Annotated in this window: 91 protein-coding genes, 3 tRNA genes and 1 pseudogene; 60 read left to right on the forward strand and 35 right to left on the reverse strand. The window is 67.7% G+C overall.

Going from position 1 to position 92,270, the window contains the following annotated elements; translation table 11 throughout:
* From lepB to ACFUTU_RS09430, 5 genes are all read left to right on the forward strand, one after another.
* On the forward strand, positions 1 to 520 hold a 520-nt coding region (gene lepB, locus ACFUTU_RS09410), incomplete at its 5' end, for a signal peptidase I (protein WP_377963493.1).
* A gap of 102 nt (positions 521 to 622) precedes the next feature.
* A complete protein-coding gene (locus ACFUTU_RS09415; protein ID WP_377963495.1) occupies positions 623 to 1,102 on the forward strand; it encodes a Dps family protein in 480 nt (159 codons plus the stop codon).
* 42 nt (positions 1,103 to 1,144) lie between these two features.
* Positions 1,145 to 2,317 (forward strand): hypothetical protein, encoded by a 1,173-nt coding sequence (locus ACFUTU_RS09420; protein ID WP_377963497.1) that lies wholly within the window; start codon positions 1,145 to 1,147, stop codon positions 2,315 to 2,317.
* Entirely contained in the window at positions 2,311 to 3,690 is a 1,380-nt protein-coding gene (locus ACFUTU_RS09425; protein ID WP_377963499.1) for a PIG-L family deacetylase, read from the forward strand. The genes ACFUTU_RS09420 and ACFUTU_RS09425 overlap by 7 nt, the downstream gene beginning before the upstream one ends.
* Positions 3,687 to 4,442, forward strand: a complete 756-nt coding sequence (locus tag ACFUTU_RS09430) for a glycosyltransferase (protein WP_377963501.1) — start codon at positions 3,687 to 3,689, stop codon at positions 4,440 to 4,442. Before ACFUTU_RS09425 ends, ACFUTU_RS09430 begins: the two co-directional genes overlap by 4 nt.
* A gap of 65 nt (positions 4,443 to 4,507) precedes the next feature.
* Here ACFUTU_RS09430 and ACFUTU_RS09435 read toward each other — a convergent pair whose 3' ends face one another.
* Both ACFUTU_RS09435 and ACFUTU_RS09440 read right to left on the reverse strand, forming a co-directional pair.
* Positions 4,508 to 5,704, reverse strand: a complete 1,197-nt coding sequence (locus ACFUTU_RS09435; protein ID WP_377963503.1) for a YhjD/YihY/BrkB family envelope integrity protein — start codon at positions 5,702 to 5,704, stop codon at positions 4,508 to 4,510.
* Positions 5,705 to 5,873: 169 nt separating this feature from the next.
* On the reverse strand, positions 5,874 to 6,146 hold the full coding sequence (locus tag ACFUTU_RS09440; RefSeq protein ID WP_377963505.1) for a hypothetical protein: 273 nt from the start codon (positions 6,144 to 6,146) through the stop codon (positions 5,874 to 5,876).
* 206 nt (positions 6,147 to 6,352) lie between these two features.
* On the opposite strand from ACFUTU_RS09440, the gene ACFUTU_RS09445 reads away from it, so the two are divergent.
* Positions 6,353 to 6,907, forward strand: coding sequence for a hypothetical protein (locus ACFUTU_RS09445; protein ID WP_377963507.1), 555 nt, complete (start codon positions 6,353 to 6,355; stop codon positions 6,905 to 6,907).
* Positions 6,908 to 6,954: 47 nt separating this feature from the next.
* On the opposite strand, the gene ACFUTU_RS09450 is transcribed toward ACFUTU_RS09445, so the two are convergent.
* Positions 6,955 to 8,019 (reverse strand): NAD-dependent epimerase/dehydratase family protein, encoded by a 1,065-nt coding sequence (locus tag ACFUTU_RS09450; protein WP_377963509.1) that lies wholly within the window; start codon positions 8,017 to 8,019, stop codon positions 6,955 to 6,957.
* Between the two features lie 181 nt (positions 8,020 to 8,200).
* Between ACFUTU_RS09450 and ACFUTU_RS09455 the strand changes: the two genes are divergently transcribed.
* The gene (locus ACFUTU_RS09455) at positions 8,201 to 9,124 is read left to right on the forward strand and encodes a sigma-70 family RNA polymerase sigma factor (protein WP_377963511.1); all 924 of its coding nucleotides are present in this window, start codon (positions 8,201 to 8,203) and stop codon (positions 9,122 to 9,124) included.
* Here the strand turns inward: ACFUTU_RS09455 and ACFUTU_RS09460 are convergent.
* Positions 9,019 to 9,963, reverse strand: a complete 945-nt coding sequence (locus ACFUTU_RS09460; protein WP_377963513.1) for a glycosyltransferase family 9 protein — start codon at positions 9,961 to 9,963, stop codon at positions 9,019 to 9,021. The two genes, ACFUTU_RS09455 and ACFUTU_RS09460, sit on opposite strands and share 106 nt — an antisense overlap.
* A 113-nt stretch (positions 9,964 to 10,076) precedes the next feature.
* Here ACFUTU_RS09460 and ACFUTU_RS09465 point away from each other — a divergent pair, with 113 nt between their 5' ends.
* The 7 genes from ACFUTU_RS09465 to ACFUTU_RS09495 are packed head-to-tail and all read left to right on the forward strand — an operon-like array spanning position 10,077 to position 16,931.
* Positions 10,077 to 10,658 (forward strand): D-glycero-alpha-D-manno-heptose-1,7-bisphosphate 7-phosphatase, encoded by a 582-nt coding sequence (locus ACFUTU_RS09465; RefSeq protein ID WP_377963515.1) that lies wholly within the window; start codon positions 10,077 to 10,079, stop codon positions 10,656 to 10,658.
* Complete coding sequence (locus ACFUTU_RS09470) at positions 10,655 to 11,731, forward strand: glycosyltransferase family 9 protein (RefSeq protein WP_377963517.1); 1,077 nt, start codon at positions 10,655 to 10,657, stop codon at positions 11,729 to 11,731. Before ACFUTU_RS09465 ends, ACFUTU_RS09470 begins: the two co-directional genes overlap by 4 nt.
* Entirely contained in the window at positions 11,728 to 12,822 is a 1,095-nt protein-coding gene (locus tag ACFUTU_RS09475) for a glycosyltransferase (protein ID WP_377963519.1), read from the forward strand. The genes ACFUTU_RS09470 and ACFUTU_RS09475 overlap by 4 nt, the downstream gene beginning before the upstream one ends.
* On the forward strand, positions 12,819 to 14,072 hold the full coding sequence (locus ACFUTU_RS09480) for a glycosyltransferase (RefSeq protein ID WP_377963521.1): 1,254 nt from the start codon (positions 12,819 to 12,821) through the stop codon (positions 14,070 to 14,072). The genes ACFUTU_RS09475 and ACFUTU_RS09480 overlap by 4 nt, the downstream gene beginning before the upstream one ends.
* On the forward strand, positions 14,069 to 14,827 hold the full coding sequence (locus ACFUTU_RS09485) for an SIS domain-containing protein (protein ID WP_377963523.1): 759 nt from the start codon (positions 14,069 to 14,071) through the stop codon (positions 14,825 to 14,827). Before ACFUTU_RS09480 ends, ACFUTU_RS09485 begins: the two co-directional genes overlap by 4 nt.
* Positions 14,824 to 16,185, forward strand: a complete 1,362-nt coding sequence (gene rfaE2, locus ACFUTU_RS09490) for a D-glycero-beta-D-manno-heptose 1-phosphate adenylyltransferase (protein WP_377963525.1) — start codon at positions 14,824 to 14,826, stop codon at positions 16,183 to 16,185. Before ACFUTU_RS09485 ends, rfaE2 (ACFUTU_RS09490) begins: the two co-directional genes overlap by 4 nt.
* A 44-nt stretch (positions 16,186 to 16,229) precedes the next feature.
* Complete coding sequence (locus ACFUTU_RS09495) at positions 16,230 to 16,931, forward strand: SDR family oxidoreductase (RefSeq protein WP_377963527.1); 702 nt, start codon at positions 16,230 to 16,232, stop codon at positions 16,929 to 16,931.
* On the opposite strand, the gene ACFUTU_RS09500 is transcribed toward ACFUTU_RS09495, so the two are convergent.
* Entirely contained in the window at positions 16,897 to 18,099 is a 1,203-nt protein-coding gene (locus ACFUTU_RS09500) for a glycosyltransferase family 9 protein (RefSeq protein ID WP_377963529.1), read from the reverse strand. The genes ACFUTU_RS09495 and ACFUTU_RS09500 overlap by 35 nt on opposite strands.
* Before the next feature lie 204 nt (positions 18,100 to 18,303).
* Here ACFUTU_RS09500 and ACFUTU_RS09505 point away from each other — a divergent pair, with 204 nt between their 5' ends.
* The 3 genes from ACFUTU_RS09505 to ACFUTU_RS09515 all read left to right on the forward strand — a co-directional run bounded on the left by ACFUTU_RS09505 (position 18,304) and on the right by ACFUTU_RS09515 (position 22,368).
* Positions 18,304 to 19,770 carry an aldehyde dehydrogenase family protein gene (locus ACFUTU_RS09505; RefSeq protein ID WP_377963531.1) on the forward strand — a complete coding sequence of 489 codons (1,467 nt, stop codon included), beginning with the start codon at positions 18,304 to 18,306 and terminating at the stop codon, positions 19,768 to 19,770.
* Complete coding sequence (gene rfaE2 / locus ACFUTU_RS09510; RefSeq protein ID WP_377963533.1) at positions 19,767 to 21,323, forward strand: D-glycero-beta-D-manno-heptose 1-phosphate adenylyltransferase; 1,557 nt, start codon at positions 19,767 to 19,769, stop codon at positions 21,321 to 21,323. The genes ACFUTU_RS09505 and rfaE2 (ACFUTU_RS09510) overlap by 4 nt, the downstream gene beginning before the upstream one ends.
* Before the next feature lie 64 nt (positions 21,324 to 21,387).
* The gene (locus tag ACFUTU_RS09515) at positions 21,388 to 22,368 is read left to right on the forward strand and encodes a spermidine synthase (RefSeq protein WP_377963535.1); all 981 of its coding nucleotides are present in this window, start codon (positions 21,388 to 21,390) and stop codon (positions 22,366 to 22,368) included.
* Positions 22,369 to 22,415: 47 nt separating this feature from the next.
* Here the strand turns inward: ACFUTU_RS09515 and ACFUTU_RS09520 are convergent, their stop codons facing one another.
* Positions 22,416 to 23,333, reverse strand: coding sequence for a LysR family transcriptional regulator (locus ACFUTU_RS09520; RefSeq protein WP_377963537.1), 918 nt, complete (start codon positions 23,331 to 23,333; stop codon positions 22,416 to 22,418).
* 169 nt (positions 23,334 to 23,502) lie between these two features.
* On the opposite strand from ACFUTU_RS09520, the gene ACFUTU_RS09525 reads away from it, so the two are divergent.
* Positions 23,503 to 24,252 carry a 3-hydroxybutyrate dehydrogenase gene (locus ACFUTU_RS09525; protein ID WP_377963660.1) on the forward strand — a complete coding sequence of 250 codons (750 nt, stop codon included), beginning with the start codon at positions 23,503 to 23,505 and terminating at the stop codon, positions 24,250 to 24,252.
* A 15-nt stretch (positions 24,253 to 24,267) separates the two neighbouring features.
* Here ACFUTU_RS09525 and ACFUTU_RS09530 read toward each other — a convergent pair whose 3' ends face one another.
* The 5 genes from ACFUTU_RS09530 to ACFUTU_RS09550 all read right to left on the reverse strand — a co-directional run bounded on the left by ACFUTU_RS09530 (position 24,268) and on the right by ACFUTU_RS09550 (position 28,496).
* Positions 24,268 to 24,903 carry a LysE family translocator gene (locus tag ACFUTU_RS09530; RefSeq protein ID WP_377963539.1) on the reverse strand — a complete coding sequence of 212 codons (636 nt, stop codon included), beginning with the start codon at positions 24,901 to 24,903 and terminating at the stop codon, positions 24,268 to 24,270.
* Between the two features lie 118 nt (positions 24,904 to 25,021).
* Complete coding sequence (locus tag ACFUTU_RS09535) at positions 25,022 to 25,240, reverse strand: helix-turn-helix domain-containing protein (RefSeq protein ID WP_377963541.1); 219 nt, start codon at positions 25,238 to 25,240, stop codon at positions 25,022 to 25,024.
* Between the two features lie 46 nt (positions 25,241 to 25,286).
* On the reverse strand, positions 25,287 to 25,541 hold the full coding sequence (locus tag ACFUTU_RS09540) for a hypothetical protein (RefSeq protein WP_377963543.1): 255 nt from the start codon (positions 25,539 to 25,541) through the stop codon (positions 25,287 to 25,289).
* 257 nt (positions 25,542 to 25,798) lie between these two features.
* Positions 25,799 to 27,316, reverse strand: coding sequence for an amino acid permease (locus ACFUTU_RS09545; protein ID WP_377963545.1), 1,518 nt, complete (start codon positions 27,314 to 27,316; stop codon positions 25,799 to 25,801).
* Positions 27,317 to 27,578: 262 nt separating this feature from the next.
* Complete coding sequence (locus ACFUTU_RS09550; RefSeq protein ID WP_377963547.1) at positions 27,579 to 28,496, reverse strand: SDR family oxidoreductase; 918 nt, start codon at positions 28,494 to 28,496, stop codon at positions 27,579 to 27,581.
* A gap of 192 nt (positions 28,497 to 28,688) precedes the next feature.
* On the opposite strand from ACFUTU_RS09550, the gene ACFUTU_RS09555 reads away from it, so the two are divergent.
* The 4 genes from ACFUTU_RS09555 to ACFUTU_RS09570 all read left to right on the forward strand — a co-directional run bounded on the left by ACFUTU_RS09555 (position 28,689) and on the right by ACFUTU_RS09570 (position 33,492).
* Positions 28,689 to 29,513, forward strand: a complete 825-nt coding sequence (locus tag ACFUTU_RS09555) for an IclR family transcriptional regulator (RefSeq protein ID WP_377963549.1) — start codon at positions 28,689 to 28,691, stop codon at positions 29,511 to 29,513.
* Between the two features lie 158 nt (positions 29,514 to 29,671).
* Entirely contained in the window at positions 29,672 to 31,402 is a 1,731-nt protein-coding gene (locus ACFUTU_RS09560) for a urocanate hydratase (protein WP_377963551.1), read from the forward strand.
* Positions 31,403 to 31,498: 96 nt separating this feature from the next.
* A complete protein-coding gene (gene hutH, locus ACFUTU_RS09565) occupies positions 31,499 to 33,091 on the forward strand; it encodes a histidine ammonia-lyase (protein ID WP_377963553.1) in 1,593 nt (530 codons plus the stop codon).
* Between the two features lie 164 nt (positions 33,092 to 33,255).
* Complete coding sequence (locus ACFUTU_RS09570) at positions 33,256 to 33,492, forward strand: hypothetical protein (RefSeq protein ID WP_377963555.1); 237 nt, start codon at positions 33,256 to 33,258, stop codon at positions 33,490 to 33,492.
* A 109-nt stretch (positions 33,493 to 33,601) separates the two neighbouring features.
* On the opposite strand, the gene ACFUTU_RS09575 is transcribed toward ACFUTU_RS09570, so the two are convergent.
* Positions 33,602 to 33,862 carry a hypothetical protein gene (locus ACFUTU_RS09575; protein ID WP_377963557.1) on the reverse strand — a complete coding sequence of 87 codons (261 nt, stop codon included), beginning with the start codon at positions 33,860 to 33,862 and terminating at the stop codon, positions 33,602 to 33,604.
* A 235-nt stretch (positions 33,863 to 34,097) separates the two neighbouring features.
* Between ACFUTU_RS09575 and ACFUTU_RS09580 the strand changes: the two genes are divergently transcribed.
* Both ACFUTU_RS09580 and ACFUTU_RS09585 read left to right on the forward strand, forming a co-directional pair.
* On the forward strand, positions 34,098 to 35,402 hold the full coding sequence (locus ACFUTU_RS09580) for a cation:proton antiporter (RefSeq protein ID WP_377963559.1): 1,305 nt from the start codon (positions 34,098 to 34,100) through the stop codon (positions 35,400 to 35,402).
* 71 nt (positions 35,403 to 35,473) lie between these two features.
* Positions 35,474 to 37,681 (forward strand): transglycosylase domain-containing protein, encoded by a 2,208-nt coding sequence (locus ACFUTU_RS09585; protein WP_377963561.1) that lies wholly within the window; start codon positions 35,474 to 35,476, stop codon positions 37,679 to 37,681.
* A 9-nt stretch (positions 37,682 to 37,690) separates the two neighbouring features.
* Here the strand turns inward: ACFUTU_RS09585 and hutG are convergent, their stop codons facing one another.
* A complete protein-coding gene (gene hutG, locus ACFUTU_RS09590) occupies positions 37,691 to 38,713 on the reverse strand; it encodes a formimidoylglutamase (protein WP_377963563.1) in 1,023 nt (340 codons plus the stop codon).
* A 150-nt stretch (positions 38,714 to 38,863) separates the two neighbouring features.
* Positions 38,864 to 40,303: an NCS2 family permease gene (locus tag ACFUTU_RS09595; protein ID WP_377963565.1), complete on the reverse strand. Its 1,440-nt coding sequence runs from the start codon at positions 40,301 to 40,303 to the stop codon at positions 38,864 to 38,866.
* 112 nt (positions 40,304 to 40,415) lie between these two features.
* Here ACFUTU_RS09595 and ACFUTU_RS09600 point away from each other — a divergent pair, with 112 nt between their 5' ends.
* Positions 40,416 to 41,012, forward strand: coding sequence for a copper resistance protein CopC (locus ACFUTU_RS09600; RefSeq protein WP_377963567.1), 597 nt, complete (start codon positions 40,416 to 40,418; stop codon positions 41,010 to 41,012).
* A 60-nt stretch (positions 41,013 to 41,072) separates the two neighbouring features.
* Here the strand turns inward: ACFUTU_RS09600 and ACFUTU_RS09605 are convergent, their stop codons facing one another.
* Positions 41,073 to 41,699, reverse strand: a complete 627-nt coding sequence (locus ACFUTU_RS09605) for an FAD-dependent monooxygenase (RefSeq protein ID WP_377963662.1) — start codon at positions 41,697 to 41,699, stop codon at positions 41,073 to 41,075.
* A 445-nt stretch (positions 41,700 to 42,144) separates the two neighbouring features.
* Between ACFUTU_RS09605 and ACFUTU_RS09610 the strand changes: the two genes are divergently transcribed.
* Both ACFUTU_RS09610 and ACFUTU_RS09615 read left to right on the forward strand, forming a co-directional pair.
* Complete coding sequence (locus tag ACFUTU_RS09610; protein WP_377963569.1) at positions 42,145 to 43,182, forward strand: universal stress protein; 1,038 nt, start codon at positions 42,145 to 42,147, stop codon at positions 43,180 to 43,182.
* Between the two features lie 3 nt (positions 43,183 to 43,185).
* Positions 43,186 to 45,933 carry a PEP/pyruvate-binding domain-containing protein gene (locus ACFUTU_RS09615; RefSeq protein WP_377963571.1) on the forward strand — a complete coding sequence of 916 codons (2,748 nt, stop codon included), beginning with the start codon at positions 43,186 to 43,188 and terminating at the stop codon, positions 45,931 to 45,933.
* Between the two features lie 9 nt (positions 45,934 to 45,942).
* On the opposite strand, the gene ACFUTU_RS09620 is transcribed toward ACFUTU_RS09615, so the two are convergent.
* Positions 45,943 to 46,602, reverse strand: a complete 660-nt coding sequence (locus ACFUTU_RS09620; RefSeq protein WP_377963573.1) for a DedA family protein — start codon at positions 46,600 to 46,602, stop codon at positions 45,943 to 45,945.
* A 154-nt stretch (positions 46,603 to 46,756) separates the two neighbouring features.
* On the opposite strand from ACFUTU_RS09620, the gene ACFUTU_RS09625 reads away from it, so the two are divergent.
* From ACFUTU_RS09625 to ACFUTU_RS09635, 3 genes are read left to right on the forward strand one after another with little or no spacing between them, the layout of a single operon-like run.
* The gene (locus tag ACFUTU_RS09625; protein WP_377963575.1) at positions 46,757 to 47,941 is read left to right on the forward strand and encodes an outer membrane lipoprotein carrier protein LolA; all 1,185 of its coding nucleotides are present in this window, start codon (positions 46,757 to 46,759) and stop codon (positions 47,939 to 47,941) included.
* Positions 47,938 to 48,948: an ABC transporter ATP-binding protein gene (locus tag ACFUTU_RS09630; protein ID WP_377963577.1), complete on the forward strand. Its 1,011-nt coding sequence runs from the start codon at positions 47,938 to 47,940 to the stop codon at positions 48,946 to 48,948. The genes ACFUTU_RS09625 and ACFUTU_RS09630 overlap by 4 nt, the downstream gene beginning before the upstream one ends.
* Positions 48,935 to 49,894 carry an ABC transporter permease gene (locus ACFUTU_RS09635; protein ID WP_377963579.1) on the forward strand — a complete coding sequence of 320 codons (960 nt, stop codon included), beginning with the start codon at positions 48,935 to 48,937 and terminating at the stop codon, positions 49,892 to 49,894. Before ACFUTU_RS09630 ends, ACFUTU_RS09635 begins: the two co-directional genes overlap by 14 nt.
* 39 nt (positions 49,895 to 49,933) lie before the next feature.
* Here ACFUTU_RS09635 and ACFUTU_RS09640 read toward each other — a convergent pair whose 3' ends face one another.
* The 4 genes from ACFUTU_RS09640 to ACFUTU_RS09655 form a co-directional block, all read right to left on the reverse strand.
* Positions 49,934 to 51,499, reverse strand: coding sequence for a C40 family peptidase (locus ACFUTU_RS09640; protein WP_377963581.1), 1,566 nt, complete (start codon positions 51,497 to 51,499; stop codon positions 49,934 to 49,936).
* A gap of 229 nt (positions 51,500 to 51,728) precedes the next feature.
* Positions 51,729 to 52,649 (reverse strand): cation diffusion facilitator family transporter, encoded by a 921-nt coding sequence (locus ACFUTU_RS09645; RefSeq protein WP_377963583.1) that lies wholly within the window; start codon positions 52,647 to 52,649, stop codon positions 51,729 to 51,731.
* A gap of 10 nt (positions 52,650 to 52,659) precedes the next feature.
* Positions 52,660 to 53,088 carry a metallopeptidase family protein gene (locus tag ACFUTU_RS09650; RefSeq protein WP_377963585.1) on the reverse strand — a complete coding sequence of 143 codons (429 nt, stop codon included), beginning with the start codon at positions 53,086 to 53,088 and terminating at the stop codon, positions 52,660 to 52,662.
* 9 nt (positions 53,089 to 53,097) lie between these two features.
* Positions 53,098 to 54,033: a DMT family transporter gene (locus tag ACFUTU_RS09655; RefSeq protein ID WP_377963587.1), complete on the reverse strand. Its 936-nt coding sequence runs from the start codon at positions 54,031 to 54,033 to the stop codon at positions 53,098 to 53,100.
* Positions 54,034 to 54,275: 242 nt separating this feature from the next.
* Between ACFUTU_RS09655 and ACFUTU_RS09660 the strand changes: the two genes are divergently transcribed.
* The 10 genes from ACFUTU_RS09660 to ACFUTU_RS09705 all read left to right on the forward strand — a co-directional run bounded on the left by ACFUTU_RS09660 (position 54,276) and on the right by ACFUTU_RS09705 (position 60,011).
* Positions 54,276 to 54,348, forward strand: a tRNA-Glu gene (locus ACFUTU_RS09660).
* A 95-nt stretch (positions 54,349 to 54,443) separates the two neighbouring features.
* Positions 54,444 to 54,517 (forward strand) — tRNA-Asp (locus ACFUTU_RS09665).
* Between the two features lie 48 nt (positions 54,518 to 54,565).
* A tRNA-Phe gene (locus ACFUTU_RS09670) sits at positions 54,566 to 54,641 on the forward strand.
* Positions 54,642 to 55,282: 641 nt separating this feature from the next.
* Positions 55,283 to 56,881 (forward strand): glycoside hydrolase family 68 protein, encoded by a 1,599-nt coding sequence (locus tag ACFUTU_RS09675; RefSeq protein WP_377963589.1) that lies wholly within the window; start codon positions 55,283 to 55,285, stop codon positions 56,879 to 56,881.
* Between the two features lie 229 nt (positions 56,882 to 57,110).
* Positions 57,111 to 57,578, forward strand: coding sequence for a hypothetical protein (locus tag ACFUTU_RS09680; protein WP_377963592.1), 468 nt, complete (start codon positions 57,111 to 57,113; stop codon positions 57,576 to 57,578).
* A gap of 101 nt (positions 57,579 to 57,679) precedes the next feature.
* Positions 57,680 to 58,135, forward strand: coding sequence for an Asp23/Gls24 family envelope stress response protein (locus tag ACFUTU_RS09685; protein WP_377963594.1), 456 nt, complete (start codon positions 57,680 to 57,682; stop codon positions 58,133 to 58,135).
* Entirely contained in the window at positions 58,132 to 58,323 is a 192-nt protein-coding gene (locus ACFUTU_RS09690) for a DUF2273 domain-containing protein (RefSeq protein WP_003799126.1), read from the forward strand. Before ACFUTU_RS09685 ends, ACFUTU_RS09690 begins: the two co-directional genes overlap by 4 nt.
* 31 nt (positions 58,324 to 58,354) lie before the next feature.
* Positions 58,355 to 58,756, forward strand: a complete 402-nt coding sequence (locus ACFUTU_RS09695; protein ID WP_377963596.1) for a hypothetical protein — start codon at positions 58,355 to 58,357, stop codon at positions 58,754 to 58,756.
* Entirely contained in the window at positions 58,753 to 59,403 is a 651-nt protein-coding gene (locus ACFUTU_RS09700) for a DUF6286 domain-containing protein (RefSeq protein ID WP_377963598.1), read from the forward strand. The genes ACFUTU_RS09695 and ACFUTU_RS09700 overlap by 4 nt, the downstream gene beginning before the upstream one ends.
* On the forward strand, positions 59,400 to 60,011 hold the full coding sequence (locus tag ACFUTU_RS09705; protein ID WP_377963600.1) for a hypothetical protein: 612 nt from the start codon (positions 59,400 to 59,402) through the stop codon (positions 60,009 to 60,011). Before ACFUTU_RS09700 ends, ACFUTU_RS09705 begins: the two co-directional genes overlap by 4 nt.
* Before the next feature lie 9 nt (positions 60,012 to 60,020).
* Here the strand turns inward: ACFUTU_RS09705 and ACFUTU_RS09710 are convergent, their stop codons facing one another.
* Positions 60,021 to 61,883, reverse strand: coding sequence for an alpha-amylase family glycosyl hydrolase (locus ACFUTU_RS09710; RefSeq protein ID WP_377963602.1), 1,863 nt, complete (start codon positions 61,881 to 61,883; stop codon positions 60,021 to 60,023).
* A 126-nt stretch (positions 61,884 to 62,009) separates the two neighbouring features.
* Here ACFUTU_RS09710 and ACFUTU_RS09715 point away from each other — a divergent pair, with 126 nt between their 5' ends.
* The 5 genes from ACFUTU_RS09715 to ACFUTU_RS09735 all read left to right on the forward strand — a co-directional run bounded on the left by ACFUTU_RS09715 (position 62,010) and on the right by ACFUTU_RS09735 (position 66,645).
* Positions 62,010 to 63,308 (forward strand): ABC transporter substrate-binding protein, encoded by a 1,299-nt coding sequence (locus ACFUTU_RS09715; protein ID WP_377963604.1) that lies wholly within the window; start codon positions 62,010 to 62,012, stop codon positions 63,306 to 63,308.
* A gap of 7 nt (positions 63,309 to 63,315) precedes the next feature.
* Positions 63,316 to 64,353 carry a carbohydrate ABC transporter permease gene (locus tag ACFUTU_RS09720; protein WP_377963606.1) on the forward strand — a complete coding sequence of 346 codons (1,038 nt, stop codon included), beginning with the start codon at positions 63,316 to 63,318 and terminating at the stop codon, positions 64,351 to 64,353.
* Positions 64,350 to 65,249 (forward strand): carbohydrate ABC transporter permease, encoded by a 900-nt coding sequence (locus ACFUTU_RS09725; RefSeq protein WP_377963608.1) that lies wholly within the window; start codon positions 64,350 to 64,352, stop codon positions 65,247 to 65,249. Before ACFUTU_RS09720 ends, ACFUTU_RS09725 begins: the two co-directional genes overlap by 4 nt.
* The gene (locus ACFUTU_RS09730) at positions 65,246 to 65,509 is read left to right on the forward strand and encodes a hypothetical protein (protein ID WP_377963610.1); all 264 of its coding nucleotides are present in this window, start codon (positions 65,246 to 65,248) and stop codon (positions 65,507 to 65,509) included. The genes ACFUTU_RS09725 and ACFUTU_RS09730 overlap by 4 nt, the downstream gene beginning before the upstream one ends.
* Positions 65,510 to 65,589: 80 nt before the next feature.
* Positions 65,590 to 66,645: a LacI family DNA-binding transcriptional regulator gene (locus tag ACFUTU_RS09735; RefSeq protein ID WP_377963612.1), complete on the forward strand. Its 1,056-nt coding sequence runs from the start codon at positions 65,590 to 65,592 to the stop codon at positions 66,643 to 66,645.
* Positions 66,646 to 66,729: 84 nt separating this feature from the next.
* On the opposite strand, the gene ACFUTU_RS09740 is transcribed toward ACFUTU_RS09735, so the two are convergent.
* Positions 66,730 to 67,629, reverse strand: a complete 900-nt coding sequence (locus ACFUTU_RS09740) for a hypothetical protein (RefSeq protein ID WP_377963614.1) — start codon at positions 67,627 to 67,629, stop codon at positions 66,730 to 66,732.
* Positions 67,630 to 67,662: 33 nt separating this feature from the next.
* Entirely contained in the window at positions 67,663 to 68,469 is an 807-nt protein-coding gene (locus tag ACFUTU_RS09745) for an exodeoxyribonuclease III (protein ID WP_377963616.1), read from the reverse strand.
* A 139-nt stretch (positions 68,470 to 68,608) separates the two neighbouring features.
* Between ACFUTU_RS09745 and ACFUTU_RS09750 the strand changes: the two genes are divergently transcribed.
* The 6 genes from ACFUTU_RS09750 to ACFUTU_RS09775 all read left to right on the forward strand — a co-directional run bounded on the left by ACFUTU_RS09750 (position 68,609) and on the right by ACFUTU_RS09775 (position 74,299).
* Positions 68,609 to 70,108 (forward strand): CoA-acylating methylmalonate-semialdehyde dehydrogenase, encoded by a 1,500-nt coding sequence (locus tag ACFUTU_RS09750; RefSeq protein WP_377963618.1) that lies wholly within the window; start codon positions 68,609 to 68,611, stop codon positions 70,106 to 70,108.
* A 62-nt stretch (positions 70,109 to 70,170) separates the two neighbouring features.
* Entirely contained in the window at positions 70,171 to 71,241 is a 1,071-nt protein-coding gene (locus ACFUTU_RS09755) for an enoyl-CoA hydratase/isomerase family protein (protein ID WP_377963664.1), read from the forward strand.
* On the forward strand, positions 71,234 to 72,190 hold the full coding sequence (mmsB, locus tag ACFUTU_RS09760) for a 3-hydroxyisobutyrate dehydrogenase (RefSeq protein WP_377963620.1): 957 nt from the start codon (positions 71,234 to 71,236) through the stop codon (positions 72,188 to 72,190). The genes ACFUTU_RS09755 and mmsB overlap by 8 nt, the downstream gene beginning before the upstream one ends.
* 39 nt (positions 72,191 to 72,229) lie before the next feature.
* A complete protein-coding gene (locus ACFUTU_RS09765) occupies positions 72,230 to 73,009 on the forward strand; it encodes an enoyl-CoA hydratase (protein ID WP_377963622.1) in 780 nt (259 codons plus the stop codon).
* Entirely contained in the window at positions 73,006 to 73,827 is an 822-nt protein-coding gene (locus tag ACFUTU_RS09770; RefSeq protein WP_377963624.1) for a type II CAAX prenyl endopeptidase Rce1 family protein, read from the forward strand. The genes ACFUTU_RS09765 and ACFUTU_RS09770 overlap by 4 nt, the downstream gene beginning before the upstream one ends.
* A gap of 208 nt (positions 73,828 to 74,035) precedes the next feature.
* A complete protein-coding gene (locus ACFUTU_RS09775; RefSeq protein WP_377963626.1) occupies positions 74,036 to 74,299 on the forward strand; it encodes a hypothetical protein in 264 nt (87 codons plus the stop codon).
* An 18-nt stretch (positions 74,300 to 74,317) separates the two neighbouring features.
* Here the strand turns inward: ACFUTU_RS09775 and ACFUTU_RS09780 are convergent, their stop codons facing one another.
* On the reverse strand, positions 74,318 to 74,713 hold the full coding sequence (locus tag ACFUTU_RS09780; protein WP_377963628.1) for an ArsR/SmtB family transcription factor: 396 nt from the start codon (positions 74,711 to 74,713) through the stop codon (positions 74,318 to 74,320).
* A 406-nt stretch (positions 74,714 to 75,119) separates the two neighbouring features.
* Here ACFUTU_RS09780 and ACFUTU_RS09785 point away from each other — a divergent pair, with 406 nt between their 5' ends.
* Together ACFUTU_RS09785 and ACFUTU_RS09790 are read left to right on the forward strand one after the other, a co-directional pair.
* Positions 75,120 to 75,317, forward strand: a complete 198-nt coding sequence (locus ACFUTU_RS09785) for a hypothetical protein (protein ID WP_377963666.1) — start codon at positions 75,120 to 75,122, stop codon at positions 75,315 to 75,317.
* 16 nt (positions 75,318 to 75,333) lie between these two features.
* On the forward strand, positions 75,334 to 76,023 hold the full coding sequence (locus ACFUTU_RS09790; RefSeq protein WP_377963630.1) for a PAS and ANTAR domain-containing protein: 690 nt from the start codon (positions 75,334 to 75,336) through the stop codon (positions 76,021 to 76,023).
* On the opposite strand, the gene ACFUTU_RS09795 is transcribed toward ACFUTU_RS09790, so the two are convergent.
* Complete coding sequence (locus ACFUTU_RS09795; protein WP_377963632.1) at positions 76,020 to 76,526, reverse strand: MarR family winged helix-turn-helix transcriptional regulator; 507 nt, start codon at positions 76,524 to 76,526, stop codon at positions 76,020 to 76,022. The genes ACFUTU_RS09790 and ACFUTU_RS09795 overlap by 4 nt on opposite strands.
* A gap of 3 nt (positions 76,527 to 76,529) precedes the next feature.
* On the reverse strand, positions 76,530 to 78,296 hold the full coding sequence (locus ACFUTU_RS09800) for an AMP-binding protein (RefSeq protein WP_377963634.1): 1,767 nt from the start codon (positions 78,294 to 78,296) through the stop codon (positions 76,530 to 76,532).
* Between the two features lie 142 nt (positions 78,297 to 78,438).
* On the opposite strand from ACFUTU_RS09800, the gene ACFUTU_RS09805 reads away from it, so the two are divergent.
* Positions 78,439 to 79,623 carry an acyl-CoA dehydrogenase family protein gene (locus ACFUTU_RS09805; protein WP_377963668.1) on the forward strand — a complete coding sequence of 395 codons (1,185 nt, stop codon included), beginning with the start codon at positions 78,439 to 78,441 and terminating at the stop codon, positions 79,621 to 79,623.
* 6 nt (positions 79,624 to 79,629) lie between these two features.
* Here ACFUTU_RS09805 and ACFUTU_RS09810 read toward each other — a convergent pair whose 3' ends face one another.
* The 6 genes from ACFUTU_RS09810 to ACFUTU_RS09835 form a co-directional block, all read right to left on the reverse strand.
* On the reverse strand, positions 79,630 to 80,217 hold the full coding sequence (locus tag ACFUTU_RS09810; protein ID WP_377963636.1) for a DinB family protein: 588 nt from the start codon (positions 80,215 to 80,217) through the stop codon (positions 79,630 to 79,632).
* 78 nt (positions 80,218 to 80,295) lie between these two features.
* Positions 80,296 to 80,499: a cold-shock protein gene (locus tag ACFUTU_RS09815; RefSeq protein WP_087871805.1), complete on the reverse strand. Its 204-nt coding sequence runs from the start codon at positions 80,497 to 80,499 to the stop codon at positions 80,296 to 80,298.
* 186 nt (positions 80,500 to 80,685) lie between these two features.
* Positions 80,686 to 81,006: a hypothetical protein gene (locus tag ACFUTU_RS09820; protein WP_377963639.1), complete on the reverse strand. Its 321-nt coding sequence runs from the start codon at positions 81,004 to 81,006 to the stop codon at positions 80,686 to 80,688.
* A gap of 71 nt (positions 81,007 to 81,077) precedes the next feature.
* On the reverse strand, positions 81,078 to 82,133 hold the full coding sequence (locus ACFUTU_RS09825; RefSeq protein ID WP_377963641.1) for a zinc-dependent alcohol dehydrogenase family protein: 1,056 nt from the start codon (positions 82,131 to 82,133) through the stop codon (positions 81,078 to 81,080).
* Positions 82,134 to 82,181: 48 nt separating this feature from the next.
* Entirely contained in the window at positions 82,182 to 82,808 is a 627-nt protein-coding gene (locus ACFUTU_RS09830; RefSeq protein WP_377963643.1) for a response regulator, read from the reverse strand.
* Positions 82,805 to 84,034 carry a sensor histidine kinase gene (locus tag ACFUTU_RS09835; RefSeq protein WP_377963670.1) on the reverse strand — a complete coding sequence of 410 codons (1,230 nt, stop codon included), beginning with the start codon at positions 84,032 to 84,034 and terminating at the stop codon, positions 82,805 to 82,807. Before ACFUTU_RS09835 ends, ACFUTU_RS09830 begins: the two co-directional genes overlap by 4 nt.
* A gap of 221 nt (positions 84,035 to 84,255) precedes the next feature.
* Here ACFUTU_RS09835 and ACFUTU_RS09840 point away from each other — a divergent pair, with 221 nt between their 5' ends.
* Together ACFUTU_RS09840 and ACFUTU_RS09845 are read left to right on the forward strand one after the other, a co-directional pair.
* Positions 84,256 to 84,858 (forward strand): heme-binding protein, encoded by a 603-nt coding sequence (locus ACFUTU_RS09840; protein ID WP_377963645.1) that lies wholly within the window; start codon positions 84,256 to 84,258, stop codon positions 84,856 to 84,858.
* Between the two features lie 10 nt (positions 84,859 to 84,868).
* Positions 84,869 to 85,654, forward strand: a complete 786-nt coding sequence (locus tag ACFUTU_RS09845) for an ankyrin repeat domain-containing protein (protein WP_377963647.1) — start codon at positions 84,869 to 84,871, stop codon at positions 85,652 to 85,654.
* Between the two features lie 98 nt (positions 85,655 to 85,752).
* Here ACFUTU_RS09845 and ACFUTU_RS09850 read toward each other — a convergent pair whose 3' ends face one another.
* A complete protein-coding gene (locus ACFUTU_RS09850) occupies positions 85,753 to 86,427 on the reverse strand; it encodes a CoA transferase subunit B (RefSeq protein ID WP_377963649.1) in 675 nt (224 codons plus the stop codon).
* Positions 86,428 to 86,440: 13 nt separating this feature from the next.
* The gene (locus tag ACFUTU_RS09855) at positions 86,441 to 87,172 is read right to left on the reverse strand and encodes a CoA transferase subunit A (protein WP_377963651.1); all 732 of its coding nucleotides are present in this window, start codon (positions 87,170 to 87,172) and stop codon (positions 86,441 to 86,443) included.
* A 174-nt stretch (positions 87,173 to 87,346) separates the two neighbouring features.
* Here ACFUTU_RS09855 and ACFUTU_RS09860 point away from each other — a divergent pair, with 174 nt between their 5' ends.
* Together ACFUTU_RS09860 and ACFUTU_RS09865 are read left to right on the forward strand one after the other, a co-directional pair.
* Entirely contained in the window at positions 87,347 to 88,141 is a 795-nt protein-coding gene (locus ACFUTU_RS09860) for an IclR family transcriptional regulator (protein WP_377963653.1), read from the forward strand.
* A 130-nt stretch (positions 88,142 to 88,271) separates the two neighbouring features.
* Complete coding sequence (locus ACFUTU_RS09865) at positions 88,272 to 89,186, forward strand: NADP-dependent oxidoreductase (RefSeq protein ID WP_377963656.1); 915 nt, start codon at positions 88,272 to 88,274, stop codon at positions 89,184 to 89,186.
* 42 nt (positions 89,187 to 89,228) lie between these two features.
* Here ACFUTU_RS09865 and nadE read toward each other — a convergent pair whose 3' ends face one another.
* Positions 89,229 to 90,083 (reverse strand): ammonia-dependent NAD(+) synthetase, encoded by an 855-nt coding sequence (gene nadE / locus ACFUTU_RS09870; protein ID WP_377963658.1) that lies wholly within the window; start codon positions 90,081 to 90,083, stop codon positions 89,229 to 89,231.
* A 163-nt stretch (positions 90,084 to 90,246) separates the two neighbouring features.
* On the opposite strand from nadE, the pseudogene ACFUTU_RS09875 reads away from it, so the two are divergent.
* Together ACFUTU_RS09875 and pyrE are read left to right on the forward strand one after the other, a co-directional pair.
* Positions 90,247 to 91,458: pseudogene (locus tag ACFUTU_RS09875) on the forward strand (FAD-dependent oxidoreductase); the annotation flags it as partial.
* Positions 91,459 to 91,518: 60 nt separating this feature from the next.
* The gene (pyrE, locus tag ACFUTU_RS09880; protein WP_377963672.1) at positions 91,519 to 92,100 is read left to right on the forward strand and encodes an orotate phosphoribosyltransferase; all 582 of its coding nucleotides are present in this window, start codon (positions 91,519 to 91,521) and stop codon (positions 92,098 to 92,100) included.
* Positions 92,101 to 92,270 lie beyond the last annotated feature (170 nt).

Here is a 92,270-nt window from a genome sequence, read left to right on the forward strand (position 1 = left end):
ACGTGCCGGCTCTGCCCGGCAGGGTTCCCGGGGGCGGAGGATTTTTCGAGGGAGGACAGGCACGACGGCGGTGCTGCTGGCCGCCGGTCTGCTCGCCTCCCGGCTATGGCTGGTGGAACCGGTGACGGTCAGTTCTGAAAGCATGGAACCGGCCCTGCCGAAGGGCAGCACGGTGCTGATGTTCAAGCCGGGGCCGGTGCTTGGACCGGTCAAGGCCGGAGACCTGGTGGTGTTCACCAGCCCGGAGGACGGCAACCCCGCGGTGAAGCGCGCCATCGCCTTTGGCGGCCAGACGGTGGCCATCGAGGATTCGGTGCTGGTGGTGGACGGAGTTCCCCAGGCCGAGCCCGGGATCGACCACAGCCGCATCGACGGCACCTACTTTGGTCCTGTAAAGGTGCCAGCCGGGCATGTCTTCGTCCTGGGCGACAACAGGGCAGGCTCCATCGATTCACGGGCGTACGGGAGCGTGCCGCTTGCGTCGCTGCAGGCAACCGTGCTGTGGCCCTCCGGCCGTTAGGGGCATGTCGCCGCCAAAAGATAAGTATGCTGGGAATCATCCTGGCCGGCTGCCCGGCCGGCCAGGCATGAACATGCATCGGTGACGGCAGCGGAGGAAGACATGAAAGCATCTGAGACTCTGGCCAGCAATCTCCAGAAGGTCCTCACCGACCTGATCGAGCTGCACGTCCAGGGCAAGCAGGCGCACTGGAACCTGGTGGGGACCAACTTCCGCGACCTCCACCTGCAGCTGGATGAAATCGTGGACAGCGCCCGGTTGCTCGCCGACCAGACTGCCGAGCGCATGCGTTCGATCCATGCCCTTCCGGACGGCCGCAGCGCCACCGTCTCTTCTGGCACCCGGCTGGAACAGTATCCTGCCGGGCTGACCGTCACCAAGGACACGGTCAAACTCATCACCGCGAGGCTGGAACAAACGGTCAGGACCATGCGCGATGTCCACGACGAGGTGGACGAAGAAGACCCCACGAGCGCGGACCTGCTGCATGAGGCCATCACCCGCCTGGAGCAGCTGGCGTGGATGGTAAACGCCGAAGTAATGCCGGCCTCCGCACCGGTCACAGAACCGGAACAGGGATAGCGCGGCCATGGTCCTGTCTGCCCAACACTCAGCCGGTGCTGCATGAACGCTCCTCGCCGCCAGTGGCAGCCCGTCCGGCTCAGCCACTCGGACGCCGAACCGGCCGCCGACCCGGGGCCGGTGCTTGACCGGGTTGCATCGGCGGTGGGGGACGTCACTGCCCTGCTGGCCATCGCCCAGCAGGCCGGGCGTTCCGCGCCAAAGCCCGGTGACGGCCGCACCGCCCGACTGTGGGAGCTGCTGGCATCGGTGGCTGCGGTGGACGTGGCGGCCGCCAGGGTATTGGAGCCCCACCTCGACGCCGGCGCGATCCTGTCGCAGGCGGGAATCCCGGACGCATTCACCGGATCGTGGGGTGTGTACGCGGCCGAAGCCCCGGGCACCCGGCTGACGGCTGAACACGCCGCCGACCGGGCCGGCGGGCAGGGCGAGGCAGAACCCGGCGGGAATCCGCCCGGCGTGCAGCTGAGCGGTTCCAAACCCTGGTGCTCACTGGCCCAGTTCGTGGACCACGCCGTCGTAACCGCCCACACCGGCAGCGGCGGACGGGCCGCTTTTGCCGTCGATCTCAGGGCCGCCGGCGTCACGTGCGACGTGCCGGAATGGACCAGCCGCGGACTGCGCGAAATCCCCAGCGGGACAGTCCACTTTGACCGGGTGCCGGCCGTGCCGGTTGGCGGTGACGGCTGGTATTTCCAGCGTCCGGGCTTCGCCTGGGGCGGCATGGGTGTTGCCGCCTGCTGGCTCGGCGGTGCCGTGGCGCTGGGCCGGCACTTTGAGGCCGCACTCCTGCGCGGAGCCAGGTCCCAACGCGAGCCCGACCAGGTGGCGCTCGCAGCCCTGGGCGAAGTGGACCGGATCCTGGCGTCGACCCTCCAGTACCTCGCCCGGGCCGCCGAGGCGGTGGATGCCGCCGCAAACCAGCCCGGCAACGGTGCCGAAACCAGCGGGGACGGCTCTCCCGCTGACAGCGGGAGAAAGTCAGGCGCCGTCGGTGCGTGGAGCGAAGCGCTCCGTGTCCGGGGAACTGTTGCTGCCGCCGTCGAACGCGTCCAGCTCCTGGTGAGCCAGAACCTGGGGCCCGGCCCCCTGGCCTTCGATGAGCGGTACGGCAAGTGCATGGCGGACCTGTCCCTCTACGTGCGGCAGCACCACGCCACCCGGGACGACGCCCAGCTGGGCGCTCTGACCCTCAAGGGCGAGCACGCATGGTGACCTTTTCGCATGCCGATGCCGGCACGGACGAGGCAGTCTGGGCGGGCAGCGGACTGGACACGATCGGCGAACTTCCCCTGGATCCGGCGGAGCTGGCAGGGATGGTGTTCGTGGTCCTGGTTGCCCACCCGGATGACGAATCCCTTGGTGCCGGCGGCCTGCTTGCCCGGCTGGTGTCCGCCGGCGCACATGTCGAGGTGCTGTTATGTTCAGCGGGGGAGGCGTCCCACCCAGATTCGCCCACCACCACGCCGGAACAGCTCGCCGCCGTCCGCCGGGAGGAGTTTGCGGCTGCCATGGCCGCATTCGGCCTGGCCGACAGCTGGCATTTTTTGGGCCTTCCGGACAGCGCGCTGGCCGGGCACCGCGCGGTCATTGCCCGCCGGCTGGCGGAAATGCTCAGCCGGCGCAGCGAAGCCGACGGAACACTGGTCATTGTTGCCCCTTACCGCGCCGACGGGCACATCGACCACGACACCCTGGGGGCGGTGGCGGCGGAGGCCGCCGAAGCCGGAGGGCACGGGCTGCTGGAATACCCTATCTGGTACTGGCTGTGGGCCACGCCGGAGGACTCTGCCTGGCGAAGCTGGACCAGGCTGCCCCTAAGCCCGGGTGAACTGCGGGCCAAACGCGAGGCCCTGCACGCCCATGCCTCGCAGCTGCTCCCGCTCTCTGACCGGCCGGGCGATGAAGTGCTGCTGTCAGAGCAGTTTCTGGCGCACTTTGCCCGGCCCTTCGAGGTGTTCGCGTGGAGGCCCCCGGTGACCGGACGGCGAAGCGCCCGGGACGCGGAGGCTGTCTTCGACGCCCTGCACCGCAGCTCCGAGGACCCGTGGGGGTACGAGGACAGCTGGTATGAGCAGCGCAAGCGGCGCCTGACACTTGCTGCCCTCCCTGAGCAGAAGTACGACGCCGGCCTGGAAGCCGGCTGCTCGATCGGCACCTTGAGTGCGGAGCTGGCACAGTGCTGCGGACGGCTTCTGGCGGTGGACGCCAGCGCTGCAGCCGTGGCCCGGGCCGCCGGGCGGCTTGCCCGGTTTCCGGGCGCCGAAGCGCGGCAGCTGATTCTTCCGGAACAGTGGCCGGAGGGGAGCTTTGACCTGGTGGTGGTCTCCGAAATGGGGTACTACCTTGCGCCCGCCGAGCTGGCGGAGCTGTTCACGCGCATCTCCGCGTCCCTGTTACCGGGTGGAACGCTGCTGCTCTGCCATTGGAGGCATCCGGTTGCCGGCTGGGAGCTCGACGGCGAGGCCGTCCATGCGCTCGCACGGCGCCACTTGCGGTGGCCCTCGGCCGGCGTTTACCGCGAGCGTGACTTCGTGCTCGAAACGTTCATTGCGCCGGGACCGGATCTCACCGGGACCAGAGCATGACGCCGGATAGTTCCGGCCCGGTTATCCGCCGGGTCGAGGTGGTCATGCCGGTTCATGACGAGGAGCACCACCTTGGGGCCGCCCTTACTGCTCTCCGCGCCGCGACCGAGGCGCTGGCGCAGCAGCGGCCTTCGGTGGCCGCAGGAATCACCGTCGTCCTGGACCACTGCACCGACAGGTCCCGGGAGATCGCGGACCGCTTCGCCGGGTCTTGTCAGGGCGTGAGGGTGCTTCGCCGGCGGTTCCGGAACGCCGGAGCCAGCAGGGCGGCGGGAGCCGCCGCCGCCATCCGGGACCTGGGGAGCGGCCTCCTGGAAAGCACCTGGCTGGCGAACACAGATGCTGACTCCCGGGTCCCCGCGGACTGGCTGGTCCGCCAACTGCCCTTCGCGGACGCCGGCTGGGATGTGGTGCTGGGCTCCGTGGAACCGGACCCTGCAGGGACGGATCCGGAGCTTCTGCGCAGGTGGCGTCTCCGGCATCCGCTGGAGGAACGGCACGGCCATGTGTACGGCGCCAACCTCGGCGTGCGGGCCTCTGCGTACCGCCAGGCCGGGGGATTTCCGCCGCTGCGGTCTTCGGAAGACCGTGCCCTGGTGGAACAGCTGCGGCGGAAGGGCTTCGCCGTCATCGCCACGGACAGCACGCGCGTGCTGACCTCCGGACGGACCGCCGCCCGGGCACCCCACGGTTTTGGTTCGTACCTCCGTGCCCTCGGCGTGGAGACCGCTGCCGCGCTTCGGAGCAGCTGAAGCCGGAAACGCCCCCGGGGTGCTGCCTGCAGGCAGCACGCCGGGGGCGAACGTCGTCAGATCAGTCAGTGGCTGTTGCCGGTGCCGCCGCGGGCGGTGGCGCCACCGCGGCCGTTCCGGTCATCGCTGCCGTTTTGGCGGTCCCCGTCGCTGCCGTTCTGGCGGTCGGCGTCGCGCCCGCGGCCGCCCTGGCCGTCGTCCTGCTCGCTGTACTTCTCGCGCAGTTCGCGCCCCAGCCGGATGTCCTCATCTTCCTTCTCCTGGAGTTTGTCGCTCTTCTTGGTGTCGCGGGGCGGAAGCTGGAGAGTTTCCTCGGCCTCGATGCCCGCCTGCAGCTGCCGGCCGCGTTCCATCTCGGCGTCGAATTCGGCACCAAACAGCAGTGACATGTTCAGGATCCAGAGCCACAGGAGCATGACGATCACGCCGCCGATGGCGCCGTATGTCTTGTTGTAGTTGCTGAAGTTCCCCACGTAAAACCCAAAGCCCACCGAGGCCACCACGAAGACCAGCAGGGCGATCAGGGAGCCGATGCTCATCCAGCGGAACTTTGGCTGGCGGACGTTCGGGGTGGCGTAGTAGAGGATCGCAATGACCAGAATGACCAGCGCAACGATGACCGGCCATTTGGCAATGTTCCATACGGTCAGCGCCACGCCGCCAAGGCCAAGAACATTGCCCACGGCCTCGGCCACGGGGCCGCTGATGACCAGCATCGCCGCGAGCAGCGCAACGATGAGCAGCGAAACCACGGTGACGCCAAGCATGGTGCCGCGGAGCTTGACGAAGCCGCGGCCCTCATCAATTTCATAGATGCGGTTCATCGCGCGGCCGAAGGCCGTCACATACCCGGAGGCGGACCAGATCGCCGTTGCAAGGCCGATAACAAGGGTGAAGCCGGCAGCGGGCGAGGTGGTCAGTTCTTGGATGGGGTCGCGGATCATTTCCACGGCCTGGCCCGGTGCCACGCCCTGGACGATTTCCAGGAGTGCCCCGGTGGTTTTCTCGGCTTGCCCGAAGATGCCCAGCAGCGACACAAGGGCGAGCAGTGCGGGAAACATCGAAAAGATCGCGTAGTAAGTCAGCCCGGCGGCGAGGTCGGGGCATTGGTCGGCCGTGAACTCGCGGAAGGTCTTGCGGGCTATGTACTTCCACGACGGCTTGTCCAGGTCCGGGGGGCTGTCTGGCTTTCGGTTGTCATCCGGGGCAGGTGCGCTGCCCGCCTTGGCTGTGCTGGTTTCCGGGGCTTCTTTCGTCGCCATGAGGCATCCTTTCGTTTGCGTGCGGGGTGTCCCGTAGGGGTGTCCCGCCGCTGTCAGGGGTCGGGCTCGCGGGTCGTGCGGCCGGCAGCACCAGAGTTCGGTCCGCTTGTGCCTGGGCCGCCTGTTGCCCGGGCGGTTACTGACCAGGTTTCGTTCCTGACCCGGCCTGTTACTGTCCGGGCCCTCTTTGCGGGTTGCGGCGGTCCAGCGTAAGCGGGTCGCTGCCCAACGGATCGTCGGCCGGCTGCTTCCCACCCAGCGGATCATCCGCAGTCCGTGTGTTCGACTGCGGGCTTTCCGCCAGCTGGGGGGACGCCAGCGGGTTCGGCTCCTGCGCCGGGCCGGCACCGCCGGGGACGGAGCCGGCCTGTCCCTGGCCAGCGCCCGGAGGGTCATCGGGCGGGGAGACGCCAGCGCCCTGGGGCTCTTGGGTTTCCGTCATGGCTGATACCTCTCCAACATGTCGGGTTGCCGGGTTCTGCCGGCAATTGCTCGCTATGAAATAGTAAGCATGGTTACTATTAGATAGTAAGTACCCTGACTGCCGCTAGTTCAACCGGCCGCCCTTCCGTCAGTGTTACGCCGGGGATGAGTGGCCGGGCCCCTGCCGGAGAATGACGTGCTGGAATAGAGAGAGGTGGATCCACGGTGGACCCAACTGCCTGGATTTGGATCGTCGTTGTAATCGTTGTCATCGCGCTCATCCTGGTGCTTTTGATGTCCAGCCGCAGGCGCCGCGAGGCGTTCCGGCAGAAGCGCGATGAGCAAAACCGCCAGCACGCCGCTGAGATCCGCCGGAAGGCGGAGAACGCCGACCTTGAGGCGCGGGAAAACGAAGCCCGGGCGATGCATGCGAAGGCTGACGCGGAAAAGGCGCAGGTTGAAGCGGCGCGGCTTCGCCAGGAGGCGGAGCAGCGGCAGTCGGCTGCGCAGGAGTTCCGGACGGATGCAGAGAAGCACCAGTACAAGGCGAACGCCCTTGACCCGGACGTGGACGAGCACGGCAACCGGCGGGACGGCGCCAGGGACGTAAATGACCGGGACATGGGCTCACGCGCCGACGATGTGCGGGCCGACGACAGGCGGGCCGATGATGCCCGCAGCGCTGACGCACGCGATGCCGATGTGCGCGATGCCGGCGCCCGCCGCGCGGATGCCGACACGGCCACGGACGCTACCCGGCGCAACACTCCGCGCGAGTAGGCCGGCGGGCCGGCCGCCGTCGGGCTTTCAGCTGTGGCGGACGGGTTTCAGCTGCGGCGGATGAGGCCGAGCAGGCTGCGCCGGGGTTTGAGGGGTGGAGACGCCGGCACGCCGGCGCCTCTTCCCATGCCCTCAATCACCTCGCGGATGGCTTCCAGCGACGGCGTGCGCGGCTCCCAGCCCAGCTCATCGCGGATCCGCCGGGTGTCCATGACCGGCGCACCGGCGGCCATCTCCACCCATCCGGAGTCGGTCTGCTGAAGCCGCAGCCGCCAGGTGGCGCCGACGAAGGCGTGCAGTGCCCGCACCGGAACCGGAAGGATCCGCCTGGCCGAAAAGAGCCGGGCCAGGTTCTGCGGCGTGACCACCGGTTCGGCTGCCACATTGAAGGCTCCGCCTGCCTTGCGCTCCAGCACGCGCCAGTAGGCGTCCGCGACGTCGTCGGCATGGACCGCCTGGAAGACCAGCTCCTCCGGAATGGGCAGTATCGGCAGTGCCGGCCGGCGCGGGACAAACCGCGGGTGGACCCACCCCAGGAAGTAGCGTCCGATCTCGCTTCCGGCCTTGGCCTGGAAAATGAGCCCGGGGCGGAGCCTGGCTACGGTGATCGAAGGGTTGTCCGCCGCGAACCTGTCCAGCAGCTTTTCCTGTTCCGCCTTGTCCCGGCTGTAATGTGAGCCCGCCATGCCTCCTGCCGGCCACGATTCGTCCACGCGGCGGTCCTTCGGCGCCTTGCTGTACGCTCCCACCGAGGAGGCACACACCACGTGGCTTACGCCGGCCTCCCGGGCTGCGGCCAGCATGTTCGCCGTGCCCGCCACGTTGGTGCGGTGCAGTTCCTGGAGGTTCCGGTTTGGCTGGATCTGCCAGGCCAGATGCACCACCGCGTCCGCTCCCGCGAAGGCCCTCGCCAGGTCCTGCCTGGTGTCAGCGGCGCCCACGTCAAGGGTGTGCCACTCGACGCCGGCGTAGGGCGGCTGTGAACTGTCCGGCGCCCGGCGGCTGATGCCCACCAGTTCCAGCCCTCCCGGACGGTCCCGGCTGGCCTCCTGAAGCCGGCGCAGCAGCGCGGTCCCTGCATTGCCGCTGGCGCCCGTGATCGCAATCCGCATGAGATGCCCCTGTCCGTTGCCGTGGAACGTTCCGGCCAGGCCGCCGGCGGCGGCCGTAACCTTCGTGCTTCTTCCGACCCTATCGCCTCATGGCCATTGTGTAATAAGCACGCTTATGATTTCCTACTTCTAAGTCTTGCCGCAGGCTTTCTCGACCTCCCGATCGAAGGAACCCACGACAATGCCAGAAACCCCGCCTTCTTCCTCCGCGATCGGCGCCCTCCACGCAGTACCCCAGCAAGGGCCACCGACCGGGCGGCTGCATGATGCCTTCGAGAACCAGCTGGTCCTCAACTACCTCGACCTGGCGGAGTCGCTCGCTTCGCGTTACGCCGCCCGCGGGCGGGAGCGCTCAGACCTGGTCCAGGTGGCCTACCTGGGGCTCGTCAAGGCTGCCCGCGGCTTTGACCAGGAGAAAGGCGAGAGTTTCCCGGCGTACGCCGCGCCCACCATCAGCGGCGAACTCAAGCGCTTCCTGCGGGACCGGTGCTGGACCGTGCGGCCGCCGCGTCGGGTCCAGGACGTCCGGACCCAGATGCTGCACACGGCCCCCGACATGGCCCAGTCGCTGGGCCGCGTTCCGTCGGAGCAGGAACTCGCGGCCGAACTGGGGGTCACCGCCGCTGACGTGCGGGAGGCCCAGGCCGCGGCAAGCAGCATGCACCCCGACTCGCTGGACAGCCCGGATCCGTGGGGCGGACCGAGCATGGGCGAAGGCCTGGTGTCACCGGACCAGCCCATAGAGCACCTTGAAGAACTCGTGTGTCTCAACCAGGCCATCCAGGAACTGGAACCGGATGACCGGGAGATGCTTTACCGGCGCTACTTCTGCGAGGAGACGCAGGCAGAGCTTGGCAAGAGGTTCGGCATTTCCCAGATGCAGGTGTCGCGTCGCCTGTCCCGGATCCTGGTATGGCTGCAACGCCGGCTGCTCGAAGAGGAGGGCCATGGCGCGGAGGGTGCCACCGGCAGTGCCGCCACTGACAGGACCGGTGCGGATCAGGGGAGCCGGAGCTGCCCGACAGCCGACAGGACATCCTCCACAGTGACTGCCAGCAGGGCCGGGTCCGGGGTGGCAGCGAAGGTGTCGCCGCGGCGGGCCTGAGCGTCCGTCAGCACAATGTGCGGGCCGGGCGGCGGCCCCCAGACCTCGGCCGGTGCCGGGCCGAAAAGCACCACCGAAGGCCGTGAGAAGGCAGAGGCGAGGTGCGCCGCGCCGGTGTCTGCCGACACCACAAGCCGGGCTTCGGCAATGGCGGCCATGAATTCGGCCAGCCGCAGCCGGCCCGCCAGGACCTGAGTGTCGGGAAGGCCGGCCAGCCGTGCCACATCCAGGGCCCGGGGCTGTTCCCCGGTGCTCCCGGTAAACACCACCCGGTGCCCCTCCGCGGCGAGCGTACGGGCCACCTCCGCAAACCGGTGCCCGGGCCAGAGCCGGCTGCCGTACGCCGCCCCCACGTGCACTATCGTGGCACCCGGGCAGGGGCTCGGAACGGCAGGCGGGAGGAGCCGGAAATCGTCCGGTTCCGCGTCGACGCCATGCCACTGCAGCAACCTGGTCCACCGCTCGCGCTCGTGGATTTCCTCCATCCACGCCGGACCCGGCCGCTCCGGGGTCCGGTGGCCGATGAGCATCCTGGGCCGGACGGCTGCGAGCCGGGCTTCGCTTTCCGGCCCGCTGCCGTGCAGGTTGACCGCGATGTCCACCGTTCCTGCCTCGATGGGAATGGGAACATCCAGGCCGTGCGTCGGAAGCAGTTCATAGCCGCCTACCAGCTCCAGTGCGTCTTCCAGCCAGCCCTGGGCGGCGTAGAGAAGGCGGTGATCCGGATACGCGCGGCGCAAAGCCCGCAGCGCCGGCACGGCAACCAGCAGATCCCCAAGCTTCAATGCCCGCAGGACCAGCAGGACAGGTTGTTCGTGCTTGCCGTTCGGTGCTTCCACTGCCGTCCTCTACTCCTCGGGCTGGCCTGTCGGGCCACCTGTCGAGGAGTCTAGCCGAGAAGAAGTAAGCAGCCTGCTGTTTAGGTCTCTGCCGTCCGGGGAACGGAGGGGGTATGGCAAGTAACGCTGCAACGCTCAAAGCTGTGCTGTTCGACAGGGACGGAACGCTCGTGGTTGACGTGCCTTACAACGGTGACCCGGAGAAAGTCGAGCCGTACCCCCGGGCGCGCGAGGTCCTCGACGGGCTGCGCAGCCGCGGTCTGGCCACGGGCGTCCTGAGCAACCAGTCCGGCATCGCCCGCGGCCTCCTGACCGCTGAGGAGGTCAACAGCGTGAATGCGCGGGTGGAGGACCTGCTGGGGCCCTTCGACGTCTGGGAGGTGTGCCCGCACGGAGCCGGTGACGGCTGCCTGTGCCGGAAGCCGGCGCCGGGCATGATCCACAGCGCCTGCCGCCGGCTCGGCATTGACCCCTCAGAGGCCGCGTTCATCGGCGACATCGGCAGCGACGTCGAAGCGGCCGCGGCCGCCGGTGCCCGGGGCATCCTGGTGCCCACTCCGCAGACCCGCGCCGAGGAGGTTGGGGCCGCCGCCGAGGTGGCCGCGGACCTGGAGCAGGCCGTTGCCCTGTTGTTTTCACAACCGGTGTTTCCTGAACCGGCACTTCGGGAACCGGCGCTTCGGGGACCGGCATGAGCAGGGTCCTCGTGGCCCGTCTCGACAGCGTCGGTGACGTCCTCCTGGCGGGCCCGGCAGTCCGGGCTGTGGCGAACGGACGGCGGGCCGACGGCGGGAGTCCCAACGACGTCGTCGTGCTCTGCGGACCGCAGGGCCAGTCTGCGGCCTCACTGCTGCCCAACGTCGCCGACGTTTTTGCCTGGGATGCGCCGTGGATCAGCAACCCGGCTCCGTCCGTGACGGGGGAGCATTTGGACTCGCTGGTGGGCTTTGTCCGCAATTCCCGGATCACCGAAGCCGTCATCCTCACGTCCTTCCACCAGTCGCCTCTGCCCCTGGCGCTGCTTCTGCGCCTGGCCGGAGTCGAGCGCATCACGGGGGCCTCCACCGACTACCCGGGATCGCTCCTGGACGTCCGGCTGAAGCCGGGTGAGGACTTCCCGGAGGAGCAGCCGGAAGCCGTGCGGGCACTCGGCATCGCCCAGGCGGCGGGATTCCGGCTCAGGACGGGCGACGACGGAAAACTCCTGGTCAAGGATCCGCCGGCCGTCCGGCACCTGGTGGGGGAGGGGCCGTACGTGGTGGTCCACCCCGGCGCAACGGTGCCTGCCCGGGCCTGGCCGCCCTTGCATCATGCGGCGGCGGTGGAACTGCTGGAGGGAGCCGGCCACCGGGTCGTGGTGACCGGCGGTCCGGGTGAAACCGCCCTCACGGCCACGGTCGCCGGCCCCTCCGCCATCGATCTGGGCGGCCGCACGGACCTTGCCACCCTGTCCGGTGTCCTCGCCAACGCCGAAGTGGTGGTCAGCGGCAACACAGGGCCGGCGCATCTTGCTGCCGCTGTGGGAACCCCCGTCGTGAGCCTGTTTTCCCCGGTCGTCCCGGCCGTCCGGTGGGCGCCGTACGGTGTTCCGCTGGAACTGCTGGGCGACCAGAATGCGCCGTGCCGGCTCAGCCGCGCACGTGTCTGTCCGGTGCCGGGCCATCCCTGCCTCAGCTCTGTATCGCCGGAGCAGGTGGTGGACGCGGTCGAACGCCTGCTGAGCGGGGTCTCCTCGCTCAGCACACGGAGAAAGGTCCGGAAACAATGAGAATTTTGCTGTGGCACGTGCACGGGTCGTGGACGGACGCCTTTGTCCGCGGCCGGCACGAGTACCTGCTGCCGGTGCTGCCCGGCGGCGGGCCCTGGGGACTGGGCCGCGCTGACCGGGACTGGCCCGCTTCCGTGCGGGAAGTCGCCTTGGCAGAGCTGGACGCCGGCAGCATAGACGCCGTCGTGCTGCAGCGGCCGGAGGAGGCAGCGGAGGTGACACGCGTCCTGGGCCGCCGGCCCGGCGTCGACCTTCCCGCCGTTTACGTGGAACACAACACGCCCAAGGGCGATGTTCCCTTCACCGTTCATCCGCTCGGGGACCAGCGCGATATTCCGATCGTGCACGTGACCCACTTTAACGAGCTGTTCTGGGACAGCGGCCGCGCGCCCACAAAGGTCATCGAGCACGGCATCGCTGACCCCGGCTACCTGTATACGGGCGATGTTCCCGAGCTGGGCGTGGTGGTGAACGAGCCGGTACGCCGCGGACGCGTGACCGGCACCGACCTGCTGCCGCGTTTCGCGGAAACGGCCCCGCTCCAGGTCTTTGGCATGGGCGGGGACGGGCTGGCGGAGGCCACCGGCATCCCGGCGCCGCGCCTCACCGTGCGGGGAGACCTCAAAACCGCTGAGCTCCACCGTGAGCTGGCGCGCTGCCGGGTTTACCTGCATCCGCTCCGCTGGACCTCGCTGGGGCTGGCGTTGCTGGAAGCGATGCACCTCGGCATGCCGGTCCTTGCTCTGGACACCACGGAGGCCGGGCGTGCCGTCCCGGCGGAGGCTGGCTGCATCTCCACCGACGTGGAGGAGCTGCGGCGGTGTGCCCGGCTCCTGGTGAACGACCCCGAGGAGGCCCGACGGCGGGGCAAGGCAGCGCGGGAGGCCGCGCTGGAACGGTACGGAATTGAGCGTTTCCTGACGGACTGGGATGAGGTGCTGGCGGATCTGGTGCCCGCGGGACTGGTCCGTCCGGGTGACGCCGGCAGGACGGCTGGGGATCCCACAGAAGGGGTGGCACCGGGGGATGCAGTTTTGAAGGGGTCCGGACCGGATGCCCTGTCCGCGGCGCGAGAAGGGAATATCCATTGAAGATCTCAATGATTTCGGAACACGCCAGTCCTTTGGCAGCGCTCGGCGGAGTGGATGCGGGCGGCCAGAACGTCCATGTCGCCGCCCTCTCGACGGCACTGGCCCGGCGGGGCCACCGGGTAACGGTCTATACGAGGCGCGACGCGCCCGAGCTGCCGCCACGGGTGCGGGTGCATCCGCGGCTCGAGGTGGTGCACGTGGACGCCGGACCGGCCGAACACGTGCCCAAGGACGAGCTGCTGCCCTTCATGGGTGCACTGGCGGACGGGGTTTTCCGGGATTGGGGCGACTCGCCGCCCCACGTGGTGCACGGCCACTTCTGGATGTCCGGGGTCGCCGCGCTGGACGCCGCGCGCCGCGAACCGGCCGGTTTCCGGGTCCCCGTGGTGCAGACCTTCCACGCGCTGGGCACGGTCAAGCGCCGCCACCAGGGCGCCGCCGATACCAGCCCCGCCGAGCGGCGCTTCCTCGAACCGTCCGTGGGCAGGTCGGCTGACCGCATCGTGGCAACCTGCTCCGACGAAGTGTTCGAGTTGAGGGCGATGGGAATAGATACCCGCAGGGTCTCCATTGCTCCGTGCGGCGTGGACCTGGATCTCTTCTCCAGTGACGGCCCGGCCGATGCTCCCTCCCGTTCGCACCGGATCCTGTCCGTCGGGCGGCTGGTTCCGCGCAAAGGCGTGGACCTGGTGATCCGAGCACTCCCGCATCTGGTGGAGGCGGGGTTCGGCGACGTGGAGCTGCTCATCGTGGGCGGCGATGCTGACGCCGGAGGGCAGGACCCGGAGGCGCGCAGGCTGCTGGACCTTGCCCGGGAGCTTGGCGTGGCGGCCCATGTGGAGCTGCGGGGTCAGGTGCCCCGGGAGGCCATGCCGGGCCTCTTCAGGAGCGCGGACGCCGTGGTCTGCACGCCCTGGTACGAGCCGTTCGGGATCGTCCCGCTGGAGGCCATGGCGTGCGGTGTTCCGGTGGTCGCCGCTGCAGTGGGCGGTCTGACAGATACCGTGGTGCACCAGGGAACCGGCCTGCACGTGCCGCCGAAGGATCCCGAGGCCATCGCCGAAGCCCTCGCTACCCTGCTGGCCAGCCCCGAACTTCGCGCGAAACTCGGCCGGGCCGGTGAACGGCGGGCGAAGACCCGCTACTCCTGGAACAGAGTGGCCGCCGAGACGGAAAAGGCCTACCAGCTGGCCATCGCAGGCACTGCGGCAGCCGGCACGCTGGAACCGATGGAAGGAGCGGCGCTGTGACTCCGGAATCCCTGCGGGAGGCTGAGCTTCCTGCCATGCACCGGGCTGGCACTCCTGCCGGCCTCTCCTCTCCGGACCGGCCCTCGGTGCCGACTGTGGCACCGTCCCCGGATTCGGCACCTTCCCCGGACGCTGCTGCGCAGGACACCGGAGCGGGGGACGCCGTGCGGGCGCACCTGGAGAACGTCCTTCCGGCGCTGCGTTCCCTGGAAAGCCAGGCTGACAGGCTGACGGCCTGGGGCGTGGAGCTGGCCCAGCGACTGCTGAGCGGGCAGAAGCTGCTGGCCGCCGGCAACGGTGGCTCCGCCGCCGAGGCGCAGCACCTGACCGCGGAACTCGTGGGCAGGTTCGACGGCGAGCGGATGCCTTTTTCCGCGATCTCCCTACACGCGGAAAGCTCTGCCGTCACGGCCATCGCCAATGACTACGGCTACGCTGAACTCTTTGCCCGCCAGGTCCGCGCCCACGGCCGGTCCGGGGACATCCTCGTGCTGCTGTCCACGAGCGGCCAGAGCCCCAATCTGCTCCGGGCAGCCGAAGCCGCTGCCAGGCTGAACATCACCACATGGGCACTGACGGGGCCGGCGCCAAACCCCCTGGCCTCCTGCTGCGATGAGGTCGTGGCCATCGATGCCATCTCGGCCAACGCGCAGGAAGGGCACCTGATAGCGCTGCATGCAATATGCCGCGCCTTCGAAGCCGAGGTTACCCGCAGGGGCCAGGGCGTTCCCGGGCCGGAGCGTGATCGCGGATGAGGATCACGGTGGTGGGCGACGTCTTGCTGGACGTGGACCTTTCCGGGGAAGCAACCCGGCTGTGCCCGGACGCACCGGTGCCGGTAGTGGACGTCTCGGACGTCCGCCGCCGGGCAGGCGGCGCCGGGCTCGTGGCCCGGATGCTTGCCCAGGACGGCCACGGCGTCACCCTGGTGACGGTGCTTTCCGACGACGACGCCTCCCTGGCGCTGGAGGGCGCGCTCGCCGGTGTGCGTGTGGTCTCCGGGCCCTCCGGCGCCAGAACGCCCGTGAAAACCCGAGTCCGGGCGGGCCGCCAGCCGGTGGTGCGGGTGGACGAAGGATGCGAGCGGCCTGAAGTGCCGGCAGCCACCGCGGGCATGCTCAGGGCCCTGCACCAGGCCGAAGTGATCATCGTGGCCGACTACGGACGGGGCGTCGCCGCGAATCCCGAGATCCGGGAGTTGCTCGAGGCCCGTGCCGGCGACATTCCGATCGTGTGGGATCCGCACCCGTCCGGCGCCGCACCGGTGCCCGGGGTCGCCGTGGTGACGCCCAACCTGTCCGAGGCTGGCAGGGCCGCGGATTCCGGGACCGGGGCGCCAGCGGCGATTGCCGCCGTGGGCGAAGCACTGCTGGACAAGTGGCAAAGCCAGGCGGTCCTCGTAACCATGGGGGAGCAGGGCGGGCTGCTGACCCAGCGCCACACAGCACCCGTGACCATCCCGGCACCCCGCACCGAGGTCACCGATCCCTGCGGTGCCGGCGACCGGCTTGCCGCCAGCCTGGCCGTCCACTTGGCGGAGGGCCGCAGCCTGGCCGACGCCGCCGAATCCGCAATCAGCGAGGCGGCTGCCTTCCTTGGCGCCGGCGGAGTCTCTGCCCTGCCGGACCGCCAGAGGCCCGTCTGGCACCACAGCCGCGAGGAAGACGCCCTGGACCTTGCCCGGCGGGTGCGCGCCAACGGCGGAACCGTCGTGGCCACCGGCGGCTGCTTCGACCTGCTGCACGCCGGCCACGCCCGCACGCTGGCAGCCGCCAGGGACCTTGGCGACTGCCTGATCGTGTGCCTGAACTCGGACGAGTCGGTGCGACGGATCAAGGGCGAACAGCGGCCCATCGTCAGCCAGCAGGACCGCGCGGAACTGCTGCTGGCGTTGGAGTGCGTGGACGCCGTACTGGTCTTCGGGGAGGACACCCCGGAGGCCTGCCTCGAGTTGCTGAGGCCGGATGTCTGGGTGAAGGGCGGTGACTACCGTGCCTCGGAACTGCCCGAGGCCGGCCTGGTCGAAAGCTGGGGCGGCCGCTGCGTGACGGTGCCGTTCCACCAGGCACGGTCCACGTCCGTCCTTGCGGACGCCCTGGCCAAAGTCAGCTGAACTGCAACACGATCTTGAATTTTGTCCCAAGCGAAAGGAACACCATGACTGAATCGACTTTCCGGCCCGGCCGGGTCCTGGTAACCGGCGGTGCCTCCGGATTGGGGGCCGCCGTCGTCGATGCCGTGCTGAAAGCCGGGGGAACGCCGGTGGTACTGGACCGGGACATCCGGAACGTCTCCGCGGCGAAGGCCTTTGAAGTGGACGTCTCGGACCGCATCGCGGTGACCGAGGCGGTAAAGCAGGCGGCGGAAACCCTTGACGGCCTGGACGCCGTCGTCACCGCGGCCGGAATCGACCGCTGCGGCAAGCTGGAGGACGTAGCCGCGGAAGAGTGGGAACGCGTCATCGGCGTCAACCTGATGGGCACCGTGTCCGTCGTACGGGCAGCCCTTCCGTACCTCAAGGAGTCCCGCGGCCGTGTTGTCACCATCGCGTCCACGCTGGGCAAGCGTGCGCTGCCGGAGGCCACCGCCTACTGCGCCTCAAAATTCGGCGTGGTGGGCTTCAGCCACTCGCTGGCCGCCGAAACGGGTGGCGAGATCGGCGTGACCACCATGATTCCGGGAGGCATGAAGACGCGCTTTTTCGACGACCGCGCCGAACAGTACAAGCCGCAGGACGACTCACGGCTCAACGACCCGGGCAACGTGGCCCAGGCAATCCTGTTCGCACTGTCCCAGCCCACCGGCTGCGAAGTCCGCGAGATGCTTATTTGCCACGAAGAAGAGGGCTCGTGGCCGTGAGTTGGAGGACATCCTCGTAGACCTCCGAGGGTTCGACGGCCTTCACGGTGGACTCGTCATGGGGACACCGTGGAGCCGTCCACCCCACCTGGGTGACATCAACGCCGCACACCTCGCAGCGCGTGGCCCAGCCCATGTGGATCCGGTGCAGGCTGCGGCCCAGCGGTGCGGCGTTGATGACATTGCCCACCCAGTAGACGCCTACGGTGGGCGTCCCCAGTGCCTGGGCCAGATGTCGCGGTCCACTGTCGTTCGCGACCACCACGCTGCTCCCCGCCAGCAGAGCGGCGAGCTCACCGAGGCTGAGTTTGCCGGCCAGTGACTCCACGGCCGGCCGGGCTGCACCGGACCCGGCCGCCGTGCCGTCAGCGGAATGTTCGACGGCGAGCTCCACCACGGCCTCTGCCAGTTCCTTTTCGCTGCTGTCGCCCACCACGTACACCCGGAAGCCGTCGTCGGCGGCCCTGCGCGCCACCGCCGCGAAACGCTCGGCCGGCCAGCGGCGGCGCGGATCCGTCGCTCCCGGGTGGATCACCAGCACACGTCCGTTCGCGGCTGCGCCGCTTTCCAGGGCCAGGTCCTGCGCAAGCTGCTGCCTGAACTCCGGCAGGGCCTCCAGCCTGGCCTCAAGTTCGCGGGGAGGGGCGCCGGCGAACCCTGCCACCTCAAGAGCCCGGAGCGGCTCGTGCTGGTAGTACACGTAGGGTACGGTCCGCTCCAGCGGCACCGCATCGGGGGTCCGGGTGCCCACGGTGTGGCGGGCGCCGAGGCGGAGCAGGAAGGGATTCGAGTACCGGCCGCCGCCATGCAGCTGGACGGCCAGGTCAAAGTTCCTGGCACGCATCCCGGCGAAGAACCGCTCCACCTCGGCGTCGTCTTCCGGACCCGGGCGGACGCCTTCGGCAAACGGCAGAATCACGGTCTCATCCACGGGCCCCACAGTCTGCGACAGCAGCTCCGCATGTACCGGCGTGCCCAGCAGCGTCACGCTGGCCCCGGGGTAGGCCGCCTTCAGGGCCGCGACCGCGGGCAATGCGAACATCAGGTCGCCCAGGCCGCCGCCCCGCAGCACGGCTATCCGCGAGACGCCGCTGAAGGCTTCCAGGACAGGGCCGATTCCGTGGCCGGTGATGCGTGCTCCGCCGAAGTCGGCGTTGAAGAGTTCCATGGGGTCAGCCCTCTCGGCTCCGGACAGTTCAGGTCGGGATGGGTTTGGTGGGGCCAACCCTACGATGCATCGGGCCTGCATTGCCAGCCCGGAAAACTCCTGCCGCCGGCGGGTGTAAACCCGCCGGCGCCCGGGTACGGATCACGTCAGAGAGGGGTGAAACGGCACCCCGGAGCCGCAGGCCAATCCACAGTGAGGAGCCACATGCAATCGACCATCGCAAACCACCTGGCCCACGTCGAAGACGTGCTCACCATCCTGGATCCCAGAACCGGGGAAACGGTCGGCAGCGTCTCCGTTGCGGGACCTGAGGATGTGGCGGGAGCCCTGGCGGCTGCGCGCGCTGCCCAGCCGGCCTGGGCGGCCACGCCACCGGGGGAGCGGGGCAAGTTGCTTCGGGAAGCCGCCGCGGCTCTCGAGTCTGCTGCCGCAGAACTGGCGGAACTGAACGTCCGGGAAACGGGCCGCCCGGTGGAGGAGGCCCGTGCCGGTATAGCGGCAGGCGTATCCACGCTGGAGCAGTACGCCGAACTCGGACCACTGCACCGGGGCCACAGCCTGCGCGGCAACCCGCTGGCAGCGGATTACACCGTGGCGGAGCCCCGGGGCGTGGCCGTCCTGCTGACGCCCTGGAACGATCCCGTTGCGGTTGCCTGCGGGCTCATCGGTGCTGCCCTGGTCACCGGCAACACGGCGATCCACAAGCCAAGCGAGCGGTGCCCGCACGTGGGAAAACTTCTGGGGGAGGCGCTGGCGCCGGTATTTCCGCCCAACGTGCTGGTCACGCTGTCCGGAGGGGCCGACGTCGGGACCCTCCTCACCCAGCAGCCCGGCGTTGACATGTTCGCCCACGTCGGTTCCAGCGAGACGGGGGAGCGGATTGCGCGGGCAGCGGTGCTGACGGGAGCCCATGTCATCAGGGAAAACGGCGGCAACGATCCGCTGCTGGTCGATGCGGACGTGGATCCAGCCTGGGCTGCCGAGCAGGCGGCGATCGGGGCCTTCAGCAACAGCGGACAGATCTGCACCTCGGTGGAGCGCATCTATGTCCACCGGTCCATAGCCGAACAGTTCTGCCAGGCACTGGCGGGGGAAGCCCGGAACCGGAACCGCGAACACCGGCTCGCGCCGCTAGTGGACACGCGGATGCGGGACGCCGTCGACCGGCACGTGGCCGAGGCATTGCAACTCGGTGCACGGGCTGTGGAGGGCGGCTCGGTTCCGGACGGGCCGGGCGCCTTCTACCCGGCCACAGTCCTCGTGGAATGCACCGACACCATGGATGTGATGGCCGAGGAAACGTTCGGCCCGGTGGCCCCGGTGCGCGTGGTGGACAGCTTCGAGGAGGGGCTCGCCCTTGCAGCCGCCGGCCGCTACGGACTGGCTGCCACCGTCCTGACCGGCAGCATCGCCCACGCCCAGCAGGCCATCGCTGCACTGCCGGTGGGGACCGTCAAGGTCAACGAGGTATTTGGCGGCGCACCGGGCGGCTCCGCCCAGCCCCGCGGCGAAAGCGGCCACGGTTTCGGCTACGGACCGGAGCTCCTGGACGAATTCACCCGGGTCAAGGTGGTACACATTGCTGCGCCCCCGCCGGCGGCACCGGCAACTGGCCCTTCAGCCGGCACTCCGCAGCCCGGGGCGGCATCAGCCAACGGGGCAGAATCGTGACGGCCACGGTACCCGGCGCCGGAGGCGTCGCCGGGGATGACGGCAGCCTGCAGCTTTCCGAACAGCGCGGCCTTGCGGCGTGGCTTCCGCAGCGGCTGGCCGAGGAGGCCCCGGCCATCACCGTGGTGGGCGACTTCATGCTCGACGGCTGGTGGAGCGGAACGATCGACAGGATGTGCCGGGAGGCCCCGGCTCCCGTGGTGGACATCGCCCGGCGGGACTTCGCCCCCGGCGGTGCCGCCAATACGGCCATGAACCTGGCTGCCCTTGGTGCGCGGGTCAGCGTGGCCGGAATCGTCGGGACGGACGCCGCCGGCACGGAACTGCGGCGGCAGCTGGATGCCGCCGGTGTGGACACCTCGCTGCTCACCGAGCACCCTGACATGGTCACCACCACCAAGATCCGGATCAGCAGCGGCGGCCAGGTCCTGCTGCGCTTCGACGACTCGGCTTCAACTGTTCCGCCCGCCGCCCTGGCGGCGTTCGAAGCGGCTGTTCCTGCCGCCGTCGGACAACAGAACGCGGTGGTGATCTGCGACTACGGAACAGGTGTCCTTGCAGAACCCGTCCGCGGCCGGCTCATCGGGACCCTTGCGCGGCGGGGGGAGGACACGCTGGTGGTGGTGGACGCCCACGATCCCCGTCCCTGGGCAGGGCTGCAGCCGGACCTGGTCACGCCCAACGCGCAGGAGGCCGCCAGGATGCTGGACCTCCGGCTCGGCACCGGCCCTGAGCGCGCGGCGGTGGTGACCGGGCACGGCGGCGAGCTGCTGCAGGCCACCGGAGCACGCGCCGTCGTGGTCACGCTGGACCGGGACGGGACCGTCCTGATTCCGGCTGCCGGCAACCCGCACCGGACCTGGGCCAAACCCGCCACCGAAAAGCAGGCTTCCGGCGCCGGCGATACCTTCGTGGCGGCGCTGACTCTCGCGCGGGCCGCGTCCCTGCCTCTGACGGCCAGCCTGGATCTGGCGCAGGCAGCAGCGGACGTGGTGGTCCACCTGCCGGGAACGTCGGTCTGCAGCACGGACGAGCTGGGCCGCTACCTGGAAAGCTTCGCGGACACCGCCCTGGCGGCCGATGAACTGGAACGGCACATCCGGGCGCACCGCAGCGACGGCCAGCGCGTGGTGCTGACCAACGGCTGCTTTGACGTGCTGCACCGCGGGCACACACGCTACCTGAACCAGGCCAAGCAGCTTGGCGACATCCTGGTGGTGGCGCTCAACAGTGACGATTCCGTTCGAAGGCTCAAGGGGCCGGACCGCCCCATCAACAGCGTGGCGGACCGGGCCGCAGTGATTGCTGCCCTGAGCTGCGTGGACTATGTGACAGTTTTCGATACCCCGACGCCCATTCCCCTGATCGAACAGTTGCGGCCGGAAATCTATGCCAAAGGCGGGGACTATACACCGGAAATGCTGGCTGAAACCGAGGCCGTGGAAGCCTACGGCGGCACGGTGACGATCCTCGACTACGTGGCCGAACGCTCCACCACCGCCATGGTCCAGCGCATCCGCAACGGCGAAGGTGCGCCCGTCGCCGAGGCGTAGCCCGGGCGTTTCGGCAGCTGTGGTCAACTAGGCTTAAAGGCATGACGGAAGCGGCGGACAACTGATGGCACGGCGCACCAAGCCGGGCGGAAAGTCAGGTGGCAGGAAAGGTTCGGCTGCCTCCGCCGTGCTGGAAGCTCCCGGTGGAACTCGTCCCGGGGCGCCGCGTCCGGGGGCAGGGCGGGCAGGTGGCCCCGTTGAGGGCGTCTACTACATTGACACCGGCGACTGCGAGCTCATCGCGGACCAGGACAACTCCACAGGATGGCTCCTGCGCATCAACGGGGTGATGAGCTCACACATCGATCTGGCCGATCCGCTGTTCCTGGACTTCGAGTACATGCGCTGGATGTCCGCCCTCATCGAATCCCGCTGGGCGCCCGAGGCCAAGCCCCGGCTGCGGGGCCTGCATCTGGGCGGTGGAGCCTGCTCGCTGGCGCGGTACTTCCATGCCGCCTATCCTGACGCCCGGCAGGTGGTGGTGGAACTGGACGGGAAGCTTGCGGAGTACGTCCGGACCTGGTTCGACCTGCCCAAGGCCCCGCTGCTGCGGCTGCGCGTCGGGGAGGCCCGTGCCGTGACGGAAACCCTCACCCCGGATACCCGCGACTTCGTCATCCGGGATGTGTTCGCGGGAGCAGTGACCCCCTTTCCGCTGACCACAGCCGAGTTCAATGCCCACGTCCGCCGGGTGCTCGCCCCCGGCGGGATCTACGTGGTGAATTCGGGGGACGGGCCGGACCTGAAGAATGCCCGGGAGGATGCCGCCACCATCGCGGCCGCGTTTGAACACACCGTCATCATCGCCGACCCGGCCATGCTGAAGGGCCGCCGCTACGGCAACATGGTGATGGCCGGCAGCGACGAGCCGTTTGACGACGACCCCCAACTCGCGCGCCGCCTCCTCGGCGGGGCCGTGCCCGCGCACATCTGGAACGACGCCAAAGTGCGGGCCTTCGCCGCCGGAGCAGCGGTTCGGCACGACCCCCGGCCAGGCACAGACACTGCGCCCGGTGTGGAAGCGGCAACCTCCACGGAGCCCTGACGCACCACCAGGCACCTACCCGCCACTATGTCGGGGCTCCGCCGTCGTCATTCACCGGCTGAGCTGCCGCGTCCCTGCCCCAGCAGCCACTCCCGGTGCGCGGTGGTCTGCTCGCGCAGGGCCGACACCACGGCAGCGACGGCCGGGCGGCGCATCGAATCGGGCCGCAGGACCATCCAATAGGGCAGCCGTTCGGCGATTTTTCCGGGCAGCAGACGCACCAGGTCGGCGTGCCGGTCGGCCATGAAGCAGGGGAGGAAACCCACCCCGGCGCCGGCACGGGTGGCCTCGACGTGCACGAACACGTTGGTGGAGCTGACACCGTCCCGCATGGCCGGCACCAGCCGCCGGGGCGCATCAAGATCGTCCACCTGCAGCATGGAGTCCACGAAGTACACGAGCGGGTGGGAGGTCAGGGCCTCCACGGACTCGGGCATGCCGTTGGCTTCGATGTACGAGCGGGAGGCGTACATCCCAAGCTCGTACTCGCCCAGCCGGAACGCTTCGGCGCGGTGCACCTGCGGCTCGCCCACCACCACTTCGATGTCCAGCCCCGAGCGCTGCTGGAGCGCCCGGCGCGTGACGGTGACGATCTCCACGCTGAGCCCCGGGTGGTCCCTCCTCAGCCGCGCCACCGCAGGAGCGGCGATGTAGGCGCTGAAGCCGTCGGTCGCCGTCATGCGAACGACGCCGGCAACCGGGTCGGGCGGGCGGCCGGAGGGTCCCAGCGCACGCACCGCCGTCTCCACCTGCTCGGCCACCAGCACTGCCTGGGCACCAAGCTCGGTCAGCTCCCAGCCCCCGGATGCGCGTGCCAGAACGCGGCCGCCCAGCGCTTTCTCGAGGGCGGCGATCCGGCGTGAAACCGTTGTGTGGTTCAGGCCCAGGACCTGGGCTGCCGTGGTGAATTTCGCCGAGCGCGAGACGGCGAGCAGCACCAGCAGGTCATCCGGATTGGCATCCATATCTGCAATTTTGCACGAATCCAGTGCCTGATTAGTCATTGAACCGCGCTGCCTCTGCAGGAATACTCGGGTGAATCGGAAGTGCTGCACGTGCCGGAAGTGGATACCGTGCGGCACGTGTCAACGTGGACACTTGGAGGAGCAGACTGTGGACGCACAAGGTCCGGACATGGAAAAGAACCTGAACGGGCGCAAGGCGCTGGTTACGGGCGGTGCCAGCGGCATCGGCGCGGCGTGCGTCCGGGAACTGGCCGCCCGGGGAGCCAAGGTGGTGGTGGCCGACGTCGATGAAGCCGGAGCGGCCGCTCTCGCCGACGAAGTGGGCGGCACGTCGTGGGCAGTCGACCTCCTGGACGTTGACTCGCTGGCAGCGCTGAGCCTGGACTGCGACATCCTGGTGAACAACGCCGGCATCCAGCGCATCAGCCCCATCGAAGACTTCGATCCCGTGGCGTTCCGGCGGATCCTGGCGCTCATGCTCGAGGCGCCTTTCCTGCTGATCCGTGCCGCGCTGCCGCACATGTACGCCAATGGCTTCGGGCGGATTATCAACCTGTCATCGGTACACGGCCTGCGGGCATCCCCGTTCAAGAGCGCTTATGTCTCGGCGAAGCACGGCCTTGAAGGGCTGAGCAAGGTGACGGCACTTGAGGGCGGCGAACACGGCGTCACCTCCAATTGCATCAATCCCGGCTATGTGCGCACGCCGCTGGTGGAGAAGCAGATTGCAGACCAGGCGCGTGTCCACGGGATTCCGGAATCGGAAGTCCTGACGAAGGTGATGCTTACAGAGTCTGCGGTGAAGCGCCTTGTGGAGCCGGAGGAGGTGGCCTCCCTGGTTGCCTGGCTCTCCTCCGACGCCGCCGGAATGGTCACCGGGGCCAGCTACACGATGGACGGCGGCTGGTCAGCCCGGTAACCACGGTGGTGCCCGTCAGCTCTTCGAACCCGTCAGCGCCAAGGTGCCGCCGAGGCCGATCATCATCACTCCGCCCGTAGTGGTCACAGCTGCCACCCGGCGGGGTGAACGGGCAAACCACTGCCGGGCCGTGCCCGCGGCCAGCGCCCAGATGCTGTCCGAGACCAGCGCGATGGCCAGGAACGTGGCACCCAGCAGGGCAAGTTGCAACGGGATGGCGCCGGCAGCGTGGTCGACGAACTGGGGAAGGACCGCCACGAAGAACACCACGGACTTGGGGTTCGTGGCCCCGACGATGAAGCCTTCACGCAGGATCCGCCGGGTGGTCGCCGGGCGGGACGGATCGGGGCCCGCAGGCCCGCCGCGGCGGTGCAGCACGGCCTGGATTCCCAGATAAATGAGGTAGGCCGCGCCGGCGAACTTCACAACTGTGAACAGCAATACCGACTCGGCCAGCACCACGCCGAGTCCCAAGGCCACCCCCGCGATCTGCACGAGCTCTCCCGCCGCGTTGCCAAGGACACTCAGCAGGCCGCCCCGCCGCCCCAGGGCCAGCGACCGTCCGATAACGAACAGCACGCTTGGGCCGGGGACGGCAATCAGCAGCGCGGAGACCAAGGCAAAGGCCAGGAGGTTCTGCAGCGGAAGCATGCCTGATCGTAACGCCGGCGGGCAGCGCCAGCCAGCACGAAATCACGCCAGCCGGCACGAACCGGGCAAGCCAGCACAGATTGCTGCAGGCCGCTGCCGGTTCAGACCCGCCGGTGCATCAGGCCTGCCGGCCCGGGGACTCGTCCGCGGCCGGGCTGCCTGAGGCCCGGATGTACTCCTCCACAGCTGACTCCGGCACGCGGTAGGACTTGCCGAACCGGTCAGCCGCCAGCGTTCCGGCCCGGACCATCCGGTACACGGTCATCTTTGACAGACGTAAGGCTGCGGCGACCTCGGCGATAGTGAGGTACGCAGTAGGCAGGTTGGCGATGGACATGGGATCGGCTCCTGTTGGTGGCGGGCTGGACTGGCGGGATGCCCCGCTAGTCCGGCCGCCTCAGTTGCCGGTAGTCGTAGAAGTACACCCGGTCCGAAGAGCGGATTCCGATGGACCGGCCGTTCTTGACCACCACGGTTCCCTCGCGCCTGCCGTTGAACGGATCGTCACCCACCAGAACGTCGCCGACCCGGTATGGAACGGAAGCCGTGCGCGCCCGGTGCAGCGTCTGGGCCAGGATGCCGGGCAACCGCCCGGAATGAGTATTCTGCGCCGGCGCCCCGGCCTGGATTTCCAACATGAGGACCACTCCTTCACAGTGTGACCAATCGTCGAATCACTGGCGGCGCGGGTCCGGTTCATCATCCGGGGTCAGAACCCCAGCCGGCTGGCACCGTGCAGTCCACTGTAGAAAGAAATCACATGGGCCACAGGAGTAACAACTACCTCATTTATCACATCAGACACTCAGGTAACAAAGATTAAGTACCTGCCTTCTCCTATTTCTACTACTTGTTTTTGCTGATTTCAGCCTGGCGCGCCATTTTGGCCGGAATGCTACTCAGTTTTGGCCACCACGGGCAGCGGTGAGGTCTCATCTTCAAGGTGGGCCCGCCGTCGTCCGCTGCCTTTCACCCAGAGCCGGTAGGCGGCCACCAGCAATCCCAGCCACACGGCTCCGACATAGAGAGCCACCCGGGTGTCCTCGAAAAAGCCAAGCACCGCGATGACCAGCGCCATGAAACCAATGGTGAGAAGGGAAGCTGCAGGCCACCACGGGGACGGGAACTCCGACGCCGGCAGGCCGTTGCGCGCGATCTCGCGCTTCATCGCCACATGGGAAGCAAGGATCATGACCCATACCCACACCGTGGCGAACGTTGCGATGGAGGCGATGAGCAGGAAGACATCCTCGGGGATGACCGCGTTCAGTACCACGCCCACCAACAGGATGCCGGCCATCATCACCACGGTCATCCAGGGGACGCCATGCCGCGATACCCGTCCGAAGCTTTGCGGTGCGTGCCCCTGCCTGGCCAAACCGAAGAGGATCCGTCCGGCGCCGAAGATGTCGCTGTTGATGGCCGAAAGCGCGGCGGTGATCACCACTGCATTGAGGATGTGGGGCGCCGCGGGGATGCCCAGGCCGCTGAAGATCTGGACGAACGGGCTGCCGTTGCTGCCGATTTCGTTCCACGGGAAGAGGCTCATGAGCACGCCGAGGGTGAGCACGTAGAAGAGCAGGACCCGGACCGGCACCGTGTTGACGGCCTTCGGGATCACCTTCTTGGGGTCGGCTGCCTCACCGGCCGTGATGCCGATGGTTTCGATCCCGCCGAAGGCGAACATGACGACGGCGAACGAGGCCAGGAGCCCCTCGAAGCCGTTCGGGAACAGGCCGCCGTGCTCCACCAGGTTCCCCAGTCCCGGTGCGGCCGAGGCGTCGCCGTTCTGGAAGCCGAACGCGAGCATGGCTGCGCCGCCGGCGATCATGGCAATAATGGCTGCCACTTTGACCAGCGTGAACCAGAATTCGAGTTCGCCGAACACCTTGACGCTCAGCAGGTTCAGTGCGGCGAGGAGGAAGATGATGGCCAGGATCCAGACCCACCGTTCCACGGACGGGAACCAGAATCCCATGTAAATGCTGAATGCCGTGACGTCGGCGATGGCCACGATCGCCATTTCGAAGACGTAGGTCCAGCCCGTCACGAAGCCTGCCAGCGGGCCAAGATAACGGCTCGCGTACTGCCCGAAGGAGCCGGAGACCGGGTGCCGCACGGCCATTTCCCCCAGGGCGCGCATCACCATGAACACGGCGGCGCCGCCGATCATGTAGGCGAACAGAACGGCCGGGCCGGCTTTCTGGATGGCCGAGGCCGAACCGTAGAAAAGGCCGGTGCCGATGGCGGAGCCCAGCGCCATGAAGCGGATGTGGCGGACGTTGAGGCCGCGGTTGAGGACGCTTTCGACGGCGGTTCCGGCGGCGCTTCTTCCTGCGGCGCGCGCGGTTCCGCCGGGGGTGCTGGTCCCGTTTTCAGGCGCGATTTCATCAGTTGGTTGGGCTTGTTGCATGCCAATACCTTCTCGTCATTGGGGAGGGGATCGTTATCCAGCAGACCATGCCCGGGGGAGCTGTGATGAGACTCACGGGCCGTTGGTGTCTTTGATTTCAGACTGTCGGGTTGAGAATGTCCGCTCGGCGATGGGGCACTGAGCACGAACTGGCAAGTGATGCCTTCAAATCCCGGTTTTGAGGGCGTTACCTGCCAGTTCGCGCTTCTGTTTCCCCGAGGACGGGTCCCCGTCCAGCTCGCCCGGCTGGACCCTGCCCACCTCAGCGGTACCCCGTGGCATCGGCGGGCAGCCCGGCCTCCTGGACCTCTTCCAGGTAACGCCAGCAATCGGGGCGGGAGCCGTCGATGTCGGTGAAACCGTACTCCTGTGCCAGGCCGCCGGATGAGAACGAGCCGCCGGTTCGAGCATGCACCTCCGGGTCGGTGGCGAGGGCGGCGGCCGCCCGGCCCACGAAGCGCGGGCTTTCCGAGATGGCCGCGAAATGCGGATTCGCTGCTGCCGCCCCGCGCCAATTCGCTTCGGTCACGCCGTAGTGTTCGAGCATCATTTCCGAGCGCATCCAGCCCGGCGTCAGTGCCACAGCCGTGCAGCCGAAGGGCCGCAGCTCCTCGGCCTGGCTGAAGGCGAGCCGCAGGACAGCCGACTTGGCGAGGTCGTAAAACACGGAGAGCCGGTAATGCTCCGCGTTGTATTCGCGGGTGCCGTCCGTCATTTCCACGACCAGTCCGCCAGGGTTCCGGATCAGCAGCGGCAGTGCGAAGTGGCTCGTGATCAGGTGTGTATCGACGGCGCCGTGAAGCATGCGCAGCCCGCCCTCAAGGTCGTGTTCCCACAGAGGCATGTTCCACTGGATAAGGTTCTCGCCGCCCCAAATGTCATTTACCAGGACATCCAGCCGGCCCTGCTCGTCGTCGATGCGGCGAACCAGCGCGGCGACCTCAGCGGCGTTGCGGTGGTCCACGGCCATTGCGATGCCGGTCCCGCCCGCCGCGCCCACCATTGCTGCAGTTTCTTCGATGTTTTCCGGGCGGCGGTAGTCGGACGACTGGCTCTTGGTCGTACGACCGGTGCAGTAGACCACCGCGCCGGCCTCGCCCAGTGCCACTGCCGTTCCGCGTCCAGCGCCCCGGGTGGCCCCGGTGACCAGGGCTACCTTGCCCTTGAGCGGGAGTTCCATGCCCAAACGCTACCCCTGGCCGCCGAAAAGCGGGATCATCGCGGGTAACGGTTAATGTCCGGTATCCCAGACACAGGCACGTTCCGTGGCCAGCTCCGAACCACGAAATTGGCGCAAGCTTAAGTACGGGATACCGGACAGCTGACCGGTGAACCCTAAAAACCACACTTAGCGACGACGCCTGGAGGGCATATGTCAGGCATGATGACCGCAACGGCGGCAAAGCGGCCGGAAACAGCGGTCAAAGCAAAAGTCCCGGCAGCGGAACACACCCTGCGCATCCTCAAACTGCTGGCTTCCAAGCGGGGGCCGATGGCGGCGTCGAACATTGCCACGGCACTGGGGCTGCCGCGCTCCAGTGTCTACCACCTCCTGGGTGTGATGGAGGCGAACGGCTTTGTCCTGCATCTGCACGAGGAGCAGCGCTACGGGCTCGGCATCAGCGCCTTCGAGCTCAGCTCCGCCTACTCGCGGCAGGAGCCGCTGTCCCGGCTGGGGCGGCCGATGCTGGCATCCCTCGTTGACGTCCTCGGCGAAAGCGCGCACCTCGCCGTCCTGCACGGCCGGGACGTGCTGTACATCGTGGAGGAACGCGCCAAGAACCGGCCATCCCTGGTGACAGACGTCGGTGTCCGGCTGCCGAGCCACCTCACCGCCAGCGGCAGGGCCATCCTCGCCGCGCTGCCGAAGTCCCAGGTCCGTGCCCTGTATCCGAATGCCGCCGCGTTCACCGCCCGGCATGAGGTCGAGGGCGCCATCATGAAGTACTCGGCCCTGTCCTCGCACCTGGACCAGGTGCGGCAGCGCGGCTACGCCACGGAACACGGCGAGGTAACACCGGGCTTTGGCTCGATCGCCGCTGCCGTCACGGATCACCTGGGATGGCCGACGGCGGCCGTCGCCGTCACGTTCCTTGAGGACAAACTGCCGGAGGACCAGTGGCCGGTGCTCGCGGCCCGGGTGCAGAAGGTCGCCGACGAGCTCTCGGTGCGCATCCACGGCCGACCCGCCAAATAGCCGCGGAGCGGTCTGGGATTCCGGACAGCACCGCCCGGAAACGCCTGTTTGACCCGCTCTGGAGGGGCTTTAGTTGATACAGAAGCAGTTCCCGCTCAACGAAGAATTCCGCAACTCACCGCATGATCCACCACTTCCCGCAACACGAAGGAGCCACCATGGCACCCGCCGATTTCACCACCGGTGCCCGTCCGGTCAAAGCAGCCCGCGGCACCGAGCTCACGGCCAAGTCCTGGCAGACGGAAGCGCCCTTGCGCATGCTCATGAACAACCTCGACCCCGAGGTCGCCGAGCGGCCCGATGACCTGGTGGTCTACGGCGGCACCGGCCGGGCTGTGCGCTCCTGGGCTGCGTTCGACGCGATCACCCGCACCCTGGAAACCATGGAGAAGGACGAGACCCTGCTCGTCCAGTCCGGCAAGCCGGTGGGCGTGTTCCGCACCCATGAGTGGGCTCCGCGGGTGCTGCTGGCCAACTCCAACCTCGTCGGTGACTGGGCGACCTGGCCCGAGTTCCGCCGGCTCGAGGCCGAAGGGCTGCTGATGTACGGGCAGATGACGGCCGGTTCCTGGATCTACATCGGCACGCAGGGCATCCTGCAGGGCACCTACGAGACCTTCGCCGCCGTCGGACGCAAACTCACCGAAGACGGACGCCATCCCGCACCTGCCGCTGAAGGCTCCGCCGAGGGCCCGCTGGCCGGGACCCTGACGCTGACCGGCGGCTGCGGCGGCATGGGCGGCGCCCAGCCGCTGGCCGTCACCCTCAACGACGGCGCCTGCCTGATCGTCGACGTCGACGAGACCCGCCTGCGCCGCCGCGCCGGCAAACGCTACCTGGACGAGGTCGAAACCGACCTGGACGCCGCCATCGCCAAGGTCCTGAAGGCCAAACAAGAGCGCCGCGGCTGGTCCGTGGGCTACGTGGGCAACGCGGCCGAGGTCTTCCCGGAGCTGCTCCGCCGCCACAAGGCAGGCGAACTGACCATCGACGTTGTCACCGACCAGACCTCCGCCCACGACCCCCTGTCCTACCTGCCCGAGGGCATCTCGGTGGACGAGTGGCACCGTGAGGCCGAGGCCGATCCGGAGGGCTTCACCAAGAAAGCCCAGGCTTCCATGGCCAGGCACGTCCAGGCCATGGTCGAGTTCCAGGACGCCGGCGCCGAGGTCTTCGACTACGGCAACTCCATCCGCGACGAAGCACGCAAGGGCGGCTACAGCCGCGCGTTCGAGTTCCCCGGCTTCGTTCCGGCCTACATCCGGCCGCTGTTCTGCGAGGGCCTGGGCCCGTTCCGTTGGGTCGCACTCTCCGGGGACCCGGAAGACATCCGCGTCACCGACGAAGCCATCAAGGAGCTGTTCCCGGAGAACAGGCACCTGCACAAGTGGATCGATGCCGCCCAGGAGCGCGTGGAATACGAGGGCCTGCCCGCCCGCATCTGCTGGCTCGGCTACGGCGAACGCGCCAAGGCCGGCCTGCTCTTCAACCGGCTCGTGAAGGAAGGCAAGGTCAAGGCCCCCATCGTGATCGGCCGCGACCACCTGGACTCCGGTTCCGTCGCCTCGCCGTACCGCGAGACCGAGGCCATGGCCGACGGCTCCGACGCGATCGCCGACTGGCCGCTGCTCAACGCCCTGATCAACACCTCCTCCGGCGCCACCTGGGTCTCCATCCACCACGGCGGCGGTGTGGGCATCGGCCGCTCCATCCACGCCGGCCAGGTCTCCGTGGCCGACGGCACCGACCTCGCCGCCGAGAAGCTCGAACGGCTCCTCACCAACGACCCCGGCATGGGCGTCATCCGCCACGTCGACGCCGGCTACGACCGCGCCGTCGAGGTCGCCAAGGAACGCGGCGTCCGCATCCCCATGAACGAGAACAGCTAACCGAGCCCCAATTCCACATCGATTGCTCCGTAGGTGCCGTTATGGCCCCTCAAAAGGGCCCTTTCGGAGCAATCGACGAGACAAAAGTAGGAAACCATGACTGCCATCACCCACGCACCGCTCACCGTCACCCTTGGTGCCAGCGGCGTCACGCCTGAGGATGTCCTCGCCGTCGCCCGCCACGACGCCAAGGTGACTATCGCCCCGGAAGCCCTGGAAACCGTCGCCAGGGTCCGCGCGCACATTGACGAGCTGGCCCACAGCGACGTGCCCGCGTACGGAATCTCCACCGGCTTCGGCGCGCTGGCCAACCGCCACATTCCCGGCGAGCTGCGCACCCAGCTGCAGAAATCGCTGATCCGCAGCCACGCCGCCGGCATGGGCCCGGCGGTGGAACGCGAAGTGGTCCGCGGCATCATGTTCCTGCGCGCCAAGACCCTCGCATCGGGCCGCACAGGCGTCCGGCCCGTGGTGCTGCAGACCATGGTGGACGTGCTCAACGCCGGCATCACCCCGGTGGTCCGCGAATTCGGTTCGCTGGGCTGCTCCGGCGACCTCGCGCCGCTGTCCCACTGCGCCCTGGTCCTTATGGGCGAAGGCGAAGCAACCGGTCCCGACGGCGGGCTGTACGGCGGCGCCGGGCAGCGGACCGTCGCCGAACTGCTCGCCGCACACGGCATCGAACCCGTGACTTTGGCCGAGAAGGAAGGGCTGGCGCTGGTCAACGGCACCGAGGGCATGCTGGGCATGCTCCTCATGGCCATCGCCGACCTCCGCCAGCTGCTGACGACGGCGGACATCACCGCGGCGCTCAGCGTCGAGGCGCTGCTGGGCACCGACCAGGTGTTCCTGCCCGAGCTGCACGCCGCGCTGCGGCCGCATCCCGGCCAGGCAGCCAGCGCCGACAACATGCTCCGCGTGCTGTCCGACTCGGCGATCGTGGCCTCGCACCGCGTGGGCGACTCCCGGGTCCAGGACGCCTACTCCCTGCGCTGCGCTCCGCAGGTTGCCGGCGCCATCCGGGACACCGTGGACCACGCCGAACTTGTCGCCTCCCGCGAACTCGCGGCCGCCATCGACAACCCGGTGGTCCTGCCCGACGGCCGGGTCAGCTCCAACGGAAACTTCCACGGCGCGCCGGTGGCCTACGTGCTCGACTACCTGGCCATCGCCGTCGCCGACCTCAGCTCCATCGCCGAACGGCGGACGGACCGCATGCTGGACCCTGCCCGCTCGCACGGACTGCCCGCCTTCCTGGCCGCCGATCCCGGCGTGGACTCGGGCCTGATGATCGCCCAGTACACGCAGGCCGGGCTGGTCTCGGACAACAAGCGGCTCGCGGTTCCCGCATCCGTCGACTCCATCCCGAGCTCCGCCATGCAGGAAGACCACGTGTCCATGGGATGGCACGCTGCCCGCAAGCTCCGGAAGGCCGTGGAAAACCTGCGCCGCGTGCTCGCGATCGAACTCGTGACCTCGGCCCGGGCGATTGACCTGCGCACGCAGCTTTCCGGGGGCGAGCTGACGCCGGGCCCGGCAGGGGCTGCGGTCCTCGAAGCGCTGCGGACCATCGTTGGCGGTCCGGGCACGGACAGGTTCCTCTCACCCGAGCTCGAGGCCGCCGACCGGCTCGTGGCTTCCGGTGCGGTGCGCGCGGCCGCCGAATCCGCCGTCGGAAACCTCGCCTAGGGGTGAATAATCGGCGCCGCCGGCCGGCATTTGCCGGCGGCGCCGAAATACTCTGCAATGCGCCGGACAGAGGTCCGCGAGTGTAGTAGAACTAAAGGTGTAGTGAGAGTCACATCAAAGAGGCTGTGGCGCAAAAGAACATCCACAAAGGGGTAGAAGTTCAAATGAAAGCACGCGGGGCAGTCCTGTCCAGACGTATGGCGCAGGCGGCAACGGTTTCCGAGTGGGGATCGCTGCACGTGGGGGAGCGCATTGAGATCATCAAGCATGCGCACGTCATTGCTGCAGGTGAGGTGGAGGAAGTGTCACGGAGCGGAAATGTGCTGTGGCTCGTTTCCGGGGGAGCGCATGAGTCCCAGCTCTTCATGAAGTCCGACGGCGTGCAGGTGCGCCGCATGTAGTCCGGCTGACTGCGGTGCGCGGTAGAACGCGGAAATAAAAAAGCCCCCGACCTTGGATCAGCCGGCCGTACGGCCGGCCTGATTCCAGGATCGGGGGCTTTTTCGCGTTTTAGGCTGCGAGGACCTCGTGCGTTTCGCCGAAGGGAACAGACTCGTCGAGGGCCACCGTGTAACGGCCCGGTTCGAGGCGCGTGACCTTGATGCCGCAGGTGCCTTCCTGGGCAGCGGCCGCGATCAGCGTCTCCACCGCGCTGTCCAGGCCGTCATGGACCTGGTCAGCGCTGGTGAAGGCCAGGTCGATGGACCGGGCGTCTGCGGAGCTAATCGCGCTCGTAGGAGCGGTTGGGCGCTCCATGGTTGCTGTGCTCAATGTACTGACTTTCTCTGATTCTTGCCGGGGGGCAGTTGACCATTCTACCCGCGAAACGGCGCAAAGGTCAGATGACTGGCATTTGACAGGCTCTTGACGATAGTTGTCTTATCAACCATTCGGCCACTTCGGGGCCTGAAGGGCCTCCCTCCCCGACAGCATGGGCGGCCTCCTCTTTACTGTTCCGCACGCTAATGTTGGTCAGGTCTGCGAGGCCAAACGGCAGGAGACGACCGTGTTTGAAGCTGCCAGCATCATGTTCGCCGCCGCGGGCGTGGCTGTCTTTGTTGCCGCCATCCTGCCCAAGGCGCTGCGGAACGTGCCCATTTCGATGCCGATGGTGTTTCTAGGGGCCGGGGCGGCCGCGTTCGGCCTGCTCAGGAATCTTCCCGACCCCTACCCCCTTTCCCACCCGGACCTGACGCTGCACCTGACCGAGGTCTGCGTGATCGTCTCCCTGATGGGCGCCGGGCTGGCGCTGGACCGGGCAATCGGGAGGCGGAACTGGGCCACCACCTGGCGGATGCTCGGAATTGCCATGCCCCTGTGCATGCTCGGTCTGACCCTCCTGGGCCTGTGGCTGCTGGGGCTGGGGCTGGCCGCCGCGCTCCTGGTGGCAGCCGCATTGGCCCCCACCGATCCTGTCCTGGCTTCGGAAGTGCAGGTGGGTGAGCCGGCCGACGAGGAGGAGGGCACCGACCAGGAGGATGAGGTCCGGTTCGCGCTGACCTCGGAGGCGGGGCTGAATGACGGGCTGGCCTTTCCGTTTGTGTACCTGGCCATCGCCATGAGCCTCGTGGGCACGGCGCCGTCGGCCTGGTTTCCCGAGTGGTTCGGCGTGGACGTCCTGTGGCGCATCGGAATGGGTGTGCTGCTGGGCTACGGCACGGGCAAGGCGCTGGCAAGGCTTTTCTTTTCCGCCCGGCACGACAGCATCCGGCTGTCCAACCACTCCGAAGGCTTCGTTGCGCTTGCCGCGACCTTCCTGGCCTACGGCGTCACGGAGATGCTCGAGGGCTACGGCTTCATTGCAGTCTTCGTCTGCGCCGTCACCATCAGGGCGGCAGAGCGGACCCACGGGTACCACCGCGTCCTTCACTCCTACGTCGAACAGCTCGAGCGGCTCCTCACGGTGGTCATCCTGGTTCTCCTGGGCGGGGCGATCGCACGCGGTCTGCTGGCCGGCATCGGCTGGGTCGAGGTGGGCGTGGCACTGGCGTTCCTGGTCCTGGTCCGTCCGCTGTCCGGCTGGCTGGCGCTGGCCCGGGGCAAGACCGGCCCCCGGGAACGGATCGCCATCTCCTTCTTCGGCATCCGAGGCATCGGATCGCTGTACTACCTTGCCTACGCGCTGGGCGAGGGCGGGTTCGGGGACCAGGCGCAGCGGCTGTGGAGCATCATCGGGCTCATGGTGGCGATGTCCGTGGTGCTGCACGGGGTCACCACTGCGCCCGTCATGAAGCGCCTGGACCGGCTCCGCGAACGCAGGGCAGCGGAGAAATTCGGCGATGAGGGCAAGGCTCCCCACACGCCGGTCTGACGGGCTGCCGGGCCCGGGGCTGGCGGCGGCCACCATTCTGTTTTCCGCCGGTCGTATGGTGAGCTTGAATCATGGCAGGCAAAAGAGTGATATCCCGGACGGCCCTGGCAGTGGCAAAATTGCTGGGCTTCGTGATTGTCAGCTGCCTGTGCGGAGTGCTCGTGGCAGGCTTCCTGGTGCCCGGAGCCGCCCTCGCCGGAACCTCGGTCAGCCGGTCGATCTCCTACTTCAACAGCCTGCCAACCGAACTCGCGGTACCTGCGCCGTCGCAAACCACCCGCATGCTCACGGCCGACGGCAAGCTCATCGCCACGTTCTACTCCGAGAACCGGGTCCGGGTGCCGCTGAAGCAGATGTCCCCCTTTATCCGCAAGGCCGTCGTGGCCATCGAGGACAGCCGCTTCTATGAGCACAGCGGCGTGGACACCCAGGGCGTGCTGCGTGCACTGACCAGCAACCTCACCCGCGGCGACCGGCAGGGCGCCTCCACCCTCACCCAGCAGTACGTCACCAACATCGTGAACGAGTCCCTGATCTCCGAAGGCCGGGAGGACCAGGTGGTGCTCAGCGGCCAGAAGACCATGGGGGACAAGCTGCGCGAGATGCGGCTCGCAATGGCCCTGGAGAAGAAATTCACCAAGGACCAGATCCTCGAGGGCTACCTGAACATCGTCTTCTTTAACCGCAGCGCCTACGGCATTGAGGCGGCGGCGCAGTACTTCTTCAGTGTTCCGGCGAGCAGGCTGAACCTGCCCCAGTCCGCACTGCTCGCGGGCCTGGTGAACAGCCCCAGCTTCTACGATCCCGTGGCGAATCCCAAGAACTCCCTGACGCGCCGCAACCAGGTCCTGGGCGAAATGCTCAAGCAGAAGATGATCACCAGGAAGCAGCATGATGCCGCCGTGAAGTCCGGCGTGGGCGTGAAGGTCAAGCCCTCGCGGCAGGGATGCGCCGCCGCAACCATGGCACCGTACTTCTGCGACTACGTGACCCGCCTCTTCCTCAACAACCCGGCCTACGGCGCCGACACGGAAGCACGCGAAAAGCGGCTGTTCCGCGGCGGCCTGACCATCACCACCACGCTGGACAGCCGGCTGCAGGCGAAGGCGCAGGCGCAGGTGGACGCCACCGCCGGCGCGAACCCGGACAAGTGGGGTGCCTCGCTGGTCACGGTGCAGCCGGGCACCGGCAAAGTCCTGGCGATGGCTCAGAACACGGTGTACCTGCCACGGCCGGGGAAGTTCGATACCCAGCTGAACTTCAACGTGGACGCCAAGGACGCAAACGGCAACGACCTCAACGGCGCTGGCGGGTTCCAGCCGGGATCAACCATGAAGCCCTTCACCTTCGCCGAGTGGCTGCACCAGGGCAAGACCATGACCACGGTGGTGGACGCCTCAAAGCGCGAGTACCCGCTGGGATTCCGCTGGCGGTCATCCTGCGGCAAGGTGGCTGGCGGCTACAGCACCAAGCAGCGCAGGGCAGGGCTCGAAACGGCTGATGACCTCCAGAACGCCTCGGCGGGCTACTACCGCAAGATGCCCGCGGACTACGGGCTCTACAACTCCATCAACACCGCCACCTTTGCCGAAGCCGCCCAGCTGGACTTCTGCGGGATCCAGAACATGGTGGATGCCGTCGGGCTCCGCAGCGGGCTGGACGGGACACCGATCAACATGCACCAGCTCGGCAATCTCCTGGGCGGCACCGGCGTGGCTCCGCTGACCATGGCCAACGCGTTCGCCACCTTCGCGGCCGACGGGCGGCATTGCGCGCCGGTGTCCCTTGCCGGGGTGACGGACATGGCCGGCAAGAAGCTTCCGGGGGAAGTCCAGAAATGCAGCGACGCCGTGGACAAGGGCGTGGTCCGCGGAGTCAACAAGGCCCTGCAGGACATGCTCAACAAGGGCTCGGGCATCTACATCAACCCGAAGGTGCAGAAATCCGTGCCCGTGGCGGCCAAAACGGGCACCAACAACAGCAACGGCGCCACCTGGGTGCTCGGCTACACGACCGGCCTGGCCACCGCCTCATTCTTCGGGGACGCCCTGGAGGGACAGCAGCGCCCGGGGCGCAACATCACCGTCAACGGCAAGCACTATGACCGCATCGACGGCTACATGGTCGCGGGCCCGCAGTGGGCCAACTACATGCTCCAGGTGGCCAGGCTGTACCCGGCCGCGGCCTTCCCCAAGCCGCCGGCGTCGATCGTCAGCAAGCCCGCAGCGAAGCCGAAGGCGCCCGCCCGGCCGGCCCCCAAGCCGAAGCCCAGGGATTAGGGCCAGCCCTCAGCCGAGCAGGATGCTCACCAGCCGCGCGGCCACCCGGGCGGTCCGGTTGTCGATGTCGAAGGCCGGGTTCAGCTCCGCCAGGTCCGCGTGCAGGAGTTTGCCGCTGGCCACCACCTGGCGGCAGACGGCGCTGATCACCTGCAGCGGAACGCCGTACGCCGCCGGTGCACTCACCCCCGGGGCCACGGCCGCGGGCAGCACGTCCAGGTCGATGGTCAGGTAGAGGACGTCGATGCCGCGGAGGAAACCAGCCACAAAGGCCTCCGTGGCGCCGGCGGTGCATTCTTCGTCCAGCAGGTACCTCACGCCCAGTTTTTCCGCCGTGCTGAACAGCGCACGGGTGTTGTTGGGTTCGGAAATCCCGACGACGGCGTAGTTCAGTTCGCGCCCCGCGGCAGCTTCCGCGCGGGCCATCTGGAGGAACGGCGTGCCTGAACTGGGTGCCGCCTCATCCCGAAGGTCGAAGTGGGCATCGAGATTGAGCACCCCCAGGCGCTGGCCGTCGCGGACCGCCCGGGACCCGGCGACGCCGAGATAGCTGGCGTACGCGGTCTCGTGGCCGCCGCCCAGCACCAGGGTGAGGCGGCCGCCGTCAAGCAGTGCTGCCACTGCGGCGCCTGCGCGGGCCTGCCCGGCCTCCAGTTCACCGTCCCGGACCACCACGTCCCCGGCGTCGGCCACCGGCCGCTCCGAGTGGTAGGCGAGGGGGCCGAGGGCACTGCGGATGGCGGCAGGAGCCGCCGCGGCGCCGGTCCGGCCCTTGTTCCGGCGGACGCCCTCGTCACTGCAGAAGCCGAGGATGGTGGCGGGGCGCGCGGCGGCGTCGGGGGAGCCCGTGGCGATGCCGGCGGACGGTGCCACCCTGACCGGCGGGTCCGCACGGAACGGGCTTCCGTCCTGCCGGGCGTGTGAACCAGCTGTTACTGCCTGCCACCACCGGCGGTGGGCATCGCCGTCGCCGTCGTAACGCCCCGTCCAGGGGCGGGGCTGGACGTCAACTGAGAGCGCGGGAAAATCCATGCTCCAAGCTCACCGCACGGATCCGGCGAAAGCCAGCAGCGCCGCCGCCGTGATGTCTGGGATACCGGAAACACCCCTTAACGCGAGATGGCACCTGCCGGCAGTGTCTGGAAGAAACATTGCCGCCAAGTGCCATCCGGGCGGGGACTGCTACATGCCGAGCGCCTGCTCGATCGGGCCGATGCCGAAGAACAGGACGAACGCTGCCGCCACGGCCCACATCAGCGGGTGCACCTCGCGGGCACGGCCCTGAAAGGTGCGGATGAGGACGTAGGAGATGAAGCCGGCGCCCAGGCCGTTGGCGATTGAGTAGGTGAAGGGCATCAGCGTGAACGTGAGGAAGGCCGGCAGTGCGATGCCCCAGTCCTGCCAGTGGATCTTGCCAATCTGGGCCACCATCATGAAGCCGACCACCACCAGGGCGGGGGCCACGGCCTCGAACGGCACGAGGTTGATCAGCGGGGTGAAGAACATGGCCACCAGGAACAGCAGCCCGGTGACGATGGAGGCGAAACCGGTCCGCGCGCCCTCGCCGATGCCCGCGCCGGATTCGACGTAGATCTGGTTGGAGGAGACGGAGGCGCCGCCGCCCACGATGGCGCCGAGGGCATCCACCTGCAGCACGCGGTCAACGTTGGGGATGTTGCCGTCCTTGTCCACCGTTCCGGCCTCGTTGGCCAGGCCCACCATGGTGCCCATGGCGTCGAAGAAGATGCTGAGCAGGATCACGAACGCGAGCAGGGCGGCTGCCACCACACCGAGGTGGCTGAAGGCGCCGATCGGGTTGGCCTTGCCGATCAGGGAAAGATCGGGGGCGGCCCACTCGGTGAACTTGGGCGCCACCAGGGACCAGCCCTGCGGGTTGAAGTTCTTGCCGTCAAAGCTGGGGCCGATGTGCAGGGTGAACTCGAGGATGACCGCCAGGATGGTGGAGGCCACGATGCCGATCAGGATGGCGCCCTTGACGTTGCGGACCAGCAGGGCGATGGTCAGGATCAGGCCGAACACGAACACCAGCGTGGGCCAGCCCAGGAGCTTGCCGTCAAAGCCGAGGCCCACCGGGACGGTGGTCCCGGCCGCGTCCGGGATGCGCCGGACGAAGCCGGCGTTGACCAGGCCGATGAGGGCGATGAAGAGGCCGATGCCCACCACGATCGCGGTCTTGAGGCCGTCCGGAACGGCCCGGAACACGGCGGTCCGGAATCCGGTCAGGACCAGGATCATCATGGTGACGCCGGAGAGGACCACCAGCCCCATCATGTCCGGCCAGGTCAGGCCCGGGTTGGTGGCCACGGTCACCGCCACGAAGGCATTGACACCCAGGCCCGTGGCCATCGCAAACGGATGCTTCGCCCAGGCGCCCATGAGGATGGTCAGGATGCCGGCAGCAAAGGCCGTGACGGCAGCCACTGCCTGGAAACCGAGCGTGGCGCCGGAGGAGTCGGCGACGGACAGGATCAGGGGGTTCAGCACCACGATGTAGCTCATGGCGAAGAAGGTGGCAAAACCGCCGCGGATCTCGCGGGAGAAGTTGGAGCCCCTTTCTGAAATCTTGAAGTACCGGTCCAGTGCAGAGCCCTGCTTGAGCATTAGTCCTCCGGTGAGAGTGTGGGGGGGTACTTGAATCCTAGTAGGTTGGCCGGTGCCGTCCCAGCAAATTCGCCTACTCTGTAAGGAAGTCAACACTAGGAGTAGTCCGCCCATGCGTTTTCCCCGCCAGCTGCTGTCCGCCCTCCTTGGCGCGCTCGCGTCCGTTGCCCTGCTGCTTGCGGCGGGGCTTGTCACAGCCGGACCGGCTTCGGCGCACGATGCGGCCGAATCCAGCAGCCCGGCCGACGGCGCCACTGTGGCAACGGCTCCCGCCAAGGTCTCGATCACGTTCAACAACATCCCGCTGGGCCTTGGCTCCGAGGTCAAGGTGACTGACGCCGCCGGAACTGACTGGGCAGACGGCAAGGTGGAGATCGTGGACAACGTCGCCTCGCAGAAGCTGCGGGAGGGTGCGCCTGCCGGGAAGTACACGGTGGTGTGGCGTGTGGTGAGCTCGGACTCCCATCCGATCGAGGGCACGTTCGCCTTCACCGCCACGGCCGCTGCTGCGGGCGCGGCGACGGCGCCGGTCGCGACTGCCGGCACACCCCAGCCGGGGGAGGCCCAGGCCACCGGGACAGCCCCGGATTCCTCGGAACCCTTCCCCTGGAGCATCGTGGTGTTTGCGGCCGTGGCTCTTGGCCTGCTGGTCGCGCTGGGCGTCCTGGCCCGGCGGAGGCTGAGCGCCGGCGACAGGGACGGGAATTAGCACCCGCCCCCCGCGCTAAAAGCCCGACGGCGGTCATCGCCGTCGGGCTTTCTGCTTGCCTTAGAGAGCGGGCAGTGCCCGGAAGCAACCGGACCGCACCGACGGCACGCTGTCCGGATAGACCTTCGCTGAAATGGCCTGGCCCACCACCTTGGCCTGGCGCAGCACTTCCTTGGGCGTGGGCGTGATGAGCTCACCCACGCCCACCAGGTAGATGCCGATGGCGCGCATGGTGGCAACCAGGTTGGTGCCGATGGAGATGCCAAGGTCCGTCAGCATGCGCCGCAGCTGGCTGTGGGCGCAACGCGTCAGCACGATGTGGTCGGCCAGGAGCACGCCATCCGGAGTATGAACGGCCCAGCGGTGCAGCGAGGCCTCTGCATCCTGCCCCATCTTGTCGAGCAGCACGGCAGAGGTATCGCTGCGGATGTCCAGCTTGTGGCTCGAGGCGTAGTTGCGCAGGTGCCGGAGGATTTCGTTCCGTTCCTGGATCGACGCGCCATCGGCCTCGTCGCACCGTTGCGGCGCGGATTTCTGGAACGACTGGCCGCTGCCGGGGGACTCCAGCCGGCTGACGATGATGGAATCGACGCCACGGCGCCGTAGTTCGGTGGCAATGGCCAGACCGGGAAGTCCGGTACCGATGACCACTGTGGTGGTCCGTTCTGCGCCGCTGAGACCAGGCATGCTTGACACTACAACTTCCTCCTCGAGAATTTCGAAGCGCAGGGCATCATCGCCGTGCACCGTCCACTGCCCCAGCAAGCAGACACAAGTCATCCCCGGATGTGCCGCGGGGCACAAACCGGTTCAATGGTGCCTCGACACTACAGAATTTTTCCGGCCCTGAATACCCCTGCCGAAACTTTGGTTTAGAGGGCTTTTCATGGCGTCATCCGGCAGCCCCAAACCGCCCGGAAACAGCTCCCGGAGGTGGCGGAAAACAGCCGTCCGGAGGGCCCGGCAGGGCCACGTCCGGCCTGCTTGCTAAGAGGTCAACGACCGAGAATTATTGGATTTAAGGGCAGGCGGTGCGAAACCGGGAACCGGACGGCCTGCCGGTTACGGTTAGCGACGCCGCTTCTGGCAGACTAGCCGCATCAACAGGCAGTATCGCGAGGAGGCGGACCGCATGGACGCACACGAGTTGCACCCCGACCCGGCACGGGATGGCGGTGCCCGGCACGCGAGACCCGAAGGAATCGTCGTTGGCGTCGATGGTTCGGACCATGGCCAGTGCGCCCTTGTGTGGGCCGCCCGCGAAGCCGAACGCCGCCGCCGGCCCCTCCACATTGTTACCGCCTACTCGGTGCCCATCTTTGCCGCATCCGGCCTCGACGGCGGCTACGCCACCGTGGACGATTCAGTGATCCGCGAGGGCGCCGAGGCCATCCTGCAGCACGCCGTGGACAAGGTGGCCGGTTACAACATCAACGTCAGCGCCTCGGTCGAGAACGGGGACGCTTCCGGGGTGCTGCTCGACCTTTCTGAAAGCGCCGAACTGCTGGTCTTCGGGACGCGCGGGCGGGGCGGGTTCGTGGGGCGGCTCCTGGGCTCGGTGAGCAGCGCGCTTCCGGCCCACGCCAAGTGCCCCACGGTGACGGTTCCGCTGATCTGCTCAGACCGGCTGGGCGAGACCACCCAGGACAAACACATCCGGGCGGAACAGGCCAAGGCCGGCCACGGCGCCGTGGAAAAGGCCGTGGTGGTGGGCGTGGACGGGTCCGAGCAGGCGCGCGTGGCCGTCCTGGAAGCCGCCGAACAGGCCGAACGCCTGGGTGCGCCGCTGCGCGTGATCTGCGCTGTGCCGCAGTACAGCGGATCCCTTGCCTGGGTTCCTGCCCCGCTGGACCGGGAGGCGCTGTTCGCCGACATCCAGGTCCAGCTCAAGGCCGGAGTCGCCTGGCTGCAGAGCCACTTCCCCCGGCTCAGCATCGAGACCCGGCTGCTGGATGGTTCGCCCGTGGACGTTCTGGTGGAGGCCAGCCGGCACGTCGAGCTGATCGTGGTGGGGACCCGCGGCCGCGGCGGCTTCACCGGCATGCTGCTGGGCTCGACGTCGGACGGTGTCCTGCACCATGCCAAGAGCCCGGTGATGGTGGTTCCGGACCGGGAGGACCCCAGGCTGGCGGACCGCGCCAGTTTCGGACCCATGCTCGGCGCCTCGTAGCGCATGGGCGCGCTGGTGCTCGGCCTCGGGGACCTTAGCGCCTCCATGCTGCCGCAGGTGGGCGGCAAGGCCGCCAACCTCGGTGAGTTGCTGGCGGCAGGCCTTCCTGTGCCCGACGGGTTCTGCCTGACCACCGGGGCCTACCTCCAGGCGGTTGAACCGCTGGGGCTGGCAGAGGTGCACGGCGCCCTCCAGGACACCCCGGCTGACGATCTTGACGCCCTCGCCCGGCTGGCCGGCAAGGCCCGCAGCCTGATCACCGCCGCGGAATTGCCGACGTCGATCGCCGGGGAAGTGCTGACGGCTTACCGGGCGCTGGACGGCGTTCCCGTCGCGGTGCGGTCCTCGGCCACCGCCGAGGACCTTCCTTTCGCCAGCTTCGCCGGCCAGCAGGACACGTACCTGAACGTCATCGACGCTGTCGCGTTGCTGGACGCCGTCCGGAAGTGCTGGGCTTCGCTGTGGACGGACCGGGCGGTGGCCTACCGCGCCAGCCGCAACATCGACCCCGGAACGGTATCACTCGCCGTCGTCGTCCAGCGCATGGTGGACGCCGAGGCGGCGGGGGTGATGTTCACCGCAAACCCGGTCACCGGCAGGCGGCGGGAGGCCGTGATCGACGCGAGCCCGGGGCTTGGCGAGGCCGTGGTGTCGGGTGCCGTCAACCCGGACCATTTCGTGGTGGACTCCGCCTCCGGCAATATCCTGCAGCGCCGGCTGGGCGACAAACGGACGGCCGTCAGGCCGCTGCCCGGGGGCGGCACCGAATACGTCGACCAGGAAGCCCCCGCAGACCAGGACGGACTTGGGCGGGCGTGCCTGACCGACGCGCAGATCCGGGAACTCGCTGCGCTCGGGACCAAGGCCGAGGCGCACTACGGTGCCCCGCAGGACACGGAATGGGCGCTCGACGGCAACGGAAAGCTCTGGCTGACCCAGTCCCGGCCGATCACCACGCTCTACCCCGTGCCGTCGAAGGCCCCGCCACGCCGCGGCCGGGCCGATGAACTGCGCGTCTATCTGTGCTTCAGCCTCGCCCAGGGGCTCACCCGGCCGCTGACCCCGATGGGACTCGCCGCCCTCCGGCAAATCGGCTCCTCCGTTGCCGCCGCCGCGGGCTTTGACGTCCCCGACCGCCGCGGCGGGCCGCCGCCCTACGTCGAAGCAGGACAGCGAATCTTTGTTGACCTGACGGCGGCCGCGCGGAGCACCGTTGGCCGCCGGATCATCCCCAGTGTCTTTGATGTCATGGAGGCCCGCTCCGCAAAGGTCCTGCGCAGCGTGTTCGACGATCCGCGCCTCTCCATCACCCGCCGCACGCCGTGGGGCCTCCTCAAGCACGTGGTTCCCGTCGCCGTCCGGTTCCGCGTGCCGGAAGCAGCCCTCCGGGCGCTGGTCCGTCCGGAGGCGGCCCTCAGGCGCCTGAACCGCTTCACCACGGAGTTCAACGCCACGCTGGAACTGCGTCAGGACGCGTCCCCGCGCCAGCGGCTGGCCCATGCCGAGGACATTCTCTCGCGGCTGTTCCCCAACCTTCCCGCGGTGCTCCCGCTGGCCGGTCTGGGCTTCGCCATGCTGGGCCTGGCCGGGAAGCTCCTGGGTGGGGGCAAACTCTTTGGCAGGGAGGGGACGGGCGGGGCCGGGAGCCCGGACGGGGCCAGCCCGGACAGAAACGCAGACCTCCAACCCGTGCTCCGCGGCCTGCCCAACAACGTGACCACGGAGATGGACCTTGAGCTGTGGCGGGTGGCCGCAAAGATCAAGTCCGACCCGGAATCGGTGACCGTGCTTACGGCGCATCCCGCTGCCGTGCTGGCCCAGCGCTTCCTGGCAGGGGAGCTGCCCGCGGCGGCGCAGGCGGGCCTGGCGGAATTCCTGGCACGGTACGGGCACCGTGCGGTGGCCGAGATCGACGTCGGCATGCCCCGCTGGCGGGACGATCCCGCCCACATCCTGGGTGTCCTGACCAACTACCTGCGCCTGGAGGACCCGGAACGTGCCCCGGACCGCCAGTTCAGCCAGGCAGCTGCCGAGGCGGAGGCGCAGATCGAGCGGCTGGTGGCCGAGGCAAGTTCCAGGGGACGCCTCCGTGCCGTGGCCGTCAGGGCTGCGCTGCGCAGGGCACGGCTTTTCGCCGGGCTCCGCGAACTTCCCAAGTTCCAGATCATCCTGGGACTGGCCGAAGTCCGGAAGCAGCTGGCCCAAGTCGGCACGGTGCTGGCGGAGCAGAAGCGGATCGCCCGGGCTGAGGACATCTTCTTCCTGGACTTTGCCGAGGTGAACCAGGCGCTGGACGGTGCCGACATGCAGGATCTCGTGGCGCAGCGGCAGGGCGCCTACTACCTGGAACTGGAGCGGCGGCACATCCCGCGCATGCTGCTTTCCGATGGAACGGAACCTGAAACCCTGCTGGCAGCCGCGGAAGCCGCAGCGGGGGCACTGTCCGGCAGCCCGGCGTCGGCAGGGACCGTGACGGCGCCCGCCCGGGTCATCCTTGATCCCGTCGGGGCCCGCCTGGAGCCGGGGGAGATCCTCGTGGCGCCCTCCACCGATCCGGGCTGGACCCCGCTGTTCCTGACGGCCGGCGGCCTGGTGATGGAAATGGGCGGACCCAACTCCCACGGTGCCGTGGTTGCGCGGGAGTACGGGATTCCGGCCGTAGTCGGCGTTGCCGACGCCACTGTGCTGCTCAGGACAGGCCAGGAAGTGACGGTCGACGGCGGGGCCGGCACCGTGGTGCCTGGCGACTGAGACTTGGAACTACTGCCGGTCCGGCGCCGGCTTCCGGCGACGGATATGCCGGATGACGAGCCAGACCACGAAGATGCCCAGGGCGGCATAGACGGTGTAGTTGAGGTAGCGGGAATACTGTTCCACCATGGCGTACTGCCGCCCCAGCAGAACGCCAAAGCCGATCAGCGCGCCGTTCCAGATGGCGCTGCCGGCAATGGTGAAGACGCTGAAAGTCCCGAGGTGCATCCGTTCGGCCCCTGCCGGCAGCGAAATGAGGCTGCGGACACCGGGCAGCAGCCGGCCGAAGAAAACCGCGGACCTGCCGTGGCGGCGGAACCAGCCCTCGGCGCGCTCGAAGTCCTCCCGGTCCACCAGCGGCAGCTTCGACAGCCAGCGGATCGAGCGCTCGAGCCCCACCTTCGCACCGAGCAGGTACAGGGCCAGGGCGCCCAGATAGGCCCCCAGCGTACTGGTCGCAAACACCAGGGCCAGGTTGAGGGATCCCTGCCGGGTCAGGAACCCGGCCAGCGGAAGAATCACTTCACTGGGAATCGGCGGGAACACCGTTTCGAGGAGCGTAAACAGCCCCACCCCCCATTCCCCGAGTGAATCGATCGACTGGGCAGCGAAGCCTACAAGGCCTGTCAACCCATCGGCGGGACTGGATGCGGCACCGGAAATGCTCATGTGGCGAGGGCTCCTGGAAGCTGGAAAACGGCGTCCCATCCAGTCTGTCCCAGGAGCAGCCATGGGCAAAGCCGACAGCCCGTGCGGGGGCTGCCCCACGGGATGCTGAGGCGTACCCTGAGGATATGAGCTGCGACGTCGGAGCGGAGTTGACATGACTGCCACCTGGCTGCGGTGGACCCCTGCCGTGGCCGTACCTGCTGTTATTGCTGCCGGTGTCCTGGCGGGGTCCTTGCCCGCGAGCGCCCGGGACCCGTTGCCAGAGAAAACACCGGCCCAGGTGCTGGCGATGATCGGGCAACACCAGACCAAGTCCTTCTCCGGCACGGTGGAGCAGTCCTCCGAACTCGGTTTGCCCGATGTTCCGCAGGTGGGGCCCACCTCGGGCGCCGGCACAGGTTCCCTCGCCGAGCTGCTGACCGGGCCGCACAGCGCCAGGGTCTACGTCGACGGGCCAACCAAGGCGCGCATCCAGGTGATGGACCGGATGGCCGAGCGCGACGCCGTCCGGCAGGGCAACGAACTGTGGCTGTACAACTCCAGGGACAACACCGCCACGCACATCACGCTTCCGGCCATGGCATCGAAGGAATCCCGCGGCCACGACATGCCGTCGGGCGTGGCCACCCCGGAGGAACTGGCCGCGAAGATGCTCGAAAAGGTGGACAGCAGCACCGAGGTGAAGGTGGCGGAAGACACCGAGGTGGCGGGCCGGGCGGCATACAACCTGGTCCTCACGCCGCGGTCCGGCGTGACCCTGGTGGGATCCGTGGCGGTGGCTGTGGACGGGGAGAACGGCATGCCGCTCAGCGTGGAGGTGCGGGCACGCGGGCAGCAGGAGCCTGCCTTCCGGACCGCGTTCTCCAGCCTGACCCTGGGCGCTCCAGACTCGGGCCTGTTCAATTTCTCGCCGCCGCCGGGTGCTTCGGTGAAGGAGCTGGCCGTACCGTCGCACAAGAAGGACGCGGATCAGGCCGGCAAGGGGCTGGCCAACAAGGACCTGGCCAGCAAGGACCGGGCGCACAAGCACCCGGCTGACAAGGGCAAGGCTGACAAGGACCTGCGCAGGCATGCACCCACCGTCACCGGCACCGGGTGGGAACGGATTGTCGGCATCCCGGCGCCATCCGCTTCCGCCCCGGCGGCCTCACGGAACTCCGGAAAGCAACCGGTCGACAAGCTGCTCAATGATCCCCTGCTGCGCCAGGCCACAGTGAGCGTCCAGGGTGGCCGGGCGATCTCCACGTCGCTGGTCAATGTCCTGCTGACCGATGACGGCCGGACCTTTGTGGGTGCCGTACCCCTGGAGCGGCTCCAGGCCGCTGCTGCCGCGAAGTGACAGGCGCCGGCCGCGGTCCGGGTTCCGCGAGTGATGCACCTGCAATAGAGACGCAGGGGCTGAGCAAGCGCTTCGGCCACCAGTTGGCGGTGAACAGCATTGATCTTGCCGTGCCGCAGGGTTCTGTGTTCGGCTTCCTTGGCCCTAATGGTTCCGGCAAGACCACCACCATCCGCATGATGCTTGGCCTGGCTGCCCCCACCGCCGGACAGGTCAGGGTCCTGGGGATGGATATGCCCGGGCAGCTGGACGAGGTTCTGCCGCGGGTGGGGGCGCTGGTGGAGGGTCCGGCCTTCTATCCGTTCCTGTCGGGCGCGGCAAATCTGCACCGCTTGGACGCGGCAGACCGCCACGCCGCGCCGTCCACCCGCCGGGCGAGGGTGGCTGAAGCACTGGAACGCGTGGGGCTTTCCCATGCCGCCCGCAAGAAGGTGCGGGCCTACTCGCTCGGCATGAAGCAGCGGCTGGGCATCGCCAACGCGCTGCTGGCCCGGCGTGAATTGCTGGTTCTGGACGAACCCACCAATGGGCTGGACCCGCAGGGCACCCGGGAGGTCCGCCATCTGGTGCGGTCCCTCGCTGCCGACGGGGCAACAGTGTTCGTGTCCAGCCATCTGCTGGCCGAAGTGGAGCAAATCTGTACGCACGCGGCCATCATGAGCGCCGGACGGCTGGTGGCACAGGGGCCCCTGGCCGAACTCCGGCAGGCTGGCACCGCACAGCTCCGCCTGGTAACGCCCGACGCCGGCACCGCCTCGGGCGTTCTGGCGCGGTTTGGCCTGTCACCGGTTGCAGGGCATCCGGACGGTGCCGACGCGGTCATCACGTCCAGACTGCCTGCCGGCAGGGATGGTGAACCGGCCGTAAACGGTGCCGTAGCCCCCGAAGCAATTGTCGCCGCCCTCGTGGCGGACGGCGTGCGGGTCCGCGGGTTCACGGTGGAGCGCGGCAGCCTCGAGGACCGCTTCGTGGCGTTGACGGGGGAGGGCTTCGATGTCGCACAGTGAATCGGTGCCGCAGAGTGATTCGGCCGTACACAACGAGCCCGTGCCGCACCGGGAACCGCCGGCCGTACAGGAGGCAGCAAGCGAGAAGCTGCACGTACGGGACGCGCCCGCACCGGGCACCAGGCGCCGGGCATCCAGCTGGCCGCTGCTGGGCTCGGAACTGAAGCAGCTGTTCCGGCGCCGCAGGACCCAGGCGATGCTTCTGGCACTGGCCGCTATCCCGGTGGTGATTGCCGTCGTCGTCCGTGTTTCCTCAGCTGTTCCGCCGGGGAGGGGACCGGCCTTCCTGGACCGGATCAGCCAGAACGGGCTGTTTGTGGCTGTGACGGCGATGCTGGTTTCGGTCCCGCTGTTCCTGCCGCTGACCATCGGGGTGGTGGCCGGCGACACCATCGCCGGGGAGGCAGGACTGGGAACGTTGCGGTACCTGCTGGTGGCTCCGGCCGGGAGGGTCCGCCTGCTGCTGGTCAAGTACGCCGGGGCGGCTGTGTTCTGCCTGTCAGCCCCGCTGGCTGTGGCGCTCGCCGGCGCCGGCATCGGCTGGGCGCTGTTCCCGGTGGGGCCGGTGGCGCTGCTCTCCGGCGACCTCGTTGAGCCGGAGGAGGCGCTGGTCAGGATGCTGCTGATAGCCGCCTACCAGGCCGTATCGCTGCTGGGGTTGTCGGCCATCGGGCTGTTCCTGTCCACGCTGACCGACGTGCCGGTCGGCGCCATGGCGGCCACCATCGTCCTGTCCGTTGTTTCCCAGGTGCTCGACCAGCTGCCCCAGCTGGAGTGGCTGCACCCCTGGCTGTTCACGCACCACTGGTTTGGCTTCGCTGACCTGCTTCGCCAGCCCATCGGGTGGGACTCGTTCGGGGACAATGCGCTGCTGCAGGCGGGCTATATCGCGGTCTTCGGTGCGCTGGCTTACGGGAGGTTCGTGAGCAAGGACGTGCTGTCCTAGGGATTCCCGTTGCCAAGGGTCCCGACGCCGGGACCCGGCTCAGTACCGCGCAGCCACGGGGTGTAGCTGCATGCCGGCCATCATGCTCAGCTCCGTGACCGTGATGCCTGCCGACGGGTTCAGGGCCTGCACCACCCTGCCGCCGCCCAGATAGATTGCCACGTGGTAGAAGCCGGGCGCCGATCCCCAGACGAGGAGATCGCCGGGCTGCGCCTGGGAGAGGGGAACGTGGACGGGGGCCTGGGCGAACTGCTCCGCGGCGGTGCGCGGAAGTTGTTTGCCGATGGCTGCGAACGCGTTCTGGACCAGGCCCGAGCAGTCGAAGCCGTACGCGCCGGTGCCGCCGTACTGGTAGAAGTACGGGGACCCCACCTTGGCCATTGCCACCGAAATGGCGCCCTGGTTGGAACCGCCAGTAGACGGGGCCGGCTGAACCGGGACAGGGGCCGGAGCGGGTGCCGGCTGAACCGGTGCCGGCCGGGCAGGTGCCGGTGCGGGCGCAGGAGCCGGACGTGCGGGGGCAGGTGCGGGTGCCGGGCGGGCAGGTGCGGGTGCGGGAGATGGGGGAGTGGCCCCAGCGGCAGGAGCAGGAACCGGCTGGGCAGGTGTCCGGGCCGGGGCTGCGGCGGCTTGCTCCGATGCAGGCGCGGTTCCGTTGCCGGAAGTCCCGGAGGTCCCGTTGGAGCCGGTCCCGGCAGGGTCCGCGTCAGCGCCCGCGGCGGCCGCCTTGCCTGCCGCCGCCTGATCAGCGGCGGCCCGTTCAGCAGCCGCAGTTATGGCGGCGAGGCGGGCCTGCTGGCGCTGGCGCTCGAGGCCGTCCACCCGTGCGGATTCCAGTGCCGCCGTCGTGTTCCGCAGCGTGGCAAGCTGGCCTACGAGGACAGTGCGCTGCGCCTTGGCGTCCGCCACCGCTTTCACCTGGGCCGCATTGGCTTCGTCCGCCTGCGCCTTGAGTGTTTCGGCGGTCTTTGCGGCCTCGTCAGCGGCGCGGCGGGCGTCCGCGGCAGCGGCGGTAAGTGCTTCGGCAGCGGCGGCGGTGGTTTCAGCGGCGGCGAAAGCCCTGCTCCGGCCGGCGGTGAGGGCCTGCAGCGTTGCAGCCTTGGCCAGGACGTCACCCGAGCCTGTGACCAAACCGCTCAGCTCAGGATTGAGCCCGCCGTTCCGGTACAGGTCCCCGGCCAGCTGCCCCACAGCCTTGCGGCTCTTGGATTGCTCCTTATCCGCCGCCGCAGCCCGCGCCGTGGCCACCGCGGCTGCGTCCGACCTCGTGTCCAGTTCCACCAGGGCGTTGCTGTAGGCGTTGTTGGCTTCGAGGGTCCGTGCGAACGTGACCTCCTGGGCTGCAGCGGCGCCGGCAAGGATGCCCTCAATATCGGCGACCTTTGCCGCCGTCGCCTTTTCACTGGACTTGGCCGCAGCGATGTCCGCGGGGGAAGGGATCTTCGGCGATGCAGGAACCGCCGTGGGCCTGGAAGCCGATGGCGCCGCCAGTGCAGGGCCAGGTGCGGCTGCGAGGTCAGCGCGGGCGGGCGCTGACATGGTGCCAAAGAGGACGACGGCGGTGCACAGGACCGCCGTTGCGCGGCCAGAGCCGGTCAAACCCATTCGTAACCTCGCAAGTCAGGGCGGGGCGAACGGATAGGGAGGCAGCACGAAAATGCCCCTCGGGAGATGCCCAGCCCTCTGAGGTTAGGTGTCCGGCTGCCACTTTGGCAACACTGGTCACATCAATAACATAAACAACATTGGTGTTATTGGGTGGGAGATCGGCAGGCGTGTTGCAAAGGAAGCCGGTGCAGAAGCCCGGCAGAAAGCTGGGGCAGAAAGCGCCCTCTCAGGCGTGCTGATGGGATTCGTGCTCGGAGTGGCTGGCCGGTTCCAGCTGGAAGGTGCAGTGTTCGGTGTCGAAATGCGAGCCGAGGCAGGTGGTGAGCTTGTCCAGGACCTGGTCCGCGCCCTTCGCGTTCAGCATCTCGTCCTCGACCACCACATGTGCGGAAAATACGGGCACGCCTGAGGTGATGGTCCAGATGTGGATGTCGTGTACGGCCACCACACCCGCCACGGAAAGGATGTGTTCGCGGATCATGCCGACCTCCACCCCTTTCGGGCTGGCCTCCAGCAGGACATCGACGACGTCCCGCAGCAGGTGCCAGGCCCGCGGCAGGATCATCAGCGCGATGATCACGGAGGCGATGGTGTCCGCCGCCAGGTAGCCGGTGAATTTGATGACCAGCGCCGCGCCGATCACGGCGAACGAGCCGAGGAGGTCGCCAAGCACCTCCAGGTACGCGCCGCGGACGTTGAGGCTTTCCTGCTGGGCCTTGCGCAGGATCAGCAGCGAGACGAGGTTGGCAGCCGCACCCAGGATGGCGGCGTACAGCATGATGTCGGTGTGCACTTCGGGTGCCGAGCCGATGCGGCGGATGGCCTCGGTGAAGATGACTGCCGACACGACCACCAGGATCAGGGCGTTGGCGAGCGCGGCCAGCACTTCGGCCCGCTGGTAGCCGTACGTCCGCAGATCGCTGGCCGGCAGCGCGGCGATCCACGCCGCCATCAGGGCGATGAAGACGCCGGCCGCATCGGAGAGCATGTGGCCCGCGTCGGCCAGCAGGGCAAGGGAGCTGGAGAGCACGGACCCGGCCACCTGGATCAGCATCACGGACAGTGTGATGGCCAGAACCGCAATCAGCCGGCTGCGGTGCCTCCCCGTTGCCGTCAGCCCGTGGGCGTGGTTGTGGTCGTGTCCCATGCCTACAAGGCTAGTCCCAACCGAGTTCATGAAGCCGCTGGTCGTCGATGCCGAAGTGGTGGGCAATCTCGTGGATCACCGTCACTGCCACCTCCTCCACCACGTCCTCGCGCGAGGAGCAGATGTCCAGGATCGGCTGGCGGTAGATGGTGATGCGGTCCGGAAGGGAACCGGCGTCCCACCATGAGTCGCGCTCGGTGAGGGGAACGCCCTCGTACAGTCCCAGGAGGACGGTGTCCGGGTCTTCACCGGGCTGCGGAACGTAATCGTCGTCGATGAACACCGCCACGTTGTCCATGGCCCGCGCCACCTCGGCGGGAAGCTGGTCCAGGGCGTCGCTGACCGCGGCTTCGAAGTCCGCCTCGGACATGTCGAAACCCGGGGTGTTGCCGTCGCCCTCCGGAACGATCGGGAGGCCGGGCGGCAGGTTTGCGGGCATACCCAAACTTTAGCGGGATCTGCGCCGGGTCAGTCCCACACCCACGAGGCAGATGGCACCGCCTACGAGCCCCCAGGCGGTCGGGATTTCGCTGAGCACCAGCCATGAAATCAGCACCGTGGTGCCCGGCACGAGGTATGTGGTGGCGGCGAGCTTGCCCGCATCGATCAGCGACAGGGCGTAGGCCCAGGTGGTGAACGCGATGGCGGTGGGGAAGATGCCCAGGTAGACCAGGCCGAGGGTGGCTGACGCCGGTGCCGCCTGCAGCTCCTGGCCCAGCTGGCCGGCGAAGGGAAGGCAGCAGACCAGGCCCACCAGGATTCCGAACCACGTTGCCTGCCCCGCCGAAAACTTCCGCAGAACAGGCTTCTGGATGATGACGCTGACGGCGGCGAGTGCAGCAGCGAGGAGGCAGAGCAGCACGCCTGCCACGTCCGCCGTCGAACGCGTCCCCGATCCCAAGGCGATGACCGCGACGCCGCCAAACGCCACCAGGCTGCCGATGATCAGCCAGCGTGGAAAACCCTCCTTGAGGATGATGCCGGCCATCACGGCCACCAGGATCGGGTTCACGTTGATGAGCAGGGCGCTGGTTCCGGCGTCGAGCGAATGCTCGGCAGCGTTGAGTGCCACGTTGTACCCGGCGAACCACATGACACCGTAGGCAAGGATGGGCCACCACTCGCGTCCGCGCGGCAGCGCCCGCAGTTTGGGAAGCACCACGGCGCCAAGCACGACGGCGGCGATCGCCAGCCGCCCCAGCGTCAGGGCGCCGGGGGAGAAGCTTGGGCCGACGGCGCGGATGCCCACGAAGGCGGAGGCCCAGAGCACCACCGTCACCACGACGGCGGCGACGCCGAGCGCATTCACGCGCTTCCCCGGTTCGGGGTCCGGGGTCTGGGAGGAACGGGGCTGGAGCGGGCTCGTGCCGGCGGTGGATGCCATGGTGCCAATCTAGTTCCGTTGCCCCTCCGGCGGCTGGCGGAAATCGGCCATCTCTAGCCAAGAAGCTGCCATTCCGGGGGGGGGCGGGTTTGCCTGCCGTTGGGGTGGCCTTTGCGTCGATTTTGTTTATTCCCGGGCAAGGCCCTATAGTTTTAGACGTCCGGTTCGGAGGAACACGAAAGGACAAGAACGAATGGCTTCGGCCCTTTATTTTTGCCCTTGTTCAGCCAAATCGAGTCCAAGCCCCCATCGTCTAGCGGCCTAGGACACCGCCCTTTCACGGCGGCGGCACGGGTTCGAATCCCGTTGGGGGTACGCAAGGAAGTGGTCAAAGCAGGCAAAAAAGTCTGGTAGGCTGGAGTCCTTGAAAAAACGCGGTAGAGATACTGCGGAACGCAAGAAAATAGCAAGGCCCTGTAGCGCAGTTGGTTAGCGCGCCGCCCTGTCACGGCGGAGGTCGCGGGTTCAAGTCCCGTCAGGGTCGCTTTGATTGCCGGAAGAAATTCCGGCTGTCATGGTGACACGTCACCTAGGCTCTGTAGCTCAGTTGGTAGAGCGTTCGACTGAAAATCGAAAGGTCACCGGATCGACGCCGGTCGGAGCCACCAGCTAAACCCCGCTGTTCCCCTGTTGCAAGGGAAACAGCGGGGTTTTTTCGTTTCCCCGCATCTCTGCGCCTGGTGCCCTCTTCTTTTGGGTTCCCTCTTCTTTCGGGTTCCCTCTTCCGGGCGCTCCTCTGGTCGGCGCTCCTCTTCTGGGCGCTCCTCTTCCCGGCGCTCCCTTGGTCCAGGCGACCCTTCGTGGGGCGCTTTGGCACGTTATCGTCCCCACTTACGACGGCGGGCGGCGTGTTTCGCGTCATATTGCCCCGTTTCGGCTGGAGGGCGAGGTCCCCCGGAGGGTGTGATGAGCGCCATTGATGACGCGTTCATGAAGTCCCATTTGATTCGGGCGCTGACGTGAGGCACGCGCGCGTGATGGAGATGCAAGCGCTTGCACCAACCGGACGTCCGAGGAGGGGGCCCGCCGAAAACCGGGTTGAACTCGGCTGACAACGTTGTCTAGCGTTGAGTGTGGGCCGCGAAATGTATGACATTTCCACTTGCCCGATGCGGGGTCCTACCCAAACCCCGTTCTTCCCTCGACACAAAGGCGTCCTCGATGACGCATGTGTCAGCGGGGTCTCCGGAGTGCCGGGACAAGGGCATTTGCCCGTCTTCCACGAAATAACTCCGCGAGAAGAGCAACAATGCACAAGCACCCCAACACCCCCCGGATGCTGCGGTGGCGCCCCGCCGCCGCAGCTCTGGCGGCAACTGTCGCCGCCACGGCCTTCCTCGCCGTGCCCTCGGCGCAGGCCAACGAGCCGTCGGATCCGCCGTCGAGCACCCAGATGCCGGCACCGGCCCCGGGTTTCCCGCTGCCCACCGACCACAGCCAGAAGGCCTACGACCCGGCAGCGGACTTCACCTCCAAGTGGACCCGCGCCGACGCCAAACAGATCATGGCGCAGAGCGATTCCACCGTTTCGCCGGGCCAGAACTCCATGAGCCCCGACGTCACCATGCCGGAGATCCCCGAGGACTTCCCCGCCATGAACGACGACGTGTGGGTCTGGGACACCTGGTCGCTGACCGACGAGAACGCCAACCAGATCAGCTACAAGGGCTACGACGTGATCTTCTCGCTGGTCGCTGACCGGCACGCAGGCTACGGCTTCGACCAGCGCCACTGGAACGCCCGCATCGGTTACTTCTTCCGCAAGACCAACGCTGACCCGGCCAAGGACAAGTGGAACTACGGCGGACACCTGTTCCTGGACAACACCTCGATCGGGAACACCGAGTGGTCCGGTTCCACGCGCCTGATGCAGGGCGACCAGGTGAACGTCTTCTACACGGCCACCACATTCCACGACGTTGCCGAGCGCAACGCCGGCGGCGGCGGCATCGCGCCGGACGCGGCCATCGCCAAGGCGCTCGGCAAGATCCACGCCGACAAGAACGGTGTCACGTTCGACGGCTTCAAGCACACCAAGCTGCTTGAACCGGATGGAAAGCTGTACCAGACCAAGGCGCAGAACCCTGGCTTCGCGTTCCGCGACCCCTACACCTTTGCCGACCCGGCCCACCCGGGCAAGACCTTCATGGTCTTCGAAGGCAACACCGGCGGCAACCGCGGCGACTACGAGTGCAAGGCCGAAGACCTTGGCTACAAGCCGGGCGACGCTAACGCCGAGAAGGTAAGCGACGTCCAGAGCAGCGGCGCCTACTACCAGACCGCCAACGTGGGCCTGGCCGTGGCGGACAACAAGGACCTGACCAAGTGGCACTTCCTGCCGCCCATCCTGTCCGCCAACTGCGTCAACGACCAGACCGAGCGTCCGCAGATCTTCATCCAGAACGAAAACGGCAAGAACAAGTACTACCTGTTCACCATCAGCCACCAGTTCACCTACGCGGCAGGAATGCGCGGCCCCGACGGCGTGTACGGCTTCGTCGGCAACGGCGTTCGCTCCGACTACCAGCCCATGAACAACAGCGGCCTGGCCCTGGGATCCCCCACCGACCTGAACCTGCCCGCCAACAACCCGAGCGGCAACCTGTCCGCCCAGCAGAACGGCCGCCAGTTCCAGGCGTACTCGCACTACGTGCAGCCGGGCGGCCTGGTCCAGTCCTTCATCGACAACGTGAACGGCGTCCGCGGCGGCTCCCTGTCGCCCACCGTGAAGATCAACTTCCGGGACGGCGTGTCCAAGGTTGACCGCACCTTCGGCAAGAACGGCCTCGGCCCGTTCGGCTACCTGCCCACCAACGTCAACGTGGGCGGCAACGGCCTCTACAAGTAGGCCCATTTGAAGCAGTAAACGGGAGGCGTCCGGAACCAGTCCGGGCGCCTCCTGCTGCGTCTCCTCTTCCGTATATAAGGAGCGTTGGGGGAGCGTGACTGCAAAGTCGGACCCGTCTGTCAACTTGGAAACGCGCGCTCCGGCCGGGCTAGACTCGCACGCCGGGGGACGGGGCAGGCGTTCTCCGGCTGCCCAGCCAGGCCGCTCCAGCGGCAAAACCACTCCAGGAATGGAAACCGTGAAACTTCTTGCCCGCCCGCTGTACGCCACCGCCCTTCTTGCCGCCGCGGCACTCACCGCCTGCTCGGCGCCTGCCTCCGGCAGTGCGCCGTCGGCCTCTGAAACGTCGACGACGGCGGCCGGCAGCGCCGCTCCCACCCCCTCCGGCAGCGCGGCGTCGGGCCCGTACGGCGGCTACGCCTCGGCGGCCGAAGCCTGCGACGCCATCTCCACGCAGGCCACGGGCGCGTCCCTGCTGCCGCTCTCGGCTGCGCAGGGGAAGACGGCGGAACTGGAGCAGAAGAAGGCGGAACTGGCCGAAACTGCAGGGCGGGTGCCGGAAGCGCTCAAGGCGGACTTCGCGCGGCTGAACGAGGTGGCCTTGGCGGGCCTGTCGGACCAGAGCGTGTATTCCAACGGCGAATTCGAAGCGGCCATGGCCCCCGTGACCAGCTGGCTGTCCGCGAACTGCCAGTAGCGGCCGCACACGGGGACCCGGCGTTCCGGGCCGGGGTGAGCGGGCCCCTGACGTTGTCCTGCCTAAGGGATAGGGTTGTGTTCAACAGAAGGGGAGTGCTGATGGAATACCAGAATCCACAAACCGCCGGCGTTCGCGCGGACCCTGCCCTGACGCCGGTTGCAGCCGGCGGGCGGACCGTCATCTCCGAAACCGCCGTGGCCAAAGTTGCCGGAATCGCGGCCCGGGCCGTGCCCGGCGTGTACTCCCTGGGTACCGGCTCCTCCAGGGCGCTCGGCGCCATCAGGGACGCGGTGGGCAGCTCCGATCACGCCGCGGGCGTCCATGCCGAGGTCGGGGAAACCCAGGTGGCAGTGGACATCACCCTTGTGGCGGTCTACGGAACTCCACTGCATGCCCTGGCCAACCAGGTACGCGCAAGTGTCTACGCCGCCGTCGAGAAGCTGGTCGGTCTCCAGGTCATTGAAGTGAACGTCGAGATCAACGACGTCTACATCGCGCCACCGGTGAAGCCGGCCGGTGCGTCCGCCGTCGCTGAGAGGGAGGCGGTCCTGTGAGCCCCACGGTGGTCGGAATCGCGGTCGGCGCCTTCGTGGCGTTCATGTCACTCCAGTTCGGCCTCTGGGGCTTCCTGATTTCCCTGCTGTTCATGGGAATCGGTGCGCTCCTGGGCCGCGCCGCGGAAGGGAAACTGGACCTGCGCAGCGTCATCGATGCCATCAGCGGCCGGCGCTCATCCTCATGAACGGTGCAGCCCACATGAAGGTGCAGCCCACATGAACGGGGCAACCGGCCTGAGCCATGCAGCCGAAACCCCCGCGCCCGGCCGGCAGTACAGCGGGCACAACAGAATCAGCACCCAGGCCCTCACCAGCCTGGCCAAAGCTGCCGCGGCGGAGGCGCTCGGTATCCACGCCCACGACGTGCGTGCTGACTGGACGGACGACGACGGTCTGCTGGCCTTGTCCCTCGTCGCCCCGATCAGGGTTCCCAGCCTGGCGGCCGTCCTGCGGGACCCGGGACGCGTCCAGGCCCTCGGCGGCTCCATCTGGGAAAGAACAGTGCACGCCAGGGCCGGCATCCTCAGCACAGTGACCGAACTCAGCGGCGCAAGGCTGAGCAGGGTGGACATCCGCATCAGCGGTGCCCACGTCACGGAAGGGGGCAGGGTGCAGTGAGCTCCGTCGTCGAACAGCACCATGAAGCCGGCGGGGAGCCGGTGCAGGACGGCTCCGGTGCGGCGCATGCCGCCGCCATTGACATGCGGCGCGTCCTGCACCGGGAGACCCATTCCTCACGTGCCGTCGCAGCGGTCATCGCCGGCGCGCTGGTCATTGCACTGTGCCTGTACGTCCTCCTGGAATCCGCGGTGCGCGCCATCGGCCAGCCGCCCTGGCTTATCGATCCGCAGACCGCCGCCGAACGGATCACGGCGCTGCCCTCAGGCGTGCCGCCGCTGCTGCTGGGCGCCGCCGGAGCCGTGACGGCGGCAGTGGGCCTCTTCTTCTTCCTGAGCGCGGTCCTGCCCGGGCGCCGGGCCAGGCATCTGCTGGAAAACCGGCGGATCGCCGTCGTGGTGGATGATGAAGTGATCGCTGCGGCCCTCGCCCGGCGCGCCCGCCTCGCCGCCAACGTCACGCAGGAACAGGTCATGGTGGTGGTCTCCCAGCGCCAGGTGGTTGTCAATGTCCGTCCCACCTCCGGTGTGCCGGTCAGCGAAAACGCCATTCTGCAGGCAGTGGAGGACGAACTGCAGGCGATGGGCCCCTCACCCATGCCCCAGGTGACGGTCAATCTGTCCACCTCCGGGGTGGTGGGCGCATGAACAGCACTCCCAGGCTTCTCAACCGGATCCTGCTCGGCATTCTGGGCTTCAAACTGCTGGTGATTGGCGTGCTGCTCATCCTTCTGGCCGCCGTGCCCGGCGTCGCGGGATGGTGGCATTCCTGGTCCGGAAGTGTGTCGGACAGCGCTGCCACCATCTTCGAAGGGACGCAGTTCCCCGGCCGTCAGGGAAGCTGGCTGTGGATCGTCCTGGTCCTGGCGGTGGTGCTGCTGATCGTCCTCATGGTCGCCTGGATCGCCCAGCAGGGCAAGGGCCGCACCGACCTCCTGCTGGCGGCCGAGGATCCGGGCGGCGTTCCCGGCGATATCCGGATCGGCGGGGGAGTGGCCGAGCAGGCACTGAAGAATGCGCTGGCCGAGCGTCCCGATCTCGCCGGAGCATCGGTTTCGATCTATGACGTCAAGGGCCAGCCGGCACTGAAGCTCCGGCTGCACCCGCGGCCCGGCGTTTCTCCGCAGGCTGTCGCGGCCGAAGCCGCCGACCTCGTTGACGCCCTCAGCGCCGTGGTGGGCCAGCGGACGCCGGTCCTGGTGCACATTGCGGCAGGCGCGCGGACCCGCTTCAGCCGTGCTGAGCGGGTCCGCTAGCCCCGCCGGCTATCCGGCCACCAGGTATGCCGCGCTGTTGGGCGCCACCACGGCCTCATCGGCGCCGGCTTCCGGCGCGCCCGGTTCTTCAGCGCTCGACAGAGCCACCCGATAACCCCGGGGCACGGGCACGGGCTCCGCACCCGTGTTGGCAATCACCAGGACATCGGAGTTGTGAAAGGCCAGGACGCCCCGTTCGGGATCGTGGCTGTCCGCCCAGCGGAATGTTCCGGATCCCAGTCCGCGGCTCCGGCGAAGAGCCAGCGCAGAGCGGTACAGCTCCAATGTGGAGCCTTTGACCCCGTCTTGCCGGTCGGCGGCAAGATTCCCGAAAGCCTCGGGCTGGGGCAGCCACGGCGCCGCCGGATCGGGCGCCGTGGAGGCTGCAGCGAAGCCGTACCCGGGCGCCGCGGATTTCCAGGGCAGCGGCACCCGGCAGCCGTCACGCCCGCGCTCGACGCCGTTGGTCCGGAAGAACGTCGGGTCCTGCCGGGCCTCGGCGGGCAGCGAGGTGTGCTCGGGCAGGCCAAGCTCCTCGCCCTGGTAGATATAGGCGGAGCCGGGCAGGGCCAGGGACACCAGCGTGGCAGCCCTTGCGCGGGCGAGACCGAGTTCCGCGTCAGGCTGCTCATCCTCAGCGGCAATGCCCTTCGGGAAGGTGGTGGGGTCCTTCAGGCCGAAGCGGCTCGGATGGCGCACGGTGTCGTGGTTGCTCAGGACCCACGTGGACGGCGCGCCCACGGAGGCGGCTGCCTCAAGGGAATCCTCGATTGCTACGGCCATCCGCCGGGCGTCCCAGCCGGCCAGGAGGAAGTCGAAGTTGAAGGCCTGCTGCATCTCGTCCGGGCGGATGTACCTCGCCAGCCGCTCCGCCGGTTCAACCCACGCCTCGGCCACCAGCATGCGGTCGCCGTCGTACGCGGCCAGCACCCGGTTCCAGTCGCGGTAGATTTCGTGCACCCCGTCCTGGTCAAAGAACGGCGACGGCGGGTACAGCGGCGATACGGGCTCATGCTCGGCGCCGCCAGCGGCGCCGTCCCCGGAATCGCCGGCCGGGGACGAATGTGCCGTATGCGGTTCAACTGCCTCTCCGTGGGCGCCCGGGGGATCGGTCACGTGGCCGGTTTCGGCGGAGCCCTCAACCATGGCTGCCACGCCTTCCCAGTCCGGAAGCCCGGCCTCCTTCACCATGCCGTGCGCCACGTCCACCCGGAAGCCGTCCACGCCCCGGTCCAGCCAGAACCGCAGCACGGAGCGCATCTCCTCCCAGACCTCGGGGTTTTCCCAGTTGAGGTCCGGCTGCTTCGTGTCGAACAGGTGCAGGTACCAGTCGCCGGGCGTGGCGTCCGCATTCATGGTCCGCGTCCAGGCCGGCCCGCCAAAGATGGACTTCCAGTTGTTCGGGGCGACATTTCCGTCGCCGGAGCCGGGAACCTCGTCCTTGCCCGGCCGGAACATATAACGTTCCCGCGCGGCTGAACCGGGCTCCGCGGCGAGGGCTTCCTGGAACCACTCGTGTTCGTCCGAGGTGTGGTTGGGCACCAGGTCCACGATCACTTTCAGGCCACGGCGGTGGGCCTCCGCCAGCATGGCGTCGAAGTCCGCGAGCGTGCCGAAGACGGGGTCCACCTGCCGGTAATCCGCCACGTCGTAGCCGCCGTCCGCCTGCGGCGACTTGTAAAACGGTGAAAGCCAGACGGCGTCGACCCCCAGCTGCTCCAGGTAGGGCAGGCGTGCCGTGACGCCGGGCAGGTCGCCCATGCCGTCGCCGTTGCCGTCAGAGAAGGAGCGGGGGTAGATCTGGTAGACGACCGCGTGCGCCCACCACGCTGCTGTGTCGGAAGCCGGCGTGCTGATCGGGCTGTGGGTCATGGTTGCCTCTCCGGTAACAATTAGGTGTAAACGCTTGCATATCTTCGGGCAACGTTACTAGTGTGACAGTCACCACATCAACCGCACGATTGATTTCCATGTCACTCAGCGAGGAGTCTCCAGCCAATGAAAACCCCTAAGTTCTTACTCCCGGTTGCCACTGCCGGCGTGCTCGCCCTGACCCTGTCCGCCTGTGGCGGCGGCGGGGGCGGCACCACAGGCGGCGGCGGTGGTGCCGGGGGCGGCGACGCTGCCAACAACCTTGATGGCCGCGGCCCCATTACGTATGTGCAGGGCAAGGACAACAGCAACGTCGTCCGCCCGCTGATCGAGAAGTGGAACGCCGCCCATCCGAACGAGAAGGTGACCTTCAAGGAGCAGACGGACCAGGCGGACCAGCAGCACGATGACATCGTGCAGCACTTCCAGGCCAAGGATGCCAGCTACGACGTCGTGGATGTGGATGTCGTCTGGACCGCAGAGTTCGCGGCCAAGGGATGGCTCCAGCCGCTCAAGGACAAGATGGCCTTCGACACCAGCGCCATGCTGAAGCCGACCGTCGACAGCGCCACGTACAAGGGAACGCTCTACGCGGCCCCGCAGACCTCCGACGGCGCCCTGCTCTACTACCGCAAGGACCTGGTTCCCAACCCGCCTAAGACGTGGGACGAAATGATGGGCATGTGCTCCATCGCCAAGGAGAACAAGATCGGCTGCTACGCCGGACAGTTCAGCAAGTATGAGGGCCTGACCGTCAACGCGTCGGAGGCCATCAACTCCGCCGGCGGTTCCGTCCTGGATGCCGATGGCAAGCCCAGCCTGAACACTGACCAGGCCAAGGCCGGCCTGGAGAACCTGGCCAAGGCCTACGCCGACGGAAACATCCCGAAGGAAGCCATCACCTTCCAGGAGGAGGCAAGCCGCCAGGCCTTCCAGGACGGAAAGCTCCTCTTCCTGCGCAACTGGCCCTACGTGTACAACCTGGCCACGACCGAAGGATCATCCAAGGTGAAGGACAAGCTGGGCATCGCACCGATCCCCGGCAAGGACGGCCCCGGTGCCTCCTCGCTGGGCGGACACAGCCTGGCCGTCAGCGTCTACTCCAAGAACAAGGCCACGGCCCTGGACTTCCTGAAGTTCATGACCTCAGAGGAAACCGAGAAGTTCTACGCCACGCAGGGTTCGCTGGCACCGGTGCTCGGGTCGCTCTACACGGACCAGACCCTGGTGAAGAAGCTCCCGTACCTGCCCGTGCTGAAGACCTCCATCGAGAACGCCGTGCCGCGTCCGGTCAGCCCGTTCTACCCGGCGGTCACCAAGGCGATCCAGGAGAACGCGTACTCGGCCATCAAGGGTGAGAAGCCCGTGGACACTGCACTGTCTGACATGCAGAAGTCCATCGAATCCGCCGGTGCAGGATCATAGTTCTGCCATGGCAACCGAAGTAGGCTCGACGCCGGTCAAGGCACCGGCGTCGGGCGGCACCCCGGTCCACCACGGCCCCAAGGGCGTGGGTGAGGACAACAAGATTCTCAGCCAGGGCAAGTGGGCCACATGGCTCCTCGCCCCGACCATCATCGCCCTTGCCGTGGTGATCGTTTACCCGATCATCAGTGCAATCGTGATGTCCTTCCAGAAGGATGCCGGCCTTGACCCCGCCACCGGCCTGTTCACGGCGGGCGGCCCGGCCGGCGTCCAGAACTACGTCAACTGGCTCGCCCAGCAGTGTTCGGCCCCGGCCGGCGGAACGGTTGCGTGCCCGCCGGGCACCCTCGGTTCGCAGTTCTGGTCCGCAACGGCCACCACCTTCTTCTTCACCGTGGTGACCGTGGCCTTCGAGACCGTCCTTGGTTTCTGGATGGCCATGATCATGGCCCGCAGCTTCAAGGGCCGGAGCATGGTCCGCGCCGCTGTGCTCGTTCCGTGGGCCATCCCCACCGCCGTCACCGCGAAGCTCTGGTTCTTCATCTTCGCCTTCGAGGGCATCGCCAACAAGCTGTTCAACACCTCGATCCTGTGGACCGGCAGCGAATGGCCGGCGAAGTGGGCAGTGGTCATCGCGGACGTCTGGAAGACCACCCCGTTCATGGCCCTGCTGATCCTCGCCGGACTCCAGATGATCCCGGCCGAGGTTTACGAGGCCGCCAAGGTGGACGGCGCCTCCGCCTGGCAGCGCTTCCGGCTCATCACGCTGCCGCTCGTGAAGCCCGCCCTGATGGTGGCCATCCTGTTCCGGACACTGGACGCACTTCGCATGTTCGACCTCCCGTACATCCTCACGGGCGGCGCGAACAACACCACCACGCTGTCCATCCTGGTGATCAACCAAATCAGACAAGGGTTCAATGCCGCCGCGGCGTTGTCGACCATCACGTTCATCATCATCTTTCTTGTCGCGTTCATCTTTGTCCGGTTCCTCGGCGCAAATGTTGTTGAACAGAGCGGCGCCACAGGTAAGGGGAAGAAATGACCGCCGCGACATCCTCCGCAGCAACCCTGCGCGCGGAGCAGGACCGAGGCCGCCGCAAGGCGCAGAACAAGGAACGCTGGGCGCAGGGCAGGACCTACATCAGCGCCGCCGTCATCCTGATCTGGTGCCTGGCGCCGGCGTACTGGATGGTGGTGACCGCATTCCGCGAGGTGGGTTTCACCTACGACACCTCGATCCTGCCCACCCACGTCACGCTGGACAACTTCAGGACCGCGTTCGACACCTCCTTCGGGAACCGGTTCGGCCAGGCCCTGCTCAACAGCGTCTTCATCGGCGGTGTCGTCACCCTGGTGTCGCTGATCATCGGTGTGTTCGCGGCGTATGCGCTCGCCCGGCTGAACTTCCGTGGCAAGTTCCTGGTGCTCGGCTTCATCCTGGGAGCCTCCATGTTCCCCGGCGTTGCCCTGATCACCCCGCTGTTCCAGCTCTTCACCAACATCGGCTGGATGGGCACGTACCAGGCGCTGATCATTCCGAACATTTCGTTCGTCCTGCCGCTGACCGTCTACACCATGACCTCCTTCTTCCGGGAGATGCCATGGGAGCTGGAGGAGTCGGCCCGGGTGGACGGCTGCACGCAGGGGCAGGCCTTCCGCAAGGTCATCATGCCCCTCGCGGCGCCGGCCATCTTCACCACGGCGATCCTGGCCTTCATTTCCTCGTGGAATGAGTTCCTCATCGCCAGCCAGCTCTCCAGCGACGCAACCCAGCCGGTGACCGTGGCAATCGCCAACTTCGCCGGTGCCCAGCCAAACCAGATCCCCTACACGGCCATCATGGCCGCCGGCACCATCGTCACCATTCCGCTGGTCATCCTGGTGCTGGTGTTCCAGCGCAAGATCGTGGCCGGCCTGACGGCGGGCGCTGTCAAGTGACGCACGGAGCAGCACCACAGAACAGGAAGCCGGAAGCGGCCACGCACAGGCGTGTCCGCTCCGGCGAGGACTTCGACATCATCATCGGGTTCCTCGGCTTCTGGGCCGTGGTGCTGCTCGTCGTCACCGTCTGGATGGAGGTGACGGCGCAGCCCGCGCTCGGCTGGGCGCTTGGGCTGCTGGCCACCCTGCTGGCGCTGTACGGGATGGTCAGGCTCCGCCGGCGCCTGCCCGCCCGCACGGCCACCCGCCGCAAGTGATGCCAGGCGGGACTAAAATGGATTCTTGCCGCCGCGGGAAGATGCGGCGGAAATCTGCATGAGGACTTAGAGAGGACATCGTGGCGCGCACTACTGAAAGGGCACAGCGCGGTGGCCACTCAGGAGTCAGTATCGAAGACGTGGCCGCGGCCGCAGGTGTTTCCACCGCCACCGTATCCCGTGCCGTGCGCGGCCTGCCGCGTGTTTCACCGGCAACCCGGGAAAAGATCCTGGAGGTGGCCACGGAGCTGGGCTACGTTGCCTCGTCCTCGGCGTCGGGCCTGGCCACCGGGCGCACCAAGACCATCGGGGTGCTGGCCCCGTTTGTGAGCCGGTGGTTCTTCTCGAAGGCCATCGAGGGCGCGGACCGCGAACTGCACGCCCGGCAGTACAACCTTTCCCTCTTCAACCTCGGGGGCCACGGCAGCCACCGCGAGCGGCTCTTCAGCAAGACCATGGTCTACAAGCAGATCGACGCGCTGCTGGTGCTCTGTATGGCGCTGACCCGCGACGAGCTGGACCACCTGCAGAAAATCGACATTCCGCTCGTGGTGGTGGGCGGCCACGTGGAGGAGTGCGCCTACATCGGCATCGACGACTACGCGGCAGCCTCCACGGCCGTCAAGCACCTGATCGAACTCGGCCACCGGGACATCGCGCTGCTGCACGGCGACGACGAAACGGACCTGAACTTCGATGTTCCCCGGGTGCGCATCCTGGCCTTCCAGGACGTCATGACGGCCGCGGGCCTGGAAGTCCGGCCCGAGTGGGACGAATGGGGCGACTTCACCGTCCGCAGCGGCCAGGAGGCGTTCCGCCGGCTGTGGGCCCAGCCCGGGGAGAAGCCGACGGCCATCTTCTGCGCGTCCGATGAAATGGCGATGGGCGTCATCTTCGAAGCGAACCGGGTCGGGGTCCGGGTTCCGGAGGACCTGTCCGTGATCGGCATCGACGACCACGACTTCTCCGACGCCATCGGCCTCACCACGGTGGGGCAGCGGCCCGACGAGCAGGCTGAGCTTGGCACCAAGATGCTGCTCGACGAACTCCTGGGGATGACCGGGTCGGTGAAGTCCTCCGTGGCGCCCCACCGCCTGATCGTCAGACGCACGACGGCGCCGCCCCGGTCCTCCTGACGGCCACCGCCATCGGTTGCTCCGTAACTGCCGTTTTGGGCGGCCAAAACGGCAGTTATGGAGCAATCGATGAGATGTGCCGGCCTACGAAGCGCGCGCCAGCTGCCGGATCGGGATCCAGCGCGACGCGAGCCGGCGGTAGGCTGCCGCAGCGCCGGTCATATCCCCCTCAGCGAGGCACTCGATGCCCAGCCGCACGTCCATGGGGGAGTCATCCGGGTAAACCTTATCCGCCACTGCGCCGTAGTCCAGCTCCACCATGGAGCCGGCATGGAAGAGCTCAAGCCATTCGGTCAGCTGCGTGAGGTCGTCGAGCATATCCAGGTCCGGGGCCGCGAGGGCCAGATTCGCGACGGCGTAGCGCACGCGGTCGAGGGCGTCGGAGATGGGTGCCCACACACGGACGGTGAGGATCCTGCCGCCGGCCTCGATGACGTCCTGCGGGTCGGACTCGAGGAACAGTGAAAACCAGCTGAAGGGGATGCCCCAGGTGGAGGCCCGGGTATGCACCCGGGTGATGCCGTCGCGGGCGTTGACCAGGTCGATGCGCTCCTGGTGCCTGTCCCGCTGCTCCTCGGGGATCAGCAGCTCGGCCAGCGGCCCGTGGATGCCTTCGATCAGCGCGTTGGCCGCCAACCCGGCCCGAAGCACCAGCTGGCTGGGGCAGTACAGCAGCGCCACGCCGTCGGCCGTTTCCTCCGCGGAGCCTTCCTTGGCGGCACCCTCCACGGGGACGCCGGGGGCGCGGGTGACCCGCACCAGATCTGTCCGCCCCGTGGGGAACGGATCACCGCCGGGCCGGGTAATCCGGCCCAGCGACGCCTGCAGTTCCGCGTTCTCCACCGCGGCGCGGGACACCGCCCGCTCACCGGCTGACTTTATGGCGGCGCGCTGGTCCTCCGGGAACGCTTCCAGCGGCTCATAAACGCGCAGGGTAGAGGAAAAAGGCAACCCGGCCTGGCCGCGGTAGAGGTTGCCCGTCATGAAAACCTGCCTGTCATCAGCCGTCAGCCCCTATCAGTCGGTCAGTTCCACAATCACCGGTGCGTGGTCGGATGCGCCCTTGCCCTTGCGTTCCTCCCGGTCGATCGACGCGCCGGACACCCGCGCGGCGAGCGCAGGGGAGGCGAGCACGAAGTCGATCCGCATGCCCTCCTTCTTCGGAAAGCGCAGCTGGGTGTAGTCCCAGTACGTGTAGACGCCCGGGCCGGGGGTGTGGGGACGGACGACGTCGGAGTACCCTGCGGACTCGAACGCGCGGAATGCGGCGCGCTCCGGTTCGCTGACGTGAGTGTAACCCTGGGTGAGGAACAGGTCGATGTCCCAGACGTCGTCGTCCGTGGGGGCGATGTTCCAGTCGCCCATCAGCGCCACCTGCGCGGACGGGTCCGCTGAGATCCAGCCGGCCGCGTGGTCCTTGAGGGAATCCAGCCACTTGAGCTTGTAGGGCATGTGTTCGTCGTCGAGCGAGCGGCCGTTGGGGACGTACAGGCTCCAGACACGCACGCCGCCGCAGGTGGCGGCCATGGCGCGGGCTTCCTGCACGGGATCCTTGCCGGCCTTGCCGAAGTGCGGCTGGTCGGTGAAGCCGCGTTCGACGTCGTCCAGGCCCACCCGGGATGCGATGGCCACGCCGTTCCACTGGTTAAGGCCGTAGTGCGCCACCTCGTAGCCCATGCGCTCGAAGAGCTCCCACGGAAAGTTGTCGTCCTTGCACTTGGTTTCCTGAATGGCCAGGACGTCACAGTCGGAGCGCTGCAGCCACGCCTCCACACGGTCGGCACGGGCACGCAGCGAGTTCACATTCCAGGTAGCTATCTTCACAGTCCTAACTTACCGAACTTGGGCGCGGATGGGACTCCCGATGAACGGGGCCGGCCCCGCCTTTGGGGACTCTGGAATTTAGTAGGAAGTCCGAGTAGATTCAGCACAAAGATGACCGGGGTCATGCAAAGGAGCATCCATGGTTCGCGAACTTTCCCACTACATTGGCGGCCGCCGGGTGGACGGAACGTCCGGCCGGTACGGCGACGTCTTCGACCCCTGCACCGGGGAGGTCCAGGCGAAGGTGCCGCTGGCGGGCACCGAAGAAGTCCGGAACGCCGTGGCCAACGCCGAAAAGGCCCAGCCGGAATGGGGCCCCATGAACGCCCAGCGGCGCGGCCGCATCCTGCTCAGGTTCGTGGACCTCGTGAACCAGAACATGGACGAGCTCGCCGCCCTCCTGTCGTCGGAACACGGGAAGACCCTCGCCGATGCCAGGGGCGACATCCAGCGCGGCATCGAGGTGGTGGAGTTCGCCGCCGGAGCCCCGCATCTTCTCAAGGGCGAGTTCTCCGATGACGCCGGCTCGGGCATCGACGTCCACTCCATGCGCCAGCCGCTGGGTGTTGTCGCAGGCATCACGCCCTTCAATTTCCCCGCCATGATCCCGCTGTGGAAGTCCGGGCCCGCACTCGCGGCAGGCAACGCCTTCATCCTCAAGCCGTCCGAACGCGACCCCTCCGTGCCGCTGCGGCTGGCCGAGCTCTACTCCGAGGCGGGAGTCCCGGACGGCGTTTTCAACGTGGTCAACGGCGACAAGGAAGCGGTGGATGCGCTGCTTGAGGACGATCGCGTCCAGGCGGTCGGATTCGTGGGGTCCACCCCGATCGCCCAGTACATCTATGCCACAGCGGCGGCGCACGGCAAGCGCGCCCAGTGCTTCGGCGGTGCGAAGAACCACATGGTGATCATGCCGGACGCCGATTTGGACATGGCCGCGGATGCCCTAATCGGGGCCGGTTACGGGTCGGCCGGTGAACGCTGCATGGCGGTGTCCGTGGCCGTCCCCGTGGGGGAGGAAACCGCCAACAACCTGGTTGCCCGGCTGCAGGAGCGGATCAAGTCCCTGAAGGTGGGGCACAGCCTGGCGGAGGACTCCGACTTCGGACCGGTGGTGACGCCGGCAGCGAAGGAGCGGATCGAAAGCTACATTAAATCCGGTGAAGAGGACGGCGCCTCGCTTCTGGTGGACGGCCGCGGGCTGAGCGTCGACGGCTATGACGGCGGCTTCTGGATTGGCCCCACACTGTTCGACCACGTCACCAAGGACATGAAGATCTACCGGGAGGAGATCTTCGGCCCCGTGCTCAGCGTCCTCCGCGCCTCCGACTACGACGAGGCCCTCCGGCTTTGCAGCGAGCACGAATTCGGCAACGGCGTGGCCATCTTCACCCGCGACGGGGACGCCGCCCGGGACTTCGCCAGCAGGGTGCAGGTGGGGATGGTGGGCATCAACGTCCCCATTCCGGTGCCCATTGCCTACTACACGTTCGGCGGCTGGAAGGCATCCGGGTTCGGGGACCTCAACCAGCACGGCGCGGACGCGTTCCGCTTCTACACCAAGACCAAGACCGTCACCTCGCGCTGGCCCTCCGGCATCCGGCAGGGCGCCAGCTTCATCATGCCGGAAGGAAGCTGATGACTGAACCTGCCCCGAACGGAACGCCGGCAGACGCGGCATCGTCCCCCGAACATGGGGCGATGCCCGAACAGGACGTCATTTTCGAACAGGACGTCATTTTCGAACAGCGGGGCAGGCTGGGGGTGGTCACGCTCAACCGGCCCAAGGCAGTCAACGCGCTCACCGCCGGCATGGTCACTGCCGTCCTGGGACAGCTCACCGCCTGGGCGGACGACGACACCGTGGCCACCGTGCTGGTCCGGGGTGCAGGCGACCGCGGCCTCTGCGCGGGCGGGGACATTGTGGCCATTTACCGGGACATCCTCGCCGGCGGCGATGAAACTGCCCGCTTCTGGGCGGATGAGTACCGCATGAACTCGCTGATTGAGCACTTTCCCAAGCCCTACGTCGCGTTCATGGACGGGCTGGTGCTGGGCGGCGGTGTGGGTATCTCCGCGCACGGTTCCCTCCGTATTGTCACCGAGCTAACCAGGACCGGGATGCCGGAGACCACCATCGGGTTTGTGCCCGACGTCGGCGGCACCCTGCTGCTCTCACGCTCACCCGGGGAGACCGGCACCCACGCCGCACTCACGGGTGCCCACCTCAGCGGGGCGGATGCAGTGTTCCTGGGGCTCGCGGACCATTTTGTTCCGTCCGGCAGGCTCGCGGAGCTCGCGGCGGCGCTGGAGACCGAAAGCGCGGAAGCCGCCGTCGCACGCTTTGCCGAAGAGGTGCCGGCCTCCGAACTGGAGGCGCAGCGGGACTGGATCGACGCCTGCTACCCGGGGGACGACGCCGAGGAGATCGTCCGGCGGCTGCGGGCCGCGGGCGGGGAAGCCGCGGCGGCCGCCGACACCATCGAGGCAAAGTCGCCCACCGCCGTCAAGGTGACCCTGGCCTCGCTGCGCAGATCGCGCGGGCTGACCCTGGACGAAGTGCTCGTCGAGGAATACCGGGTGGGGCTGCACTGCCTCCGCGGCCCGGACTTCCGCGAGGGGATCCGGGCGCAGGTGGTGGACAAGGACCGCAACCCGCAGTGGCGTCCGGCCACGCTGCACGAGGTGCATCCGGAGGACGTCGAGCGGTACTTTGCGCCGGTGGATGAACGGGAACTGGTTCTGTGGGAAAAGGAGTCGGACCATGCCTGACGAAGTAACCGCGCCCGAGGCAGTGACCGGGCCTGACGCAGCCAAACCGCGTGTTGCCTTCCTGGGCCTGGGCCACATGGGCGGCCCGATGGCGGTCAACCTGGTCAAAGCGGGCTACGAGGTGATCGGCTTCGACGTGGTGCCAGCGGCGCTGGACACCGCGCGGGAGCACGGCATTCCCACCGCGGCGAGTGCCGCCGAGACCGTCACCGGAGCCGACGTGGTGCTCACCATGTTCCCGAGCGGCCAGCACGTGCTGGACGCCTACCAGGGCAATGGCGGGGAGCCGGGACTGCTGGCCGCCGCGGCGCCGGACACGATGTTCCTGGACTGCTCCACCATCAATGTGGATGAGGCGCGGGAAGCCGCCCGGCTGGCCCTCGATGCCGGGCACCGCTCCGTGGACGCGCCGGTTTCCGGCGGTGTGGTGGGCGCGGAAGCCGGCACCCTGACCTTCATGGTGGGTGCCCTGCCGGAGGACTTCGAAACGGTACGGCCCCTGTTCGACGTGATGGGCAAGCGTGCGGTGCTGTGCGGCGGGCACGGCGCAGGGCAGGCGGCAAAGGTTTGCAACAACCTCATCCTAGGTGTTTCGATGATCGCCGTCAGCGAGGCGTTCGTGCTCGGGGAGAAGCTCGGGCTGACGCACCAGGCGCTCTTCGACGTCGCCTCCGCCGCGTCGGGGCAGTGCTGGGCCCTCACCACGAATTGCCCCGTCCCGGGACCGGTGCCCACCAGCCCCGCCAACCGCGACTACCAGCCCGGATTTGCCGGTGCCCTGATGGCCAAGGACCTCCGGCTGGCGCTCAATGCCCTCCGGTCCACCGGCGTGGCCGCCCGGATGGGGCCGCTCGCCTCCGAGATCTACGATGCCTTTGCCGCGGAAGGCGGGGCAGGCCGGGACTTCTCCGGCATCATCACCGACATCCGGGACAAGTCAGGACAGTAGGCTTAGTTTCAGGACGTACCAACCACGTGAGGGGCATGGATGACGCACGAGTACGGGAACATTCTGGTGGAGCGCCGCGGGCGCGTAGGCCTCGTGACGCTGAACAGGCCCGAAGCGCTGAACGCCCTGGACAGGACCACCCTGGAAGAACTCGTGGCAGCTGTTTCGGCCATGGACAGGGATCCCGGCGTCGGCGCCGTCGTGATTACCGGCTCGGGGAAGGCTTTCGCCGCGGGCGCCGACATCAAGGAGATGGCCGACAAAGGCTATCTGGAGATGTACGACGCCGACTGGTTCCGCGGGTGGGAGGACCTCACCCGCCTGCGCATCCCCATGATCGCTGCGGTATCCGGTTTTGCGCTGGGCGGCGGCTGCGAGCTGGCGATGATGTGCGACTTCATCATCGCCGGTGACAATGCCAGGTTCGGCCAGCCGGAGATCAACCTCGGTGTGGTTCCCGGCATGGGCGGGTCCCAGCGGCTCACCCGCGCGGTGGGCAAGGCCAAAGCGATGGACATGATCCTCACCGGCAGGTTCATCGATGCGGACGAGGCGGAGCGCTCCGGCCTGGTGGCACGCGTGGTGCCGGCCGCGGACACCGTGGCGGAGGCGCTGAAGGCAGCCGAGGTCATCGCGTCCAAGTCGAAACCGGCGGCCATGCTGGCCAAGGAGGCCGTCAACGCGGCCTTCGAGACGGGGCTGGCGCAGGGCGTGCTGTTTGAACGCCGGCTGTTCCATTCGCTCTTCGCCTCGGAGGACCAGAAGGAAGGCATGGCTGCTTTCACGGAGAAGCGCCAGCCGGAGTTCAGGCACCGGTGAGCACTCCGCTGACCCGGGAGCGCACGGCCAAAGGCACTTCGCTGCGCATTGTCCCGGCGGCCATGGTCTCGGCGGCCGGCTTTGTCCTGTTCGCCCTGGACCAGAGCCTGCCGGGCTATGCCCTGCTGGCCGCGGCGCTCGCGGTGGCGGCCATCGTGGACCGGCTCCTGTTCCGCGACCTCGCGCTGATTGCCGCGGGTGTGGCCATTATCAGTGCCGTACCGATCACCACTGACGTCAGCACGTCCCACATGCTCGTCATGGGATCGGCCATGATTGCGGCCGTAGGGATTCCGTATGCCGTGTCGCGGTTTGTCACCAAAGAGCATGCCGTGGTGTTTCCGGTCTGGACCGGGCAGAAATGGACACGTGCGGAGAAGTGGTACCTGCCCGCCGTCGTGGTGATCGGCTACGCCCTGCTCCCCGTCTACATGATCCGGACCGGCGTCTACACCAACTGGCCCGCGGTGCACGACCCCGAGGGCATCGCGCGGCTCTTCGTGGGCACCAACGCCCTGGGGATCTGGGATGAGCTGTTCTTCATCTGCACGTGCTTCGCGCTGCTGCGCCGGCACCTGCCCGACTGGCAGGCCAACCTGCTGCAGGCGGTGCTCTTCACCTCGTTCCTCTGGGAACTCGGGTTCAAGGCCTGGGCGCCGTTTTTCATCTATCCCTTCGCCCTGCTGCAGGCCCGCATCTTCACCGTGACCAAGTCCCTGTCATACATCGTGAGCGTGCACCTGCTCTTCGACTTCGTACTGTTCCTCGTGCTGCTCCACGCGCACAACCGGACATGGATCGACATCTTCCTCTACTGACCCCCCTATCTTTGGAGTTTTCGTACAGATACCGCCATCTAAAGGCACGTTAACCCGCGATACCTGTACAAAAACTCCCGCGGGAGCGGGCAAATCGCCGCGGCGAATTCACCCGCCGTTAATCGAAATGCCTTAGCGTTGCACTTCAGGCAAACCTGTTTTTGCAGGCAGTCCTGTCAATCCAGGCAACGGGAAAAGGGGAACGATCGTGGCCGATATCGCTGCTGTACTGGGACGGCTCACCGCCGCCGAACTTGAAGAGATCCACGCCACCGGACCGAAGGGGCACCTGAGCCGCCGGATCATAGAGGCCCTGGACCGGGCTGCCGGGGGACCCGGCGGCGGGCGCGGCTACTATGTGCCGGCGGGAAGCGTCAGCGGAACGGGCAGCCCGCACGTTGTGCTGAGAAGCGACGTCGCTGCCTGGCTTTTCGGGCATTCCGCGCCGGCCGCCGTCGCCGATCCGGCCTGACGGGGAAGAAGGCTGCCGCTAGCCTGCGGCCTGCGCCGCAGGCGTCAGTGAAGGCTCCGGTGCGTCGCCCGGGGCGTCGGCGGATCCGGCGCTCTGGTGCCGGAGACCGCCGTCGAGGATGGTGCCCAGCAGGCCGCGGGCAGCCTCGAGGACTTCACGTACCTCGGGGGACGTGAGTTCATAGAACAGCCGGCCGTCCTTCCGCGAGGGAACGATCAGCCGCTGCCGCCGGAGGATGCCAAGGTGCTGCGAAAGGTTCGAGGCCTCGAGGCCGGTGCCGTCCCGGAGGCTGCTCACGGTGACCGGCCCGCTGGCCAGCATTTCCAGGACCAGGATGCGCGCAGGGTGGCCCATGGACTTGAACAGGTCCGCTTTCACCTCAGTGTGGATCACGCCGTCGGGCATGTCACCCATTCTGGATTCCTTCCGCTCTTCCTTGCCAGGCGTTGCTTGGCCCGCCAAACTGGTGCCCCCAAGGCGTACAGATCTAAGTATAGAGACAGAACGGTCTGTCCCGGAGGGGCGGGGGTGAACTTTTATGGGCGGACCCGCTCCGTCCAGGAAGCAGAGGCGCGCCGGCGCCCGCGGTCAACCCTTGCCAACGCGCGTGAAGTAGTTCACAATTTCATAAATTCCTCAATTTCCGCCCGGCTGATCTGCGGGAGCGGCAGTGGGAAAAAACTTCAGCTGCTTCCGGCGACGACGGCGTCCCGGACGCGTGTTCCCGGATCCAGGAGGGCCAATGGCTGGCATGTTCGAACTCTTCACCGATGCAGAGGCTTCATTTAGGTTTCAGCTCACGGCCCCGGACGGCACTGTGATGGCCGTATCCCGCCCTTTCCCCAGCAAAGCCGCTGCCGTAGCGGGGATCGCCGCTGTCCGTGAATATGCGGGAATGGGACATGTAAGGGAGCTTGCCGCCGCGCCGGCGGAGAGGGCCCTTGCTTCCCGCGCCCGTGCTGCCGTGCATCCCCTGCCGAAGCGAATGCCCGTCCAGTGCCGGGGGATGGCCGGGTAGGGCGGCAGGGAGCCCGGTGAGCCTTCCGAAATCCGTGCGGGCGTACTCGAGCGCCCTCGGCCCGGCAGACTGTGTTGCCGGGACGTTCCACTACGACGCCATTTCCGGGCGGCTCGAATGGTCCGATGAGCTGTACACGCTCCACGGCTACCGGCGCGGCGAGATCGTGCCCACCGTGGAACTTCTCTATGCCCACAAGCATCCCGATGACAGGGAGCGCTGCCACGACATCTTCATGGCAGCCTGTGAAACGGGCGGATTCTTCTGCAGTTACCACCGCATCATCGACGCGCGCCTGCGGGAACACCGTGTCCTGACCGCCGGCGAGGCACTCATGGAGGACGGCACGCTCGCCGTTGTAGAGGGATTCATCGTCGACCTGACCAGCACCCTGCACTGGGAGACTGAACGGGCCGCGCGGGAAGCGGTTGAAGGTGCTCTTGGCACGCGAAGCACCATTGAGCAGGCCAAGGGCATCCTGATGGGGATCCTGCGGATTGGCTCCGCGGCGGCATTCGACCTTCTGGCGCAGTACAGCCAGGACACCAACATCAAGGTGGCCAGCACAGCCGCCGACCTCGTGCAGCTGGCCAACAGCCCGGAACAGGCGGCGCTGCTTGACGCGTTCGTCCAGGAGCTCCGGCGGCGGCCGGAAGGACATGCCGACAGCGCTGCCGTGAACGAGGGCCGTGTACCCGGCGGCTAACCCGTAAAGTCGCCGGCGCCGCGGCGGAAGTCGCCCAGGATCCGGATCAGCTGGTTCACGTCGTCCGCACCGAAGCCTGACTGGCCGAACACCTCGGAGTTGAGCACCGCCGTCGCACGTTTCGCCAGCGTACGGCCGTCGGCCGTGAGTTCAATCAGTGTGGTGCGCCCGTCCGTGGGGTGCGGGGAGCGCACCACCAGTCCCGCTGTCTGGAGGCGGTCGACGGCGTTGGTCACCGACGTGGGATGGACCTGGAGCAGAGCGCTCGCCTTGTTCATGGGCAGCGCACCGCTCCTGGCGAAGCTGAGCAGCGCGAGCAGTTCATACCGGGCAAAGGTCAGTCCAAACGGCTTCAGCACCCCCTCAATGCGCGCCATCAGGATCTGCTGGGTGCGCATGATGGCTGTGATGGCAGCCATCGGGGCGGCGACGTCACCCCACCCGTGGCTTTCCCAGTTGCGCTGCGCATCGGCTATCGGGTCGCGGGGCAGCGGGGTGTTCACAGCTCAGCCCTGGCTTCGCAGGCCCGGGAAATCCGCTTCGGAGTACTCCGTGCCCAGACCGCGGGGACCGCCGGCGGCGCCCGGCGCGGTGCTGTCCGCGTGGCGGAGCTCCTCGCTGTGCCGCAGCTCCACCCGGCGGATCTTGCCCGAGATGGTCTTCGGGAGCTCGGCGAACTCCAGCCGGCGGATGCGCTTGAACGGGGCCAGGTGGTCACGGCAATAGCGCAGGATCTCCTCGGCGAGCTCCGGCCCCGGTTCGTGGCCTGCCGCAAGCACCACGAACGCCTTGGGTACGGACAGTTTCAGCGGATCGGGGGAGGGGACGACGGCGGCCTCCGCCACCGCCGGGTGCTCGATAAGGACGCTCTCCAGCTCGAAGGGGGACAGCCGGTAGTCGGAGGACTTGAAGACGTCGTCGTCCCGGCCCACGTAGGTAATGACGCCGTGCTCGTCCCGGCTGGCCATGTCGCCCGTATGGTAGTAGCCGCCGCGGAATGCCTCGGCCGTCTTCCCGGGATCGCCGTAGTACGACTTCATCAGCCCGGCAGGGCGGGGATCCAGGCGCAGGCACAGCTCACCGTCGTCGGCTTCTTCTCCGGTGGCCGGATCGACGAGGACGACGTCATACCCCGGCAGCGGCTGGCCCATGGCGCCGATCTTCACGGGCTGTCCCGGGGTGTTGGCCACCTGCACGGTTGTCTCGGTCTGGCCGAAGCCGTCGCGGATGGTCTGGCCCCAGGCGCGCTGGACCTGGCCGATAACCTCGGCATTGAGCGGCTCGCCGGCGGAAACAACTTTGACGGGAGGGTTCCTGAGAAGGGTGAGGTCGGCCTGGATGAGCATCCGCCAGACGGTGGGCGGAGCGCAGAAGCTGGTGACCTTCTCGCGGTCCATCTGCTCCATGAGGGCCCTGGCGTCGAAGCGTTCGTAGTTGTAGACGAACACGCAGGCCTCGGCGATCCACGGGGCGAACAGGTTGGACCAGGCGTGTTTCGCCCAGCCCGGGGAAGCGACATTAAGGTGCACGTCACCCGGTTCCAGTCCGATCCAGTACATCGTGGACAGGTGGCCCACGGGGTACGAGGTGTGGGTGTGCTCCACAAGCTTGGCCTTGGATGTGGTGCCCGAGGTGAAGTAGAGGAGCAGGGTCTCGTCCGCCAAGGTGGGGCCGTCCGGGCTGAATTCCACGGGGGCCGCTGCGGAATCCGCGTACTGCAGGGCGCCAGCGCCACTTCCGGCGCCGTGATCACCCGCGCTGCCGGCACCGCCGATTTCGATGAGTCGGTAGCTGCCCGGCACGTCGGCAAACTTGCCGACGTTTGAACTGCCGACGGCGGCCCAGCCCGCTTCCCCGCGCTCCACCCGGTCCTTCAGGTCCCCAGGTCCCATAAGGGTGGTGGTGGGGATCAGCACGATGCCAAGCTTGATGCCGGCCAGCACGAGTTCCCACAGCTCGACCTGGTTGCCAAGCATGATGATCATGCGGTCGCCGCGCTTCACGCCCTGGCTGCGGAGCCAGTTGGCCACTTGGCCGGACCGTTCGGACAATTCAGCGAAGCTGCGGCGGGTGGCCGAGCCGTCCTGTTCCACGATCACGAGCGCGGGGTTGCTGCCGGTGGCGGGATCGGCCGCGATGGCGTCAAACCAGTCGAGGGCGAAATTGAACTCCTTGGGCCGCGGCCACTCGAAGGCGTCCCTTGCCTGGCGGTAGTCCTGGCGCATGGCGAGCAGCCGGTCGCGGGCGGCACGGAAGTCGTCGGTGACTGTCATGGGGCACCTTTCACCTGGGGATTCACGTCCTAGTGATCCACATCACTGTGCAATATACTAGGACATCCAAGGGTTTGGAAGAGCGAAGGGATCTATGCCCGTGCAGCCACAACGACGTGACAACGGACAGCCCGCAACGGCCATGAGCGAAGACGGGGGGAGCCAGGCGCCGCCGTTTGCCGATGCGGATCTCATGTACGTGGCAGACCTGCTTCCGCCGGCCGAGCGGACGCGCTACCTGGAAGTCCGGGACTTCCTGCAGTCCAGGGTCCGGGCCCAGTCCATCGAATACTGGAACCGGGAGGAGTTCCCGTTCGGGCTGCTCGCGGAGATGGGCAAGCACGGACTTGGCGGCCTGCAGACGGACGGGACGTCCACGCTGTTCAAGGGCCTCATGTACGTTGAGGTGGCCCGCGCCGATGTGTCCCTGTCAGCGCTGGTGGGCATTCACAATGAGCTGATTGTCGGCATGATCGATGCCCTCGGGTCGGAGGAACAGAAGCAGCGCTGGCTGCCGGGCCTGACGGCCTTCACGCAGCTGGGCGCGTTTGCACTGACCGAGCCGGAGCACGGCTCGGACATCGCAGGGGGGCTGGCCACGACGGCCCGCCGTGAGGACGGCGAATGGGTCATCGACGGCGCCAAGCGGTGGATCGGCGCCGGGACGATCGCCGACTTTGCGCTGGTGTGGGCACGGGACATGGCTGACCAGCAGATCAAGGGCTTCATCGTGGAGACGGACCGCCCGGGGTACACCGCGACCAAGATCAGCAACAAGATCGGCCTGCGGATCATGCAGAACGCCGATATCCGGCTTGAGGGCGTGCGCATTCCGGAGGCCAACCTGCTTCCGGGGGCCACGGACTTCACGAAGGCCAACGAGCTGCTGAGGGACTCCCGGGCGTGGGTGGGCTGGCAGGCTGCGGGTATCCAGCTCGCAGCCTTTGACGTTGCCCGTTCCTATTCCCTGCAGCGCCGCCAGTTCGGCAAGGAGCTGGCCCGCTTCCAGCTGATCCAGCAGCAGCTGGCGGAGATCCTGGGCAACGCGTCCGCTTCACTGGCGCTGATGGCGCAGCTGGCCCGGATCCAGGAGGAGGGGAAACTGGAAATGGCCCAGGCGGCCATGGCGAAGGCCACCACCACCCGGCTGGCCCGTGCCTCCGTGGCGTTGGGCCGTTCCCTGCTGGGCGGCAACGGCATCAGCAGCGACTTCGAGATGGGAAAGCTCTTCGGTGACGCGGAGATCCTGTACACCTATGAGGGCAGTTACGAAATCAACTCCCTGATTGTGGCCCGCGCCGTGACGGGGAAATCAGCCTTCGTTTAGGGCTGGTCACCCTGCAGGGGAGGCGGCTGCTCGTGCTGCGGCCTCCAGCCGTTCGACGTAGGCAGACTGTTCATTGGCGTCCCGCCGGGAAAGGTTGGGATCGTTGGGCCCCTGCCCGGCGGCGCCGTCGATAAGTTCCCGGATGATGTCGGCATGCCCCAAGTGCTGGGCTGTTTCTGCGCACATGTGCACCAGCATCCGGTGCAGGGTCACGTTCCGGCGTTCCTCCGGCCACCAGGGGACGACCCCCGGTGCGTCCAGGGCGAGCGCCTCGATGGTCGCATCGGTGTGGGCCGCGGCGAAGCGGTGCAGCTCGACGATTTCCGCGCGGGTCTGCTCCGCGGTGGCCCACATGTCCGCGTCGGGCTCGGCACCGTCGGCGAACCAGGGAAGTGTGCGGCCGCTGGGCCGTCCGAAAACCTCGCCGAAATAATCCAGTTCCACGCTCGCCACATGCTTGACCAGGCCCAGGAGGTTTGTTCCGGTGGGCGTCATTGGCCGGCGGATGTCATATTCGCCCAGGCCGTCGAGCTTGGCGAGGAGCTGGGTGCGCCGGGTCCGCAGGTAGTGGTGCAGGGTAGCCTTTTCGTCCATGGCGGCACTCTACCGGGGCAGGAACCACAAACTCCCCTGTGCATGCCAGGCATGGACAGGGGAGTCTGTGGAAAGCCGTTACAGCGGGCGGATGTTCTCTGCCTGCGGACCCTTGGGGCCCTGGGTCACTTCGAATTCGACCTTCTGGTTTTCATCCAGGGAGCGGTAGCCGCTGGTGGCAATTGCCGAGTAGTGGGCGAATACGTCTGCCGATCCATCATCCGGAGCGATGAAGCCGAAGCCCTTTTCGGCGTTGAACCATTTAACTGTGCCTGTTGCCATTGCTACTTCCTTTGTAACCCATTTTCTGGTCCTGCTCCGACAGCAGGCAGAGGCGGAAATTGTTGTCCGCTGTCTCCAACCTATGGGCCATCCGCCGGGCGTGCAATAGCTGCCGTCATCAGGAGTCCCACCTGTAACGGGAGATTCTGCTGCCAAATGCCGGTCGGAGAGGCTGCAGATCCGGGCTTAAGCCGTGCTGCCCTGCTCCTGGCCGGTGTCCTCCCACATGACGTCGAGGTTGCGGAATACCGGGGGCGCGTCGCACAGCGCCGCCATCTTCGCGGCAAAGTCGGAGGTTTCCGGCCGGTTCGAGTTCTCCATCGCCGACTCGTAGGAGTCGAACTCCACGATGGTGAAGTAGGTCCCGGGACGGTCGCGGTCCGCGGTGGCGCTGATGCGGCGGAACGTCGGGGCTGTGGTGCCCTCGGTTCGTGACGGCCGGCCCAGCGCTTCGATCTCCTCGATGCGCGAGGTCTGGAATTCGATGATCTGCACAAATCCTGCCATGACGGCTCCTCGACGGCGGTGGGAACTGATGCGGATCACGGTAGACCCGGCCCCGGCCCCGCGCAACAGTTTTATGGCGTCAGCAGCACCTTGATGGCGCGGCGCTCGTCCATCGCCTTGTAGGCTTCGGCTGCCTCCTCCAACGGCATCTCGACGTCGAACACCCGCCCGGGATTGATGGCGCCGGACAGCACGTCCTTGAGCAGTTCGGGAATATAGGTGCGGGCGGGCGCCATTCCGCCGGATACGGTGATGTTCTTGTCGAACAGGTACCGGAGCGGGATCTCCGCGCCGCCTGTGGGAACGCCGACGAAGCCCAGCGCGCCGCCGGGTCGGACCGAATGCAGCGCCTGTTCCATGGACTCCCTGGTACCCACACACTCGAGCACCGAGTCGGCCAGGATACCGCCGAGCAGTTCGCGGACCTTGGCAACGCCGTCGTCCCCGCGTTCCTCCACGATGTCCGTGGCACCGAACTCACGGGCGATGGCCTGCCGGTCGGCGTGGCGGGACATCGCGATGATGCGCTCCGCGCCGAGGCGCTTGGCCGCCAGGACTCCGCACAGCCCCACGGCGCCGTCGCCCACCACAACGACGGTCCGGCCCGGGCCCACCTGGGCGCTGACCGCGGCGTGGTGGCCGGTGGCCATGACGTCGGAGAGGGTCAGCAGGCTGTTGCGGAGACTGGCGTCCGGGTCGCGGACATCCGGTACTTTGACGAGCGTCGACTCGGCGAGGGGGACGCGCACAGCCTGGCCCTGGCCGCCGTCGACAGGGAATCCGGCGTCGTCCTTGCCGCCCCATCCGGCAAGGTGCTCGCAGGCAACGGTGACGCCGTTACGGCACTGCGGGCACTGCCCGCAGCTGACCACGAAGGGGGCGATGACAAAGTCGCCGGCCCGGAGCGTGGAGACGTCGGTGCCGGTGCTTTCCACAATCCCGACGAACTCATGGCCGATGGCGGTGGGCCGGTGGATGGGCTTCACCCCGCGGTAGGGCCAGAGGTCCGAGCCGCAGACGCATGCAGCCGTCACCCGAACCACCGCGTCCGTGGGCAGCTGAACGGCCGGGTCATCGCGGTCCTCCACCCTGATGTCTCCGGGACCGTGGATGATGGTGGCGCGCATGGCTGTTCCTCTCGAAGGGCGGTCTGGACGGGACCGAGTCTAGCCCGGTCAGCGCATTCCCTCCCGGCGGATGGCGGTGGCGATGGCTGCGGCCCGGGTGTCCACACCCAGCTTGGCGTAGATGTGGGCGAGGTGCGTCTTGACGGTGGCCTCCGAAATGAAGAGCCGCTGCCCCAGCTCGCGGTTGCTGAGACCCTCCGTGAGGAGGCTCAGCAGCTCAGCCTCCCGCGGGGTCAGCACCTCGTCGGGGTTGCGCAGCTGCTGGAACAGGCGCGAGGCCACTGGCGGGCTCATCACGCTCTTGCCCTGGACGGCGCCGCGGATGGCAGCGAAGATCTCCTCCGGCGCGGCGTCCTTGAGGAGATAGCCCATCGCGCCGGCGTCCACGGCGCGGACGATGTCGGCGTCGGAATCATAGGTGGTGAAGACCAGCACGGCCTGCCGGCGGTTGCGCTCGCGGAGTTTCCGGATCGCCTCGATTCCGTCCATGCCCGGGCCCATGGCCAGGTCCATCACCACGACGGCGGGCGAGTGCTCCGCCACGGCGGCCAGGGCCTCCGCGCCGGAGGACGCCTCCGCCACCACATCAATGTCCGGCTGCGTGCCCAGCAGGGCCTTCAAACCGCTGCGGACCACGAGGTGATCGTCCACCAGAAGCACACTGATGACGCTCATTCTTCTCCTTTACCTGGCAGCGTGCCCGGCGGCGCCGGCAGTTGCGCCGCCACAACAGTTCCCTCTCCGGGGGCGCTCTCCACCGAGAAGGCGCCGCCGAGCTGCTCCACCCGCTGGCGCATGGCGCGCAGTCCATATCCTCCGGAGTCCGACGGCGGTGCTACCGCCGCCGGATCGAAGCCTGTGCCGTCGTCGTATATGTCCAGCGTGACCGCATCCGGCAGGAAGCCGAGGGTGATCGTTGCGGTGCCTGCCGAAGCGTGCAGCTTGATGTTCGCGGCGGCGCTCTGGACCACGCGCAGCAGTGTATGGCGGACATCTGCCGGCACCGGCCGCGGGTCTCCGGTAACCAGCAGCCTCGCACCCGGCACGTACTGCGCGGCGGCCTGCAGCAGGGCGTCCGGCAGCGGCGAGGCATCGAGGCCGGGGGAGGCCAGTTCGTGGACCAGGCTGCGGGTGTCGGACAGGTTCCTGCGCAGCAGCTCGCTGGCCTGCCTCAGGTCCTGCCGCGACCCCGGCTCCGGCCACGCGCGGTTGGCCGCTTCGAGCAGGAGCAGGCTGCTGGCGAGGCCCTGGGTGACGGTGTCGTGGATTTCCCGGGAGACGCGCTCGCGCTCCGCGATGGTGCCCGCCCGGCGCTCGCTGGCCGCCAGCTGTCCCTGGGCGAGCGAGACTTCATGGTGCAGGCGCCGCTGCTCGGCGGCGTCGTGCTCGATCCGGTCGTAGATGAGTGTCAGCAGGACGCCCACGGCGAGCGGGCCCAGCAGCATGGCCAGGTCGGTGCCGTCGCTGAGCCGGAACAGTCCGGCGGCGGTGGCTGCCGCCGTCGCTCCCGCCGCCGCATAGGCGACCAGACCCGTGAACGCGATGCGGCACAGGAAGAACAGCGCAAACGAACACCAGGCAAAGCTGGGCGCGGAGACCACCAGAACGGCCCAGACCGCCACAAGGACGAACATCCACAAAGCCCAGGGACGGCGGCGCTGGGCGAGCACGGCGATGACGGTGTACAGCGCGCAGGCGGCGGCCGCCAGCGCAAGGACCAGCAGGTTGTCCGACGCGCTGTGCCGCATCACGTACCGCACCACCGAGGCGACGATGAGGACGGCGAAACCGAGGTGGACTGCGGCGTCGATCCGCCCCAGCCGGCCGCCGGCGGCAGCGGGCGCGGAGCCGGTTCGGGCGGAGGGCAGGTCGTGGGCGGCGCTAGGGGCGGGGGAGGGCATGGCGGGTCCGGTTCCGGTGGGTGACGTGCTAGGAACCATGCTATTGCCCGCGCCGTTGCTGGTCTCTCAGCCTTTTGGCTGACAACGCCAGCCGGAAGGACCAGCGCGCCGCACCTGATGGCCTGATGCGCCGGCGCCGGCGCGGGTCCACCATGGGAAATGTAGCCGTTTGGCTGCGCCGAAGACATTGGCTGCGCCCCGCATACTAAAGGAGAACCATCGTGAAGAAGTCCCAGAAGATTTTTGCCGCCGCGGCAGCCGGAGCGCTCGTCATCACCGCCGGTGCCACCGCCGTCGCCAACGCCGGGTCAGGGTCTGCACCCGCCGCGGCGCCCGCCCAGCCCGCTGCTGTGCCGGCGGCGGCCCCGGCGGCCGTGCCCGCCGCGGATGTCGCGCCGGTGGATGCGAATGTCGTTGCCCAGAACCGGATCACCGTTGGCGCCTCTGCCAAAGCGGTAGGTGCTGCGCTCGCCAAGTGCCAGGCCGACAAGCTGCCGTTTGTCACCGTGGCCCTGGTGGACCGGTTCGGCACCGTGCAGGCGCTCCTGCGCGGCGACAACGCCGCCGAGCACACCATCGAATCGGCCAAGCAGAAGGCCTATACGGCCGCTGCCTTCGGCGCCCCCACGAGTGAACTCGCCAAGCGGATCACCGGCAACGGGCCGAGCATCGCCGACCTGCCCGGCACCCTCTTCCTCCCCGGCGGCGTCCCGCTGAAGGTGAACGGCGTCTCCGTGGCAGGCATTGGCGTGGGCGGCGCCCCCGACGGCAAGCTGGATGAAGCGTGCGCCGAGGCCGGCGCTGCCGTGATCGCCGCCAGGTAGAGAGCGTTCTGTGGTTAGGCAGGCGTACGGCGGCCAGCGGGTGGCCGCCACTCTTCCGCTGACGGCGTTGCTGGCGGCTGTCCTGCTGGCGGGGTGCGCCTCCGGCACACCCTCCGCAGGCGGCTCCAGTGCCGGCAGCCCGACGGCAACAGGTCCGACGGCGGGTGGTCCGACGGCGGAAGCCGGGGCCGGCGCGGGCAGCGGCACCGCTAGCCGGCCGCCGTCGTCCGCTGCCGCCAGCGCCACGCCGAGCCCGCCGGCTTCCGCGCCCGCCACCCGTCCCGTTCTGAGCCCGGCCGAGCAGCAAAAGCTTGACCAGCGGCTGGTTCTGGCGGCGAAGGCCAACGACGTGGCGTTGGTAGCGCAGCTGATCCGCGACGGCGGGAACGTGAACGCCAAGGACTCCATCCAGGATTCGGCGTTCCTGTACGCCGGGGCCGAGGGGTTCAACGGGGTCCTGCGGCTGACGCTTGCCAACGGGGCGGACGTCCGGAGCACCAACCGCTATGGCGGCACCGCCCTGATTCCGGCCAGCGAGCACGGGCACGTCGAAACGGTGCGGATCCTCATCGCCGCCGGGGTCCCGGTCAACCACGTCAACAAGCTCGGCTGGACCGCCATGCAGGAAGCCATCCTCCTGAACAACGGCGGGCCCAGGCAGCAGGACGTGGTGCGCCAGCTGCTCGACGCCGGAGCGGACCCCAACATCCGCGACCCGCAGGGCCGGACGGCCCTGGACAACGCCGAGCGGCTGGGCTTTACCGAGATCGCCCGGCTGATCCGCGGGCGTGGCTGACAGTACTTTGCTGACAGTGTCCGCTGGGGGCGGTCCGCACTGGCCCGGTTTTGGGCCGCCGGCCGCCGCCGTTTACCCTTCCGCGGTAAGGCACCGTGTCAAAGTTGGGCTGCTTCGGTGAGCAGTTCCGCGGCCACGGTGAATTCGGCATCTGTCTTGCTGCGGATCTCCTCCACCGTGACGCCGGGGGCCAGGCGGGTCAGCGTGAGCTGCCGCCCGCCGTCGTGCTTTTCCAGATCGAACACCGCAAGGTCGCTGATGATCCGGTCCACGACGCCGACGCCCGTGAGCGGGAGCGTGCATTCCGTCACGATCTTGGCTGAGCCGTCCTTGGCGGTGTGTTCGGTGAGGACCACGACGCGCGGGGTCCCGGCGACGAGGTCCATGGCGCCGCCCATGCCTTTGACCATTTTGCCGGGGATGGTCCAGTTGGCGAGGTCGCCGTTGCCGGCGACCTGCATGGCGCCGAGGATGGCGACCTTCACGTGTCCGCCGCGGATCATGCCGAAGGAGGTGGCGGAGTCGAAGATGCTGCCGCCGGGCAGGACGGTGACGGTCTGCTTGCCGGCGTTGATCAGGTCGGCATCCTCCTCGCCCTCGTACGGGAACGGTCCCATGCCAAGAAGTCCGTTCTCGCTCTGAAGGACAACCCGGACGCCGTCGGGCAGGTTGTTGGCCACCAGCGTGGGGATGCCGATGCCGAGGTTGACGTAGTCGCCGTCGTTCAGTTCTTCGGCCGCGATCGCAGCCATTTCATTCCGGGTCCAGGCCACGGGAGTCTCCTTCTTAGTTGTTGACGAGTTCGGCGCTGGTCCGACCGGCGGCAGGGCGGACGGTGCGCTGCTCGATGTCCTTGACCCTGCCGCTGGCCTGGACCAGGCGCTGGACGTAGACGCCCGGAGTGACGATGTGGTTCGGATCCAGCGCACCGGGCTCCACAATGACCTCCGCCTCGGCGACGGTGACGGCACCCGCGGTGGCCACCACGGGATTGAAGTTCCGGGCAGTGTAGCGGTAGACCAGGTTGCCGTCCGTGTCTGCGGTGTGTGCGTGGACCAGGGCGACGTCGGCCCGGATGGCCCGCTCCTGGACGTACGTTTCGCCGTCGAACTCCGCCAGCGGCTTGCCTTCGGCCACCAGGGTGCCCACCCCTGTCCTGGTGTAGAACGCAGGGATGCCGGCGCCGCCGGCACGCAGCCGCTCGGCCAGGGTGCCCTGCGGGGTGAACTCCACCTCCAGGTCCCCGGCGAGGTACTGCTCGGCGAAGAGCCTGTTCTCTCCCACGTAGGAGGCGATCACCTTGCGGACCTGGCCCGCTTCGATGAGGATGCCCAGGCCTTTGCCGTCGATGCCCATGTTGTTGGACACCACGGTCAATTCCTTGACACCGGAATCGCGCACGGCCTCGATCAGGTCAGCCGGAATGCCGCTGAGCCCGAACCCGCCCACCGCAAGGGTGATCCCGTCCCGCAGGACGTCCCCCAGGGCATCGCCTGCACTGGATTTCAGTTTGGACATCGCATCTCCTCATTGAGCTACCTGGCATCCACTTTATGGACATTGCATTTGACTGTGGAGCGTATGGGGATGGTGAGGGGAGTGTCAAGAGCCTGCTACACGGAACCCATCGCGGTTTTACACTGTGGACGGTAGGCTTGGATGTGTCCACAATATGGATGTTTAGGAGTGATCGTGAACCAGGCACCGGTCCAGGGCGCGCAGGTCGTCAGGCGCATCGCAGGTCTTCTGCGGATCGTGGGACGCAAGCCGGAAGGAAGCCCGCTCGTGGAGCTGGTGCGGGACTCGGGGCTGACCCGTCCCACGGTGCACCGCCTGCTCACGTCACTCGCCGCTGAGGGACTCCTCGACCATGATCCCGTCAGCGGCAACTGGGTGCTCGGCCCCGAGGCCCTGCTGATGGGGTCGGTGGCAGCGGCGCGCTTTCCGCTGGAGGACCTTGCAAGGCCAAGCCTGCGCCGGCTCGCCGAGGAAAGCGGTGAGAGCGCGTTCTTCTCCATCCGGCGGGGCGCCGAGACGGTGTGCCTGCTGCGGGAGGAGGGGAGCTTCCCTGTCCGCTCCTTTGTGCTTCACGAGGGCGTCCGGTTTCCGTTGGGCGTCGCCTCGGCCGGAACGGCGATCATGGCGTTCCTGCCGGAAGCAGAACAGGAACAGATCCTGGGGGACTGGCCTTCCCACGCGGGCAAGTACGCCGACGGGCACCCGGAAGACGTGGTCCGGAACAACCTGCGCCAGACCCGGCGCCGGGGCTATGCGGTCAACCCCGGGCTGGTGCTTGAGGGCAGCTGGGGGATGGGGGCGGCCGTCTTCGACCAGGCCGGGCGGCCGTCGTGGGCGCTGTCCCTGACCGGCATCGAGCCCCGGTTCCGTGAAGGCCGGCGCGAACTGCTGGGGCGCCTCCTGCTGGAGGAGGCGCACCGGCTCACCGTCCGGCTGGGTGCGGGCGGCGACCGCAGGCGGCGGAACTAGCAGCCCGCCGGCCCGGTCCGCCCGACCGGGAAAACCGGGACAAAGGTGTTGTGGCGCCTGCCGGGCATGCCTACCCTTGCAGGAGAGTTCCTCCCCTTGTAAGCCTGGACAGCACCGAAGGAGCCAAGGCATGAGCACACGGGTCTACTTTGAGGAGTACGGCGATCCGCAGGTCCTGAAGGTGGGCACGGAGAAGCTGGCCGAGCCGGGTGACGGCCTGGTGCGGGTGGAATTCCGGGCGGTCAGCGTCAACCCCGCGGACTGGAAGCTCGTGGCGGGCCACCTGAAAAAGTGGGTTCCGCTCGATTTTCCGGCGGTGCCCGGCAGTGAGGCGGCCGGTGTGGTGACCGCCGTCGGACCTGCTTTTGAGGGGTTTGCCGTGGGTGACGAGGTCATCTGGAACGGACTGCTCGGTGGTTACCGGACCGAAGCGGTGGTGCCGGCTGACCAGCTGACCCCCTTGCCGGCCGGTGTGGACTTCGAGCAGGCGGCGTGTATCCCGGTGGCGGGAGGCACGGCGTATTCGGCACTGAAGCAGCTGAACCTGGGAGCCGGGGACACGGTGCTGATCCATGGAGCAGCCGGCGGTGTTGGCTCGGCCGCAGTACAGATCGCGCAGGCCTTCGGCGCGCGGGTGGTCGGCACGGCGTCGCAGGCCAACCAGGAGTATCTCCGCGAGCTGGGCGCCGAACCGGTGACGTACGGTCCCGGCCTCGCGGACCGGGTGCGCGGAGTGGCCGACGAGGCCGGCACCGTCATGGCCGTCCTGGACACCGTGGGGACCGAGGATTCGCTGGCGGCCACCGCCGAGCTGCTCCAGGGAAACGGCCGGGCGGTCACGACGGTTCCGGGCGAGCAGTCAGCGGCTGCCGGGCTGGCGGCTGTGCAGCAGCTGGAGGGGCGGGTGGCGGAGGTGGGGACGCTGGCCGCCGAGGGCCAGATCACCTTTACGATTTCGCACCGGATGCCCCTGATCGAAGCCGCCGATGCCCTGGACATCTGCCGCATGGGCCACGGCCGCGGCAAGATCATGCTGCTGCCCTAGGACCGCAGCCTCAGGCGCCGGCTTAGAGCCCCGCCTTCCCGCTTAGAGCCCCGCCCGGGGTTCCTCCGGGCCCTCGCCCTTCCACCAGGTGTCGAAGATGCTGACCGGGACAGTGCGCTTGTGCCGGGTCCGCAGGTACTTCTCCTCGATCAGCGCCGCCGCGCCCTCGGGGATCTCGCGGCCCTCGAGGTAGTCGTCGATCTGGTCGTAGGTCAGGCCGAGTTCGTCTTCGTCGGTGCGGCCGGGCCTGTCGTCCAGGAGGTCGGCGGTTGGCACCTTCTTCCACACCCGCTCCGGAGCGCCGAGGTGCTCGAGCAGGGCGCGGTTCTGCCGCTTGTTCAGCCCGAAGAGCGGCAAAATGTCGGCTCCGCCGTCGCCGTACTTGGTAAAGAATCCGGTGACGGATTCAGCGCCGTGGTCCGTGCCGATGACGAGGTAGTTGTGCTCCCCGGCCAGCGCGTACTGCGCGATCATGCGGGTGCGGGCCTTGGTGTTGCCCTTGTGGAAGTCCGAGATCCCGTTGCCGACCGTCTTTTCGAACTCGTCCTCGAAGCCATCCACGGCGGCTGAAATGTTGAACGTCCATTCCTTGGAGGCCTTGATGAAGTCCAGGGCCGCCTGTGCGTCCTCCTCGTCGTGCTGGACGCCGTAGGGGAGGCGGACGGCCACGAACTGGGCGTCCGTGCCCTCCGCCTGCAGTTCCTCGGCGGCGAGCTGGGCCAGGCGCCCGGCCAGCGAGGAGTCCAGGCCACCGGAAATGCCCAGGACGAAGCCCTTGGTGCCGGTGGCTTTCAGGTACTCCTTGAGGAAAGTGACGCGTTTGCGCACCTCCTCTGCGGGATCGATCCGGGGCTGAACGCCCATTTCTTCGATGATCTTGGCCTGGAGTTTGCGCATGTGGTCCACACTAGTCAGCGGGATCCGCAGGGCTCAACTGTTTCCGCCCGGGTTAAACCGCAGCGCGAACTGGCAGCTAATGACCCCAAGTGCGCCATTTGGGGTCATTAGCTGCCAGTTCGGGCCCTGTGCCCGGCGCGGCGGGAGGCGTACCGTATGGCTCATGGAGAGTACGGGATGCGCGGTGGTGGGCGGAGGTCCGGCCGGCATGATGCTGGGCCTCCTGCTGGCGCGGGCAGGCGTCCGGGTCACGGTCCTGGAAAAACACGGGGATTTCCTCCGCGACTTCCGCGGCGACACCGTCCATGCCTCCACCGTCCGGCTCATCGATGAACTCGGACTCGGGGGTGAGTTCCGCGAACTGCCGCAGAGCCGGCTGCGCAACGTGGCCTTCCCACAGCCCGGCGGACGCCTCATCACGCTGGGCAATTTCGGTGCGTTGCGGCCGCCGTACAACTACATCGCCATGATGCCGCAGTGGGACTTCCTGAACTTCCTCGCCCGCGCCGCCGGGGAGGAGCCCACCTTCACGCTCCTGATGGAGCACAAGGTCACGTCCCTGATGTACGACGGCGGCCGGGTCGCCGGCATCAGGTACGTCACCAAAGACGGGACAGAAGGTGAGCTCCGGGCAGACCTGGTGGTGGCCACCGACGGCCGGCACTCGGTACTGCGCCAACGGGCCGGACTGCGCTCGAAGGAATACCCTGTCCCGTTCGACACCTGGTGGTTCAAGCTGCCGCGGGCGGAATCCGAGAAGGGGGAGGTGGCGGGCATCGTTCCGGCCTTCGGGGAGCGGGACGCCGTGATCGCCCTGTTCCGGGACACCTACTTCCAGATGGGTTACTTCGCTCCGAAAGGCGCCGGAGACCGCATCAAGCGCGAAGGAGTGGAGCGGTTCCGGGAACGGATCGCCGCGCTGCGCCCGGACCTTGCCGACCGCGTTGACGCCATCCGGTCCCTCGACGACCTGCACTGGCTCGACGTTCGGCTGGACAGGCTGCGGCGCTGGTACGTGGACGGGCTGCTGTGCATCGGCGATGCCGCCCATGCGATGTCCCCGGCAGGCGGGGTGGGAATCAACCTTGCCATCCAGGACGCCGTCGCCGCGGCCGCCCGGCTCGCACCCGCATTGCTGCGCCGCAACGTCACGGAAAAGGACCTGGCAGCGGTGCAGCGGCGGCGGCAGCTGCCTACGGTCATCATCCAGTCCGTCCAGCGCTTCATGCACCGCGGGGTCTTTGTCCCGCTCTTCACCGGCAAGAGATCCGGACCTCCGGCGGCGGTGTTGTACATGGTCCAGCACCTGCCCGCGCTGACGGGGCTGCTGCCCAGGCTGATCGCGCACGGTCCCCTGCCCGAGCATGCGCCGGCCTTTGCACGCCGTGCGGGGCCGGCGCCGGACAGGGCATCAGGCCCGACTAAACTGGAACCCATGACTGCCACCCCGGACTCGCTTTCCACCACCGCTGCCCGTGCCCGACTTCTGGAACTGATCAAGGAGCTCGCGGTTGTCCGCGGCAAGGTCATCCTGTCCAGCGGTGCCGAGGCCGACTACTACATCGACCTGCGCCGCATCACCCTGCACCACGAGGCATCCAAGCTCGTGGGCCAGGTCATGCTGTCCCTCATTGACGACGCCGGCATCGACTTTGAGTGCGCCGGCGGCCTCACCATGGGTGCCGACCCGGTGGGCACCGCCGTCATGCACGCTGCCACGGACGCCGGCCGGTCCATCGACGCGTTCGTGGTCCGGAAGGCACAGAAGTCCTACGGCATGGGCCGGCAGGTGGAAGGCCCGTCGGTCGAGGGCCGGAAGGTCCTGGTTCTCGAGGACACCTCCACCACCGGCGGTTCCGCGCTCACCGCCGTCGAGGGCGTGCGCAACGCCGGCGGCAACGTCGTGGCCGTTGCCGTGATCGTGGACCGCGACACCGGAGCCAAGGAAAAGATCGAAGCCGAAGCCGGAGTGCCCTACCTTTACGCCTTCAGCAAGGACGAGCTCGGCCTGGACTGAGCCGGCAGCCGGAACGGAGCTGTCCGGAACAATTGCCAAAACTGCAGCGGACGACGGGGGGGGGTTCCCCCCGCCGGCCCGTTGGGTTTTAAAAAAACCCGGGCCCCACGGGGGCCCCCCCCTTTTTTTGCCCGCGTGGGTGTGGCGAGGGTTATGCAAGGGCCAAATTA

The sequence above is a fragment of the Arthrobacter sp. NPDC057388 genome (assembly GCF_042668165.1).
GTDB lineage: Bacteria > Actinomycetota > Actinomycetes > Actinomycetales > Micrococcaceae > Arthrobacter.

Coding starts and splice junctions, on each gene's coding strand:
- ACFUTU_RS09780 (WP_377963628.1), bottom strand. CDS start 74,713: ATGGGTGACATGCCCGACGGCGTGATCCACACTGAGGTGAAAGCGGAC.
- ACFUTU_RS09820 (WP_377963639.1), bottom strand. CDS start 81,006: ATGGCAGGATTTGTGCAGATCATCGAATTCCAGACCTCGCGCATCGAG.
- pyrE (WP_377963672.1), top strand. CDS start 91,519: ATGACTGCCACCCCGGACTCGCTTTCCACCACCGCTGCCCGTGCCCGA.
- ACFUTU_RS09815 (WP_087871805.1), bottom strand. CDS start 80,499: ATGGCAACAGGCACAGTTAAATGGTTCAACGCCGAAAAGGGCTTCGGC.
- ACFUTU_RS09755 (WP_377963664.1), top strand. CDS start 70,171: ATGCCCGAACAGGACGTCATTTTCGAACAGGACGTCATTTTCGAACAG.
- ACFUTU_RS09835 (WP_377963670.1), bottom strand. CDS start 84,034: ATGCCCTCCCCCGCCCCTAGCGCCGCCCACGACCTGCCCTCCGCCCGA.
- rfaE2 (WP_377963525.1), top strand. CDS start 14,824: ATGAGGATCACGGTGGTGGGCGACGTCTTGCTGGACGTGGACCTTTCC.
- ACFUTU_RS09455 (WP_377963511.1), top strand. CDS start 8,201: ATGCCAGAAACCCCGCCTTCTTCCTCCGCGATCGGCGCCCTCCACGCA.
- ACFUTU_RS09515 (WP_377963535.1), top strand. CDS start 21,388: ATGGCACGGCGCACCAAGCCGGGCGGAAAGTCAGGTGGCAGGAAAGGT.
- ACFUTU_RS09830 (WP_377963643.1), bottom strand. CDS start 82,808: ATGAGCGTCATCAGTGTGCTTCTGGTGGACGATCACCTCGTGGTCCGC.
- ACFUTU_RS09750 (WP_377963618.1), top strand. CDS start 68,609: ATGGTTCGCGAACTTTCCCACTACATTGGCGGCCGCCGGGTGGACGGA.
- ACFUTU_RS09595 (WP_377963565.1), bottom strand. CDS start 40,303: ATGCTCAAGCAGGGCTCTGCACTGGACCGGTACTTCAAGATTTCAGAA.
- ACFUTU_RS09635 (WP_377963579.1), top strand. CDS start 48,935: ATGTCGCACAGTGAATCGGTGCCGCAGAGTGATTCGGCCGTACACAAC.
- ACFUTU_RS09600 (WP_377963567.1), top strand. CDS start 40,416: ATGCGTTTTCCCCGCCAGCTGCTGTCCGCCCTCCTTGGCGCGCTCGCG.
- ACFUTU_RS09855 (WP_377963651.1), bottom strand. CDS start 87,172: ATGTCCAAACTGAAATCCAGTGCAGGCGATGCCCTGGGGGACGTCCTG.
- ACFUTU_RS09585 (WP_377963561.1), top strand. CDS start 35,474: ATGGCAGGCAAAAGAGTGATATCCCGGACGGCCCTGGCAGTGGCAAAA.
- ACFUTU_RS09525 (WP_377963660.1), top strand. CDS start 23,503: ATGGAAAAGAACCTGAACGGGCGCAAGGCGCTGGTTACGGGCGGTGCC.
- ACFUTU_RS09615 (WP_377963571.1), top strand. CDS start 43,186: ATGGGCGCGCTGGTGCTCGGCCTCGGGGACCTTAGCGCCTCCATGCTG.
- ACFUTU_RS09685 (WP_377963594.1), top strand. CDS start 57,680: ATGGAATACCAGAATCCACAAACCGCCGGCGTTCGCGCGGACCCTGCC.
- ACFUTU_RS09720 (WP_377963606.1), top strand. CDS start 63,316: ATGGCAACCGAAGTAGGCTCGACGCCGGTCAAGGCACCGGCGTCGGGC.
- ACFUTU_RS09425 (WP_377963499.1), top strand. CDS start 2,311: ATGGTGACCTTTTCGCATGCCGATGCCGGCACGGACGAGGCAGTCTGG.
- ACFUTU_RS09495 (WP_377963527.1), top strand. CDS start 16,230: ATGACTGAATCGACTTTCCGGCCCGGCCGGGTCCTGGTAACCGGCGGT.
- ACFUTU_RS09440 (WP_377963505.1), bottom strand. CDS start 6,146: ATGACGGAAACCCAAGAGCCCCAGGGCGCTGGCGTCTCCCCGCCCGAT.
- ACFUTU_RS09640 (WP_377963581.1), bottom strand. CDS start 51,499: ATGGGTTTGACCGGCTCTGGCCGCGCAACGGCGGTCCTGTGCACCGCC.
- ACFUTU_RS09865 (WP_377963656.1), top strand. CDS start 88,272: ATGAGCACACGGGTCTACTTTGAGGAGTACGGCGATCCGCAGGTCCTG.
- ACFUTU_RS09605 (WP_377963662.1), bottom strand. CDS start 41,699: ATGCCTGGTCTCAGCGGCGCAGAACGGACCACCACAGTGGTCATCGGT.
- ACFUTU_RS09465 (WP_377963515.1), top strand. CDS start 10,077: ATGGCAAGTAACGCTGCAACGCTCAAAGCTGTGCTGTTCGACAGGGAC.
- ACFUTU_RS09740 (WP_377963614.1), bottom strand. CDS start 67,629: ATGACGGGCAACCTCTACCGCGGCCAGGCCGGGTTGCCTTTTTCCTCT.
- ACFUTU_RS09560 (WP_377963551.1), top strand. CDS start 29,672: ATGGCACCCGCCGATTTCACCACCGGTGCCCGTCCGGTCAAAGCAGCC.
- ACFUTU_RS09675 (WP_377963589.1), top strand. CDS start 55,283: ATGCACAAGCACCCCAACACCCCCCGGATGCTGCGGTGGCGCCCCGCC.
- ACFUTU_RS09570 (WP_377963555.1), top strand. CDS start 33,256: ATGAAAGCACGCGGGGCAGTCCTGTCCAGACGTATGGCGCAGGCGGCA.
- ACFUTU_RS09620 (WP_377963573.1), bottom strand. CDS start 46,602: ATGAGCATTTCCGGTGCCGCATCCAGTCCCGCCGATGGGTTGACAGGC.
- ACFUTU_RS09695 (WP_377963596.1), top strand. CDS start 58,355: ATGAACGGGGCAACCGGCCTGAGCCATGCAGCCGAAACCCCCGCGCCC.
- ACFUTU_RS09800 (WP_377963634.1), bottom strand. CDS start 78,296: ATGACAGTCACCGACGACTTCCGTGCCGCCCGCGACCGGCTGCTCGCC.
- ACFUTU_RS09625 (WP_377963575.1), top strand. CDS start 46,757: ATGACTGCCACCTGGCTGCGGTGGACCCCTGCCGTGGCCGTACCTGCT.
- ACFUTU_RS09645 (WP_377963583.1), bottom strand. CDS start 52,649: ATGGGACACGACCACAACCACGCCCACGGGCTGACGGCAACGGGGAGG.
- ACFUTU_RS09715 (WP_377963604.1), top strand. CDS start 62,010: ATGAAAACCCCTAAGTTCTTACTCCCGGTTGCCACTGCCGGCGTGCTC.
- ACFUTU_RS09785 (WP_377963666.1), top strand. CDS start 75,120: ATGGCCGTATCCCGCCCTTTCCCCAGCAAAGCCGCTGCCGTAGCGGGG.
- ACFUTU_RS09710 (WP_377963602.1), bottom strand. CDS start 61,883: ATGACCCACAGCCCGATCAGCACGCCGGCTTCCGACACAGCAGCGTGG.
- ACFUTU_RS09825 (WP_377963641.1), bottom strand. CDS start 82,133: ATGCGCGCCACCATCATCCACGGTCCCGGAGACATCAGGGTGGAGGAC.
- ACFUTU_RS09420 (WP_377963497.1), top strand. CDS start 1,145: ATGAACGCTCCTCGCCGCCAGTGGCAGCCCGTCCGGCTCAGCCACTCG.
- ACFUTU_RS09430 (WP_377963501.1), top strand. CDS start 3,687: ATGACGCCGGATAGTTCCGGCCCGGTTATCCGCCGGGTCGAGGTGGTC.
- ACFUTU_RS09500 (WP_377963529.1), bottom strand. CDS start 18,099: ATGGAACTCTTCAACGCCGACTTCGGCGGAGCACGCATCACCGGCCAC.
- ACFUTU_RS09415 (WP_377963495.1), top strand. CDS start 623: ATGAAAGCATCTGAGACTCTGGCCAGCAATCTCCAGAAGGTCCTCACC.
- ACFUTU_RS09450 (WP_377963509.1), bottom strand. CDS start 8,019: ATGCGGATTGCGATCACGGGCGCCAGCGGCAATGCAGGGACCGCGCTG.
- ACFUTU_RS09520 (WP_377963537.1), bottom strand. CDS start 23,333: ATGGATGCCAATCCGGATGACCTGCTGGTGCTGCTCGCCGTCTCGCGC.
- ACFUTU_RS09680 (WP_377963592.1), top strand. CDS start 57,111: ATGGAAACCGTGAAACTTCTTGCCCGCCCGCTGTACGCCACCGCCCTT.
- ACFUTU_RS09435 (WP_377963503.1), bottom strand. CDS start 5,704: ATGGCGACGAAAGAAGCCCCGGAAACCAGCACAGCCAAGGCGGGCAGC.
- ACFUTU_RS09470 (WP_377963517.1), top strand. CDS start 10,655: ATGAGCAGGGTCCTCGTGGCCCGTCTCGACAGCGTCGGTGACGTCCTC.
- ACFUTU_RS09725 (WP_377963608.1), top strand. CDS start 64,350: ATGACCGCCGCGACATCCTCCGCAGCAACCCTGCGCGCGGAGCAGGAC.
- ACFUTU_RS09610 (WP_377963569.1), top strand. CDS start 42,145: ATGGACGCACACGAGTTGCACCCCGACCCGGCACGGGATGGCGGTGCC.
- ACFUTU_RS09705 (WP_377963600.1), top strand. CDS start 59,400: ATGAACAGCACTCCCAGGCTTCTCAACCGGATCCTGCTCGGCATTCTG.
- ACFUTU_RS09535 (WP_377963541.1), bottom strand. CDS start 25,240: ATGTCCATCGCCAACCTGCCTACTGCGTACCTCACTATCGCCGAGGTC.
- hutH (WP_377963553.1), top strand. CDS start 31,499: ATGACTGCCATCACCCACGCACCGCTCACCGTCACCCTTGGTGCCAGC.
- ACFUTU_RS09555 (WP_377963549.1), top strand. CDS start 28,689: ATGTCAGGCATGATGACCGCAACGGCGGCAAAGCGGCCGGAAACAGCG.
- ACFUTU_RS09530 (WP_377963539.1), bottom strand. CDS start 24,903: ATGCTTCCGCTGCAGAACCTCCTGGCCTTTGCCTTGGTCTCCGCGCTG.
- mmsB (WP_377963620.1), top strand. CDS start 71,234: ATGCCTGACGAAGTAACCGCGCCCGAGGCAGTGACCGGGCCTGACGCA.
- ACFUTU_RS09650 (WP_377963585.1), bottom strand. CDS start 53,088: ATGCCCGCAAACCTGCCGCCCGGCCTCCCGATCGTTCCGGAGGGCGAC.
- ACFUTU_RS09805 (WP_377963668.1), top strand. CDS start 78,439: ATGAGCGAAGACGGGGGGAGCCAGGCGCCGCCGTTTGCCGATGCGGAT.
- ACFUTU_RS09475 (WP_377963519.1), top strand. CDS start 11,728: ATGAGAATTTTGCTGTGGCACGTGCACGGGTCGTGGACGGACGCCTTT.
- ACFUTU_RS09545 (WP_377963545.1), bottom strand. CDS start 27,316: ATGCAACAAGCCCAACCAACTGATGAAATCGCGCCTGAAAACGGGACC.
- ACFUTU_RS09550 (WP_377963547.1), bottom strand. CDS start 28,496: ATGGAACTCCCGCTCAAGGGCAAGGTAGCCCTGGTCACCGGGGCCACC.
- ACFUTU_RS09765 (WP_377963622.1), top strand. CDS start 72,230: ATGACGCACGAGTACGGGAACATTCTGGTGGAGCGCCGCGGGCGCGTA.
- ACFUTU_RS09540 (WP_377963543.1), bottom strand. CDS start 25,541: ATGTTGGAAATCCAGGCCGGGGCGCCGGCGCAGAATACTCATTCCGGG.
- hutG (WP_377963563.1), bottom strand. CDS start 38,713: ATGGATTTTCCCGCGCTCTCAGTTGACGTCCAGCCCCGCCCCTGGACG.
- nadE (WP_377963658.1), bottom strand. CDS start 90,083: ATGCGCAAACTCCAGGCCAAGATCATCGAAGAAATGGGCGTTCAGCCC.
- ACFUTU_RS09505 (WP_377963531.1), top strand. CDS start 18,304: ATGCAATCGACCATCGCAAACCACCTGGCCCACGTCGAAGACGTGCTC.
- ACFUTU_RS09655 (WP_377963587.1), bottom strand. CDS start 54,033: ATGGCATCCACCGCCGGCACGAGCCCGCTCCAGCCCCGTTCCTCCCAG.
- ACFUTU_RS09810 (WP_377963636.1), bottom strand. CDS start 80,217: ATGGACGAAAAGGCTACCCTGCACCACTACCTGCGGACCCGGCGCACC.